Here is a 111,594-nt window from a genome sequence, read left to right as displayed (position 1 = left end):
GAAGCGCTGCGGGACTTGATCTCGCGGTCGTATTTCCCGGCGACCACGCTGACGTGCGCGCCATCAATTCGCAGACGCAAACGTCGTACTGTGCAACGCCGTACGACAGTCTGTCCTACGCTGTTGCACTGTCGCAGATATCGGCGGTGTGATGCTATCACATCCCATTCACCTGGATGTCGTCCTCACCTGGCTGTCAGCGCTCGATGATCGTGATCCCCGCATAGGAGTTTCAATATGACTGCGATCAGCAACCTGGTTGCAACGATGGCGGGCTGGATCGTCGCGGCGATCGCTGTGACCGGATACATTGGCATCATCGGTTTGATGGCTCTTGAAAGCGCCTGCATCCCGCTGCCGTCTGAAATCATCATGCCGTTCGGTGGTTATCTGGTCTCGACTGGTCGGCTAGACCTATGGCTGGTAGCGATTGCGGGAGCGGTCGGCTGTAATCTCGGATCAGCTCTTGCTTATGAGGTGGGGCGCCGCGGTGGCCGTGCCATGGTCGAGCGTTACGGACGCTGGCTCCTGCTCACACCCGAGGATCTTGACCGATCGGAGCGGTTTTTCGAGCGCTTTGGCGGCGCGGCTGTTCTGATAGGTCGAATGTTGCCAGGCATCCGCTCGTTTATCGCGCTGCCCGCGGGGATCGCCCGGATGCCGTTGCTGCGCTTTCACCTCTACACCTTCATAGGGTCACTGCCCTGGTGCCTGGGACTGGCCTATGCCGGCCAAGTGCTTGGAAGCCGCTGGAATACGGACCCGCGATTGTCGGCCTTGTTTCATAAGATCGACCTGTTTCTACTGGGCGCGATCGTGCCGGCGGCAATATGGTTCGTGCATCGTCGCATCACTGGTGGGGGGGGGAGCCCGCAAACGTCGAATAAAGGTTGAAGGTGACCTATAGTCTTCGGCCAGCGCGGTGTGCCGATTCATCGATAATTGTTTAGTCGTCTCCACCATCATCCAGTCTCTCATGATTAAGCCCTCACGATGAGCCAGGCCGTAATGCGTGAGGGTGAAGCCATGCCACAGTGTGCCGAGTATGCTTCAATCCGCCAACACCAGCGGCACCTGATCGATGCGGGTTGTCCAAGCGGGCGAGCGGTTCTCTGCCCGCATTTTCCAATCCCGCTTGAACCCCTGCGCCGCCGGTACGGCCGTCAACTTGCCGAACCGGCCGTTGACCTCGTCCAGCGCCGTCATCAGCCGCTCGCGCCGTCCAACATCGCCTTCGAACAGCGTTCTCGGCCGCAGATCGGCAGCCACGAGCTCGTCGAGCATGATGCCGGCCTTGGTATAGGCGTAGCCATCCCGCCACGCTGCCTCGACGCCCCGGCGCGCCGCCGCGAGCAGCTCCAGCGAGTCCGACGTCATCGGGTGCAGCCCCATGCGCCGGGCGCCCTGATACTGACCGGCGCCCGTCTTGAAGCGGTTGGTGTGGAAGAAGACGGTGAGCTGACCCGCGACGAGGCCGTGTTGACGCAGCTTTTCGCCGGCGCGCATCGCGTACTGCGCCACCGCACCCATCAGCGTCTCGATGTCGTGCACCGGCATCCCGAAGCTGCGCGTCACGGCCATGCCGCGTCGCTGCGGCTCGACGACCTCGACGGCGCTCGCCGCAACCCCCTGCAACTCGGCCACCAGCCGTTCCAGCACGACGGTGCCGACGCTGCGGGCCTGCTTCAGCTGCATGTCGCGGATCTGGCCGGCAGTCGTGATGCCGAGATCAGCCAGTTTGGCGGCCGTCGCCCGCCCGACGCCCCAGACGTCGGCGGCGGGGAAGCGGTCGAGCACCCATGAACGCAATCTAGGGTCACGCAGGTCGGCGACGCCGTCGAACAGCGGGTTCTTCTTGGCGGCCGCGTTCGCCAGCTTGGCCAGCGTCTTCGTCGGCGCGATTCCGACGCAGGTCGGGATCGTCGTCCAGCGCCGAACCTGATCGCGCATCGCATTGGCATGGTCGACCAGATCCCGATCGACGAAGGGCTCGAGATCGAGGAAGGTCTCGTCGATCGAATAGATCTCGACCTCGCTGGCGAACTCCTCGACCGCGGCAACCACCCGGCGCTGCATGTCGCCGTACAAGGTGTAATTCGACGATCGCACCACGACGCCGTGCTTGGTCAACCGATCGCGGATCAGGTGGATGGGGTCGCCCATCTTCACGCCAAGCGCCTTCGCCTCGGCCGACCGGGCAATCGCACAGCCATCGTTGTTGCTGGCCACGACGACGGGCACGCCGGCCAGGCTGGCGTCGAACGCGCGCTCGCAGCTGACGTAGTAATTGTTGCAGTCGATGAGCGCGATCGTACTCACCGCCGGTAGCGCCGCGCGAGACCCACTACGACACCCCAGATCTCGACCGTCTCGTCGACGATGATCCGCTCGTACCCTTCCGCCTCCGGCACCAGCCAGAGCCGTCCCGCCGACCGTCGCAGGCGCTTCATGGTGCGGTTGCCGTCGACCAGCGCAACGACGATGTCGCCGGGGCGCGCCTCGTGCGCCCGGCTGACCACGACGAGATCCCCATCGGAGACCCCGGCATCCGACATCGAATGGCCGGAGACCCGCATAACATAGCTGGCGGCGGGGTGATCGATCAGCCAGGCGGCAAGATCGATTGGCTCTTCCATGTCGTCCTGGGCCGGCGACGGGAATCCAGCTGGCGTCGTCTCGACGAAAAGCCGCGCCTCTCCCGGCACGAGATCGAAGGGCACATCATGCAGGGTTATCGTCATATCTCGTCGTCCAAGCATCACGAAAGAGCTTATAGGACGATAGGAACATATTGAGAACGACGCATTTGGCCGCGGTTACCGATTGATGGTCCTTGGACGGAGAGTGCGAGGAGCGTTTGACCCAATAACGAAGCTCAGGCGGGGCCTCGGGAGGCCGCTAAGGCGTCGATGCCCTCCTTGCGCGATGCCGATCGTGCTTCGCTGGAGCCGCTTTCCGCCACACCGAACACGATGACGTTGTAAGGCGCCTTGTTGCCGTCAAGGTCGACGACGCTCATCGTATTGCGGTCGAAGCGCCAATCGTCCCACCGCCACATCGAAGCGCCTGGCACCTGGACGACCACATAGGAGCCGCGGCGAAGTCGAATGGATGTCTGATTGTCCGCGAAGTCGAGCCCTAGGTCGAACGCCTGGATCTGATGGTTCCTCATGCGGCCAAGGATGTTCTTCGTGATGCCCGAAGCCAGTCCCACCAGCTGCGGCAAGGCGGGCTGGAGCGTGCCCATCAGCTTCAACCCTTCCTTGAACGCCGAGCTCCCGAAGACTTCCAGAAGGGCCTCGTCGCTTCCGCTGCCGATGCGGATCGTCTTAACCTTGAAAGACAGTCCATCTCTCGGGACGGTCAGTCCCGTGAAGATCGGCATCCCGTTGATCGACGCCCGATCGTGGTTGTTAACCGAGATCACGCTCGCAAATTGGAGATCCTGCGCTTCTCCACCGGCTTGATCACGCCCCTGGAAATCGAAGAGAACCTTGTGCGGGCTGAATCCCGGATATTCCTGTAGTTGGAAAGCATCCAGGGTGACCTTGACCTGGCTGCCGATCAACGTTTCATCGGTCTTGGCCTTGGCAGCGGGCAGAATCGGAACGAGCATGTCGGCATCCGTGTCCGAACCCCGCTCCTCGACATATCCGAAGACGTGCGACGTGTGACTCCAAGGCATGTTGTGAAGCCGGGCAAGACCTTGCCCGCGCACTCCGGCCTCCCGCAGGCGAGCGGCCCCGTCGGCGTCGTCAAGACCGTCCAGAACATCAGCCAGTTCAGCGTCGCCGAGATAGCCGATGCTCAGTTCTTCGTTGAAATCGCTCATCATCCGCTGGCCCTTGATTGCGTCATCACGCGACGCCTTACCGACGACGAGATGTCCGTTTTGATCGAGTTTGCAACCTCTATGGTGATCGCAAGTGCATACGGCACCATCACGCCGCCCATCTGGGGCATCTTGCTCGCCGCCTGCACGTTGATCTCGAAATCGCTGCCGATCAGGAAAGGTATCGCCTTCCTCTCGTCTTCGTACACGGCGTGGATGAGCGTGCCGCGCTTGCCGAATCCGATCGCTGGTTGATGCCCGACCCGGTTCACCCCATCCCAAATGTCGGACTTGCCGCTCGCACCATGCAGGGAAAGCCCGACGGTCCGGTATTGCGAGCTGTTGGGCGTGACGGGGGTTAGCCACGCGAGCGTGACGACTATGCGTCGGAATTCCGCGTAGGATTGCAATTCATCGGGAAGCGGAATGCGCCACATGTGCCTCTCGCCCTTGGTGATGCTATCTTCGCCCAGGAGCGTAACCCGGTTCAGGGCAGCCCCGATGACCCGGTCACGATCCACCGCCCCATAGCCCATCGCCCGGGAGACCGCTTCCTTGCGGCGGTTGGGGTGCCCTGCGGGGATGTGAATATCGGACATGTACTGACCGAGGTCTCCCCAACTGGCGCCGTGCGCGATCAGCGCCTTCAATATGCACGGCGCCGTCGGACGACGGTACCAAGGGACTTCCGCATTCTCGAACGATGCGTCGAGAACGTCGCCGATGAGCATCCCCGTCCGCGTGGCCAATGCAGCGGCGTTGCTCGTCCCCGCAGACATGCGGGTGAAGTCGAGCCGGCCCAGCGTCACATCGGGCATCGCCACCTTTTGTCCGATATGATCGGCGAATTCGCGTCCGTGCACCCGCAGGATCGGCCCCTCCGTCGGGTGAGCCACCTGCCGCCCGCCGGGCAGCATGACGTCCGGCTTGACGGATCGATTGAAGCCGTGGCCCAGGCCGGAACCCAAGATCGGGGCGGCGACGTCGCCGTAGGGGTCTGTCTTACTGGCGGGCAACGTCGCCGTCGATCCGTCGCAATGCGCCGCCGCGACGGTCAACGCATTGACGGATTCGGCCGGCGAAAACATGGTCCGCATCGCCTTGGCAGCGTCGATGGCACGCAACATCTCCGCTCGGCGATGATCGGGCGTCGCCTTTCGCATGTCGGCAGCGGTCGGATAGTTCGGTAGCTCGAACGTCTCGGCGATGTTTCCCGCACTGACCACGAAAAGCACGCGGTATTTCCAGGCAAGATAATCGAGCAGTCGCCCCCATGGCGAGATCGATCCGGCGAAACCGAACGCCTCGTCGCAGATCGAGTGATTGATGATGACCACGTCGGGCCCGCTCGGATCCTGGCCGCCCGTCCCTTCCTTCAGGTCCACGACGGCACGGTGAATCATGCGCAGCGCGAGCTTGTCCTTCGGCGTCGTCTCGACGTCGCCATCGGGAACGAGCACCGGGACGACCTTCAGTCGGCGCCGCAGCCGGGGATTGTCCTCGTGCAGATCGCCGCAGATGATCAGCGATGCCATCGCGCTGCCGTGGAACCGCTTCTTCACGGGGGCCATGCTGTCGGCGACGTCGAGTTCGACGACGTCCAGTCGGTTGCGGAGCGTGACGTGGTTCTCGACAGGGTATCCGTCGAGCATGGCTCCTATCGACACCCCCTCGGGATCGCCGTCGTCAGCTTCATCGGGCATCCGTTCCGACACCGGCTCCTCGATCGCGAAGCGGAAGCCGTTCTGCGGGCGGATCGACATGACGTTGTCGGCAAGAGCGAGCGGGCCAGTGCGTTCGATGATGGCATCGATCGCTTCACTTGGAAGGTTCACCAGCACGGAGTGATACCGGATCTCGTCGATCCGGAATTCATCGAGGATGGATCCGCCAAGCTTCAGAACGGCGGTGCGGAACTCGGCTGAAGCCTCATCGCGTCGCGCGGCATCCATGCGATACCAGAGATCAATCTCCAGACGGAGATCTTCGCCGACGCGGCGATAGCGGTCGTCCTTCAGGCGACGCCTGGTGGCATCGCCGATGCGATCCTCCGGTCCCCACGGCCGCAGCACATGGAGCAGGCCGAAGAGCTTCCACCAATCACCGTGCTTGTCGGGGGGAGCTTTGCCGGCCTTGTAGCGATCCCAGAGCGAGCGCAGCTTCTCAAACGAAGCTTTCGTCGGCATGCCGAGATATATCGCGCCCGGCATCTCATCCGCCGGATGCACCTCGTTCAGCAGAACGTCGGTCTCCGCGAATGCCGTCGCATCGTCATCATCTGCTTCACCGTCATCATCGTCCGAGGCGTCGACGCCCGGATCGAAATAAGCCCTGACCCCGTGGAGGAGGGCGACTTCCTCCGCCAGCCACTCGAGATCGATCTTGCGGGCGGCGTTCACGAATCGCTCGGGCGAGCCGATGATCTCCATCACCAACGCCCGCTCCGGCGCAAGCGCGGACGGATCGTCTGCAACCTTGATGTCGGTGCGATCCAGAACGTCGGACAGGCGCTTGTCGATCGAGGATCCGATGCGTTGCGCCTGCGACCCCGCGGGAATGGTCAGACGTTTGCGCTTGTCCGGGTTGCCCTTGAAAGGGTCGTGCTTTTTTTCCTTATTCCGACTGAGCGGCAGTATCTCTTGCGCCATTCCCCTCCGCCACTCCCGTCTGCGGTACGAACCGGCGCTTCCACGCCTTCAACTGCTGCGTAACGATCGCTTTGGGATCCCCCTTGGCGAGTACGATCTTGCGCTTCACGTTGAGGAGAAACTCCTCCGCCTCTGCGAAGCTTCCGCCCTCGAGATCCCTGGCCAGCGAGGCCGGATCGATCCCCAGCGACTTGCGGTCCGCTCCGACATGATCGAGCCAGCGACGGAAGTCGGCGCGGTCGGGCATAGGGAGCTCCAGACGCAGCTGGAACCGGCGCCACACGGCCCGATCGAGCAGTTCGGGGTGGTTCGATGCACACACGATCACGGTGTACGAGGGCAGGTCGTCCATCTGCAGGAGAAGCGACGAGACGACCCGCTTGATCTCGCCGGTTTCATGCACGTCCCCGCGCTCCTTGCCGAGCGCGTCGAACTCATCGAGGAACAACACGCAAGGCGTCGACCGGGCGAAGTCGAACACGCGCTTCAGCCGTGCGGCTGTCTCGCCGAGATAGCTGTCGATGACGGCGTCGTAGCGGATCGTGAAGAACGGGACGCCGAGACCATGGGCGATCGCCTCGGCCAGCGTGGTCTTGCCGTTCCCCGGGGGGCCGGCAAGCATGACGCGGTGACGGGGGTCGAGCGAATTCGCCCGCAGCACATCGGCCTGATGCTGCTCCTCGAGAAGATCGCGGACCTGCGCGTCGACTTCGCGGGGCAGCATGATGTCATCGATGCTGCGCCGTGCGGGGCGCTCGATGATGAGATCGCGGACCTTGTCGGGCAGGAACGTACCTCCGACCGCACGGGGGGCCTGACGCTGCGGGGGCGCCACGACACCGAGCGCCTTGGCGAGTCGATCGGCAAGGGTATGATGCTGCTTGGCGCGCGCTTCCGCAACCAGCGCAGACACGGTCCGCTCCAGTTTCGCATGGTCGTTCTGAACGCCGGCTTCCGCCAGCTGCACCACTAGATCCGCTCTGCTCATCGCTTCACCGTACCGGCCGGATCATTACGATTCAGCCGCCCTTCCGTTCTTTGCCGGCCCTCGACGCCACGTCAAGGTCGATCAATGTCACCAAGTGTACCATTAGGTCACGGAAGCCCCTAAGGCTTTCATCGTCCAGTGAAGATAATTGGGGCGGCATCTTCATGGCTTCCCCGCCTTCGGGGCCGCCGCCGATCAGCCGCAGCAAATCTCTTCGGCGCTTCACCCTGGGGTGCGATTGACCCTTCACATAACGATGCACCGTCTGCCGGTTCAGCCCGAGCTTGCGGGCCGCCACTGCCTGCGTCGGCTGGTCCTCGACGTAAGCGGCGATCGCCCGCTGGAATTGCGCCTTGTCGTCCATATTCAAGCCCTGACACCCGTCGTCACATTATTCAAATCAAATGTGACATAATGAGACAACTGATGTCCCCGGCGACGATGCGCGACGGCCTGATGAGCACGCCTCGACTGACGACGCCTCCCGCGACGATCGTCCCGATCCGAGTCACTGCCGGCCCAGAAAAACCCGCCCGTAAATGAGTCGATCGCGTTCGTTATTTGTTCCGTTTTCCGGATCAAATCCATCCTGAAACAGGAGGTGGTGAACATGCGCAACGTGGCGCTGGAAGGCGAAATCGCGACCCAGGAACGCAACCTGGTCGGCCCACTGTCGCTGTGGCGGCGGCTGCCCGCCTCGGCATTCATTGAGGAGGCCGAGGAGATCGCCTCCGCGGTCACGAGTCTCGTCACCGCGACCAAGCTGGCGCCGGACTGGCTGATCAGCGAAATCCTGCTGCAGGAGCCCACGGCGAGCGCGTCGGTCTGGAACGAACTCTGTGTGCGATTCCATGTCATCGACGGTCTGAACGCCGGTGTCGCCGGCGACGTGGCAGGCAGCTGCGCTGCGCTCTCGGCCGCACAGTCCGATCCGCTCGGCCTCATCCATCTCCTGAACCACCTCAGCCAACCCTTGGTGCGCATCCACCTCGGCGACCGCCTAAGCGTCGCGGCCAGCTGGCTCGGCCGTTGCGGCGTCCTGCTCAACGCATCGACGCTCAGCCAGGTCGACTGGGATCGCCACCGCTCCCTGACCCACTCCACCGCCATCGACGGAGTTCCCTTCTGATGTCAGCGCTGCTCGACCCCGTCACCCGTCCACCAGGTATCGCTCCGATCCTGCCGCAGCCCCGCCGGGAGCTGCACGAGTACAATCCGCCAATCGTCCCGGACGGCACGATCGAGGACGTACTCGAACAGGATCTCGAATGCGTGACCACGCTGACGGTCGACGGCCGGATCCGGGGCATCAACCGGATCGGCGTCCGGCTGATGGAGATCGCCGATGAGGCCAAGGTCCGCGGCAAGCAGTGGCGGGACGTCTGGCCGATCGAATCCCGCACCGCGATCGACGAAGCCTTCTTACGCGCACAGGCCTTCGAGCACGTTCGCATCGATCTCGCGCGCCCCACGCCCGCCATGCCCGACAGATGGTGGGAGACGACGATCGAGATGATCGAGAACGGCGAAGGCGAGGCGGCAGCCTATATCGCCAGGTCCCGCGACATCAGCCAGCGCATCCAGGACGTCCACGCCATGCAGGCGGTGGTCGAGGAGATGCAGCACCGGCTCAAGAATACTTACGCCGTCGCATCAGGCATGATGTCCGCCTTCGCCCGCGGCAATGCCGACCGGGAGGCATTCGCCGACGAGATGGCGGCGCGGCTGGCCGCGCTCGGCACCGCGCAGCAGCTCTTCCACCGCGACGATCGCGGCCAACGGCCCGTCGCCGATCTCGTCCCTGCGCTCGTCGCGTCTTTCGCCACGCCGATGTGTCCGATCGTCGCGCGTCATCTGCCTGGCACACTGGATCACGGCCAGGCGGATGCGCTGGCATTGGTGATCGGAGAGCTTGCGGTGAACAGCACGAAGCACGGCGCGCTGAGCGGCATGGGCGCGATCGACGTCACGTCCGTGGTGCAAAGCGGCCGCGTCGAGATCCGCTGGTCGGAACGCGGGTCGCGTCGGGTGGCGGCCAACGTCCGGGACGGCGGACAGGGCATGACCCTCATGCGCCGCATCGTCGCAGCGCGTCGCGGCACGCTCGACCTTCACTGGAAACCGTACGGCCTCACCGCGATCGTCGGTTTCCCGACGCCGGCGGTTCGCTAAGGCGCTGACGATGGACCACGATCGTGATCAATCCGCCCGCCGCGGCATGGCTTCAGCCACCTATACGGCGTTCGAGCGGATGTTCGACGCCGTGGCGGAGCGCTGGGCTGGCGACGCCGGCCGTCACGAGATGATGGTCGAGGCGCTCACTGCGACCGGCGACTATCGCGTGCTCCGGCGGCTGCGGACGCCCACCCCGCTGGATCGGCTGCCGGACGGCGCACGGCTTGGCATCGTCCTCGATGTCGAGACGACCGGCATCGATGCCGCCGCCGACGAGATCATCGAACTCGCCATGGTGCCCTTCGCCTATACGATCGATGGTCAGGTCCTCGGCACGCTCGCGCCGTTCCACTCATACCGACAGCCCAAGACGCCGATCCCCGAGGAGATCACGGCGCTCACGGGCATCACCGACGAGATGGTGGCCGGACAGGCCATCGACGCCGAAGCCGTCGCGGCCTTCATCGCGAACGCCGGGATCGTCATCGCCCACAACGCCCGGTTCGATCGCCGCTTCGTCGAGCGGTCATGGGGCTGCTTCGCCGACATCGCGTGGGGCTGCTCGATGGCGCAGGTCGACTGGCGCGCCGAGGGTTTCGAGGGGACCAAATTAGGCTATCTCCTCGCCGGGATCGGCTTCTTCCACGATGGCCACCGCGCGACGGACGACTGTCATGCGACCATCGCGCTGCTGGGCGCCACGTTGCCATCGGGATCGACCGGCCTCGACGCATTGCTGCGGTGCGCTCGCGCGCCATCGTGGATCATCCATGCCGAGCATGCGCCTTTCGAACGCAAGGATCTGCTCAAGCGCCGGGGCTATAGCTGGTCCGGCAATGACGGCACGCCGCCGAAATGCTGGTGGCGAGAGGTGCCCAGTGATCAGCTGGATGCGGAACGAGCGTATCTCAACGACAGAGTATATCTGTACGAGGCCGATCCGCCCGTGCGACGCGTCACCGCATGGGAGCGCTTCTCCGATCGCCTTTAGCCCAAGGCGATCGATCGAACTTCACATGGGGGCATCCAAAGCCGCAGCGCAGGCCACGAGAAGACCGTGGTGAGATACGTAGAGTGGAAGGCCAATCGAGCCGACGATGCTGATCGGGGAGTGAGCGGTTGCATGTTTTGAGAGGAAAAGACCAATGTCGCGTGATCAGGAACTTAGCTCCGCCATCGGAGCGCTGATCCGCAGTATCGGGCTAGATCCTGCGAGTCTGCCGGTAGGGGTGACTTACCAAGGCGAGAGTTACCGTGTCGAGATGTCACCTCACCCGTACGACGTCCGCCGCGAGATCGGGGTCCCCGTCGTCTTCACGCTCGACGGGGACGAAGCCGCGACGGTCATCGCGACGCCGGCGTATCCGGCGCCGATCCTGCTTTCGACCACCCCGACGGGCGGAACGGTGAGCAGTCTGGGCGGCGGGTTGCCGGCCGAACTCGTGTCTGAAATCGAGATGATGGTCTTCTGGTCCGAGGAAGCCGCTTCCGCCACGCCGGCCGTATGAAGCGAACACCACCTGGAAAGATTCGTCCGCGATGAAGGCGCGATGACGAATCATCGACGACAATCCCCATCGCCCCTCCCCGGGGCGCCCGTCTTCCTGGCCGATCAGCTTCGTGCCGCGGGCCATGATCCAGCGAGCATACCCGACATGTTGCGCAAAGGCGGCGGAGCCGTGCAGATTGCGTCGCCCAAGGGAGTGCAAATCGAGTTGAGCCTTGTCGACGACAGGGTGCGCGTCAAGAAGATCGTCATGAATTCGAGTGTCAAAGTCCTGTACGTCGATGGGCGCTATGAGGTCTTTCTCACGCCGCCGCACAATGATTATCCCGACACCATCAAGGCCGCTTTGCCAGGACGCCCGATCTCGTGTTTGTTCGAGGCTCCCGGTTTCAATCGACCAGATGTGACAATGGGCAGCGTCAAGACCCTGCAGTCGGAAACCTTGCTGATCGAACTGCTCTGTCCCCGCGAGCCGGATTGACGGCTCTCTTGCCGCCGTTGACGAAATGGCAGGCCTGACAGTCGCATGTCGGCGGCATGACGCAAAATGCCGAGTCGCGTAGCCATCCACGCCGAATGCCGTATTTCCCGGAGATCTACCCCGGCGAAATCCTATACTCGGTGTTCGCGCGGCTCAGCTTTCACATGGCGCATGTGTCGGCCATGGACACCTGGGATCATGTCTATGGTCGCCATGTCCAGAGACCTGTCGTCGACTTTCCGTCCAACCTCGATTGGTTCGCGTCGCGACTTCATTCGGGTCCGTCCGCCGACGAACTCGCGATGCGCCATACGCTTCTGCCCTACTACACGGCTTTCGCGACCGCGCAGGTTCGGGAAAAAGCCATGAAGGCGATGCGGGGCGAGGAAGGGAAGGTGGGGCTTGTCATCGGCCTGAGGGCAAAGCCGCTTGGTCCGTTGCAAACCGTCCGCTTCTGCCCCGCGTGCTACGAAGAAATGATCGCAGGTCAGGGCGAGGCATATTTTCGCCGGGAGCATCAGCTCCCCATCGTCCTCGTGTGTCCGCGGCACGAGTGCGACCTGCGCATCAGCGAGGTGAAGCTGGGGAAGACCAACTTTCTGCACCGCGCGAACAAAGACACATGCCCTCCCGATGCGCCGTCCGCAGTCGCCGATCGCAGTGTGCCGCGCCAGCGATTATTGAAACTTGCGCGCCGAGCGACGGATTGGCTCGAGAACCCGCGTTCCGAGGATGAAGTGACGGCGGCGCGGAGCATCACCGCCCGGATCGTCGCAAAGGGTGTCCGTGCGGGCTCCCAAGTCGATTGGACGCGTCTCAACCTGATCGTCGACGACGTTCTGGCACCTCTCGAGCCGGCTTTTCCTGGCCTGCTCGCTGGCACCGGGCGCACGAACGGCTGGATGGAACATACGATGGATCCGACACGAAAGGTTCATTCCGACCCTTTGTGTTTCCTGTCTCTGGTAATGGACGAGATCGAGAAGGGCAGCGGCCCCTTCGGCGACGGCCCCTGGGCTTGCGAGAACCCGCTTGCCGAGCACTTCGGCCATATGACGATCACGGAAACGGATGCACCTTTGAAGACCAACGGCCGCATCATCACGGTCAAGTTCCGTTGCTCGTGCGGATACGTCTACACGCGGTCGAAATACCCGGACGGCAGACTTGGCCGATCCTTCCGGGTTCGGTTCGGCCCGCTCCTCCGCGATCATGTCGCGAAGTGCGCGCGCGACGGACTGACCATCACGAAGGCAGCGGCTTCCGTCGGCACCAACTGGGACGTCCTGCGGCGCCACATGAAGAAGGAAGGCATCCTTGATCCGTGGGAAAAGCCATCCTGAAATTGGCTTCGCCGACTCGCCTCGCGGCGCTTTTGACCAAGCTACATTCCCGACCTCCAGCGCCATAGACCGCGCCGAGCCCGGAAATGGACAATCTCTATTCCCGGCCGGCTTTGGTCTTACCCGGCGACTGCGGAGAAATGGACAATCTTTATTCCCGATCCCCAACGGCATGATCCGGCGATGCCGGCATAATGGACAATCTTTATTCGACGAGGCATTTTGATGGGGGAGGGCTTTTGGCCAATCCTTATTCCCGACCTCAAGCGGGCAAGGAGCACGCAATTCCGGAAAATGGACAAACTCTGGTAGTTTGACGGTACATACGGAAAGCGCCCGTCCCGAGGGACGAGCGCTGGTTTTTGAACAAACTTTATTCTAGGTCCACATCTGGCGTCGCGACCCGATACGTGCCTCGGCCACGCAGGCGCGCGGCGGCGCTGCCAGCTCCGGGATGCTGTCCCGGTCGAGCGCGTCCACCAAGGCGGAGATCTGGTCGCCCGTACCGGCACGAGGCACTGCGAGGAACGGTCGGGATCGGCGGTGATCGGTTGACGCGCGGACGTCAGGGGACGGGCGCTTGGCCGTGCCCCCCGTCGAAGGCGGTCAGGATCGGGCAGGGGCCGGCATCGCCATTGCCGCATTCCTGCGCGAGAAGCCGAAGAGCCGTTCGGGCCGTTTCGAGATGGGCGATCTGCGCGTCCAGCGCCGAGAGCCGCTCGATGGCGAGCGTGCGCGCCCGCGCGCGATCGTCGGTGGCATCGAGCGCCAATAGCTCGTGGATCTGCTCGAGCGTGAAGCCGGCCGCCTGGGCGGAGCGGATGAAGCGCAGCCGCCGGACGTCGGACGGGCCATAGCGGCGGATGCCACCGCCGCTGCCCGCGCCGCGCGGTCGGTCCGGCGTGTCGAGCAGACCGCGCCGCTGGTAGAACCGGATCGTCTCGACGCCCACGCCGCCCTCGGCGGCAAGCGTCGCGATCGTCATGGAAGACACGCCTTGACTCCGTACCATGGTACGGCCCCTATATAGGGGCCGATCACGCATGGGAGAAGATACATGCCGGCCGCGACGAAGAAGGCGATCCTCTATCGTATGGTGATGCCGACCCACGTCTGCCCCTATGGGTTGAAGGCGAAGGATCTGCTGCAACGGCGCGGCTTCGCGGTCGAGGATCACTGGCTGACGACCCGCGAGGAGACCGACGCGTTCAAGGCGCAGCATCATGTCAAGACGACGCCGCAGACCTTCATCGCGGGCGAGCGTGTCGGCGGCTATGACGACGTCCGGCGGTTCTTCGGCAAGGCCGTCGCCGACCCGAAGGCGGTGACCTATCGCCCGGTGGCGGTGGTGTTCGCGATGACGGCGCTGATGGCGCTCGCCGCGAGCCAGGCGGCGTTCGGTGCGCTGCTGACGCTGCGCGCGGGCGAGTGGTTCATTGCCTTCTCGATGTGCGTCCTCGCCTTGCTCAAGCTCCAGAACGTCGAGCGGTTCGCGACGATGTTCCTCAACTACGACCTGCTGGCCAGACGCTGGGTGCCCTATTCGTACGTCTATCCCTATGCCGAAGGCTTGGCAGGGGTGCTGATGGCGGCGGGCGTGCTGACCTGGCTGTCGGTGCCGATCGCGCTGGTGATCGGGACGATCGGCGCGGTGTCGGTGATCAAGGCGGTCTACATCGACCGGCGCGAGCTGAAATGCGCCTGCGTGGGCGGGGACAGCAGCGTGCCGCTCGGCTTCCTGTCGCTGACCGAAAACGTGATGATGGTCGTCATGGCGCTGTGGATGGCGTTCGCCGCTGCGCCTTGATCCGGCGCGATCCGGCCGCACGTCGGCATCTATCCGGCGATGACGTTCCTCGGGCCGCGGTTCGGCCTGCGGCTCCGAAGGCGTTCGTACGCGGTCGGGGAACGCCGCCCGGTGCGGGGGATGGGCGGGATCGGGATCGGGCCGGCGCATGAAAAAGGGCAGGGAAGCCGTGTCGCTTCCCTGCCCCTGTTCTCGTCCTGCGAAGGGATCAGCCCTCGGCGGTGTCCGAAGCGGCACCGGCGGCCTGCGTCTCCGCGACCTCGGCGTCGAGCGCCTCGTCGGCGGCGGTCGGCACCGTCGGCGGCACGATCGTGGCGATCGCGAAGTCGCGGTCGTCGATCGCCGGCTTGGCGCCCTTGGGCAGCGCGACGTCACTGATGTGGATCGAATCGCCGATCTCGCGGCCCTTGAGCGAGATGGTGATCTCCGACGGGATGTCCGCCGCGTCGACGATCAGCTCGACCTCGTGACGGGTGATGTTGAGCACGCCGCCCTGCTTGATGCCGCGGCATTCCTCTTCGTCCGCAAACACGACCGGCACCGCGACGGTGACTTCGGTATGTTCACCGATGCGCAGGAAGTCGACGTGCACCGGACGATCGGTGACCGGGTGGAAGGCGACGTCCTTGGGCAGCGTCCGCTCGCCGGCGACCATGATCACCGAGGTCATGAAGTGACCGGTCATCAGCGCCTTGGTCAGCGCCTTCTCTTCGAGGTGAACCGCCGTCGGTTCCTTGTTCTGGCCGTAGATCACGGCGGGGACGCGGCCGTCACGACGCAGCGCCCGGGAGGCTCCCTTGCCAACCCGGTCGCGCGTCTCGGCTGCGAGCGTAATGGTGTCGCTCATCAGATTACCTTTTCAAAACGTGCTAAAGTCCGTTCCCGCGCCACGCCTCCAGGGATGACCATGGAGCGGAAGCGGGCGCGCATAGCGGAGAGTGCGCCAAAACGCAAATTCCTCCCCGGCACGGGGAGGGGGACCAGCGTAGCTGGTGGAGGGGGCTCTCCTCCCGCGCAGGCGGCTGTTACCTGCGAGGGTGTGTGGGCCCGGTAATGAGCATCACAAGTGGTGCCGCTTGCGGCAAGCCCCCTCCACCACGCCCTGCGGGCGCGGTCCCCCTCCCCGTGCCGGGGAGGATTGACTCAGTATTTCACCCGTTCCGCCTTGACGCCCAGCTTCGCCAGTTGCGCCTGCACCGAGTCCGGCCCGGCGAGGTGCCCCGCGCCGACCGCGATGAACACCGTGCCCGGCCGCGCCATCCGCTGCTTGATCCACGCCGCCCAGCGCGCGTTGCGATCGGTGAGCAGCACCTTGGCGACCTCGGGCGAGCTCTTCAGCTCGTCGTTCATCTCGGCGGCGAGCGCATCGGGATCGCCCTTCGCCCAATCGTCGACCATCGCCGCCATCTGTTGGTCGAGCTTGGGCAGTTCATCGACGGTGCTGACCAGGAAGTCGAGCTGCGCCTTGTCCGACAGGCTGCCGAAGAAGCCGAGCTGCTGTTCGGCGGTCTCCAGCCCGGTCAGCGGCTTGTTCGCCTGTTTGGCGGCGGCGGTGATCACCTGTTCGGGGCCGTTGCTGCTGTCGTAGCCGAGCTTGGACAGCGGCGCCACCGACAGCTGCGTCGCCGCCAGCCACGGCTTGAACGTGTCGAGCGCATTGGCGGGCAGGCCGAGGTTGGTCACCGCGGCGGTGAAGGCGGCGCGCTTGTCGGCGGGCAGGCGCTCGGTCAGCGGCGGCGTGCCCTTGGCGGCGACGCCGGTCGCCTGCACCAGGCCCTGCATCGCCGCGGGGTCGGGCATGACGATCTCCAGCTTGACCTCGTCCGACCGGTCGAAGGCGGTCTTCACCGCCTCGTCGAACCAGGTCAGGCCCGGCTTGAGCACGTGGATGGTGCCGAACAGATAGACGGTCGTATCCTTGTCCTTGACCACCCACAGCGCCGGATCGGCATCGTTGGCGGCGCGCGCGGGCGCGGCGGGACGGGCGCAGGCGGGCAGGGACAGGCAGAGCGCGATCGCCGACAGTGCAGCGCCAAGGGGACGTATCATGCGGGGGATCTATCCATCATCGGGTCGTGTTACCCCAAGCTAATGCCGCGCCGCACCACTTGCTAGACGCTGTCGCATCGGCCAAAGCCTCGACCGATGGCAGCCGCACCTCTCTCCTTCCAGAAGATGATCCTGACGCTCCATGACTATTGGAGCGACCGGGGTTGCGTGATCCTCCAGCCCTACGACATGGAAATGGGCGCGGGCACGTTCCACACCGCGACGACGCTGCGCGCGCTCGGTCCCGATACGTGGAACGCCGCCTTCGTCCAGCCGTGCCGCCGCCCGACCGACGGCCGCTATGGCAAGAACCCCAACCGGCTCCAGCATTATTATCAATATCAGGTGATCCTCAAGCCGAGCCCGCCCGATCTGCAGGAGCTGTACCTCGGCAGCCTCGCGGCGATCGGCGTCGACATGACGCGGCACGACATCCGCTTCGTCGAGGATGACTGGGAAAGCCCGACGCTCGGCGCCTGGGGCCTCGGCTGGGAGGTGTGGTGCGACGGGATGGAGGTGACGCAGTTCACCTATTTCCAGCAGATGGGCGGGTTCGACATGAAGCCGGTCGCGGGCGAGCTGACCTACGGGCTCGAACGGCTGGCGATGTACATCCAGGACGTCGACAACGTCTACGATCTCGCCTTCAACGACGCGGGCGTCACCTATGGCGACATCTTCCTCGAGAACGAGCGGCAGATGTCGACGTGGAATTTCGAGGTCGCCGACACCGCCAGCCTGTTCGACCTGTTCCGCAAGGCGGCGGCGGAATGCGAGAACAGCCTCGCCGCCGGGCTGGCGATCCCCGCCTATGAACAGGCGATCAAGGCGAGCCACACGTTCAACCTGTTGCAGGCGCGCGGTGTGATCTCGGTGGCGGAGCGCCAGGCCTATATCGGCCGCGTCCGCGATCTTGCCAAAGGCGCCTGCGCGGCGTGGATGGAGAAGAACGGGTGGGCGGCGTGACCATTCCTCCCCGGCACGGGGAGGGGGACCGTCGCGCGCAGCGCGATGGTGGAGGGGGCTCTCCGCGCTCGCTTCGCCCCGAAACCGCCACTGCCCGCAAATTGCGCAAGTCGATGAGCCTGCCCGAAGCGCTGCTCTGGCAGCGGCTCAAAGGTCAACAGGCTGGCGCAAAGTTCCGCAAGCAGCATCCGGTCGGCCCCTATGTCGCCGATTTTTATTGCAGCGCGACCCGCACGATCGTCGAAGTCGATGGCGAAGCGCATGACCGCGCCGATCGGCCGAGCCGGGATATCGCGCGTGATGCCTTCTTGATCGAGAACGGGTATCCTGTTCTGCACATCCCCGCAAAGGACGTGCTGAAAGATGCCGACGCCGCTGCTGACGCGATCGCAGCGCTTGCGGCCAACCCCCTCCACCACCAGCCTGCGGCTGGCGGTCCCCCTCCCCGTGCCGGGGAGGATTGAGAAGATGATGACCGACTTCCTCCTCGAACTGCGTTCCGAAGAAATCCCTGCGCGGATGCAGGACAAGGCGCGGGACGATCTCGCCCGGCTGTTCGCCGCCGAACTGGGCAAGGCGGGTCTCGCCGCCGGATCGCTCGTCACCTATGCGACGCCGCGGCGGCTGGTGCTGATCGCGCGCGACCTGCCGGCCGAGACGCAGGCGGTGTCCGAGGAGCTGAAAGGCCCCAAGGCGAGCGCGCCGCCGCAGGCGCTCGAGGGCTTCCTGCGCAAGACCGGGCTGACCCGCGAGGCGCTGACCGAGCGCGACGGCGTGCTCTATGCGATCACCGAGCGGCCCGGCCGCGCCACCACCGACGTGCTCGCCGAGGCCATCCCGGCGATCATCCGCGGCTTTCCCTGGCCCAAGTCGATGCGCTGGGGCGCGGCCTCCGCCTCGACCGAATCGCTGCGCTGGGTGCGGCCGCTGCACGGCATCGTCGCTCTGTTCGGCGAGGATCTGGTCGAGGTCGAGATCGCCGGCATCCGGTCGGGCGTCGCGACCTTCGGGCACCGCTTCCACCATCCCGGCCAGATCACGATCGGCTCGGCGGCGGATTATGTCGAGAAGCTGCGCGCCTGCCACGTCATCGTCGATCAGGACGAACGCCGCGCGCTGATCCGCGAACGGGCGACGGCGCTGGCGGCCGAGGCCGGACTCGTGCTGGTCGAGGACGAGGGGCTGGTCGCCGAGAATGCCGGGCTGACCGAATGGCCGGTGCCGCTGCTCGGCCGGTTCGATCCCGACTTCCTGTCGGTGCCGCCCGAGGTGATCCAGCTCACCGCGCGGGTGAACCAGAAGTATTTCGTCTGCCGCGATGCCGAGGGCGCGCTCGCCAATGCCTTCGTCTGTACCGCCAATATCGAGGCGACCGACGGCGGCGCGCAGATCGTCGAGGGCAATCGCAAGGTGCTCGCGGCGCGGCTGTCGGACGCGCGCTTCTTCTACGAGACCGACCTCAAGACGCCGCTCGAGACGCAGGCGACGAAGCTGGCGAACATCGTCTTCCACGAGAAACTGGGGACGGTGGCGGACAAGGTCGATCGCGTCGCGACGCTCGCACGGTGGCTGGTGGAGGAGGGGATAATCCTCCTCGGCACGGGGAGGGGGACCGGCGAAGCCGGTGGAGGGGGGGTGCCACAGGCGGCATCGCCCGCGGAAGCCCCCCTCCACCACCGGCCTGCGGCCGGCGGTCCCCCTCCCCGTGCCGGGGAGGAGCATGTTGTGCTCGCCGATATGGCGGAGCGCGCCGCGCGGCTCGCCAAGGCGGACCTCGTCACCGGCATGGTCGGCGAGTTTCCGGAATTGCAGGGCCTGATCGGCGGCTATTATGCCGCCGCGCAGGGCGAGCCCGACGCGGTCGCCGAAGCGGTGCGCGATCATTACAAGCCGGTCGGACAGGGCGATGCGGTGCCGGCCGCGCTGGTGACGGTGGCGGTGGCGCTGGCGGACAAGCTCGACAGCATCACGCAGTTCTTCGGTGCCGACCTGCGTCCCAGCGGATCGAAGGACCCGTTCGCGCTGCGCCGCTCCGCCCTCGGCGTGATCGCGCTGATCCTCGACAACGGCCTGCGCTTTCCGCTCGGCACCGCGGTGGATCAGGGCGTGCTCGACTTCTTCGCCGACCGGCTCAAGGTGCAGCAGCGCGAGGCGGGCGTCCGCCACGATCTGATCGACGCGGTGTTCGCGCTCGGCGGCGAGGACGATCTCGTCCGGCTGCTCGCGCGGGTCCATGCCCTGCAGGCTTTCGTCGCAACCGAGGACGGCACCAACCTGCTCGCCGGCTACAAGCGCGCCGCGAACATCCTCAAAAAGGAAGGCGTTCCCGATCGGGAGGCGGCAGTCGCCAGCTACGCGCCCGAACCCGCCGAAGCCGCACTGATCGCCGCACTCGACGCGGCCGAGCCCAAGGCGGCGGCGGCGATCGAGGCGGAGGATTTCGAGGGCGCGATGGCGGCGCTCGCCTCGCTGCGTGCGCCGATCGACGCGTTCTTCGACGACGTCACCGTCAACGACGCCGATCCCGCCAAGCGCGCCGCCCGGCTCCAGCTGCTCGACCGGGTCCGCGCCGCCGTTCATACGGTCGCCGATTTCAGCAGGATCGAGGGGTAGCGGCCCGATCCGACATGCTCTCCATCCTCCCCGGGGCAGGCATCCAGCGCAGTGAAGGATTAGCGATGACCCAATACGTGTACCGCTTCGGTGGCGGCGTTTCGGACGGTGGGAAGGGCGACAAGAATCTGCTCGGCGGCAAGGGCGCGAACCTTGCCGAAATGGCGTCGATCGGCCTGCCGGTGCCGCCGGGCTTCACCATCTCGACCGCGATGTGCACGCGCTATTACGAGGAAGGCGAGCAATTCCCGCAAAGCCTGCGGGACGAGGTCGCCGCCGGCATCGCGCATATCGAGGGGATCACCGGCAAGGCGTTCGGTGATCCGGCCAATCCCTTGCTCGTTTCGGTCCGTTCCGGCGCACGCGTGTCGATGCCGGGGATGATGGACACGGTGCTCAACCTCGGCCTCAACGACGCGACCGTCGAGGGGCTTGCCGCCCGCTCCGGCGACGCGCGCTTCGCCTGGGACAGCTATCGCCGCTTCATCCAGATGTATGCCGACGTGGTGCTCGAACTCGACCATGGCGCATTTGAGGAAGCGCTGGAGATCGCCAAGGAAGACAACGGCTTCACCCTGGATACCGAGCTGAGTGCCGACGATCTGCGCACGCTGGTCGGCGAATATAAGGCGCTGGTCGCGGCGGAATGGGGCAAGCCCTTCCCGCAGGACGTCCACGATCAATTGTGGGGCGCGGTCGGCGCGGTGTTCGGATCGTGGCAGTCGGAGCGCGCCAAGGTCTACCGCCGGCTCAACGACATCCCCGCCGACTGGGGTACCGCGGTCAACGTCCAGGCGATGGTGTTCGGCAATATGGGCGAGACCTCGGCGACCGGCGTCGCCTTCACCCGCGATCCGTCCAAGGGCGACCGCGCCTATTACGGCGAATTCCTGATCAACGCGCAGGGCGAGGACGTGGTGGCGGGCATCCGCACGCCGCAATATCTGACCCGCGCCGCGCGCGAGGAAGCGGGCGCCAAGCCCGCGTCGATGGAAGAGGCGATGCCCGCGGTCTATGCCGAGCTGGCCGCGGTGTTCGACCGGCTCGAAACGCATTACCGCGACATGCAGGACATCGAGTTCACCGTCGAACAGGGCAAGCTGTGGATGCTCCAGACGCGATCGGGCAAGCGCACCGCCAAGGCGGCGCTCAAGATCGCGGTCGACATGGCGAACGAGGGGCTGATCAGCCGGAACGAGGCGATCCTGCGCGTCGATCCGATGGCGCTCGACCAGCTGCTCCACCCGACGCTCGATCCCAAGGCGCCGCGCGACGTCATCGCCAAGGGCCTGCCCGCCTCCCCGGGCGCCGCCTCGGGCCGCGTCGTGTTCGACGCCGACAGCGCCGAGAAGCGCAAGGCGGCGGGGGAATCGGTCATCCTCGTCCGCGTCGAGACCAGCCCGGAGGATATCCACGGCATGCATGCCGCCGCCGGCATCCTGACGGCGCGCGGCGGCATGACCAGCCACGCCGCGGTGGTCGCGCGCGGCATGGGCCGGCCGTGCGTCTCGGGCGCGGGGTCGCTGTCGATCTCCGCCAAGGACAAGGTGATGAAGGTCGCCGGTCGGACGATCGGCGAGGGCGACACGATCACCATCGACGGCACCAGCGGCGAGGTGATGTTCGGCTCCGTCGCCACCGTCCAGCCCGAGCTCGCCGGCGATTTCGGCGTGCTGATGGAATGGGCCGACGGCGTGCGCCGGCTCAAGGTGCGCGCCAATGCCGAGACGCCGCTCGACTGCCAGACCGCGCGCGACTTCGGCGCCGAGGGCGTCGGCCTCTGCCGCACCGAACATATGTTCTTCGACGCCGACCGGATCACCGCGGTGCGCCAGATGATCCTCGCGCAGGACGAGGCGGGGCGTCGCGCCGCGCTCGCCAAATTGCTGCCGGCGCAGCGCAGCGACTTCACCGCGATCTTCGAGGTGATGGCGGGGTTGCCGGTGACGGTGCGGCTGCTCGATCCGCCGCTACACGAATTCCTGCCGCACGAGGAGAATGAATTCGCCGAGGTCGCCGCGGCGGCCGGCGTCGATATCGAGCTGCTCAAGCGCCGCGCCACGGAGCTGCACGAATTCAACCCGATGCTCGGCCATCGCGGCTGCCGGCTCGGCGTCACCTATCCCGAGATCTACGAGACGCAGGCGCGGGCGATCTTCGAGGCGGCGCTCGACGTCGCAGCCAGGTCGGGGAAGGCGCCGATCCCCGAGGTGATGATCCCGCTGGTCGCCACCAAGCGCGAGCTCGACCTGATGAAGGCGGTGGTCGACAAGGCGGCGCAGGCGGTGTTCGCCGAGCGCGGCACGACGATCGACTATCTCGTCGGCACGATGATCGAGCTGCCGCGCGCTGCGCTCAAGGCGGGTGAGATCGCCGAGACGGGCGAGTTCTTCTCGTTCGGCACCAACGACCTGACCCAGACCACCTTGGGCGTCAGCCGCGACGATGCGGCGCGCTTCCTCGGCGCCTATGTCGAGCAGGGCATTTACGCCAAGGACCCGTTCGTCAGCCTCGACGTCGAGGGCGTCGGCGAGCTGGTCGAGCTGGCGGCGGAGCGCGGGCGCAAGACGCGGCCCGACATCAAGCTCGGCATCTGCGGCGAACATGGCGGCGACCCGGCGAGCATCGCCTTCTGCGAGAAGGTCGGGCTCGATTACGTGTCGGCCTCGCCCTATCGCGTGCCGATCGCCCGGCTGGCGGCGGCGCAGGCGGCGTTGCGCTAGGCCTCCGTGCTCCGGCGCATGCAGGAGCCCAGGTGCGCTGTTTGGCCCTGGGTTCCTGCGGGCGCAGGAACACCGCGTCACATTGACCACGCCGCGCCCGCCCCGCTATCGCCGCGGCACAGACAGGAGAGTCACGGGCGATGAACAAGCTCTATCCCGATGCGGCCGCGGCGCTCGACGGGCTGCTGCATGACGGCATGACGATCTGCGCGGGCGGCTTCGGCCTGTGCGGCATTCCGGAGCGGCTGATCGACGCGATCCAGGCGGCGGGTACCAAAGACCTGACCATCGCCAGCAACAATGCCGGCATCGACGGCGAGGGGCTCGGCAAGCTGCTGCGGACGCGGCAGGTGAAGAAGATGATCTCGAGCTACGTCGGCGAGAACAAGGAGTTCGAGCGGCAGTATCTCAGCGGCGAGCTGGCGGTGGAATTCTGTCCCCAGGGCACGCTCGCCGAACGCTGCCGCGCCGGCGGCGCGGGCATCCCCGGCTTCTACACCAAGACCGGCGTCGGTACGCTGATCGCCGAGGGCAAGGAAGTGAAGAGCTTCGACGGCGAGGAGTATATCCTCGAACGCGGCATCCGCGCCGACCTCAGCATCATCAAGGGCTGGAAGGCGGACGAGAGCGGCAATCTGATCTTCCGCAAGACCGCGCGCAACTTCAACCAGCCGATGGCCACCGCGGGGCGCATCTGCGTCGCCGAGGTCGAGGAAGTGGTGCCGGTCGGCAGCCTCGACCCCGATGCGATCCATCTGCCCGGCATCTACGTCAAGCGGATGATCGTCGGCGCGCTCTATGACAAGAAGATCGAGTTCCGCACCGTGCGCGAGCGGGCGGCGGCATGATGCGGCGCGCGGCCCTGCTGCTGGCGACCGCGCTGCTCGCCGGCTGTGGCGGCACGCGGCAGCGCGTCGCGACGCTGCCCGCGCCGGGCCAGACCTATACCGCCGACGGCAGATTGGTGCGGATCACCGGCCTCACCGCATTGCCGCCGCCGACTGGCGCGGCAGGGGCAGGGGCAGGGGGTGCGACGGCCGCCGATGCGCAGCCGGTGCCGCCGCAATATCAATATCTCTACGGCTCGGCGGAGGCGGCGGCGCTCAGCCGGCAGGCGTTCCGCGCGCTCGTGGCCTATGCGACCTATCGCCGCGCCGCCGGGGACAGCGTCGTGCTCGCCCCCGGCGCGACGCTCGCCGCGCCGCGCTGGCAGGCGTGCGACGGCAAGCCGCGCGCCGCGGTGTTCGATGCCGACGAGACGGTGCTGCTCAATCTCGGCGTCGAGGCGCTGGCGGCGCGCCACCCCTCCGCACCCTTCGATCCGGCGCAATGGGCGCGATGGGAGCGGACCGGCGCCAAAGCGGTCGCGCCGGTGCCGGGCGCCGTCGAGGCCTTCGCCGCGCTGCGGGCGGCGGGCATCGCGGTGATCATCAACAGCAATCGCGGCGCCGCCACCGCCGCCGGCACGGTCGCCGCGCTCAAGGCGGCGGGGCTGGGGGACTTCACGCCAGGCGGCGACCTGCTGCTGCGCGACGGGCCGAGCGGCAAGGACGCGCGGCGCAACGCGATCGCGGCGCGCTATTGCGTGGTGGCGATGGCGGGCGACCAGCTCGGCGACTTCAGCGACCTGTTCGCCGGTCCCTCCGCCGCCGCCCGCCGCGCGCTCGCCGAGGGCGAGGGGATTGCGGCGATGTGGGGCAACGGCTGGTTCGTGCTGCCCAATCCGGTCTATGGCAGCGGCCTGTCGGGCGGGTTCGCCGACGTCTTCCCCGCCGACAAACGCTGGAGCGACACGCCATGAAGCCGGCCAAGCCGCGCGCCATCCCGCTGTCGGCGATCCCCGATCTCGGCGCCCGATCGGTCGAGGTCGCGCGCATCTGGGTGACCGACCGCGCGGGGTCGGCGGTGGTGATCGATGCGGGCGTGCTCGCCGATGCGGAGATGTTCGGCGTCCTGATGGCCGACACCATCCGCCACGCCGCCAAGGCCCATGCGCAGGCGCTCGGCATCGATGCGGGCGAGGCCGAAGCCCTGATCTGGCGCGGCGTCGATAGCGCGCGTCCCGAACTCGATCCCGACGCGCTCGCGCGGATCGCCAACCACCCGGGAGGATTGCACTGATGACCACGCAGACGACGGGCTGGGACCGTAACCAGATGGCGGCGCGCGCCGCACAGGAATTGCGCGACGGCTATTACGTCAACCTCGGCATCGGCATCCCGACGCTGGTCGCCAACCATATCCCGCCCGGCGTCGAGGTGACGCTGCAATCGGAAAACGGCATGTTGGGTATCGGCCCGTTTCCCTTTGACGACCAAGTCGACCCCGATCTGATCAACGCCGGCAAGCAGACGATCAGCGAATTGCCGCACAGCGCCTATTTCGGCAGCGAGCAGAGCTTCGCGATGATCCGCGGCGGCCACATCGACCTGACGGTATTGGGCGCGATGGAGGTGAGCGAGGGCGGCGACATCGCCAACTGGATGATCCCCGGCAAGATGATCAAGGGCATGGGCGGCGCGATGGACCTCGTCGCCGGGGTCAAGCAGATCATCGTCGTCATGGATCACACCGCCAAGGACGGCAGCGCCAAGTTCATCCCCGCCTGCACGCTGCCGCTGACCGGCCGCAACGTCGTCGACATGATCGTCACCGATCTCGCCGTATTCCGCCGACCCGATCACCAGTCCCGCTTCCGGCTGGTCGAGCTGGCGCCGGGCGTCACCGCGGACGAGGTCGCGGCGAAGACGACGGCGGCGTTCGATCACGCATGAGCCGGCGCGGTCCGCTTCGCGGCTATAAGTAAGCGATCGATCATCGGAAAGTCGCGGCCATGAGTTACGTCCTGATCACCGCCAATCGCAATTATTCGAGCTGGTCGCTGCGGCCGTGGGCGTTGATGACCGCGCTCGGCATTCCGTTCGTCGATCGGATCGAGCCGTTCACGCAGGCGGAAAACTATGCGGCGTTCCGCGCCTTCTCGCCGACCGGGCAGGTGCCGGTGCTGCTCGACGGCGATCGGACGATCTGGGATTCGCTCGGTATCGTCCTCTATCTCGCCGACCGGCATCCCGGCATCTGGCCGGCGGACGCGGCGGCGCGGGCGTGGGCGCAATGCGCGGTCGCGGAGATGCACGGCGGCTTCGGCGTGCTGCGCAGCGAGCGGACGATGAACGTCGGCGTCCGCGCGACTCCGGCTACGGGGTCGGCGGCGCTGGCGCGGGACGTCGCGCGGATCGCCGAACTATGGGCGGAGGGGCTGGCGCGCTTCGGCGGTCCATGGCTTGCCGGCGAGACGTTCAGCGCGGTGGATGCCTTTTACGCTCCGGTCGCCTTCCGCGTCCGCACCTATGGGATCGAGGTCGGCGACGCTGGGCGGCGCTGGGTCGACACGATCCTCGCCCATCCGGCGCTGCGCGCCTGGGAAGCGGCGGCGCTCGCCGAGACATGGCGCGAGGCGGAGCATGAGGCAGACCTGCATCGCTGTGGCATGGTCACGGCGGACTATCGTCGCTAGGCAATAATCTGTCGCACCGGGTTCCGCTCGCGCATCATTTGAGTTAACGGCCGCGCATCATGACCTCCATTCCGCACACCTTGTATGAAAAGATCTGGGCCGCGCACGTCGTCGAACGGCGTGAGGATGGCACCTGCCTCATCTATATCGACCGGCACCTCGTCCATGAGGTGACGAGCCCGCAGGCCTTCGAGGGGCTGCGCGTCGCCGGGCGGCGGGTGCGCCGGCCCGAACTCACCCTCGCGGTGCCGGATCACAATCTGCCGACGACGCCGCGGGTGGATGCGGTCGGGCGGATGCTGCCGATCGCCGATCCGGAGAGCGCGCAACAGCTCGACGCGCTTCGCCGCAACACCGCCGAATTCGGCATCGACTATATCGATGCGACGGCGGCGGAGCAGGGCATCGTCCATGTCGTCGGGCCGGAACTGGGCTTCACGCTGCCCGGCACGACGTTGGTGTGCGGCGACAGCCATACCTCGACGCACGGCGCGCTCGGCGCGCTCGCCTTCGGCATCGGCACCAGCGAGGTCGAGCATGTGCTGGCGACGCAGACGCTGCTGCTCAGCCCATCGAAGACGATGGAGGTGCGCGTCGACGGCACCCTGGGCTTCGGGGTCAGCCCCAAGGACGTGATCCTCGCGATCATGGGGCGGATCGGCGCGGCGGGCGGCACCGGCCATGTCATCGAATATACTGGCGAGGTGATCCGCGCCATGTCGATCGAGGGGCGGATGACCGTCGCCAACATGTCGATCGAGGGCGGCGCGCGCGCCGGTCTGGTCGCGCCCGACGATGTCACCTTCGCCTATCTCAAGGGGCGACCGATGGCGCCGCAGGGCGATGCATGGGAGCAGGCGGTCGCCTGGTGGCGCAGCCTCGCCACCGATGCCGGCGCGACCTACGACAAGCGCGTCGTGCTCGACGCCACCGACATCGCACCGGCACTGACCTGGGGAACGAGCCCCGAGGATGTCGTGCCGATTACCGGTGTCGTCCCCGCGCCCGACAGCTTCGCCGATCCCGCCAAGCGCGCCGCGGCGCAGCGCAGCCTCGACTATATGGGCCTGACGCCGGGCACGGCGATGCAGGACGTCGCCGTGCAGCATGTCTTCATCGGCAGTTGCACCAACAGCCGGATCGAGGATCTGCGCGCCGCCGCCGCGGTCGCCGACGGTCGCCGCGTCGCCGATGGCGTGCGCGCGATGGTCGTACCGGGATCGGGACTGGTCAAGCGCCAGGCGGAGGCAGAGGGGCTGGACCAAGTGTTCACCCGCGCCGGCTTCGAATGGCGCGAGCCGGGCTGTTCGATGTGTCTGGCGATGAACCCGGACAAGGTCCCTGCGGGAGAGCGGTGCGCCTCCACGTCGAACCGGAATTTCGTGGGTCGACAGGGACCTGGCGCGCGCACACATCTGCTGTCGCCGGCGATGGCGGCGGCGGCGGCGGTCACCGGCCATTTGGCCGACGTGCGGGATCTGATGGGAGCGACGCGATGAAGAAGGTGCTGGTATTGCTGGTGGCAGGCGCGATGCTGAGCGGCGTCGCCGCCTATGTCGCGGGCGCGCGGGCGCTCGCGCATCCGGCCAAGATCGAGCGCTGACGGACGCACCGATGCAGCCCGTCACCCGCGTCAGCGGCACCGCCTATCCCTGGGGTGCCAAGAATATCGACACCGACATCATCATCCCGGCGCATTGGCTCAAGACGATCTCGCGTGCCGGCCTCGCGCGCGGTGCGTTCGAGACGGTGCGCGCACAGCCGGGCAACGTCTTCGACGATCCGCGCTACGCGGGTGCGCCGATCCTGATCGCCGGCGACAATTTCGGCTGCGGGTCGAGCCGTGAGCATGCCGCCTGGGCGCTCGCCGATATGGGCGTGCGCGCGGTGATTGCGCCGAGCTTCTCCGACATCTTCTCCGGCAATGCGTTCAAGAACGGCATCGTCCCCGTCGTGCTGCCGCAGGAGGCGGTCGATCGGCTGGTCGAGGTGGCGAAGGACCAGCCGGTCACCGTCGACCTCGAGACGATGACGGTGACGACCCCCTATCAGGACCGGTTCGCCTTCACGCTCGATGCCTTCCGCCGGCAATGCCTGATGGAGGGGCTGGACGAGATCGGCCTGACGATGGCAAGAGATACCGCGATTTCGAAATTCGAAGGCGCGGTGGATCGATACCGCCCCTGGATCGGGAGCAGGAGCGGTTATGCGGGCATTGCTATCGACGGCGCCGGGCGGACCTGACACTCTAGAACTCACCGAACTGGCGGACGTGCAGCCGGCGCGCGGACAGGTCCGCGTCGCCGTCAAGGCCTGCGCGATCAATTACCCCGACGTGCTGATCATCGAGGATCGCTACCAGTTCAAACCGCCGCGCCCGTTCGCGCCGGGCGGCGAGATCGCCGGGGTGATCGATGCGCTCGGCGAGGGTGTCGACGGCTGGCAGATCGGCGACCGGGTGATGGGGGTGATCGGCCATGGCGGGCTGGCGACGCAGATCGTCACCGATCCGCAGCGCCTGTATCGGTTGCCGGCCGAGCGCGACTTTGCCGAGGGGGCGGCGTTGCTGCTGACCTATGCGACGACGATCCATGCGCTGCTCGACCGCGGGCGCCTGCGCGCGGGCCAGGCGTTGCTCGTGCTCGGCGCGGCGGGCGGGGTCGGGCTGGCGGCGATCGAACTCGGCAAGGCGTTCGGCGCGCGCGTCGTCGCGGCGGTGTCGTCCGAGGAGAAGGCCGCGGCCGCAAGCGCGGCGGGGGCGGACGAGACGATCGTCTATGGCCGCGCGCCGTTCGACAAGGATGCGTCCAAGGCGCTCGCCGAGCGGTTCAAGGCGGCGGGCGGGCGCGGCGGGTTCGACGTGATCTACGATCCGGTCGGCGGCGACTATGCGGAGCCGGCCTTGCGCGCGATCGGCTGGGAAGGGCGCTATCTGGTCGTCGGCTTTCCGGCCGGCATCCCCAGGCTGCCGCTCAACCTGACGTTGCTCAAGAGCTGCGATGTCTGCGGCGTCTTCTGGGGGGCGTTCGCCGCGCGGGATCCGCAGGCCAATGCCGCGCATGTCGCGACCCTGTTCGACCTGTGGCGCGACGGTCGCATCGCACCCAAGGTCACCGCGCGCTACCCGCTCGACCGTGGCGGTGACGCGATCGCGGCCATGGCGGCGCGGACCGCGATCGGCAAATTGGTGGTGACGCTCGACTGAGCGGTCAGCGTATCGCGAAGAACAGCGCGAGCAGCATCGCCCACAGCAGGACCGAGATGACCGAGCCGACGACGATGCCGGTGAGCGGTGCGGCGCGGCTGGAACGGCGCGGGGTGGTGCGGACGGGGCCGCCGACGGGGACGGGCCGGTTGATCATGATCCTTCTCCTGCGGCGCGAATGGATTGCCGCGCCATATATAGTTATCGCTCCATTAACCTATTGGTTCCGGACCGGGCAATGCGGCGCTCCGTTGCGCCTGCCGGGGCCCCACCCTATGTGCGCAGACGAGCAACAAGGGGTGAGCCGACGATGTCCATGTTCGACGACCGCGAACGCAGCCACGAGGCGGCCTTCGCACGGGAGGAGGAGATGGCGTTCCGCATCACCGCGCGTCGCAACCGTCTGCTCGGCCAATGGGCCGCGGCGCAGATGGGGCTGACTCCCGAGGAGACCGACGCTTATGCCAAGTCGGTCGTCCAGGCCGATTTCGAGGAAGCCGGTGACGAGGATGTCGTGCGCAAGCTGTTCGGCGACCTTACCGCCGCCGGCGTCGACATCGACGATGCCAGCGTCCGCCGCGCGCTCGCCGAGAAGATGATCGAGGCGCGTCGCCAGCTGTTCCAGTCGGAGCAGGGCTGATGCCGATGGCCGCCGATGACATCGCCGCGCTGATCCGCGCCGCCATCCCCGACGCGATCGTCGAGATCACCGATCTCGCCGGCGACGGCGATCATTATGCCGCCCGCGTCGTCTCGCCGAGCTTCGCCGGCAAGCCGCTGCGCCAGCAGCACCAGGCCGTCTATGCGGCGCTCGGCACGCGGATGGGCGGCGAACTCCACGCCTTGCAACTCAAGACCGCTGCCGCCTGAGGAATGACCATGACTGACGATATCAACGCCCGCATCGACACCGTCGTGAAGAGCCACCCGGTGGTGCTGTTCATGAAGGGCGGCCCGCTGTTCCCGCAGTGCGGCTTCTCCAGCCGTGCGGTGGCGATCCTCGACCATCTCGACGTGCAATATGAGAGCGTCGACGTGTTGCAGGACCAGGGCATCCGTCAGGGCATCAAGGCCTATTCGGACTGGCCGACGATTCCGCAGCTCTACGTCGGCGGCGAATTCGTCGGCGGATCGGACATCATGATGGAGATGTATGAGAGCGGCGAACTCGCCACTCTGCTGAAGCGCGACGCGGCCTGACCGGACCGGCATGGCGGGCGCGGTGACGCCCCGTCATGCCGTCGTGATGACCGGCATGAACCCCGGGCGCGTTCGGCAGTACGTTCCGCTGACCCCGGTGCTCCGCACAGAGATAACGTTGTAAAGCCCTGCCAGCCCGCCTGCATGGACGGGGTCTGTGCGGCGCTCTCCGCCTGCCCGACACACCCCGTCACCCCGGACTTGTACGGGGTCCACCGCGCCGCGATATCGACGGCTCACGCTCCTGCGGCTCCGTGAATGCCGGACCACGCCCGGCATGACGACGGCAGGGGACGGTCGCGATCGTCAGGGAAGGCCGGGTGCGGGTGGGGTCGCGAGACGCGGAACAGCGATGACCCCACCCTGCTGAAGCGTCGTGACGCTCGGCTGTCCGACCCTACGCACGTGCCGTGCCAGTATTGGAAACCCGCGGAAATCTGCGGTGCAACCCCCTTCGCGCCACACGCAACCGCGTATCACCTGTAAGCCGATCCGACACCAGATCATCCTGCTTGACTACGCGCGTAATCGATACGATTACATACGTAGTCCAGACAGGAGCGCGACGTGGCCGAACGAATCAGCGATGCCGAACATGCGGTGATGGAGGTGCTGTGGGATGAGGCGCCGCTCACCGCGCAGGACGTAGCCGAGCGCGTCGATCCGGCGCGCGGCTGGAGCGCCAATACGGTCAAGACGCTGCTCGGACGATTGCTCGCCAAGGCGGCGATCACGCATGAGGAAGACGGCCGCCGCTATCTCTACCGGCCGCTGGTCGCGCGCGGCGACTATGTCTCGGGCGAATCGAAACGCCTGATCGACCGGCTGTTCGGCGGCAAGCTGACGCCGCTGGTCGCGCATCTTGCCGAGCGGGACGAATTGAGCGCGCAGGACATCGCCGAGATCGAGGCGCTGCTCAAGGCGATCAAGCCATGACCGGCTGGCTGATCGAGGCGCTGGTCGCCTCCACGCTGCTGATGCTGCTCGTCCTGCTGGTGCGCGCGCCGGTGCGCCAGGCGTTCGGCGCGCAGCTCGGCTATGCGCTCTGGGCTTTGCCCGTGTTGCGGTTGCTGCTGCCGCCGCTGCCCGCGGCCTGGCGGCAGGTGGCGGTAACGCCGATCAGCCGGGCCGGCGAGACGATCACCATCTTCGTCGGCGACGCGCCGGCGCAGGCTGTCGCGGCGGCACCATCGGCGTCCCTTGCACCGATGATCGGCGCGGCGATCGCGCTGCTCTGGGCGGCGGGGGCGATCGGCTTCCTCGTCTGGCACCTCACCAGCCACGCCCGCCACTGCCGCCGGCTGCTGCGCAGCGCAGCGAGCATCGAGGAGGTGCGCGGCGTGCGCGTCATCGCCAGCAAGGCCGCCGCCGGCCCGCTCGCCTTCGGCGTGATGCGCCGCTACGTCGCCTTTCCGCTCGATTTCGCCGACCGCTATGACGCCGACGAGCGCGAACTGGCGCTCGAACATGAGATCGGCCACCACCAGCGCGGCGACCTCGTCGCCAATTGGATCGCGCTCGCGGTGCTGGCGCTGCACTGGTTCAATCCGGTGGCGTGGCGCGCCTTCCGCGCCTTTCGCGCCGATCAGGAACTCGCCAATGACGCGCGGGTGCTCGCCGGCCGCTCGACGATCGACCGGCATGCCTATGCCTGTGCGATCGTCAAGGCGGCGCATGGCGGTGCCGTCTCCGCCGCCTGCCATCTCCATACCATCGATGATCTGAAAGGGAGGATCCGCATGCTGTCCACGTCCCGTCTGTCGCCACGTCGGCTCGCCGCCGGGGGCGCCCTGGTGTCATCGCTCGCCCTCGTCGGGCTCGGCCTCACCGCTTCGGGCACCAGCGCGGCGAGCGCGCTGAGCGGCCGGGTGGGCGATGCGATGGGAGTCGATCTGCAAACCCCGGCCGCTCCTGCAGCACCGGCCGCTCCGCCAGCCCCGGCGGCCCCGGCGGCAGCCATCGCGCCCGCCGCCCCGGCCGCGCCGCATCGCGTCATCGTCAAGACGGTTCACGACGAGAATCGCGTCGTGACGATCAATCGCACCGCCGCCCCCGTGGTCGACGCGGGCGCCATCCAGCCTCGCGTCGATCGCGCGATGACGGGAGTCCCGGCCGTCACCGAGCGCCGCTGCGTCGATGGCGCCGATGGCGGGCCGCAGCGCTTCGTCATCACCACCGGCAGGGGCGATCGCCGCGCGATGGTCATCTGCAGCAATCGCATCCAGACGGCGGCGCTGGCCGGTGCCGAAGCCGGCCTCAACGCCGAGAAGATCCGGCTCGACGCGATGGCCAGCGCGCTGGCGAGCGTCCAGGCGACGCGCGCCCGCGTCTCCGACAATGACGCCATCCCGGCGGCGGAGCGGCAGGAGGCGCTTGCCGACATCGACGCGGCGCTCGCCGAACTGCGCGCGGAGATGGCGTCGGGCGGCAAGGACTGAGCGGCGCAGGCGGGTGCTGCCGAGGGCCTTGCGTCCGAAACAGCATCCGCGACGCCCGGCGCGGGGGAGACGCGCCGCGCCGCTCGCGCCGCACGACGAGCGCTTTCGTCGCGCCATGCCCTCCCGGCCGCGCCCCAGCGGCAGTCCGCCCTTGCGCTCGGCTCCGTTGCAGGCCACATCCGGATCGATGGCTGAGCATCCGACCGGTATCCCGATCCAGCTCGAGCCGCTCGTCGTCCGCGTGCTCGCGCCGAATCCGTCGCCGTACACCTTCGGGGGCACGCAGACCTACATCGTCGGGCATGACGATCTGGCGGTGATCGATCCCGGCCCCGACGATCCCGCGCATATCGACACGCTGCTGCGTATCATCGCCGGCCGGCCGGTGCGCGCGATCGTCATCACCCATCATCATCGCGACCACAGCCCCGCCAGCCGCCCGCTCGCCGCCGCGACCGGGGCGCCGATCGTCGGCGCGGTGCCGCAGCACGTCACCGGCGACCATCCCGGGCTCGATGCGGCGTTCGACGCCGACTATGCGCCCGACCGCGTGCTCGCCGATGGCGAGGCCGTGCAGGGCGATGGGTGGACGCTCCGGGCGCTGGCGACGCCGGGCCATACCTCCAACCATCTCGCCTTCGTGCTGCCGGAGACGGGGGCGCTCTTTTCGGGCGATCACGTCATGGGCTGGGCGACGAGCGTGGTCTCGCCGCCCGACGGCGACATGGGCCAGTATATGGCGAGCCTCGAGCGGTTGCTCGGTCGCGACGAGCGCATCTATTATCCCGGCCACGGCGAGGCGGTCGAACAGCCGCAGCGGCTGGTGCGCGGCATGCTCGGCCATCGCAAGCAGCGCGAAGGGCAGATCCTGCGGCTGCTCGCCGCCGGGCCGCTGCCGCTCGCCGACATGACGGCGCGGATGTACGTCGGGCTCGATCCGCGATTAATACCCGCGGCGCAACGATCGGTGCTCGCACATCTCTATGATTTGAGAGGACGGGGCTTGGCAGACGAGGAGGGCGAGCAATGGCGGATCACGGGGTGAACGAGCCGGCGACGCCCGAACCGCCGCGCGGCTCGACCGGGTCGTTCCTCGGCAAGGCGGCGGGCGTGATCGTGCTGCTCGGCCTCGCCGTGCTGATCGGCCTGTGGGGCGTGCAGCGCTACGTCGAGCGCAAGCTGTCGCCCGATCCGACCACCGTCGCCAGCGCCAGCCTGCAAGGCCTGCGCGAACAGAACCGCCTGTCCGCCTTTGCCGCGCGATTCGTCGCGGTCAGCACCTCGCGCCAGTCGCAGCTCGGCCTGTCGACCGAGAAGACGCTGATCATGCCGGGGCTGGTGCGCTACGAGGTCGATCTCGGCAAGCTGACGCAGCGCGACGTCGCCTGGGATGCGGCGACGCGGACGCTGTCGGTGCGGCTGCCGCCGATCGAACTCGACGGGCCGCAGGTCGATCTCACCGCGATCCGCGAATATGGCAGCGGCGGCATCCTGTCGCGGCTGACCGATGCCGATACCGCGCTCGATGCCGCCAACCGCCGCGCCGGGCAGGCGGAGCTGGTCCGCCAGGCGCGCGACGCGACGCCGATGAAGCTCGCGCGCGATGCGACGCGCCGCGCGGTCGAGAACAGCTTCGTCATGCCGCTGCGCGCTGCCGGGATCGACGCCACCGTCAAGGTCAGCTTCGTCGACGATCCCACCGCATCGACCGAACGCTGGGACGAAAGCCGCTCGCTGGCGGAAGTGCTTGGCAACGCCCGTTGAGGGCGGGCGCGCAATCGCCTAACGGAGACGCTATGGACCTTCGCACCAGCTTCGCCGGGCTCGACCTGCGCGCCGAGATCGAGCGCCTCCGCAAGGAGCGCAACGCCGTGATCCTGGCGCATTATTACCAAAAGCCCGAGTTGCAGGACCTCGCCGATTTTGTCGGCGACAGCCTCGACCTCAGCCGCAAGGCGCAGGCGACCGACGCCGACGTCATCGCCTTCTGCGGCGTCCGCTTCATGGCGGAGACCGCCAAGATCCTCAGCCCCGACAAGATCGTCGTGCTGCCCGACATGGACGCCGGCTGTTCGCTCGAGGATAGCTGCCCGCCCGACCAGTTCGCCGCCTTCCGCGCCGCGCATCCCGATCATATCGCGTTGACCTACATCAACTGCTCGACCGAGGTGAAGGCGCTGAGCGACGTCATCGTCACCTCGTCCTCGGCGGAGGCGATCCTGGCGCAGCTGCCGCGCGACCAGAAGATCATCTTCGGGCCGGATCGCAACCTCGGCGGCTATCTCCAGCGCAAGACCGGGCGCGAGCTGCTGCTGTGGCCGGGCGTGTGCATCGTCCACGAGGCGTTCAGCGAGACCGAATTGCTCAAGCTCAAGGCCCAGCATCCCGGCGCGCCGGTCGCCGCGCATCCGGAATGTCCGGCGGTGATCCTCGACCATGCCGATTACGTCGGCTCGACGCGCGGCATCCTCGAATTCGCGCAGGCGATGCCGGGCGAGACGCTGATCGTCGCGACCGAGCCGCACATCATCCACCAGATGGAAAAGGCGATGCCGGCCAAGCGCTTCATCGGCGCGCCGGGGGCGGACGGCAACTGCAACTGCAATATCTGCCCGTATATGGCGCTCAACACGATGGAGAAGCTCTACGTCGCATTGCGGGACCTCACCCCCCGGATCGAGATCGAGGAAGGTCTGCGGCTGAAGGCGAAGACCAGCCTCGACGCGATGCTGGCGATGGCATCCGCGACGGTCGGGCAGGGCGATCTCGGCCCCGCGCCTGCTGCAGCGCTGCCGGTCACCGGCGACTGAGCTAGTGCGTCGGCGCGGCGACGGGGGCGATCAGATTGCGGGCTTCGTTGATATGGATGCCGACCAGGATCAGATCGAGCTCGTCCGCCTTCTGCAATGCGGCGGCCAGCAGGTGCTGCAACTCGTCCAGTGCCTCGCGATCGGTCATCGCCTGTTCCCCATGATCTGGCCGCGAATCCAGGACGATACGTCCACCGTGGCATTTGACAGGATCGTATACGCATGACCGGCTTTACTCTAGATGGTTTCGACCCGGATCGCTTCGTCACCGCGACGCTGGCCGAGGATCTCGGCACCGCCGGCGATATCACCGCGGCGGCGGTGATCCCGGCGGAGGCGCGCTTCACCGGCGTGATGGATACGCGCGACGAGATCGTCGTCGCCGGTCTCGGCCTTGCCGAGGCGTTCTTCCGTGCGCTCGACCCCGAGGCGCGGATCACGCCGCTGGTCGAGGACGGCGCGTGGGTGTCGGCACATAGCGAGCTGATGCGGATCGAGGGTCGCGCGCGCGCGCTGCTGACCGCGGAGCGGTCCGCGCTCAACACCATCCAGCATCTGTCGGGGATCGCGACGCTGACCCGTGCCTATGTCGATGCGATTGCGGGGACGGGCGCGGTGCTGCTCGACACGCGCAAGACCATTCCCGGCCTGCGCCGGCTGGAGAAATATGCGACGCGCTGCGGCGGTGCGCAGAACCACCGGCTCGGCCTGTGGGATGCGGCGATGATCAAGGACAATCACGTCGCGGTCGCGGGCGGCATCACGCCGGCGGTCGAGCGCGCGGTGGCGGCGGGGATCGACCGGATCATCGTCGAGGTCGACCGGATCGACCAGATCGAACCGGCGATCGACGCGGGCGCGACCCATCTGTTGCTCGACAACATGCCGCCGGCGATGCTGCGCGAGGCGGTGGCGCGGGTCGCCGGACGCGTGCCGACCGAAGCCTCGGGCGGCGTGCGGCTCGACACGGTGCGCGCGATCGCCGAGACGGGGGTGACCTATGTCTCGGTCGGGCGGCTCACCCAGTCGGCGCCGGCCGCGGATATCGGGCTCGACTTCACCACGGTGTGAGGGGTGGTCGAGGGCATTCCAGTCGATCGACCGCGACGTTTTCCTTTTGAGGCGCCCGCGACGAAGTTGATACTTTGCCAAGATATGCCAATTGCTCTGGATGACCAGTATTCCCGCGAAAGCGGGAATCCAGTGGCCCAGCAGAACAGCGGTACGCGGCAAAGAAACACTGGGCTCCCGCGTTCGCGGGAGCACTGGTATAGCTTGGCTACTGCACTACAAAGCGTCGGTTCTGTTCGGTAAGAAGCCATGAAGCTCGGCATGGTCTTTCGAGGCTGCGTCGAGCGTCAGGTCAATTGCGTCTCTTGGACTTCTCGAACACAGGGCCTGCTCCGGCAGGCCATCCCGCCAACTCCCTTGCACGCGGCGCGGCGGCGCGGCTAGGCTGGGGCGGTCTGACAAGGGGGACCTACCATGACCAAACCGCCATCGATCGCGCGGTTCGAGCAATTCTATTGGGCCTCGGTGATCCTCGGGCTGGTCAACGCCGGGCTCAACTGGAGCAAGTCGCAGGCGGTGCTCGCGGCCAATCCGATGCTCGCCAAGGCGACCTGGTTCCTGCCGGCCTCCCAGGTGCTGGGGCTGACGATCGCGGTGCTGATCTGGTATTTCGTCGCCCGCCGGCCGAGCGTCATCGCGAAATGGGTGCAGGTGGTGTTCGCCGCGCTGGGGGCATTCGGTCTGCTGTCGGCGCTCGCGCTGCTCGCCATGGGGCGGTCGGCGATGAGCGCCCAGATCGCGCTCGGTTTCGTCGCCAACATGCTCTACATCGCCGCCGCGGTGATGCTGTTCAAGTCGGACGCCCGGCTGTGGTTCGGCGAAGGGCTGGACGAAGACGACGATCTGGCGCTGCATCCGTGATCGTCCGTCTCGCCGCCGCCGCGCTGGTCGCGCTGTTGCCGGTCGCCGCCCAGGCGCAGGCCGATCGCTGCATCGCCCCGGGAGCGCTGCCGCGGCCGCGCCCCGATCTGCCAAGCGACAGCCAGCCGCGGCGCCTGCTGCCGATCGGCGGCTATACGCTCGCGATCACCTGGTCGCCGCAATATTGCCGCGACCATGGCGGCGACGGCGATGCCCGCTTCCAATGCCGCTCCGGGCAGCGGTTCGGCTTCACCCTGCATGGTCTGTGGCCCGACGGGGTCGGCAAGGACTGGCCGCAATATTGTCAGGCGACGCCGCTGCTGTCGCGCACGACAATCCGGCGGCATATCTGCGCGACGCCGTCGGCGCAGCTGATGCAGCACGAATGGTCGAAGCACGGCACCTGCATGGCGGGCTATGATCCGGAACGCTATTTCACGACGTCGAACCGGCTCTACGGCAAGTTGCGCTTCCCCGACTGGGCGGCGCTGTCCCGCGGGCCGGTGACGGCGGGGGCGGTCGCGGCGGCGATGGCGAAGCGCAATCCCGGCCTCGGCGCGGACATGATGCGCGTCACCGCGACGAAACAAGGCTGGCTCAACGAGATCTGGATCTGCCTCGACACGGCCTTCCGCTATCAGCGCTGCCCCGTGCACCAGGGCGGCCTGCCCGGCGCCGCGACGGTGAAGATCGCGCTCTAGGCCTTAGCCGATCACCGCCGTCGCCGGATGATGTTTGTCGAGGTGACGGCGGATGATCCGCAGGTTGCGCGTGTTCGAGCGGAAGAAGAAGTCGGGCACCGCACCGATGAAGGGGATCAGCCCCAGCGCCCAGTCGATCCCGACATTGCCGAACATCCGAGCCATCTGCAGCTTAGACATGTGCAGATTGCGCGCTTCGAATACCAGCCACGCGCCGACGACGGCGGCGATCGTCGGACCGGCGACGGGGACGAGATCGAGGATCACGTCGAGCCCGAGCTTGCGGTTGGTGCCGGGGATGGTGACCAGCCCCTCCATCACCCGCTCCATCGCCTCGAGGCGGACGCGCACCGCGGCGGGGTCGCGGCCGACGGGGAGCGATTCGAGCATTGAGCGGGCTTCGATCCGGGTGGGGCGGGTGACGGTCATAGACCTTAATTGGTGTCGTCGCGCAGCCGGTTCAACGGGTGCCAGGCGCGCGTATTGGCGCGCCACTGGCGCAGCCGCATCGCCACCGCCGACCAGCGTAGCGGCCGCGCGATCGGGATGAAGGCGGTATCGGTGGCGAGCGCCGCATCGGCGGCGGCGATCAGCCGCGCGCGTTCGGCGAGCGTCGGCGCGTCGCGCGCGGCGATCAGCGCGTCCTGGACGGGTTGGGCGCAGACGGCGCAGGCATTGGCGAGATACCAGCGAGCGCTGTCATAAGGCGCGACGAGGTCGAGCAGGCGCAGGTCGGCGTCATCGCTCGCGCCGACGCGCACCGGCGTGATGCCGGCGGTGCGCAGCGATACGGCGAGCTGCGCGAAGACCAGAGTCGCGCCGGGGCCGGCGGGCAGGGCGATCCGCAGGCTGACCGGTGCGCCATAGGCCGCGACCTGCTGGCGGAGCGCGGCGGCGCGCTGCTCGAGCGTGAGCAGCGACCAGCCGGGCAGCGCCGGTGGCGCGGCGGAATCGAGCATCTCGGGCAGGATGCGCTCGGCCGGCTCCCAATTGGCCATCACCGCGGCTGTGATCGCGGCGCGATCGATCGCACCGCTCAGGGCGGCGCGATGCGCCGGGTCGGCCAGGAAGCCGTCGCGATGGACGATCGACAGGCCGAACAGTCCGGCGGCGGGATCGATGCGGATATTGGCCGGGGCGATGCCGGCGAGACCGACGAGCGGCCAGTCGACGAAACTGCCGCCTGCGACATAATCCGATTCGCGGGCCGCGAAGCGGACGAGCGCGCGTGCCGCCCGCTCGCCGATCAGCCTTACGTCCTGTTCGGGGGCGAGCCGCTGCGGATCGTCGGGATCGGCGCGGCCGGGATCGGCGGCGGGGCGGAGCAGCGGACTGCGCGTGCCGCGCACGATGCGCATCGGCCCGGCACCGCCGACCGTACCGCTCCGCCACAGCGCGAGTTCGGGCTGGGCGAACAGCTTGAGCAGATCGGGGCGAGGACGCGCCAGCCGCACCTCGATCACCTGCGGCGTCATCGTCACGATCTCATCGACCGCGGTGAGGAACGGGGCGAGCGGATTGCGCGATCGGCGCGCCAGCTGGTGGCGGAGCTGGGCGACGACCTGATCCGCCTCGACCCGGCTGCCGTCGCTCCACCGCGCGTCCCGGAGGCGGAAGATATAGCTCATCCCCTCGTCGATCACGATCCAGCGTTCGGCGAGGCCGGGTTCGATCTGGCCGGCGGCATCATAGCGCACCAGCCCTTCGGCGGTGGCGTCGAGCAGCAGCCCGGTCGGCGTATCGAGCCGGACGCGGGCGGGATCGACCGGCCGCGGCGGCTGGCCGATCGCGCTGACGATCACCGGCCCCGAATCGGGGCGCTGGTTGCATCCGGCGAGCGGCGCCGCGGCGAGGCCGAGCGACACGAGGATGGTGCGGACGGCGGGACTCGAACCCGCACTCCAAAGGAAGCCGATTTTAAGTCGGAAGCGTCTACCGATTTCGCCACGTCCGCACACGCCGTCACGGGAAGCGCAATCGGCGGCGAGCGTCAACCCGCTACGATCATCCGCCGGCGTCGCGGCGGCGATCAGACGTTGAGCCGGGCCCGCATTTCCTTGCCGGGCTTGAAATAGGGAACGCGCTTGGCGTCGACCTCGACCGGGTCGCCGGTGCGCGGATTGCGGCCGATCCGGGCATCGCGTGCGCGGGTCGAGAAGGCACCGAAGCCCCGCAGTTCGACGCGGCCATTGCTGGCGAGGCGCCGGGCGATCTCGTCGAAGAAGGTCGTGACGATCGCGTCGACCTCCGCCCCCGACAGATCGGGATTCAACTCACATAGTCTATGAACAAGCTCAGACCGGATCATCGCAAACTCCCCCCCGGATCATGCAACGGGCGCTTGATAGAGATCAATGGAGCTGGCGTATAGGCCCGAAATGAACTTAAACCAAGAAAAAAGGGACTGGAATGGTCTGCACCACTCCAGTTCCAATTCCCTTACTTCTTGTCGGCGTCCGCCGAACGGGCCTTGAGCGCCTCGCCGAGGATGTTGCCGAGCGTCGCGCCCGAGTCGGACGAGCCGTACTGCGCAACCGCCTGCTTCTCTTCGGAGATCTGCATCGCCTTGATCGAGAAGGTCGGCTTCTTCGAACGATCGAAGCCGGTCACCATCGCGTCGAACTTCTGGCCGACCTGGAAACGCTCCGGACGCTGCTCGTCGCGGTCGCGACCCAGATCCGTGCGCTTGATGAAGCCGGTCGCGCCGTCGTCGCCCTGCTGCACTTCGAGGCCCGCGTCGCGGACTTCGAGCACGGTGACGGTGACGATCGCGTTCTTGTTGAGGCGATCGCCCGATGCCGCAATGCCGCCGGCCGAGGGGCCGCCACGCTCGAGCTGCTTCATGCCGAGGCTGATGCGCTCCTTCTCGGCGTCGATGTCGAGCACCACCGCCTGCACGGTCTCGCCCTTGCGGTGCAGGTTGAGGGCATCCTCACCCGACACGCCCCAGGCGATGTCCGACATGTGGACCATGCCGTCGACGTCGTTGTCGAGGCCGATGAACAGGCCGAACTCGGTCGCGTTCTTGACTTCGCCCTCGACGGTCGAACCGATCGGATGGGCGGCGGCGAACGCTTCCCACGGATTGTTCTGCGCCTGCTTGAGGCCGAGGCTGATGCGACGCTTGTCCTCGTCAACCTCGAGCACCACCACATCGACTTCCTGCGACGTGCTGACGATCTTGCCCGGATGGACGTTCTTCTTGGTCCAGGACATTTCCGAGACGTGGACGAGGCCTTCGATGCCCGCTTCCAGTTCGACGAACGCACCATATTCGGTGATGTTGGTGACGCGGCCCGACAGCTTGGCGCCGATCGGATACTTGGCGCTCGCGCCGTCCCACGGATCCGACTCGAGCTGCTTCATGCCGAGGCTGATGCGCTGCGTGTCCTTGTTGATGCGGATGATCTGCACCTTCACCGTGTCGCCGATCGCGATCATCTCGGACGGATGATTGACGCGCTTGTAGCTGAGGTCGGTGACGTGGAGCAGGCCGTCGATACCGCCGAGGTCGACGAACGCACCGTAGTCGGTGATGTTCTTGACGACGCCGTCGATGATCTGACCCTCGGCGAGGCTCTGGATCAGGCCCGAACGCTGCTCGGCGCGGGTCTCTTCCAGCACCGCGCGACGCGACACGACGATGTTGCCGCGCTTGCGGTCCATCTTGAGGATCTGGAACGGCTGCGGGATGTCCATCAGCGGCGTGACGTCACGCACCGGACGGATATCGACCTGCGAACCCGGCAGGAAGGCGACGGCGCCCGACAGGTCGACGGTGAAGCCGCCCTTGACGCGACCGAAGATCACGCCTTCGACGCGCGCGGTCTTGCTGAATTCCAGCTCCAGCTTGTCCCAGGCGGCTTCGCGGCGGGCGCGGTCGCGGCTGAGCATCGCTTCGCCATGCATGTTCTCGACGCGGTCGACATAGACTTCGACTTCGTCACCGACCTTGAGGTCGGCCTTCTGGCCCGGTGCGGCGAATTCGCGCAGCGGCACGCGGCCTTCGGACTTGAGGCCGACGTCGATGACGGCAAGATCGTTCTCGATCGCGGTGACGGTGCCGTGCACCACGCGACCCTCGAAACTGTCGGCACCGCCGAACATGTCATCGAGCATCGCCGCGAAATCGTCGCGGCTGGGAAGGGGCTGGGTAGCCATAAGGTTAGAGTGTCCTCGAGGTTTATCTGTTTCCGGCCAATCGGTTGGTTCCGATGGTCTTGGCTGAAAACGCCGCGCCGACCCCATGCCGATCGCGGCATCCGGTGGGCGTCGGCAGGCGGAGGCAGGCGATGCGCTGATGCGAAAAGGGCGCGAACGGGTCAGCCGGTCGCGCCTACCTCCACGAGCATCGGCTCGCAGGACGATATTCCCCTACGTCAAAAACCGCGTTTTGGCAAGCTCAGGCGGGGCTGGCGCCGCTGGCCGCATGCTCGCGCTGGCGGGCGAGCGCACCGCAGCGCGCCTCGACCAGCTGGATCGCGCGCGCGATGCTCGCCTCGATCGTCATCTGGCTGGTGTCGAGCAGCGCCGCATCCGCCGCCATGCTGAGCGGCGCGGAGGAGCGGGCGGTGTCGCGCGCGTCGCGGGCGCGGATGTCCATCTGTACCTTGACGAAGCTGACATCGAAGCCCTTGCCGAGCAATTCGCGATGGCGGCGCTGCGCGCGGACCTGCGTCGTCGCCTTGACGAACAATTTGGCGTCGGCATCGGGCGCGATCACCGTGCCGATGTCGCGACCGTCGAGCACCGCCCCGCCGGGCTGGCGCGCGAAGCGCTTCTGCCGCTGCAACAGCGAGGCGCGCACCAGCGGATGCGCCGAGACGATCGAGGCGAGCTGGCCGATATCGTCCGTGCGCAGCACCGGATCGTCGAGCAGCGCCTCGTCGAAGTCGCAGGCGGCGACCGCGTCGGCTTCCTTGGCGGGGTTGAGCTCCATCCGCTGCACGTTGCACGCCACCGCGCGGTAGAGCAGGCCGGTATCGAGATGCGGCAGGCCATAATGCTGGGCAAGCGCCCGGGCGATCGTGCCCTTGCCCGATGCCGCCGGACCGTCGACTGCGATGATCATGCTTCCTCCGACACGTCGTCCAATGTCTTATAGAAAGCCGGATAGCTGGTCGCCACCGGGGCTATGTCGTCGATGACGACCGGCCGTGTGGCATGCAGGCCGGCGACGGTCATGCTCATTGCGATACGGTGATCGAGCAGCGAGGCGACGCGCGCGCCACCGGGGATCGCCTCGCCGCCGGTGCCGGTGATCGCCAGCCCGTCCTCATATTCCTCGCACGCGACGCCGCAGGCGGTGAGCGCCGCTGCCATCGCCGCGATCCGGTCGGATTCCTTGACGCGCAATTCGTGCGCGCCGCGCGCCACGGTGCGTCCGGCCGCGAAGGCGGCGGCGACGAAGAGCACCGGATATTCGTCGATCATGCTCGGCGCCAGTTCGGGCGGCACCTCGATCGCGGTGAGCGGGGCGTGGCGGACGTGAAGGTCGGCGACCGGCTCGCCGCCGACCTCGCGCCGGTCCTGCTCGGTGATGTCCGCGCCCATCAGCCGCAGCGCCGCGATCAGCCCGGTGCGCGTGACGTTGAGCCCGACGTTGCGGACGACGAGGTCGGAGCCGGGGACGATCGACGCGGCGACCAGCCAGAAGGCGGCCGACGAGGGGTCGCCCGGCACGGTGATCGTCTGCGGCCGCAATTCGGCCTCGCCGTGGATCGCGATGATCCGTCCGGCGGGATCGTCCTCGATCGTCAGTTCGGCGCCGAAGCCGCGCAGCATCCGCTCGCTGTGATCGCGCGTCGCCACCGGCTCGACGACGCGGGTGATCCCCGGCGTGTTGAGTCCGGCGAGCAGCACCGCCGACTTGACCTGCGCGGAGGCGACGGGGAGCGTGTAGGTGATCGGCACCGCCGGGCTGATCCCGCGCAGCATCAGCGGCAGCCGACCGCCCGGGCTGGCGGTGAAGGCGGCGCCCATCTGCGACAGCGGCTCGATCACGCGCCCCATCGGCCGGGCGGACAGCGAGGCGTCGCCGGTGAAGGTCGCGGTGATCGGGTGGCTGGCGACGAGCCCCATCAGCAGCCGCGTCGAGGTGCCGCTATTGCCCATCTCGAGCGCGGTGGCGGGTTGCAGCAGGCCGCCGACGCCGACGCCGTTGACGCGCCAGGCGCCCGCGCCGGTCCGCTCGATATCCGCTCCCATCGCGCGCAGCGCCGCGGCGGTGGCGAGCACGTCCTCGCCCTCGAGCAGTCCGGTGATGCGGCTCTCGCCGACCGCGAGCGCGGAGAACATCAGCGCGCGGTGGCTGATCGACTTGTCGCCGGGCACCTGGAGGGAGCCGGTGAGGGGGCCACGCGGGGCCACGCTCAGTTCCTGGGGATCGGAATGCGCCATGGCCGGGGGCTTTGACAGCCACCTTGCGCTATGGCAAGGCGCGCACCACCTCACGGGCAAGGCCTTGCTTTGCCTGCGACACCCAATTCCGAAAGGCACGAACGGCATGATCAAGCCGGAATGGGGCACGAAGCGTACGTGCCCGAAATGCGCGACGCGCTTCTATGACCTCGAAAAGGACGATCCCGTCACCTGCATCAACTGCGGGACGACGTGGAACCCGGAGCCGATCCTCAAGTCCAAGCAGCCGCTGCCGTTCGAGCAGGCCAAGCCCGACACCAAGGAGGCCGATCGCGACCTCGAGGGCGAGGACGAGGATCTGGAAGCGCTGGGCGAAGAGGAAGAGCCCTCGGCCGACGATGAGGTCGATCTCGGCGGGGACGACGATCTCGGCGTCGAGGCGCCCAACGACGAAGACGAACATTGATCTGAAAAAAAGGCATGGCAGGCGATCATTCAGCGCTTGCCATGCCCCGGTGCCCCCGCTAGTGGGGCGCCTCCCGGAACGAATGGGGCCGTAGCTCAGCTGGGAGAGCGCTGCAATGGCATTGCAGAGGTCAGGGGTTCGATCCCCCTCGGCTCCACCATTCCGTTCCCGAGCGCCCCTGTGTCGCTCCCTCATCCCCAGCATCCGAGTGCGAAGGCCTTGTCCTCGCTCCTACCGCCGGGCTGTCATCCCTACCAATCTGAAGTAATTCCGCTTCGGGAATACTTGCATCATCGGCACATGTCGTTGCCGGTGTTCGGGTCAAAGACCTGTTAACCACTCTCATGCTTAAACGCTCGCGTCCGGTATCGATGCCGGTTCGGGAGACATTATGAAGATCATGCTTTTGGGGGCGGTCGCGGTCGCCGCGTCGGTCGCATCCTCCGCCTCGGCACAGACGGTCGATCCGCTGTTCACCGGCGCCCGGATCGAAGCGCGCGTCGGCTGGGACCGGCCGACGATTCGCGCCGGCGTGTCCGACGGCGTCGACAGCATCAACCGCACCGCCGGCAAGGACGGCGTCGTCTACGGCGGCGAGATCGGCTATGACTATGCGTTGAGCAACGTGCTGGTCGGCGGCTACTTCGGCTATGAGGGGTCGTCGGCGAAGGAATGCGGCGAGCTCTACGGTCAGGACCAGCTCTGCCTGCGCGCCGGGCGCAACTTCACCGCGGGTGCGCGGCTCGGGGTGCCGGTATCCGGGTCGTTCGCGCTCTACGCCAAGGGCGGCTATTCGAACGGCCGTGCCAAGCTCGACTATCGTGATGATACGCTGGTGCGCGCAGACGTGGACGAAGGCCGGAACTTCAACGGCTTTCACGTCGGCGGCGGCGTCGAGGGGACGCTCAGCGGCCGCGTCTACGGGCGGCTGGAATATGTCTACACCGGTTATGGCGAAAAGTCGGCGGTGAGCGACGGCCTGCGCGCGAGCATCGAGCCCCGGCGGCATCAGGTCGTCTACGGCATGGGTATCCGCTTCTGAGACGACGGGAGCCCGCGGATCGCGCGGGCTCCCGTCACCGGATCAATCGACCGGCTGCAGATTGACGGCCGAGGTCTTGCCGCGGCGGTCCTGCTCGAGGTCGTAGCTGATCCGCTGGTTCTGGTTCAGCGTCGCCATGCCGGCGCGCTCCACCGCGGTGATGTGGACGAAGGCGTCAGCGCCGCCCGTATCGGGGGCGACGAAGCCATAGCCCTTGTCGGCGTTGAAGAATTTGACGGTGCCGGTGATGCTGCTCATCGCAGATCCTTTCTACTTGCGGCGCGGCGGTACGATTACCGACGCGCCTGTCGCGCGCGAAGCAGGGAAGGAAGGAAGAGGGAGCCGCAAAGCACGCCGTAGACCGTCGATGTGCGACTCTAGCCTGACCTATATGGCGGACGCAGGGCGAAACGGCAAGGGGCAGGGCTTGCGCTGCGCTGCGGAAGCGGCCATCTTCTGGCTATCGGGCTGCTCCATCCGCGCATGGCCCGACTGAGAGATGATATGCGCTCCCGCTGCCCAAAGGGAGATCCGCATGTCACGCGCCATCAACGTCAATGCCGCCAAAGCCGATGTCGAAACCGCGTGCCGCAAGCATAAGGTGACGATCAGCGCGATCGAGACGCTCGCCTCGGGCGGCACGCGCGTCGTGCTGACCAACGCCGACGGCGCCGCGACGATGAACCGCGTGTTCGGCCGCAAGGTGCTGAACGGCGCGGTCGAGCGCACACCGCTGCGGCTGCGCACCGCCTGAGACGCGGCGCGCCGGGCGCGCACCGCGCGACACCGGCGTCAGCGCGCGCCGACGACCCGCCAGATCGTGTTGCCGACGTCGTCCGCGACGAGCAAAGCACCGCTGCGGTCGCCGATCACGCCCACCGGCCGCCCGCGTGCCTTACCGTTACCGTCGAGGAAGCCGCCGAGCACGTCGACCGGCTTGGCGCCCTCCGCCGGGAAGCCGCGCGCGGCGAACGGTACGAACACCACCTTGTAGCCCGACACCGGCTTGCGGTTCCACGAACCGTGCTCGCCGATGAAAGCCCCCTGCGCGAACCGCCCGCCGAGCCTGACCGAGTCGCTGAACGCGAGGCCGAGCGCGGCGACGTGCGGCCCGAGCGCATAGTCGGGGCGCTTCGAATATTGCTGGAGGTCCGGGCGCGCCGGCTCGACCCGGGTGTCCGGATAGCCGCCCCAATAGAACCACGGCCAGCCGAACTGGTCGCCCAGCTCGACCTGCGTCAGATAGTCGGGCGCAAGGTCGGAGCCGAGCATGTCGCGCTCGTTGACCACCGTCCACAACTGCTTGTTGAACGGGCTGATCGCCATGCCCTGTGGATTGCGCAGGCCGGAGGCGTAGATGCGGAAGGTCTTCTCCTTGGGATAGACCTCGAGGATGTTGGCGCGATATTTTTCGGCCTCGAGCCCGTTCTCGGCGATGTTCGATGACGAGCCGACGCCGACATAGAGCGTGCGGCCGTCGGGCGCGGCGATCAGCGTGCGCGCCCAATGGTTGCCGCCGCCGTTGAGTTTGACGATCAGCTCGGGCTTGGCGGTGATCTGCGTCGCGCCGTCGGTATAGGGAACGCGCACCACCGAATCGGTATTGGCGACGTAGAGCTGGCCGTCGAGCAGCGCCATGCCGGTCGGCGAGTTGAGCCCGGTCATGAAGACGTGGCGCTGTTCGGCGACGCCGTCGCCATCCGCGTCGCGCAGCAGCGTCAGGCGATTGGCCGACGGCACGCCGGCCCCGGCCTTGCCGAGCAGCAGCCCCATCACCCAAGCCTGGATGCCGCCGCCCTTGCGCGGCGGCGAATTCGTCTCGGCGACGAGCACGTCGCCATTGGGCAGCCGGTACAGCCAGCGCGGATGGTCGAGCCCCTTGGCGAAGGCCTTGACGGTCAGGCCGGCGGCGGGGGTGGGGGTCTCATTGCCCTGCCAGCCGACCACGTCGGCGACCTTGACCGTGGGCAGGGTCTGGACGCGCGCCTCGGTGATCTGCGGCCGCTTGCCGGTGACGCGGTTGAACGGCACCTGCGCCGTATCCGGCCAGGCAAGATAGACGACCACCGCCACTGCGATGACGAACAGAAGCGCGGCGAGGCGCAGGACGTGCTTGAGCATGAGCAGAGGATAGGGCGGCAGAGCGCGCGGCGGAAGGGGCGATATGGCGGTGTGCGGATGCGGACGCCCGGCGCGGGCTGCGTGCCGAGCTGAAACGGTTTCATGCGCGCCTGTGGGACGCGCGACCATTTCATCCCACGCCCATGTGCAGGCGGCAGCCTAGCGTTTCTTTGCACAAAAGCCGGTGCTCTGCCCGGCTACTGGACGGTCCATGCCGCATCACTCCGGCGGTGGCGCCCAAAGACGACGAACCCCCCGCGAAGGTCTGCACCTTCACGGAGGGCTCGTAGCCTTAGCCAAGCCGACGGCTCAGCCCGGCAGCAGGTCGTAGCGGTCGGCGTTCATCACCTTGGTCCAGGCCTGGACGAAGTGGCGGACGAACATCTCGCCCGCATCCGAAGCGGCATAGACTTCGGCGATCGCGCGCAGCTGCGAATTGGAGCCGAACACCAGATCGGTGCGCGACGCGGTCCACTTCTTCTCGTGGGTATGACGGTCGGTGCCGACGAATTCCTCGTCGCTCTCGTCGCTGATCTGCTTCCACGCGGTGCCCATGTCGAGCAGGTTGACGAAGAAGTCGTTGGTCAGCTGCCCCGGCCGGTCGGTGAACACCCCGTGCTGCTTCGCCTTGGCATGGTTGGCGCCGAGCACGCGCAACCCGCCGACCAGCACCGTCATCTCCGGCGCGCTGAGGCCGAGCAGCTGGGCGCGATCGACCATCAGCTCTTCGGTCGGCACGTTGAACTGGACCTGGAGATAGTTGCGGAAGCCGTCGGCACGCGGTTCAAGCACCGCAAAGCCCTCGGCGTCGGTCTGTTCGGCCGAGGCGTCGGTCCGGCCGGGCTTGAACGGCACCTCGATCGTCTGACCGGCCGCCTTGGCCGCCGCCTCGATGCCGACCGAGCCGCCGAGCACGATCAGGTCGGCGATCGACACCGTCTTCGCGCCGGCTGCATCGAAGTCCGCCTTGATCTGCTCGTAGGTGCCGAGCACCTTGGCGAGCTGTTCGGGCTGGTTGACCTCCCAATCCTTCTGCGGCGCAAGCCGGATGCGCGCGCCATTGGCGCCGCCGCGATGATCCGATCCGCGCCACGTCGACGCCGACGCCCAGGCGGTGGTGACCAGTTCCTCGATCGACAGACCAGAGTCGGCGATGCGCGCCTTGAGGTCGGCGATGTCGGCCGACTCGATCTGCGGATAGTCGGCGAGCGGGATCGGGTCCTGCCAGATCAGCTCTTCCTGCGGCACTTCGGGGCCGATCAGGCGGATCTTCGGCCCCATGTCGCGATGCGTCAGCTTGTACCAGGCGCGCGCCCAGGCGTCGGCGAAATAGGCGGGATCAGCACGGAATTTCTGGCAGATCGCGTTATACGCCGGGTCGACCTTGAGCGCCATGTCGGCGGTCGACATCATCGTCGGCACCTTCTTGCCCGGGGTATGCGCCGCCGGCGCGAGCGTGTCCTCGGGATTGCCGACCGGCTGCCACTGATGCGCGCCGGCGGGGCTCTTGGTCAGCTCATACTCATGGTCGAAGAGCATGTCGAAATAGCTCATGTCCCACGTCGTCGGCGTCGGCGTCCATGCGCCTTCGAGGCCGCTGGTGATCGTATGATCGCCCATGCCGCTCTCATGCGTCGACGCCCAGCCGAGACCCTGGCTGGCGATGTCCGACCCTTCCGGCTCCTTGCCGACGTGGCTCGGATCGCCCGCGCCGTGCGCCTTGCCGAAGGTATGGCCGCCGGCGGTGAGCGCCACCGTCTCCTCGTCGTTCATCCCCATGCGCGCGAAGGTCTCGCGCATGTCGCGCGCGGAACCCTTGGGCATCGGGCAGCCGCCCGGACCTTCCGGATTGACGTAGATGAGGCCGTGCTGGATCGCGGCGAGCGGGCTTTCGAGCGCCAGCCCGGCTTCCTCGTCGATACGGGTCTGGCCGAGCCATTCCTCCTCGGTGCCCCAATAGACGTCCTTCTCGGGTTCGAACACGTCCTCGCGCCCGCCGGAGAAGCCGAAGGTCGGGCCGCCCATCGATTCGATCGCGACGTTGCCGGCGAGGATGAACAGGTCAGCCCAAGACAGCTGGCGTCCGTATTTCTGCTTGATCGGCCACAGCAGGCGGCGCGCCTTGTCGAGATTGCCGTTGTCGGGCCACGAGTTGAGCGGCGCGAACCGCTGCTGGCCGGCCGACGAGCCGCCGCGGCCGTCGCCGGTGCGATAGGTGCCCGCCGAATGCCACGCCATGCGGATGAAGAACGGACCGTAATGGCCATAGTCCGCCGGCCACCACGGCTGGCTGTCGGTCATCAGCGCGGTCAGGTCCGCCTTGAGCTGATCATAGTCGAGGCTGAGGAATTCGGAGCGGTAATCGAAATCGTCGCCCATCGGATTGCCGCTGACGCCCTTCTGGTGAAGGATGTCGATCGACAGGGCTTCCGGCCACCAATCCTTGGCGGTGTGGCCGAGCAGACGGCGCTTCGCCGCAGGCTGGCGGCGGGGATCGTTGATCGGACTGCCTTCGGTGATCGCGTCCATGTGCATCTCTCCTCGATCGGGTTCGCAGGCGCGGCCGATTTGTCGAGCCACACCGGTATGATGCCATTGCTACCGGAACGAGACAGATCACGAAAACGCGAATATGCGAAGGCGGTGATCGGTTGGGGCGATCAATGGTCCGGAGTCGCGCCTAAGGTCGCGCTTACCTTGACCTCACCCGATCGCCGGCTTCGCCGCCTCTTCCCTTTCCCGCCGGGAGTATTGGATCGATCGTGCCGGGGGGCATGATCGATCCGATACTGGAAGAGGCGCGCCGCGCCGCTGGGTGAGGGCAGGGCGGAACGCCGGTGCGGCGCGGCTCTTGTCAGTCCTCGTCGCTCTCCCGCGCCGCCGGCGGGTGGAGGCGCAGCCGGTGGATGCGGCGTTCGTCGGCGTCGAGCACCTCGAGCTTCCAGCCGCTCGGATGGTCGACGCATTCGCCGACCTTGGGGACATGGCCGGCGAGCACCGCGGCGAGCCCGCCGAGCGTATCGACGTCATGATCGGTCTCGGCCAGGCGCGGATCGATCTGCATGCCTGCATCCTCCAGTTCGGCGCGGGCATCGGCGTCCCACGCGCCGCCGTCGATCCGCACGAGCAGCGCCTCGGGCGCCTCGTCATGCTCGTCCTCGATCTCGCCGACGATCTCCTCGATCAGATCCTCGATCGTGACGAGGCCCTCGGTGCCCGAATATTCGTCGAGCACCACGGCGAGATGGACGTGGCTCGCGCGCATGTCGGCGAGCAGGTCGAGCGCACCGCGCGACATCGGCACGTAGAGCGGTTCGCGGATCAGCCCGCTGATGTCGGCGGGATGCTCCGCGCCGGTGGCGAGGATCGCGAACACGTCCTTGATATGGACCATGCCGATGATCGTATCGAGTTCGCCGCGATAGACCGGCAGGCGGCTGTGCCCCGCCTCGGCGAAGATCTGCACGAGGTGCGCGAAGGTGGTGCCTTCCTCGACCGCGATGATGTCGGCGCGCGGTACGCCGACGTCGCCGGCATCGCGTTCGCCGAAGTGGAGCAGATTGCGGACCATCTGCCGCTCGAGCGGCGTGAGGTCGCCCTTGGCATCGGGGGCGGGATCGTCCTCGTGCCGGTCGATCGCTTCCTCGAGCTGTTCGCGAAGCGATTCTTCGTGCGCGCCACCGAAGATCAAGGTCTTCAGTCCGCGCCAGATGGTCGATTCGCTGGAGTCGCCGTTGCCGGCGCTACTTCGGTCGTCTGCCATGGCGGCCGTGTCAGTCCTCTCGTATCAGATAGGGGTCGGCGATGCCGAGCGTGGCGAGCGCCTGTCGCTCGATCTCTTCCATCGCCTCGGCTTCCCCGTCCCCCATATGGTCATAGCCTAGCAGATGCAGCGTGCCGTGCACCAGCAGGTGCGTGGCATGTTCGGCGACGCCGACCTGCTTGTCCTGCGCCTCGGCGGTGCAGACGCCATGGGCGAGGACGATGTCGCCGAGTAGCAGTTCGCCGTCGTCGCTGTTCTGGCTGACCGTATCGATCAGGTCGGGCTGGACCATCGGGAAGGAGAGGACGTTGGTCGGCTTGTCCTTCTGCCGATATTGCGCGTTGAGCGTGCGCACCTCGTCGTCACCGGTCAGGCGGACGCTGATCTCGACCAGCGCCGGCGTGGTGAGCAGATCGCCATGCGGCGTATGCTCGATCGCCGCCCGCACCGCGCGGGTCGCGAGCGCCTCCCAGTCGGTATCGGCGGGCCAGGGGTCTTCGCGGGTGAGTTCGATGTGGATCATGCGAGGTCCGTGCGGGAGAAATCATTGCCCTTGTAGAGCAGGCGTGCGTCATGCGCCTTGGCGCAAGCATAGGCGAAACAATCGCCCATGTTGAGCCGGGCGGGGTGGCGGCCCTTGCCGTAGCGACGATGCGCCTCGAGGGCCAAGTCCGCCTCCGCAGCGCCAATCGGCACCACGGCAACATGACGGGATGCGATGAAGTTCGCGACGTCTGCGCGCGCGAAATCCATCATGATGCCGCGTCCCGAGCTGAGGGCGATCGTGCTTTCCCAGATCGCCATCGCCGACGTCAGTCTGCGGTCAGCCTGATCCACACGATCCGCGAGTGCCTCGAACCCTTCTTCGAGAGCGAGCATCGAAACCATCGCGGAGGCGTCGATGAAGATCGTCACTCCGACCATGGATCGACGACGTCCTCTTCATCGGACAACGAATCGTAGAACGCCTTATCGATCTTCATCGCCTCGCGGTCGGGCAGAGGGTGCTGCGCGCGATATTGCCGCAACCAGTCGACGGTCCTGACAGTCACGGCACCGCCGTTCGGCGCTTCGGAAATCTCCGCAGTTTCGAGGGACGTCAGCCCTCGCCTGACTGCCTCGGTCTTGGTTGTGCCGAGCTGTGCTGCGACCTTGCCGGCAAGGGCAGCCGTTTCAGGATCTTTGATGAATAGCGAGGCCATCGATCGACTCCGGGATATCCTTCTATATGCCAAGGATATCCCGGCCGATCAATTGCCCGGTCCCTCATACGCCTCGACGATCCGCCCGACGATCGGATGGCGGACGACGTCGGCGGCGGTGAAGCGCGTCATCGAAATGCCCTCGACCCCCTCCAGCCGCATCGTCGCGTCGGCGAGGCCCGACGAGCCGACGCCGCCGGGCAGATCGGTCTGGTTGGGATCGCCGCATATCACCATGCGGCTGTTCTGGCCGAAGCGGGTGAGGAACATCTTCATCTGCGCCGGCGTGGTGTTCTGCGCCTCGTCGAGGATGACGAAGGCGTCGGCCAGCGTGCGCCCGCGCATGAAGGCGATCGGCGCGATCTCGATCTCGCCGCTGGCGATGCGGCGCTCGACCTGCTCGGCCGGCAGGCAATCGTGCAGCGCATCATAGAGCGGGCGCAGATAGGGGTCGACCTTCTCCTTCATGTCGCCGGGCAGGAAGCCGAGCTTCTCGCCCGCCTCGACCGCGGGACGCGACAGGATGAGGCGCTGGACGCTGCCGGTGATGAGCTGCGACACCGCCTGCGCGACCGCGATATAGGTCTTGCCGGTGCCGGCCGGCCCGAGTGCGAAGATCATGTCGTTGGTCGACAATTCGCGCATGTAATGCGCCTGCGCCGGGGTGCGCGGCACGATCGTCTTCTTGCGCGTGCGGATCATCACCGACGGGATCGCGCCGCGTTCGGCGCTGACGATGCCGTCGAGCGTCGGTTCGGACGCCATGGCGATCGAGGCGTCGACCAGCCCGGAGTCGATCTCCTCGCCGCGCTGCAGCCGGTGATAGAGGTCCTGCAGCACGTCGCGCGCGACCGCGACGTGATCGGCGCTGCCTTCGAGCCCGACGCGATTGCCGCGGGCAGTGATGTAGACGCCGAGCCGGTTTTCGAGCGCGACGAGATTCTGGTCATATTGCCCGAACAGAGTGGCGAGCAACTGGGGCTTGTCGAACAACACCTCGGCCCGGCTGCGTTCACCGGAGCGGGCGGGGACGGGCTTACGACTCATGCGGTCCTTTCATGCCGTGATGGCATGACCGGAATGTGGGATGCGCGCCGGCGAAAGGGAAGCGGCAAAACCCGCTTTTGCGCGTCGCTGTCGCGTCGGGGATGTTAGGGCCGGGCAGGGAGCGCAGCGTGACGTGCGCATGCGGCTGGCCGTCGGGTGAGATGGCGGCTGGCGAAGATGGATTCACGCGAAGTCGCGAAGACGTGAAGAGGATGCGCCTGCAGCGGACGTGGTCCTCTTTTTCCCATGGTGCATGGCATGGGCTGCGCCCGCGGCCGGCGGCACATCTCTGCGGCGCTGCGCGCCGAGATCAGGCCGCGGCGCGCATCCGTTCGGCGCCGGCGAGCGAGACGGGACCGGCGGACAGCAGATCGACCGTCACCATGTCGCCGATCGCCGCATCGGTCATGACATGGACCGATTGCAGCCACGGCGACTTGCCGAGCATCTGCCCGGGCAGCTTGCCGCGGCGTTCGATCAGCACGTCGCAGCGGCGACCGACGCTCGCCTGGTTGAACGCCTGCTGATCGCGGCCGAGCGCCGCCTGCAGCCGTTGCAGGCGGTCGTCCATCACCGTCGCATCGACCGCGCCTGCCATGTCGGCGGCGGGTGTGCCGGGGCGCGGGCTGTATTTGAACGAATAGGCCTGCGCATAGCCGACCGCGTCGACCAGCCGCAGCGTCTCGGCGAACTCCGCCTCCGTCTCGCCGGGGAAGCCGACGATGAAGTCGCCCGACAGCGCGATATCGGGGCGGACGGCACGGACCCGGTCGAGCAGGCGCAGGTAGGAATCAGTGTCGTGGCTGCGGTTCATCGCCTTGAGCACGCGGTTGCTGCCCGCCTGCACCGGCAGGTGGAGGAAGGGCATCAGGCTTTCGACGTCGCCGTGCGCGTCGATCAGCCCCTGCCGCATGTCGTTGGGGTGGCTGGTGGTGTAGCGGAGGCGCGCGAGGCCGGGGATGCGGTCGAGCACGCGGATCAGGTCGTGCAGGCCGCGACCGTCGTCGTCCCAGGCGTTGACGTTCTGGCCGAGCAGCGTGATCTCGCGCGCGCCGGCATCGACCAGCGCCTTCGCCTCGTCGACGATCGCGGCGAACGGCCGGCTGACCTCCGCGCCGCGGGTATAGGGGACGACGCAATAGGTGCAGAATTTGTCGCAGCCTTCCTGCACGGTGAGGAAGGCGGACGGTGCGACGCGACGGCGGGCCGGAAGCGCGCCGAACTTCGACAGCAACGGCATGTCGGTGTCGAGCGCCGGCGCGCCCGCGGCGGCGCGGGCGACCAAAGCGGGCAGGTTGTGATAGGCCTGCGGACCGACGACGACGTCGACCTTGGCGCGCGCGACGATCTCCTCGCCCTCGGCCTGCGCGACGCAGCCGGCGACGGCGATCATCGGCGCCGGCCGCGCCTCGATCCGGGCGTTCTTGCGCAGCCGGCCGATGTCGGAATAGACCTTTTCGGTGGCGCGGTCGCGGATGTGACAGGTGTTGAGCACGACGAGATCGGCGGCGTCGGGATCGTCGGTCGCGGTCATGCCGTCGGCGGCCATCAGCTCCGCCATGCGCTCGCCGTCATAGACGTTCATCTGGCAGCCGAACGACTTGACGTGGAAGGTCTTGGGTTTGTCGGCGGAAGTCATGGCAGGGCGCATACAGGATGCGGCGGCCGCTCGCCAGCCGCCGTGACCGCTCCCGCGTCGGCGGCGGCGCTATCCGGCGTCGACGATCGCCGCGCGCGCCTGCGCCGCGATCGCCTTGCGGCCGCCCGCCGCGGCAGGATCGAAGGGGGTCAGCAGGCGGAGCGTCACCGCGAAGCGGCCGCGCCGCCGCAGCACGCGCAGCGCGTGGGCGAGTCCGGGCTCCTCGCCGACCCAGGCGAGGTCCGCCGCCTCGCCGTAATCGATGCGGATCGGCTGGACGACGACCCCCGGCGGCGGCGGGTCGAGCGCGGCGAGCAGCGCCGCCTTGAACGGCAGCAACGTCGTGCCGTCGCCGGTGGTGCCTTCGGGAAAGAGCGTCACCGGCTGACCGGTAGCGATTGCCGCGCGCAATCGGTCGATCTGCGCGGTGACCTGCAAGCGGTCCTCGCGCGTCACGAAGATCGTCCGGTTGAGCGTGCACAGCCAGCCGACCAGCGGCACGCCGCGCAATTCCCCCTTGGCGACGAAGGCGCTGCCGGTGGCGCCGGCGATCGCGAGGATGTCGATCCAGCTGAGATGGTTGCTCAGGAAGACGACGTTCCCCGCGCAGGGTGTGCCGAGGACGCGGACACGCGCGCCGACGATATGCGCGACGGCGGCGAGGAAGCGCCGCGGCCACGGCGAGGGCCGGCGCAGCAGCCGCCAGAGGCCATGCAGCAGTAGACCGCCCGGCAGGGCGACCAGCAATGCGGCGACGCGATAGCCGAGGCGCAGGTTGGCGATCATCCGGACGCGCCGCGTCGCGCGGCGTTACACCTTGCGATCGAGGCTGACGCCGTACAATTCCATGCGGTGATCGACGAGGCGGAAGCCGAGCTTCTCGGCGATCGCCTTCTGCAATTGCTCGAGTTCGGGGTCGACGAATTCGATCACCTTGCCGGTCTCGACGTCGATGAGATGATCGTGATGCGCCTCGGGCGAGGGTTCGTAGCGGGCGCGGCCGTCGCCGAAGTCATGGCGATCGAGGATGCCCGCCTCCTCGAACAAGCGCACGGTGCGATAGACGGTGGCGATCGAAATACCCGGATCGATCGCCGAGGCGCGCTCATACACCTTCTCGACATCGGGATGGTCTTCGGCTTCGGACAGCACGCGGGCGATCACGCGGCGCTGTTCGGTGATGCGCAGGCCCTTCTGGTTGCACAGGGCTTCGAGATCGATCTTGCGAGGCATGCTGCTCATGTAGTCCAGCCGGCTTGTTGCGAAAAGCGAAACCGACTCGCAATAGCCCCGCTCGGACGATTTTGCGTCACACCGCGCGGCGGTAGGTGTGCGCGTCGAACGCCTGGCCGGTCTTGCCGCGGTAATAATGCCGCCGTTCGCCGACCTTGGCGAAACCCTGTTCGACGTAGAGCCGGACCGCCTCGTTATTCTCGCGCACTTCGAGGTGGAGGTCGGCGATGCCGGTCATCTGCGCCTCGGCGATGACGCCGCGCAGCAGCGCGCGGCCGATGCCGCGGCGGCGGAAGGCGGGGTCGACCGCGAGCAGCAGCAACTCCGCCTCGTCGACGACACTGCGCACCATGGTGAAGCCGGCGGGCGCCGCATCGACATAGGCGAGCGTCAGCCGCACGCCGGGCATCGCCAGCACGCCGAGGCACTGGTTGCGCGTCCACGCCTCGCCGAAGCGCGGATCGAAGGCAGCCGTCATCAGCGCATCGACGAGGCCGACGTCGCGCGCATCGCCGCTGCGCAGGGTCACCTGCCGCGTCGCCATCAGGGGGTGATCCCGCCGGGCAGCTTGGCATCGGGCGCGCGGCCGTAGAGCGGGCGCGGCGGCAGCGCGGTGAGGGCGGGCGGCAGCAGCACGGCGTCGGCCGCGTCCGGCAGCGCCGGCTGGCCGTCGCACTCTGGCGCGACCTGTTGCAGCCAGCGCAGGCCATTGCCGACCGGCCAGCGCCCGGCGAGCGCGGCGATCGCCGCCTCCGGCTTGCGTGAGGCGAGCGCATCCAGGGCGACCGGGCCGGGCGCGAACGACTGGACGAACACCTCGCCATGGCCGCCTTCGAGCATCGCGGCGATCTCGCCGTCATGGCCGGCGGCGAAGGCGGCGGCGGCGATCAGCGCGAGGCTCGAATAGCCGCTGACGCCCGCATCCCAGCCGAGCGCGAGGCCGCGCGCCGCGGCGATGCCGACACGCAGGCCGGTGAAGCTGCCCGGGCCGACATCGACCAGGATGTGCCCGGCGCGGCCGCCGTCGGGCAGCGCGGCGATCATCGGCAGCAGCTGTTCGGCATGGCCGCGGCCGACCTCACGATGCGTCGCGGCGATGACCACGCCCGCCTCGATCAGCGCCACCGAACAGGCGGCGGTGGCGGTATCGATGACGAGGGTGCGAGGGGCAGGGGAGTCGATCATGTTTCGAACGCTTTGCGACGAGTCGTGGCGCGCGACAAGCGTCGGATGCGGGGGTGGCAATGGCACCGCGTAAGCCGCCGGCAGGATGTCAGCCCCCTCCGCCCCGGACCTTCCACGCGGGCAAATCCCGAGGGGAAGGCGGACGGTTCAGCGGCAGCGGACGTCGGGGATCACGAATGCCGCTTACGCGATCGTGTTGAACCGCCCGAAGCCCGGCCGCGGCAGGCGCTCGTGCAGGGTGGCGGGATCGCCATAGCCGAGCGTGGAAATGAAGTTGCTGCGGACGCTGGGCTGGTCGGCGAAGAACGCCTTGTCGACCGCGCCCTGATCGAAGCCGGACATCGGCCCGGTGTCGAGTCCCAGCGCCCGCGCCGCGATGATGAAATAGGCGCCCTGCAACGTCGAATTGCGCGCCGCCGACGCGGTGCGCAATTCGGTATTGCCGTCGAACCACGCCTTGGCGTCCACGTGCGGGAAGAGCTCGGGCAGGGTCTCGTGGAAGTCGACGTCCATGCCGATGATGACGCTGACCGGCGCGGCGCGGACCTTGGCCTGGTTGGCATCGGAACAGGCGGCGGCGAGCTTCGCCTTGGCCTCGTCGCTGACACACCAGACGAGCCGGGCGGGCAGCTGGTTGGCGCTGGTCGGCCCCCATTTCATCAGCTCCCAGATCGCGTGGAGCTGATCCTCGCCGACCGGCCGGTCGGTATAATGGTTGAAGCTGCGCGCGGTGCGGAAGATGCGGTCGAGCGCCGAATCGGGCAGGGGATCGGACATCAGACGGCCCTCACTTCGGTGACTTCGGGAACGTAATATTTCAGCAATTGCTCGATGCCACTCTTCAGCGTCGCGCTCGACGAGGGGCAGCCGGCGCAGGCGCCCTGCATGCGCAGATAGACCTTGCCCTTGTCGAAGCCGCGATAGACGATGTCGCCGCCGTCGTTCGCCACCGCCGGGCGGACGCGGGTGTCGATCAGCTCGCGGATCTGCGCAACGATATCGGCATCGGCGGGGTCGTCGGACAGCGCCTCCTCGTCGGCGGGCACGCTGAAGCCGGCGCTGCCCTGGCGGAACAGCGGCATGTTGGCGGCGAAATGATCGAGCAGGATGGCGAGCACGTCCGGCTTGAGCTCGGTCCAGGCGACGCCCGGCGCGGCGGTGACCGAGACGAAGTCGCGGCCGAAGAACACGCCGGTGACGTCGCCGAGCGCGAACAGCATCTCGGCGAGCGGGCTCGCCTCCGCCTCCTCGGGCGTCGCGAAATCGCGCGTGCCGGCATCCATGACGATGCGGCCGGGCAGGAATTTGAGCGTCGCCGGGTTGGGCGTGGTTTCGGTCTCGATCAGCATGGCTGCCATGTGGCGCGTGGCGCGCGGGGGATCAAGCGCTGCCCGGGAAAGCGATTGTTTCCACCCTAGATCTCGAGCTGTTTGATCGAGGCGTTCCATTTGGCGATATTGCCGCGCGCCTCCTGGACGAAGGCGGAGCGGCGCACCGCGCCGAGGAACAGGTCGGCGATCCACTTGCCCGGATTGCGCAACGGCCGCGCGAACTGGACGAGCAGCACCACGCGCGTCGCCGCACTGTCGTTCCACACCTCGTGATCGTAGGTGTCGTCGAACACCAGGGTCTCGCCCTCCGCCCAGCGCACGACGCGGTCGCCGACGCGCATGCGGACGTCGCCGTCGCGCGGCACGAACAGGCCGAGGTGACAGGTGATCAGCCCCTTGGTGACGCCGCGGTGTGCCGGGATATGCGTGCCCGGCGCGAGGATCGAGAAGAAGGCGCTGTTGAGCCCCGGTACGCGCGAGACGATCGCCTGCGTCGCCGGGCAGCGCGCCAGATTGTCCTCGATCGGATAGCCATAGCCCCACAGGAAGAAGGAGCGCCACTTGCCGACCTCGGCGATCGCACGGTGATCGGGCGAGATCGTCGCGAGGCTGGGCGCATCGGCGCCGCGCAGCGCGACCGACTCGGCCTCGTCGCGGATCGTCTGCCACTGGTCGCGCAGCTGTGCGGTCCAGCCGAAATGGCGGACGTCGAGCACCGGATCGTTGGCGACGAGCGAGGAACCGGCGATCATCCGGTCGAACAGCCCGCGTAAGTGCCGGCCGATGCGGATGACGAGCGGCCGGCGGGCCGTCGCCTTGCGCGGCTTGCCCGAGTTCCGCCACATTGCCGGCGCCGCGTCGTTCCTGCTTACCGTCATCGTCCAACCATCATCCGAATCGCGCCGCAGGGACGCCGCATCGTTCGTCGGGCGCGATCCGCCCGGCTCCCCTCAGCCACCGGGCTATTGCCCGGCTGGGGCGAAATCATGACGGAAGTGAGGAGGATACGGACGCGCTGGCGGCGCCGCACGGCACCCGCTACAAGCGTCGCCTATGGCGTTTCTTTCCCGCGCATTCGCGCCCGTACTCGTTCTCGCCCTCGCATCGGCCACCGTTGCCCAGGTCCGCACCGCGCCCGCCGCGGCGCCCGCGCCGACGGTCAAGGTCGACACGACGCCCTGGCTCTACAAAGGCAGCGACCTGCCGCACGATCCCAATTGGTCGTTCGGCACCCTTCCCAACGGCTTGCGCTATGCGGTCCGCAAGAACGGCGTGCCGCCCGGGCAGGTATCGATCCGTGTCCGCATCGACGCGGGGTCGCTGTACGAGAAGGACAGCGAGCGCGGCTATGCGCATTTCATCGAGCATCTCTCGTTCCGCGGCTCCGAATATGTCCCCGACGGCGAGGCGAAGCGGGTGTGGCAGCGGTTCGGCGCGACCTTCGGCTCGGACAGCAACGCCTCGACCACGCCGACGCAGACGCTCTACAAGCTCGACCTGCCCTCGGCGACCGACGCCACGGTCGACGAGAGCATCAAGATCCTGTCCGGGATGATGGCCGCGCCGACGCTGACCGATGCGGCGGTGTCGGCGGAACGGCCGATCGTGCTCGCCGAACGGCGGGAGCAGCCGGGACCGCAGGTCAAGCTGCAGGATGCGATGAACTGGCTGTTCTTCGCCGGCCAGCCGCTCGCCGACCGTTCGCCGATCGGCACGGTCGAGACGCTCGACGCGGCGAACGGCGCGAGCATCAAGGCTTTCCACGATCGCTGGTATCGGCCGGAGCGCGCGGTCGTCATCATCTCGGGCGACATGGACCCGGCCAAGCTCGGCGCGATGGTGACGCGCCATTTCGCCGGCTGGAAGGGCAATGGCCCCAATCCCGCCGACCCCGATTTCGGCAAGCCCGATCCCAGCCAGCCGACCTCGGCGACGATGGTCGAACCCGGCCTGCCGCCGCTGGTGATGATGGGGGTGGTGCGCCCCTGGCATTACAATGACGATACCAAGATCTTCAACCAGAAGCGGATGGTCGACACGATCGCCGCCAAGGTGATCAGCCGCCGGCTCGAACGGCGCGCGCGGGCGGGGGCGAGCTTCGTCCAGGCGGGCGTCGATCTCGACGACCGGTCGCGTTCGGCGAACATGACGTCGGTCTTGATCCTGCCGGTCGGCGACCAGTGGGAACAGGCGCTGAAGGACGTACGCGCGGTGATCGCCGACGCGCAGAACAGCCCGCCGACCCAGGCGGAGATCGACCGCGAATATGCCGATTACGAGGTCGCGATCCGCAACGGCGTTGAGACCGCGCGGGTCGAGGCGAGCGCCAAACAGGCCGACGACATGGCCGGCGCGCTCGACATCCGCGAGACGGTGACCGCGCCCGAGAACAGCTATGCGATCCTCACCGACGCCAAGCAGAAGGGCATGTTCAATCCCGCCGCGGTGCTCGCCTCGTCCAAGAAGCTGTTCGAGGGCGATGCGACGCGCGCGCTCGTCAACACCCGCACCGCGGAGAAGGGGACGGCGGAGAAGCTCGCCGCCGCGCTCAAGGCGGACGTGTCGGCGCTGACGATCAAGCGCACCAACCAGGCGGCGGTCGATTTCAGCAAGCTGCCTGCGCTCGGTGCGCCGGGCGTGGTCGCGGCGCGCGGGCCGCTGTCCGGCCTGCCGGCGGAGAAGGTGGTGTTCGCCAATGGCGTGAGGATGCTGCTCTTCCCCAATCCCGACGATACCGGGCGCGTCTTCATCCGGGTGCGGTTCGGCAGCGGCTATAACGCGCTGCCCGCCAACCGGCCGAGCCCCGCCTGGGCGGGGGATCTGGCGCTGATGGAAAGCGGCATCGGCACGCTCGGGCAGGACGATCTCGACCAGCTCACCGCGGGGCGGCAGCTCGGGCTCGACTTCGGCATCGACGAGGATGCGTTTTCGATCGCCGCGCTGAGCAGTCCCAAGGATTATGCCGACGAACTGACGCTGATCGCCGCCAAGCTGGCGCATCCGCGCTGGGACCCGGCGCCGGTGACGCGCGCCAAATCGGCGGCGCTGACCGCGATTCCCGGTTATGATTCCTCGGCGGACGGCGTGCTGTCGCGCGATCTCGAAGGATTGCTCCATGCCGGCGATCCGCGCTGGGCGACGCCCGACGCCAAGGCGGTCGAGGCGTTGACCCCCAAGGCGTTCGAGGCCTTCTGGGCGCCGCTGCTCGCCAGCGGGCCGATCGAGGTCGATGTGTTCGGCGACGTCAAGTCGGAAGAGGCGGTTGCGGCGGTGGCGAAGAGCCTCGGCGCGATCCCGCCGCGTGCCGCGCCGTCGGCGGCGGTGCCGCCGGTGCGCTTCCCCGCGCATGTCGCCACGCCGGTGCTGCGCTATCACAATGGCCCCGACAATCAGGCGAGCGCGGTGATCGCCTGGCCGACCGGTTCGGGCACCGCCGATCTCGCGGAGGCGCGCCGGCTCGACGTGCTCGCGCAGGTGTTCAGCGATCGTCTGTTCGAACGGATGCGGCAGGCGGCGGGGGCGAGCTACAGCCCCGGCGTCGCGAGCAGCTGGCCCAAGGGGCTGCCCGGCGGCGGCCGGCTGATGGCGGTGAGCCAGGTCGCGCCGGCCAATGTCGCATTGTTCTTCCGCCTGTCGCGCGAGATCGCCGCCGACCTCGCCAAGACTCCGGTCAGCGCCGACGAGCTGGCGCGGGTCAAGGGACCGTTGCAGCAGGTCTATGCCCGTGCCGCGACGAGCAGCCTGTTCTGGCTCCGCGAACTGTCGGGCGGTGCCTATGACGAGCGCCGGCTGGAGGCGACGCGCCGGCTGGGCCGTGACTTCGGCGAGGTGACGCCCGAGGTGTTGCAGGCGACGGCAGCGAAATATCTGGTGCCGGCGAAGGACTGGACGTTGGCGGTGCTGCCGCGGAAGGCCGCCAAGTAAGGGCGGGCGGCGGGTTCGCGACCCGCCGCCCGCTCCCGGGATCACCCCCGATAAAGCGCGTCGAGCCGCTCGCCGTAGACGGTGCGGATGACGTGCCGGCGGATCTTGAGGCTCGGCGTCAGCTGCTCATTCTCGATCGTGAAGGGTTCGTCGGCGAGCACGAAGCGGCGGATGCGCTCGGTGACCGACAGGTCCCTGTTCACGCGTTCGACCGCATGGCCGATCGCGGTGCGATATTCGCTGTTCTCCGCGAGCCGCTCGAACTTGCAGGCGGTGCCGTTCGCCGCGCACCATTCCTGCGTCCATTCGGGGTCGGGCACGATCAGCGCGACCATATAGGGGCGGCGGTCGCCGTAGATCATCGCCTGGACGATCTCGGGCTGGAGCGTCAGCATGCCCTCGATCTTCTGCGGCGCGACATTCTCGCCCTTGTCGTTGATGATGAGGTCTTTCTTGCGATCGGTGATGGCGATGCGGCCCGCCGCGTCGATCTCGCCGATGTCGCCGGTGTGGAGCCAGCCGTCGCGCAGCACGCGCGCCGTCTCCGCCTCGTTGCGCCAATAGCCGTGCATCACCAGCTCGCCGCGCACCAGGATCTCGCCGTCGGGGGCGATCCGCACCTCGGTATCGGCGAGCGGCGGACCGACCGAATCCATGCGGATGCCGACCTTGGGCCGGTTGCACGAGATCACCGGCGCCGCCTCGGTCTGGCCATAGCCCTGCAGGAAGGTGACGCCCAGCGACTGGAAGAACAGCCCGACCTCCGGATTGAGCGGCGCGCCGCCCGACACCATCGCCTTCATCCGCCCGCCGAACCGTTTGGCGATCTTGGGCTTGAACAGGGTGCGGACCAGCAATTGCGCCGGCCGGTCGGCGAGGCGCAGGCCGCCCGCATTCTCGCGCGCGCCGAGTTCGAGCGCTTTCGCGAGCAGATAGGCCGCCATGCCGCCCTGTTTCTCGATCGCCTTGCTGATCCGCGTCCGCAGCACCTCGAACAATCGCGGCACGACGAACATGATCGTCGGCCGCACCTCCTCGATATTGGCGGCGAGCTTGTCGAGGCCTTCGGCGTAATAGATCTGCCCGCCGAGCGCGATCGGGAAATGCTGGCCGCCGGTATGCTCATAGGCGTGGCTGAGCGGCAGGAAGGACAGGAATACCTCGTCCTCCCAGCCGAAATCCTCGGCGATCAGCGCGGCGCAGCCCTTGGCGTTGTGCAGGATCGCGCCGTGATGCTGCATCACCCCGCGCGGCGCGCCGCCGGTGCCGCTGGTGTAGATGATGCAGGCGAGATCGTCGCGGCGGAAGGTCGCGCGCGCCGCGGCATCGGCGGGGTCGGTCGGATGGTCGGCGATCAGCCGGTGCCAGTCGTGGAAGTCGATCCCCGACGGCGCACGCATCGGATCGATGCCGATCACCGTCTGCCCCTGGTTCGAGCGGAGCACCGCGGTGAGCACGGTCTTCGCCAGCTTGTCGGTCGACACGATAACGCCGCAGGCGCCCGAATCGGTGATGATATGCGCGTGATCGCGCTCGGTATTGGTGATGTAGGTCGGCACGGTGATGCAGCCGGCCGCCATGATCGCGAGATCGCTGATACACCATTCGGGGCGGTTCTCGCTGACCAGCATCACCCGGTCCCCCGGCTTCATCCCCGCTGCGGTCAGCCCCGCGGCGAGGCTGGCGACTTGCCGCGCCGCCTCGGCCCAGCTCGTCGCGACCCAGACGCCGTCGCGCTTGGCCCAGAGGAAGGGGGCGTCGCCCTTCTCCTTCGCCCGTGTGAAGAACATCGTGACGAGGTTGGGAAAATGCTCGAGGCTGCGCATGATCTCTCCTGTCGCGCCGGTCTTGCGCCGGCGACGGTTATTCGGACGGGCGGTTGGCGACCGGCGCGGCGCGGGTGGGATCGCTGACGCGGCCGTCCTCGCCGATCGCGACGCCTTCGCTGCGCGGATCGGCGGCGCCGACCCAGCGCCCGCCGACCCATTCGATCGCATTGGCCTTGAGCCCCATCGGCGCGACCTCGGTCCGCTCGCCGAGCGCGGCGAGCGCGGGTTGCAGCGTGGCGGCGGCGGTGCCGGTCTCCAGCGTCGCGACCGGACCGGGCGCGTAGACGAGGCCGAGCGCGATCGCCTCCTGCGCGGACAGGTGCCAGTCGAGCACGCCGACCAGCGCCTTGGCGATCTGCGCGATGATCGTCGATCCGCCCGCCGCTCCGATCGCCAGCCGCACCTTGCCGCTGGCGTCGTAGACGATCGTCGGCGCCATCGAACTGCGCGGCCGCTTGCCGCCCTCGACGCGATTGGCGACGAGATAGCCGGCGTCGACCGGCACGATATCGAAATCGGTCAGCTCGTTGTTGAGCACCGTGCCGTCGATGACCAGCCCCGATCCGAACGGCCCCTCGACCGTCGTCGTCACCTCGACGACGTTGCCGGCGCGATCGGCGACGGCGAGATCGGTGGTGCCGGCGACCTCGCTGACCGGCGCCGGCGTGCGCGGCGGCGCGCCGCGCGGCGTGCCGGCGGTGACGGTGGCGAGCGTCCGGTCGGGGGCGATCAGCGCGGAGCGCGCGGCGAGATAGGCGGGATCGAGCAGCCCGGCGACCGGCACGCGGACGAAATCGGGGTCGCCGACGTAGAGGTTGCGATCGGCATAAGCGAGGCGCGAGCTTTCCGCGAACAGGTGCCAGGCGACCGGCGAGTCCTTGCCGAGCCGGGACATGTCGAACCGTTCGAGCTGCTTGAGGATCATCAGCACGGTGATGCCGCCCGACGACGGCGGTCCCATGCCGCAAATCCGGTAGCTGCGGTACGGCACGCAGACCTCGGGACGCGGCTTGGCGTCGTAGCTGGCGAGATCGCCGGTGGTCATCTGCGACGGGTTGCGCGCCGCGCCGTTGACCGCCGCGACGAGCTTGGCGGCCTGTGGCCCGACGTAGAAGCTGTCGGGTCCATGCGCCGCGATACGGGTGAGCAGCGCCGCCTGCGCCGGATTGCGGACGATGCCGTCGGCGCCGACGGCGAAGGTCGCGCGTGCCTCCGGCGTCAGATGGCCGCCGTAGGAGGCGACCGAATTGGTGAAGCGCGGGCTGGCGCGGAAACCGTCGCGCGCCAGCCGGATCGCCGGCTGGAACAGCCGCGCCCAGGGCAGCTTGCCCGACTGGCGATGCGCCAGCGCCATGCCGCGCAGCGCGCCCGGCACGCCGACGCTGCGTCCGCCCGGCACCGCATCGGCATGGCTGAGCGGCACGCCGTCCGGTCCGTAGAACCAGCGCGGCTTCGCCGCGGCAGGCGCGGCCTCGCGCGCGTCGATCGTCGTGACCCGGCCGGTGCGGGCGGCGTGGCTGACCCAGAAGCTGCCCCCGCCGATGCCGGAGCTCTGCGGCTCGACGACGTTGAGCGCGAGCATCGTCGCGATCGCCGCGTCGGTGGCGCTGCCGCCCGCCTTGAGGATCTCGACACCGGCGGCGGCGGCGCGCGGATCGGCGGCGCTGACCATGCCGGCTGCCGGGGCCGACGCGGGGGTCTTGGCCAACGCCGGTGCGCTGGCGGCGGCGAGCAAGAGGGCGATCAGGGTCTTCATCGCGGCAAAGCCTAGCGGCTGGTCCGGGGAGGGCAAGCGTTAGCCCGCCGCGGCGGCGACATCGGCGAAGCCGTCGCGGGCGAGCAGGTGGTCGAGATCGCGCAGGATCGTCCGCGCCAGCCCCGGTCCGTGATAGACCAGCGCCGAATAGAGCTGCACCAGCCGCGCGCCGGCGCGGATGCGCGCATAGGCCTCGGCACCGCTGTCGATCCCGCCCGCGGCGATCAGCGCGATGTTGCCGCCGGTCGCGCTGCGCAGGTCGACGAGCCGCTGGCGGGCGAGCGGCGCGAGCGGCGCACCCGACAGGCCGCCGCTCTCGCCGGCGTGCGGCGCCCGCAGCGGCGGACGCGAGATGGTGGTGTTGCCGAGGATGATCGCGTCGAGCCGATGGCCGATCGCGGCGCGGGCGATGCCGTCGAGCGCGGCGGCGTCGAGATCGGGGGCGATCTTGAGGAACAGCGGCGTCGCCCCCCGCGCCGCGGTGCAGGCGGCGAGCAGATCGTCGAGCGCCGCACCATGCTGCAGATCGCGCAGGCCCGGCGTGTTGGGCGAGGAGATATTGATCGTCACATAGTCGGCGATCGGCGCGGCGGCGGTGACGCCGGCGACATAATCGGCGATCCGATCGGCGGCATCCTTGTTGGCGCCGACGTTGATGCCGAGCCGCCCGGCGCCTCGCGAGGCGGTGCGGGCGCGCGCCAGTCCCGCTTCGAGGCCGCCGTTGTTGAAGCCCATGCGGTTGATCACCGCGCGATCGGCGACCAGCCGGAACAAGCGCGGGCGGGGATTGCCCGCCTGCGCCACCGGGGTGAGCGTGCCGATCTCGACTGCGCCGAAGCCGAAGCCGAACAGTCCGTCGATCGCCACCCCGTCCTTGTCGAGCCCCGCCGCGACGCCGAGCGGATTGGCGAAGGCGAGCCCGCCGATGCGGGTGGCGAGCCGCGGGCTGTGCCGCGGGGCGGGGAAGGGCAGCTTCGCCCGCACCGCCAGCGCCTTGAGCGTCAATGCATGCGCCCGTTCGGCATCGAGGGCGAAGAGCAGCGGGCGGAGGGCATAGGACATGCTGCGCCCATCGCATTGCGCGCGGCGGAAATCAAAGCTGGCGCGCGCCGCGCGGATGGTGGCCCGGCGGACACGGCGCAAACCTCAGCATTGTGTCTCCCGCCGATATTGGCGGGTGGCGGACCCGCTGGCGCCAATGGCTGGATCGCAGGGGTTCGCGTGGCTGTATCCCCGTCTTCGCGGGGATACAGAAGGAGAGAATGACAGGTGCGGAAGGTCGGACCAGCGTCGGATAACCCGTCTCCCCGCTTGACCCGGCCGCGCAAAACCCTATCTGGCAATCGGATCGAATTGATCCGATTTGCGAGACATTCGCAACAAACCGTTCGGAGCCGATGCGACTTTCCAGCCTTGCCGACTATGCGGTCGTGATGATGTCTGCCGCCGCGCGCCATTGCGGCGGCGTGGCGCGGCTCAACGCGACGGTGCTCGCCGAGGAGACCGGCGTGCCGCTGCCGACCGCACAGAAGCTGGTCAGCCGCCTTTCGTCGGCCGGCCTGATCGAAAGCACGCGCGGCACGGGCGGCGGGTTCCGGCTGGCCCGGCCGGCGGCGGCGATCAGCCTTGCCGACATCATCGAGGCGGTCGAGGGACCGATCCAGATGACCGCCTGCGTCGAGGGCAATCGCCACGAATGCGGGCTGGAGGGCAATTGTCTCGTCCGACCGCATTGGAGCATCGTCAACGAAGCGGTGCGCGGCGCGCTCGCCAACGTCACGCTCGCACGGCTTGCCCGTGCGCCGATCCACGATCCGATCCCAGACCCCATTCCCGCTCCGTTGAGCGAACAGGTGTAATCATGGCGACCAAGAACGCAGAGGCCTATGCGGCCGTCTCCAAGACCTACGAATGGGGCTTCACGTCCGATATCGAACAGGACTTCGCCCCCAAGGGGCTGAGCGAGGACACGGTCCGCTACATCAGCGCCAAGAAGAACGAGCCCGAATGGATGCTCGACTGGCGTCTGAAGGCGTTCCGGCTGTGGCAGACGATGGAGGCGCCGGATTGGGCGAAGCTCAACGTGCCGCCGATCGACTATCAGGACGCCTATTATTACGCCGAGCCCAAGGCGAAGCCGAAGCTCGGCAGCCTCGACGAGGTCGATCCCGAGATCCTGCGCGTCTACGAGAAGCTCGGCATCCCGCTCGAGGAGCAGAAGATGCTCGCCGGGGTCGAGGACGGCAGCGCGCCCAAGCGCCGCGTCGCGGTCGATGCGGTGTTCGACAGCGTCTCGGTCGCCACCACCTTCCGCAAGGAGCTGGAGGCGGCGGGCGTCATCTTCCGCTCGATCAGCGAGGCGATCCGCGAATATCCCGATCTGGTCCGCAAGTGGCTGGGCAAGGTGGTGCCGCAGCGCGACAATTACTTCGCGACGCTCAACTCGGCGGTCTTCAGCGACGGTACCTTCGTCTACATTCCGGAGGGCGTGCGCTGCCCGATGGAGCTGTCGACCTATTTCCGCATCAACGCGGAGAATACCGGCCAGTTCGAGCGGACGCTGATCGTCGCCGACAAGGGCGCCTACGTCTCCTACCTCGAAGGCTGCACCGCGCCGATGCGCGACGAGAACCAGCTGCACGCCGCGGTCGTCGAACTGGTCGCGCTCGACGATGCCGAGATCAAATATTCGACCGTCCAGAACTGGTATCCCGGCGACGAGAACGGCGTCGGCGGCATCTACAATTTCGTCACCAAGCGCGCGCTCTGCCAGGGCAGGAACAGCAAGGTGTCGTGGACGCAGGTCGAAACCGGCAGCGCGATCACCTGGAAATATCCGAGCTGCGTGCTCGCCGGCGAGAACAGCGTCGGCGAATTCTATTCGGTGGCGGTGACCAACAACCGTCAGCAGGCGGATACCGGCACCAAGATGATCCACCTCGGCAAGGGCTCGCGTTCGACGATCGTGTCGAAGGGGATTTCGGCGGGGCGGTCGGACAATACCTATCGCGGGCTGGTCCGCGTCGGTCCGACCGCGGAGAATGTCCGCAACTTCACGCAGTGCGATTCGCTGCTGCTCGGCGATCAGTGCGGCGCGCATACCGTGCCCTATATCGAGGTGAAGAACCCCTCGGCGCAGATCGAGCATGAGGCGACGACGTCGAAGATCAGCGAGGACCAGCTCTTCTATGCGATGTCGCGCGGGCTCGACCAGGAAGCCGCGGTGGCGCTGATCGTCAACGGCTTCGCGCGCGAGGTCTTGCAGCAGCTGCCGATGGAATTCGCGGTCGAGGCGCAGAAGCTGCTCGGGATCAGCCTCGAGGGTAGTGTCGGTTAAGGAACAAGCTCCGCCTCCTTGAGGGGAGGGGCTTTAAGGAAGAATGATGCTCAAAATCGAAAACCTCCACGCCGAGATCGACGGCAAGGAAATCCTCAAGGGCCTGACGCTCGAGGTCAATGCCGGCGAGATCCATGCGATCATGGGCCCCAACGGCGCGGGCAAGTCGACGCTCGGCTATGTGCTCGGCGGGCGGCCCGGCTATGAGGTGACGGCGGGGGCGATCACCTTTGACGGGCAGGACCTGCTCGCGCTCGAACCGCACGAGCGTGCCGCTGCCGGCGTGTTCCTCGGCTTCCAATATCCGGTCGAGATCCCCGGCGTCAGCAACGTCCAGTTCCTGCGCGAGGCGCTCAACGCGCAGCGCGGCGTGCGCGGCGAGGCGCCCTTGTCGGGCGGCGAGTTCCTCAAGCTCGCGCGCAGCGAGGCGGCCAAGCTCGACATGGATGCCGAGATGCTCAAGCGGCCGGTCAACGTCGGCTTCTCGGGTGGTGAGAAGAAGCGCAACGAGATGGTGCAGATGGGTGTCGTCGACCCCAAGTTCGCGATCCTCGACGAGACCGACAGCGGGCTCGACATCGACGCGCTGCGCATCGTCGGCGACGGCATCAACCGGATCATGCGCGCGCCCGACAAGGCGGTGCTGCTCATCACCCATTACCAGCGGCTGCTCGACTATGTGCGGCCGGACGTCGTGCACGTCCTCGCCGACGGGCGGATCGTCCGCTCGGGCGGCGCGGAGCTGGCGCATGAGCTGGAGCGCGAGGGTTACGCGGGGGTGGCGGCGTGATGAATCACGCGGTGGTGCGGCGGTGCGAAGAGGGTAGGGCACCTGACCTGTCCTCTGGTGCCTTCGAGACGGTTTGTGCTCGCGCGGAGGCGCGGAGGCGCGGCGATGGCGTCGGCGGAGCAATGCTCCCATCGATCATCGCCAGCGATCTGGATAAGGCGCTGCCGAGTACGAAAACGGTCAGCGCCGCAGGCAACGATACCTTGTCTTCCTCTCTGCTCCGCGCCTCCGCGCCTCCGCGCGGACACAAACCTTCATGTCTTCGCGTCTTCGCGCCGTCGCGTGAACCCCATCAGCGAGCCGCCGCATGACCACCGTTCTCGATCTCCCCACCAGCCGCGACGAGGCGTTCCGCTGGGCCGACATGGCCGGCCTGCAAGCCGCGCGCGACCTGCCGGTCGCCGCGCCCCGACTGCCTGAGCCTATTCTGACCGACGCCGCGCGGCTGGTGTTCGTCGATGGCCAGCTCGACCGGCAGGCGAGCACGCCCGGCGATCTCGCGATCACCCCTGCGTCGATCAGCAGCGATCATCGACTCGCCCGCCATGCCGCGGGCGAGGGCCATGCGATCACGCTCGCGCCGCGTTCGGTGACGCGGCTGGAGATCGCGCGCGTCAACGCCGGCGGGGACGGGCAGACGCCGCTCGTCATCACGCTCGGCGAGGATGCCGTGCTGACGCTGGTCGAGAGTTTCACCGGGGCCGGGTGGAGCAACACGCTGACCCGCTTCGATCTCGGCGAGGGCGCGCGGGTGATGCGCGCGGTGCGGATCGTCCAGGACGCCGGCTTCGTCTCGACCCGCGACGAGGTGATGATTGCGCAGGCGGCGAGCTTCGTCTCGGTCGCGCTCGGCGCCACCGCGGCGGGGACGCGGCTCGACGCGGCGCTGACGCTCAACGGCGACGGCGCCTATGCCGAGCTGGGTGGCGCGCTGCTCACCCGCGACGAGCAGCGGCAGGAATGTGCGGTGCGCGTCCGCCATGCCCATCCCAACGGCCAGTCGCACCAATTGTGGCGCGCGGTCGCGGCAGAACGGTCGACGGTCAGCCTCGCCGCCGCGGTGGAAGTGGCGCGCGACGCGCAGAAGACCGATGGCGAGCAGTCGCTGCGCGGCCTGCTGCTGCACCGCACCGCGACGGTCAACCTCAAGCCCGAGCTGGAGATCTTCGCCGACGACGTCAAATGCGCGCATGGCGCCACGGTCGGCGAGCTCGACGCCCGCGCGCTCTTCTACATGCAGAGCCGCGGCATTTCGGCCGGGCGCGCCAAGGCGCTGCTGACCCGTGCCTTCGTCGCCGATGCGATTGACCGGATCGGCGACGAGGGCGTGCGCGCGGTGTTCGCGGCGGATGCCGATACGTGGCTGGAGCGGACGTTATGAGCGACGAGACCCGCGAGGCGCCGCTCGATCGCGTCGCCGACTTCCCCGCCATCCCCGACGGCTGGGCCTATCTCGACACCGCCGCGACCGCGCAGAAGCCGCAGGTCGTGATCGATGCGATCGCGCGCGCCTATAGCGAGACCTATGCCACCGTCCACCGCGGCGTCTATCAGCGCTCGGCCGATATGACGCGCGCCTATGAGGCGGCGCGGAACAGCGTCGCGCGCTTCATCGGTGCGGGCACACCCGACGAGATCGTGTTCGTGCGCGGCGCGACCGAGGCGATCAACCTCGTCGCGCACAGCTGGGCGGCGACGCAGCTCAAGCCGGGCGATCGCATCCTGCTGTCGATGCTCGAACATCACAGCAATATCGTGCCGTGGCAGATGGCGGCGGAGCGCGTCGGCGCGGCGATCGACGTCGTGCCGCTGACCGCGGATCATCGCATCGATCTCGACGCGATGGCGCGGATGCTCACCCCGCAGCACAAGATGGTGGCGCTCGCCCACGTCTCGAACGTGCTCGGCTCGGTGCTCGACGCGCGCCGCGCGACCGAGCTGGCGCATGATGTCGGTGCCAAGATTCTGCTCGACGGCTGTCAGGCGGTGCCGCGGATCGCGGTCGACGTCGCGGCGATCGGTTGCGACTTCTACGTCTTCTCGGGGCACAAACTCTACGGTCCGACCGGGATCGGCGTGCTGTGGGGGCGGGCCGAGTTGCTCGCACAGATGCCGCCCTATCAGGGTGGCGGGTCGATGATCGACCGGGTGAGCTTCGCCAAGACCACCTATGCGCCGCCGCCGGGGCGGTTCGAGGCGGGGACGCCGCATATCGTCGGTGCGCTCGGCCTCGCCGCGGCGATCGACTATGTCGAGGGCATCGGCCTCGCCGCGATCCACGCGCATGAGACCGCGCTGGTCCGCGACGCCCGCGCGGCGCTCGGCGCGATCAACTCGGTGCGATTGTTCGGGCCGGAGGACAGCGCCGGCATCGTCAGTTTCGCGATTGAGGGGGTGCATCCGCATGACGTCGGCACCATCTTGGACGAGGAGCGGGTAGCGATCCGCGCCGGCCATCATTGCGCGCAGCCGCTGATGGAGGTGCTGGGTGTCGATGCGACCGCCCGCGCCAGCTTCGCGGTCTATAACGGGCCGCGCGATATCGAGGCGCTGGTACGCGGCGTCGAACGGGTAACGAGGATATTCGGATGAGCGATACAATCCGTATCGAGGAAGTGGACGCGGTGGCGCCGGCGCCGCGCGCACGGGTCGACGAGGCGGTCGAGGCGGTCGAGCCCGCGCCGCGGACGCGCGACTATCTCAGCGGCTTCCTGCAGCAGCAACCGCAGACCGATGCGCCGGGCGAGCCCGGCGGCGCGCTCTACGAGGCGGTGATCGACGCGCTCAAGGAAATCTACGACCCCGAGATTCCGGTCAACATCTACGATCTCGGGCTGATCTACGGGGTCGAGGTCGCCGACGGCGGTCAGGCGGTGGTGACGATGACGCTGACCACGCCGCATTGCCCGGTCGCCGAATCGATGCCCGCCGAGGTCGAGATGCGCGTCGCCGCGGTGCCGGGGATCGCCTTCGCCGACGTCAATCTGGTCTGGGACCCGCCCTGGGACCCGCAGAAGATGTCGGACGAGGCCAAGCTCGAACTGGGGATGCTGTGATGGCGACGACGCTGCGCCAGCGGCCCGCGCCGCTCATCCTCACCGCCACCGCCGACGCCCGCATCGCCGATCTGATGGCGCGCGCGCCCGACGGCGCGATCGGCGTCAAGCTGTCGACGCCGCGGCGCGGCTGTTCGGGCCTCGCTTATTCGGTCGACTATGTCACCGAGGCCAAGCCGTTCGACGAGCGGATCGAGACGCCGGGCGGCGTGCTCTACGTCGACGGCGGGTCGATCCTCTATCTGGTCGGATCGACGATGGACTGGGTCGAGGACGATTTCACCGCCGGCTTCGTGTTCAACAATCCCAATGCCAAGGGCGCCTGCGGGTGCGGGGAGAGTTTCACGGTCTGAGGGGGGTAGGATCAGGCTTGGATCGCCGGCGTGTCGTCTCGTCGGGTTATGCGATCTGAGCTTTGCCAAAACTTTGTGGAAGCACAGCCTGACCTCTCTACGCCCCACCCCGGCGGAGGCCGGGGTCCAGCTGGGCGGAGCTTCGGGAAAACTCGCCACGATCTTCCAACTGGACCCGGGCCTCCGCCGGGGTGGTGCCCGTATCCAAGAGGCCTTGCAGCGTAACTGAGACTACCGCGACGCCCTCAGCCCGGACATCGCGACGATCCGCGGACGGACCGCCGGCCCGCCCCAACCGCCGCCGCCCTACAGCGTCCGCTCGTAGACGTTGTACACCTTGTTGACCTTGCTATCGATCGTCTCGGCGATCGAGCGCATCCCCTGGTTGTCGTCGAGGATCCAGCCGATCTCGCCGCGGCTCGCGCCATAATGTTCGACCGAGGCGCGGCGGATATATTCGATCATCATGAAGGCGAGCTGGCTCGCCATGCGCGATGCCTGCAATTCCTTGACCACGCCCATCAGCGGCACGCGCATCGTCCGCACCTTGGGCTTGCGCAGCCAGAGCAACAGCTTGGCCCAGCCGAACGGCAGCAGCGAGCCGTTCAGCGGCTTGATCGGCTCGTTGAGGTCGGGAAGGGTGATCATGAACGCGACCGGCTTGCCGTCGAGCTCGGCGATGCGGATCAGGTCGTTGAACACGATCGGCTTGAGCTTGACGCCGACGTCCTTGATCTCGGGCGGGGTGAGCGGCACGAATCCCCAATTGTCACTCCACGCGTCGTTGAGGATCGACAGGATGATCGCCGCCTCCTGCTCGAACTTGCGCTTGTCGACCTCGCGCACGACGATGCGCGGATTGTTCTCGCCCGAGCGGATGATCCGCTTGACGATCGGCGGGAATTCCTGGGTGATGTCGAGTTCGTAGGTGAACAGCTGCTTGATCTGGCGATAGCCGACGCGTTCGATCCAGCCCTGATATTCGGGCTTGGCATGGCCCATCATCACCGTCGGCGAATGGTCAAACCCCTGGACGAGCAGGCCGGGCTCTTCCCAGATCGACTGCGAGATCGGGCCGAGCGCGCGCGTCATCCCCTGGTCGCGCAGCCAGCCCTCCGCCTTGGCGAGCAAAGCGGTGAAGATGTCCTCACGCTCGGCCTCCATCAGCCCCCATTGGCCGACGCCGGGACCGAAGCCCTGATCGGCGGGCATGGTCAGCGCCAGCGTGTCGATATGCGCGGAGATCCGGCCGACGATGCGGCCGCCCTCCCGCGCGAGGAACAGTTGCGCCTTGGCATGGCTGTACCAGCCGTTCTTCTCCGGCGTGATCAGGCCGAGCGCCTCGCCCTTGAGCGGCGGTACCCAGGCGGGATCATCCTTGTACAGACGGAACGGCAGGTCGACGAACGCCTTGCGCTCGCTCTTGGTCGTGACGGGCGTGATCGTCAGGTCGCTCAATTGGGCCTCCCATTTTGGCATGCGATCTAGCACGCCAACACCGGTTGGCGAGTGACCTTTCCGTCATCAGTGATCGAGAGGTTCCACCGTTGCGGAGCAGCCGGCGTCTGGGAATGCCACGCTGTCGCCACTATCTTGGGGCAATGGACCACGCCATGGAATCCTCGCTGACCCTCTCCCGCGCCCCCGTCGCCGAGGCGACGGACCGTATGCCGCGGCTGCGCATCGCCGACGACAGGGCGATGCTGCGCGCCGCCGCCGAGGCGACGCGCGACCTGATCGCACCGCGCCCGGCGATCTACTGGGCCGATCTGATCGCCTCGGTCGTCGTCGGTTACGGCGCGTTGGCCGCGGCGGTGACGCTGCGGCAGACCGGCTGGGTGGTGTTCGCCGCGGTGGTGGCGGCGCTTGCCCTGTATCGCGCGCTGAGCTTCATCCACGAAGTCAGCCATATGAAGCACAGCACCGTGCCCTATTTCCGTGGCGCCTGGAATGTGTTGGTCGGCGTGCCGATGCTCACGCCGAGCTTCATGTACGAAGGCGTGCACAACCTGCATCACGCCAAGACGCGCTACGGCACATCGGAGGATCCCGAATATCTGCCGCTCGCGCTGATGAAGCCGTGGACGCTGCCGGCGTTCGTGTTGATCTCGGCGCTGGCGCCGCTCGGTCTTTTGATCCGCTTCGCCATCCTGTCGCCGGTCTCCTTGCTGTCGCCGAAGCTGCGCACGATCGTCCGCGAGCGCTATTCGGCGCTCGCGATCAACCCGCAGTTCCGCCGCCGCGCGCCGGAAGGCGACGCTCTGACCCTGTGGAATCGCACCGAAGCGGCGGCGAGCTCTTGGGCGATCGCGGTGGTCGTGCTGACCGCGACCGGCGTCTTCCCACTACGCAGCGTCGCGATCGCGCTGGCGATCGGTGCGGGCGTCGCGGTGGTCAATCAGGTGCGGACGCTGGTCGCGCATCTGTGGGAGAATGACGGCGAGCCGATGTCGGTGACCGCGCAATATCTCGACTCGGTCAACGTGCCGCCGCCCGCGCTGCTGCCGGCTCTGTGGGCACCGGTCGGGCTGCGCTATCATGCGCTGCACCATCTGCTGCCGAGCCTGCCCTATCATGCGCTCGGCGAGGCGCATCGCCGGATCGGTGCGGCGGTCGAACAGGGTTCGCCTTATCACAAGGCGAGCTATGCCGGGCTGCCGGGGCTGGTGAACAAGATCGTGCGGAGTACGTTCCAGTCTCGCTAGACTAGATCAGGCGCCCGTTCCGGCGGGATCATGGGGGGCGTGTGATGGGGATTGCGGCCAGTCTGATGATGATCGCGGCGGCGAACGGTGCACCGGCCGCGGTGGCGCCGGGCACGGTGACGGTCATCGTCGTTCCCGACGGCGACGAACATGCCGCCGACGCGCCTGCTTATGCCGAAGCGGTCGACGCCGTCTTCAACGCCGCCAATTATCTCGTCCTGCCGGCGACCGGGCCGAGCCGATACCGCGCCCATGTCGCAGTCGATCGGGAGGCGCGCGGTCTGGTCGGCGCACCCGCGACGACGAAGAAGGCGGATGCGGCGATGGCCAATTGGGGCGGCGGCATCTCGATCGCGCTGCCGACCGCGAAACAGGATCTGCGCGCGCTGATCGTGACGCGGATGACGATCACCCTGTCCGACTGGCGCAGCGGCAAGACGCTGTGGACGGGAAGTGCCGTCACCGCGCAGGTGGGTGGCACCGCCGCCAATGCCCCGGCGACCGTCGGCGGCAAGCTCGCCACCGCGCTGGTCGCCCGGATGCCGGCGGCCCTGCCCGAGCCGCTCTCGGTCCCCTGAGCTATTCCTCGGTGCGGATCAGCACCGCTTCACCGATCAGCAGGAAGAGCAGGAACGGCGCCCAGGCGGCGAGGAACGGCGGATAGGCGCCGAGATTGCCCATCGCGATCGCGAAATTGTCGGCGACGAAATAGGCGAAGCCCAAGGCGACGCCGATCACCGCGCGCAGGAAGAGCTGTCCCGAACGCGCGATGCCGAAGGCGGCGACCGCGCCGAGCAGCGGCATCAGCACCGCCGACAGCGGGCTGGAGAATTTGTGCCACCACGTCCCTTCGAGCGACTTGGTCGGCCGGCCGGCATCGCGCAGGTCGCCGATCGCCGCGCGCAACGCGACGACGTCGAGCCCATCGGGGTTGACGGCGCCGAGCGTGAACTGATCCGGCCGGACCCCCGGCGCGACCTTGACCGTGCCGAGGGTGGTGAGCTTGCCGGTGGCGACGTCGAACCGCGTCGTCGGCGCGATCGCCCAGCCGTCGCCGGCATGACGCCCCCGCGGCGCGCGGAAGATCGCGACCAGCTCGCCGCCGGTCCGGTCGTAGACGGTGATGTTGCCGAGCTGCGTCGTCTCGCCACGGCCGCGCACCTGCTGCACGGCGATCAGATCGTCGCCGTCGCGCACCCAGACGTTGCTGCGGTCGCCGCGATCGATCGGCAAGGCGCCGTAATTGGCGTCCTTCCACTGGTCGAGCGTCGCGGTGGCGCGGGTGACGATGCGTTCGTTGAACGTGAAGCTGATCGCCGCCACGCCGAGGCTGGCGACGAGCAGCGGCGCGATGATCTGATGCGCCGACAGGCCGCCCGCCTTGAGCGCGATCACCTCGCTGTTCTGGTTCATCGTGAAGAAGGTGGCGATCGTGCCGAGCAGCACCGAGAAGGGCAGCAGGAAGCTGATGATCTGCGGCGCGCGTAGCCCGACATATTGCCAGACCTGATCCTGCGTATTGCCCGGATGCGCGAGGATCGCGCCGGATTCGCCGAGCAGATCGAGCGTCTGCAGGATCAGCCACAAAGCGGCGAGCAGGCCAAAGGTCCGCACCAGGAACAATCGCGCCATGTAGAGCGAGATGGTGCGCGAGGGGAAGAAGCCGCTCATGCCGCCCGCTCCGCCTTGCGGCGACGCCCGGGCAGATAGCGCGTCACCAGCTTGAACGTCTTGGAGAAGGCGCGTTCGAGCGCGCCGATCGGCTGGCCGCCGGGGACATAGGCGATCTGATAGTACATCCAGATGATGATCGCCGCGAAGATACAGAAGGGCACCCAGAGCGCGATCAGCGGATCGATGCGGCCAAGCTCGCCGATCGACGCGGCATATTCGTTCACCTTGTGATAGGCGACGATCATCACGATCGCGAGGAACGCGCCGAACCCCGAGGTCGAGCGCTTCGCCGGCACGCCGAGCGCCACCGCCAGCAGCGGGAGCAGGAACATCGTCGCCACCTCGACGAGGCGGAAGTGATATTCCGAGCGGCTGCTGTCGCGCTGCTCGGCGCTCTGCGCGCCATGGCCGAGCTTGGCGAGCTCGGGCAGCGTGAATTCGAGGTTGCGACCGCCGCGCTGGCGGAAATTCTCGTAGCGCGGTAGCGGGATCGGCAGATCGTGCGAGGTGAAGGTGAGGACGCGCGGCACGGTGAAATTGGGTGCCTTGTGGACGAGCGTGCCGTTGGTCAGGCGGAAGATGATCGTATTGGGATCGTCGGTGGCGAGGAACTGGCCGCTGCGCGCGGTGACCGAATAGCTCGTGCCCTTGTCGTTGTAATAGACGAAGATGCCGTCGAGCTTGCGGCCCTTGTCATGGCTCTGCTCGATGCGCAGCGTCATGCGGTCGCCGAAATGGGTGAACTCGCCGACCTTGATCGAGGCGCCGAGCGCACCGGTGCGCAGCTCGAAGCGCAGCTGTTCGTAATAATAGCGCGCCTTGGGCTGGACGAAGCCGACGATGGCGATGTTGAGCGCCGCCAGCACGATCGCATACATGAACGGCACGCGCAGCATCCGCGTATAGCTCACGCCCACCGCGCGCAGCACGTCGAGTTCCGAATTGCTCGCCAGCCGGCGGAAGGCGAGCAGGATGCCAAGCAGCAGGCCGATCGGGATGCCGAGCCCGAGATATTCGGGCAGCAGATTGGCGAGCATCCGCCAGACGACGCTGACCGGCCCGCCTTCGGTGGCCACGAAGACGAACAGGCGCTGGATACGGTCGAGCACCAGCAGCATGGCGGCGATGGTCAGCGTCGAGAACAACGGCAACGCGATCAGCCGGGCCATGTAGCGGTCGAGAGAGGTCATGCGGTGGAGGGCTCGCGCCGGGGCAGGGAAGCGCCGGTATAGGGGCGAGGGCGGGGCGCGTCAGCTAAAATTCCGGTGCGTCACTCGGCGGCTAGCGCCTGCGGGGGGGGCAGGGCGATCGGCGGCGAGGGCGGTGGCGATCGCGCGTTCGAGGCCGCTCAGCGTGAAGGGTTTGCGCAGCACCGGATGACGGCCGAATTCGGCGGCATTGGCCTCGCCCGCGAAGCCCGTGACGAACAGCACCGCGACGTGCGGATAGCGCGGACCGAGCGCGGCGATCATCTCCGGTCCGGTCTGTCCTGGCATCAGCACGTCGGAGATGATGAGATCGACGTCCGCCTCCGCGGCGAGCATCGCCGCCGCCTTGGCGGGCGCGTCGCAGGGGATCGGCGCATGGCCGAGTTCCTCCAGCGCCGCCATGGTCGCGGCGAGCACGCGCGGATCGTCCTCGACGACGAGGACGCGGCGCGCGCTGGTCGCCGCCACCGCCGCGGGCGCCGCATCGGGCTGCACCATCGCCGTGGCGGTGCCGGCGTCGCGCGGCAGGTAGAGGGTGACGGTGGTGCCGCGGCCGATCGCGGTATCGATGACGATGCCGCCGTGCAGCTGGCGGACGAGGCCGAAGATCTGGCTGAGGCCGAGGCCGGTGCCCTTGCCCGGTGCCTTGGTGGTGAAGAAGGGTTCGTAGACGTGTTCGAGCACCTCGGGCGTCATGCCGACGCCGGTGTCGGTCACCGCGATCGTCACATAGTCGCCCGCGCAGCAATCATCGACATGATCGTCGGCCAGTGTCGCCGCGCCGGTGGTGATGACCATCTCGCCGCGGCCGTTCATCGCATCGCGCGCATTGACCGCGAGGTTGAGCACCGCATTTTCCAACTGGACGCGATCGGCGAGGATGCGCCAGCCCTGCGCCTCGTCGCGCACCACCACGGTAATCGCGTCGCCGAGCGTCCGGTCGATCAGGTCCGACATGCCCGAGACCAGCGCCGCGGCGGCGATCGGTTCGGGCTTGAGCGATTCCTCACGACTGAAGGCGAGCAACCGCCGGGTCAGCGCCGCGGCGCGATTGGCGCCGTCGGTCGCATTGTCGAGGTGCCGCATCACCGCGCCGGCATCCTGCCCGGCGGCGGCACGGCGGGCGAGTTCCAGCCCGCCGAGAACGACCGCGAGCATATTGTTGAAATCATGCGCGATGCCGCCGGTCAGTTGGCCGACCGCATCCATCTTCTGGATCTGGCGGACCTTGGCCTCCTGGACGCGCAGGTCATCGGTCGCCTGCTGCACCGCCACCGCGAGCGTTTCGGCGCGCAGCCGCTCGGCATCGGCCTCGGCGCGGGCGAGCGCGCGCTCACCGACCGCGTGGAGCGTGAACCAGCCGAGCACCAGCGCCCCGACGACGATCAGCACGCCGAAGATCGCCAGCACCCCGGCGATGCGGCTCGACCGGTCGACGGTGCGCATCGCATCGGCGGTGCGCTGGTCGAGCAAGGCGCGTTCGCGGGCGATGATCTGGTCGAGCGTCGCATCGATCGCGGCGAGCGTCGGCGACTGGCGCGCCTTGTAATAACGGGCGAGTGCCTGGCTGTTCTGGCCGTAGGTGGTGCTGAGCGCGGTCAGCGACAGTTCCTCGCCGCGCTGCTGGAAGGCGGTGCGCAGTTGCTGGACGCGCGCGCTCTGTTCGGGCGTGTCGCTGGTCAGCCGTTCGAGCCGGCCGAGCTGCGACCCGGCCAGCCGCCATTGGTCGAAATAGAGCTGGCCCAGCTCCTTTTCCGCCTTGCCGCTGATGACATAGCGGCCGAGCGACGCCTCCGACCGGGCGATCGTCCCCGACACGGTGCGGGCGAGGATCATCACGTCATAGCTGTGCGCCTGCGCCTGCAACGCATGGTCGCGCTGGCGATTGGCGAGGCCGAGCGTGACGATCAACGCGACGAGCACCGCCGCGCCGAGCAGACCCATCACGACGAGCGTGATCGTCCGCCACGTCGCGTCGCCCTCCAGAGTCCCGATCGGGACCGTTTCGGCATCGTCACGAGTCACGCGGGCCACGCTAGTCGCTTTCGCCGCGGCGGAAAAGCCGCCGGGCGGACCTAAGCATGCGTTTGGGGATGCGCCCGTGGCGCATCGGCCGGCACCGGCCCGCTTCCCCACCCGGCCTCCCATCAAGGATACATTGTGGGAGGCCGGGTGGGAGAGCGGGCCGGCACCGCCTGAAATTGGCTCTTCCGCCAATTTCCAATGGACGTCCTAAGCGATCGGATCAGCCGATCGCGCCGACCGCCTGTCCCGCCGCGCGGAAGGCGGCGAGCACGCGGTCGAGCTGCGCGGGCTGATGCTCGGCACAGAGCGAACAGCGCAGCAGGAAGGTGCCGGCAGGCGTCGCGGGCGGGCGCGCCATGTTGACGTAGACGCCGCCGTGGAGCAGCGCCTGCCACATCGTCACCGCCTGTTCCTGGTCGTCGAGGATCACCGCGACGATCGCGCTGTCGGGTGCCTCGGTACCGAGCCGGAACCCCATCGCCTTGAGCCCGCCGTGCAGCTGACGCGCATTCGCCCAGAGCTGGGCGCGCTTGTCGTGCGCGGTCATCAGCTTGCGGATCGACGCCGCGGCGGTGGCGACGACCGACGGCGGCAGCGAGGCGGTGAAGATATAGGGGCGGCAGGCGAGGCGGATCGCCTCGAACTTGGGGTGGTTCGAAACGCAGAAGCCGCCGACGGTGCCGACCGACTTGGAGAAGGTGCCGACGACGAAATCGACGTCGCCCTCCAGCCCCTGCGCTTCGTAGACGCCGCGGCCGTTGGGGCCGTAGAAGCCCATCGAATGCGCCTCGTCGCTCAGCACCATCGCGCCGTGCTTCTTGGCGACCGCGACCATCTCCTTGAGCGGCGCGACGTCGCCGAGCATCGAATAGACGCCCTCGAGCACGACGAGCTTGCCCGCCTCCCTGGGCAGGCGGCCGAGCCGTTTGTCGAGGTCCTCGACGCTATTGTGGCGGAAGCGGACGATCTCGGCATTGCCCTGCTTGCAGCCATCGTAGATCGAGGCGTGGCTGTCGGCATCGAGGATGACATATTCGCCCTTGCCGACCAGCGTCGATATCATGCCGAGATTGGCCATATAGCCGGTCGAGAAGACGATCGCGCCCGACACGCCGTAGAAGTCGCGCAGCGCCTGTTCGGCATCCATATGGTCGCGGAAGGTGCCGTTGAGCATGCGGCTGCCGTTGGTGCCCGAGCCGAAGCGGCGCAGCGCGTCCTCCCCCGCGGCGAGCACGTCGGGGTCGAAGGTCATGCCCATGTAATTGTAGGTGCCGAGCAGGATCGTGTCGCGCCCGGCGATCACCGCCTCGGTCGGGCTCTTCACCTGCTCCATGACGATCGCGAACGGATCGGTGACGCCGGTGTCGATCAGCGCCTGCCGCTCGGCGATCAGCGCGTCGAACTTGCTCATCAGGTCGCGCTCGGGCGCGACCGGGGCGGGATCGAGGTCGAGCGATTCGGGCTGCAATCCAGTCTCGGTCATCGTCAGCCCCGCAGCTTGGCGACGGCGTCGGCGAGCTGGCCGACATTCTCGATCTCGGCCTGCATGTTCATCGTGATGATGATGTCGAACTCGTCCTCGATCGCCGCGACGAAGTCCATCACGGTGAGGCTGTCCCATTCGAGATCGCCCTGGAAGGTGGTCGCCTCGGTCAGCGCGACCTGCTTCTTGTTGAACGGTTCGATCTGAGCCTTGATCGTGTCGAGGATCTGGGTGCGGTCGGTCATCATGCTATCCTGGATGCCGCGCAAATGCGGCAGGGTTGCGGCGCTATAGCAATCCGTTGGCGCGATACCATCGTGCCGTTGCAGCGAGTCCGTCGTCGGTGGCGGTGGCCGGCGTCCACAGGTCGGCGGGCGGGCGCAGCGGCGCGCGCGCGGTCCAGTCGTCGTGGACGAGATAGCCGACGCGATCGGCGGTGAGCTTGGCGCCGTCGCCCCGCAGCGCCCGGTCGAGCCGCGCGCCGAGGCGCAGCACGGCAGCGGGCAGGTGCAGCGCGCGCACGCGGCGGCGGCCGACCGCGTGGCCGATCGCCTGCGCCAGCGCGTCGTGGGTCAGCGGCCGCCCGTCATCGACTTCGTAGATCGCCGGCGACACGTCGCGCGTCGCCAGCGTCAGCAGCAGTTGCGCGAGGTCGGCGACCGCGACCAGCGCCACCTTGCCGGGCGGCGGCAGCAGCGCGATGCCGAGCCGCGCGGCGCGGAACAGGTCGCGCATCTCCATGTCGCCGGGTCCGTAGACGCCGCTCGGCCGGACGATGCTCCAGGCGAGCGGGCTGGCGGTGACGAGCGCCTCCGCCTCCGCCTTCGACCAGCCGTAGAGCGACAGGGCCGGCTCGCGGGCCGATAGCGACGAGACGTGGACGAAGCGACGGATGCCCGCCCGCCCGGTCGCGGCGAGCATCGCACGGGTGCCGTCGATATTGCCCGCGACGAAGCCGGCGCGGGTCGGCGCGCTTACCACCCCGGCGACATGGACGACCGCCCCGGCGCCGTCGACCAGCGCGGCGAGGCTGTCGGGCCGGTCGAGCGCGCCTTCGATCCAGGTGACGCCGTCGCGGTCGGGCTGCGGCCGCCGGGTGAGCGCGCGCACCTGATGACCGGCGGCGATGGCCTGATCGAGCAGCGCCCGGCCGACGAAGCCGGTCGCGCCGGTAACGGCGAGCGTGGTCATCGCGTCGACACCGGCGGGTTTCCGCCTGGTGCGATGTGGGGAAAGATCAGAGTTGCGCGCGTGCCCTCGGGGCTCCGGCGCTGGCGGGAGGTTGGGGTTTGCCGGTACGGCGTGGGGTGTTTCGGTTGGATCTGAGCGGTTCGTTCGCGCGCAACCTTGGCAGCGTTTGCAGCCTTTGACTTCCACCCACCACCCCGGCGCAGGCCGGGGTCCAGTCGGGTGAAGTGCCGCAAGACGTTCGGGCGATCTCCCACATGGACCAGGGCCTGCGCCGTGGTGGTGCAGGGAGGTTGAATGAGAAGTCGCTCGCGGCGGACCACCGTCCCGGCCCGAGCATCACGGTCGCGGCTATGCCCGCGCATCACCGCAGCGTGAATCGACCAAACGGCGATCCCCATCACAGCAGCGCCAGATGGTTGCGATGCACCAGCGCCGCGCGCGGGGCATAGCCGAGCAGCGCCGCCTGCTCGTCGGAGCGGGTGCCGAGCAGGCGCAGCGCCTCGTCGGCGGCATATTCGGACAGGCCGCGCGCGATCGTGCCGTCGGGTCCCTCGATCGTCACCAGGTCGCCACGCGCGAACTTGCCCTCGATCCGCGTCGCCCCTGCGGCGAGCAGGCTGCCCCCCGCGGCCAATGCCCGCGCCGCGCCGGCATCGACATGGATGCAGCCGCGCGAGGTCAGCCCGCCGGCGAGCCACGCCTTGCGCGCCGGTGCAATGCGGTCGGCGACGAACAGCGTATGCCGCGCCGCATCGCCGAGCGGATGATCGCGCCGCCCGCTGGCGATGGCGAGATGCGCGCCGGCGCCGGTGGCGATCCGCGCCGCGGCGATCTTCGACACCATGCCGCCCGATCCCATGCCGGACGCCGAGCCGCGATCGGCCATGCCGGCGACCGCATCGATCTGCTCGACGCGCGCGATATGCCGCGCCTCGGGATGGGTGTGGGGATTGGCGTCGTACAGCCCGTCGACGTCGGAGAGCAGCACCACGCCCTGCGCACCCGCCGCCTGCGCGATCCGCGCCGCGAGCCGGTCGTTGTCGCCGAAGCGGATCTCTTCGGTGGCGACGCTGTCATTCTCGTTGACCACCGGGATCACGCCGAGCCCGAGCAGGCGGCCGAGCGTCGCCGCGGCGTTGAGATAGCGGCGGCGGTCCTCGAGATCGTCGAGCGTCACCAGCATCTGCGCGGCGGTGAGGCCATGACCGGCGAGCAGCTCGGCCCAGGTCTGGCTCAGCGCGATCTGCCCGGTCGCCGCCGCCGCCTGCGCATCCTCCAGGCTGGCGCGTCCGCCCCTGGCGAGTCCCAGCCGCCGCGCACCGAGCGCGATCGCGCCCGACGAGACGATCACCAGCTGCTGCCCCGCCGCCGCCCGCGCGGCGAGATCGGCGACCAGCGTCGCCAGCCAGTCGCGCCGCACCGCGCCGTCGGGGGCGACGAGCAACGCCGATCCGACCTTGACGATCAGGCGCGGGCAGGTGGCGGGAGGAAAGAGGTCCATCGCGGGCGTCTAGCCGGGCAGGGTCACACCGGCGACCAGCTGATCTCGTCCTCGCCCTCGTCCTGATCGGATACGGCCTCGGCGCTGGGGCCGATCACCTCGAGCAGGCGGTCGAGCACCCAGTCGACGCCCGTCCCCGCCGCGCCCGACAGCGGAATGACGTCGGCACCGCTCTCCTCGGCGAGTTCGGCGGACAAGGCTGCGATCAGCTCGTCGTCGAGCATGTCGATCTTGTTGAGCGCGACGATATGCGGTTTGTCGACCAGCCCGCCGCCATAGGCCTCGAGCTCCTCGCGGACGATACGGTAGCTGTCGGCGACATCGGCATCATTGGCGTCGACCAGATGCAGCAGCACGCGGCAGCGTTCGATATGGCCGAGGAAGCGGTCGCCGATGCCGGCGCCGTCCGCCGCGCCCTCGATCAGGCCGGGGATGTCGGCGATGACGAACTCGCGGCCGTGATGGCGCACGACGCCGAGCTGCGGGCGGGTGGTGGTGAAGGCATATTCGCCGACCTTCGCCTGCGCATTGGTCACCGCATTGATGAAGGTCGACTTGCCGGCATTGGGCAGGCCGACCAGCCCGGCGTCGGCGAGCAGCTTGAGCCGCAGCCACACCCACGCTTCCTCGCTCGGCCAGCCGGTGCCGTGCTGGCGCGGCGCGCGATTGGTCGACGTCTTGTAGCTGGCATTGCCGCGACCGCCGTCGCCGCCGCGCAGGAACACCTCGCGCTGGCCGACGCGAGTGAAGTCGAGCAGCACCTCGTCCTTGTCTTCCGACAGGACCTGCGTGCCGACCGGCACCTTGATGACGAGATCGTCGCCGCCGCCGCCGGTGCGGTTGCTGCCCGATCCGCCGCTGCCGCGCGGTGCCCGGAAATGCTGCGTGTAGCGGAAGTCGATCAGCGTATTGAGGCCGGCCACCGCCTCGAAGATGATGTCGCCGCCCTTGCCGCCGTTGCCGCCGTCAGGACCGCCATATTCGATGAACTTTTCGCGCCGGAAGCTGACCGCACCGGGGCCGCCCGAGCCGGAGCGGACGAAGATCTTGGCCTGATCGAGAAAATGCATGACGCCTCTTTAGCGTCCCCGGCGCAGACGGCCAGCCCCGCGACCCGCGAGACGATGGAGATCAGTGGCATCGCGCCGCGCCGGGGAGTAGATTGGACGGGTGACGATGCCGACCGAGTCCCTGTCCGATACGATTTCCGACCGGCTCGGCTGGCAGCGTGTGTTCAGCGTCGTCGATGTCGCCGAGCATGAGCGCCACGCGTGCTGGTGCGATACCGCCGGCATCGCGTCCCGCTTCGAGACGATACCGGAAGAGCCGTTCGCGGCGACGCTGGCGCGGCTCGATCTCGGCACGATCGGGATCAGCCAGGCGCGCTTCACCGCGCAGACCTGGACGCGATCCGGTCAGGGCATCGCCCGCGACGATTGCGACGACCTGGTCGTCAACGTCCGCCACCGCGGCGGCGCGGTCGGCGATATGGCGGGACGCAATGTCGTCGCACCGGCGGGATCGGTGGTGATGGTCGATCTCGCGCAGACGCAGCGGCATCGTTCGGACGCATCGGACACGAGCGGCTTCGTCCTGCCGCGCGCGGTCGCCGAGCAATTGCTGCCGACCAGCGTCAGGCGGCTGCACGGCCATGTCGTCGCGCCCGACCATGCCGCGCTGCTCGTCTCGCACCTCGCCGCGTTGCGCCAGAGCGCGCACCACCTGCCGGCGAGCAGCGGCCCGGCGCTGGCGCAGACGGTGCTCGACCTGTTCGCGATCGGCGTCGCCGCCAGCCTCGGCAGCGTGACGAGCGACGCGGCGCGGCGCGACCGTGGGCTGCGCGTCGCCCTGTGCGATGCGATCGACCGGCATCTCGGATCGCCATCGCTCAACACCGCGCGGCTGAGCCGGATGCTCGGCGTGTCGCGCTCGACACTCTACCGGCTGTTGCAGGACGAAGGCGGCGTGCAGGCCTATATCCGCAACCGGCGGCTGGCGCGCGTCGCCGCGCAATTGCGCATCGAGGCAGAGCGGGCGACGATCGCGACGCTCGCCGAACGCTGGGGCTTTTGCGATGCCGCCTATCTCGGCCGGGCGTTCCGCGAGGTCTATGGCATGACTCCCGGCGACTATCGCGCGCTGCACGGCGGCTGACCGGCGGTGATCGCCGGCCGGCCGCGACCCCCATCGCGTGCCGGCCGGCGATCCCGCACGGGCGGAACCTGGAGTTTCCGTCCGCCGGTACATCCTCCCCGTGGCGATCCGCTCCGCGGCGGTCGCCTTCTCCGACCGGAATCGCGCCGCGGGGAAGGGGCCTCCGACCGGCTCCGTCCCGCACCGCGACCGGTCCGAGTCGTTGCTCCTACCCCGCGCCGGCGCGCGACAGCAGGGGGCGGAGCATTGCCACCGTGCCAGCGACCATTGCGCCCGTCTCAGTCGGGTGTCGCCTGCGCGAGCAGGCTGGCGGCGCAGGCGCGCGCGGTGTCGCGCGGCAGGCCGAGCGCGCGCGCCATCGCCGCGCCGAGCAGGGCGTCGCCGAGCGCGAGCAGCACCAGTTGCAGCGTCTCGGCACCGATCGGCCGCCCGGCGGGCTCGACCCCCGCGGCGAGATCGTCGACCAGATCGTGGACCGCGGCGAGGATCGGATCGAGCGCGTCGCGATTGCCCGACAGGATCATCCAGCTCGCCAGCGCCCCCGCGCCGCCGCCGTCGAAGGCGTCGAACACCAGATCGACCAGTCGGCGCGGATCGGGCGGCGTGCTGCTGTCCCGCAGCACCGCGTCGCGGATCGTCGCGGTGATGTCGGTCGTCATCCGGCCGATCAGGGCAAGCTGCAATCCCTCCGCCGAGCCGAAATGGTGGAGCAGATTGGCATGGGTGCGACCGATCCGCGCCGCCACCGCCTTCAGCGTCACCGCCGGCGGCCCCGATTCGATCAGCAGCGCCTGCGCCGCGGCGAGCGCGGCATCGCGGCTGGCGGCGGGGGACAGGCGGCGGGGGGTTGCGCTGGGCAAGACGGGCACCTACTAACATTCGTGTAAATAACGGGCGTCTGCCCGGTTTTGGAGGTTTGCATGGCAAAAGCAACCACGCCGGACGATCTGGTCATCACCCCGCGCGACCGCCGCTTCGGCCGCGGCACGCGGATGGCGCGCTGGTGGCTCAACGGCGATCCGATCGCCACCGCCTTCTACAATGCGCTGTCGGTGACCTTCCCCAAGGGCGAGGGCTATTTCGTCGACAGCGTGCGCCGCTTCCGCGACGGCACGCCGCCCAAGCTGACCGCCGAGATCAACGCCTTCATCAAGCAGGAGGTGCTGCACACGCGCGAGCATGTCGCCTTCAACCGCCATGTCACCGATCAGGGCTATGACGTCCGGCCGCTCGACCGCGACGTCGACGCCGCGCTGGCGCTGACCAGGGACCGGCCGGCGATCGCCAGCCTCGCCGCGACCACCGCGCTCGAACATTTCACCGCGATGCTCGCGCACGAACTGATCGCCGATCCGCGCCATCTCGCCGGCGGCGAGGCGCAGGCCAAGGCGCTGTGGCTGTGGCACGCCGCCGAGGAGATCGAGCATAAGGGCGTCGCCTACGACACCTGGCTGCACGCGACGCGCGACTGGCCGCGCTTCCGGCGCTGGCGGGTCAAGGCGCTGGTGATGCTCGTCACCACCTGGCGGTTTGTCACCGGGCGGACGCGCGGGATGCTCGAATTGCTGCGTCAGGACGGATTGCACGGCCCGCGCGTCTGGGCGCGGCTCGCCTGGTATGCGTTCGGCAATCCCGGCATGGCGCGCAAGGTGGCGGGTGTCTGGGCCGCCTATTTCCTCCCCGGCTTCCACCCGTGGCGGCATGACGATCGCGCGCTGATCGGGCTGGCGGAGAGCGATTACGAGGCGGCGGTGATGCCGCGCCCGGCGTAGCGGGTTCCGCTGTCGGGCAAGTCGCCGCTAGAACGAGGGGCATGACCCGTTACGCCAAACGCTATTGGATCCTCGCCGCCGCGCTCGCCGCGCTTGCCGGCTATGTCGATGCGATCGGGCTGCTCAAAATGGGTGGCCTGTTCGTCTCGTTCATGAGCGGCAATTCGACGCGCTTCGCGGTCGGACTCGCGGTGGATCATGCCGCGGCGGCGACCGCGGCGCCGCTGATCGCGGCCTTCGTCGGCGGCGTGATGGTGGGGACGATCCTGACCCGGATCGCCGGCGACCGCCGCAAGCCCGCCGCGCTGATCGGCGTGACGCTGCTGCTCGCCGCGGCGGCGGCGAGCGAGGGCCGGGCGTCGACCGCGCTCACCACCGCGCTGCTCGCCGCGGCGATGGGAATGGCCAATACGGCGTTTCAGCACGACGGCGAGGTGAGCATCGGCGTCACCTATATGACCGGCACGCTCGTCAAGTTCGGCCAGCGGCTCGCGGCGGCGCTGATCGGCGGCCCGCGCTGGGCGTGGCTGCCCTATCTGGTGCTGTGGAGCGGACTGGTCGGTGGGGCCTGGCTCGGCGCCACCGTCTATCCCGATTACGGGCGCGGCGCGATCGAGGCGGCGGCGGCCGTCGCGGCGCTGCTGGCCGGCTATGCCGCCTGGCTCGGCCCCGCCGGCCGTGATGCGGCGCGGCGGGGGCGGGGCTAGGCGGCGATCGGCATCGGCTCGCATCGCCCGCTGAGGTCGAGCTCATGCCCGACCGTCGCCGCAGGCTGGCTGCGCGCGGGCGATTCGCGCGGCGTCGTGCGGCCGGTCGGGCAGAAGCCGAGCTTGCGCAGCACCGCGCCCGACGCCGGATTGTCGGCGAAATGCCAGGCGGCGAGTCGCTCGATCGGCAGCGCATGCCGCGCCATTGCGACCACCGCGCGTCCCGCCTCGGTCGCATAGCCGCGCCCCCAGGCGGACGGCGTCAGCCAATAGCCGAGGTTGGGCGTGCCCTCCTGCTCCGATATGCCGATCCCGCCGATCAGCGCGGGCGCGCCGCCGCCGTCATGCGCGACGATGACGAAGCGCGGTTCGTCATGCGGCCGCGGCGCGGCGCAGAACGCCTGCGCGTCGGCGAGCGTATAGGGGCTGGGGACGCGCAGCAGCATGCGCAGCACCGCATCATGGCCGATCGCCTGCGCCAGCGCGCCGGCATCCTCGGGCCAGGGTGGCCGCAGCGTCAGTCTCTTCGTCCGGGCGAACATTCTCGCTCTCTCCTTGGCCGCGCCCGTGCCACGCATCTGTGACGCGGCAGGGACAAAAGGTTGGGGGAGCAAGAAAAAAGGGAGCCGGATGACCCGTCTCCCTTGATTGGTGGGCACTGGCTGGCAGTGCGACCGGGTCACCCTGGTGGGTAACCCGGCTGGTTACCCGATGTTATTCGGCGGCTTCCGCCATAATCTGCACCGAGCAGAATTTACGGCCGAGCTTGCCCTCGTGGAACGCCACGCGGCCGTCGACGAGCGCAAACAGGGTGTGATCCTTGCCGATGCCGACATTGGCGCCCGGATAGAATTTGGTGCCGCGCTGACGCACGAGGATGTTGCCGGCGATCGCTTCCTGACCACCGAACTTCTTCACGCCGAGACGACGACCGGCCGAATCGCGACCGTTGCGCGACGAACCGCCTGCTTTCTTATGTGCCATGCTGCTCTACTCCTGTGCGCGCTGGGCTCAGCCGACCGAAACGATCTTGAGGATCGTGTGGTTCTGGCGATGGCCGTTCTTGCGGCGATAATTGTGACGGCGGCGCTTCTTGAAGACGATGACCTTCTCGCCCTTCGCCTGCGCGACGATCTCGGCGGCGACGGTGAGGCCCTCGACGCTCTTCAGCTCCGAGCCTTCGCCCGCGAGCAGGACGTCACCCAGCGTGATCGATGCACCGGCCTCGCCGTCCAGCTTCTCGACGACGATCTTGTCTCCGGCGGCGACGCGATACTGCTTGCCGCCCGTGCGCACGACTGCGAACATGGCTTTAGTCACTTCCCAAAAAACATATGCCCGCGCGGGAAGGCCCGGCGGGATGAGCGGTGGCAGCTAAGGAAAAGGCGCGCCGCTGTCAACCACCCGCCGCCCGATTCTGCTGGCGGGCCGGCGCCTAGTGGCGATGTTCGCGGCGCAGAGCGTAGCGGCCGTCGGCATAACCGGTGAACAGCCCGCTGATCGCCGGGTGATCGATCGGCTCGTCACTGTCGTCGGCGACCAGATTCTGCTGGCTGACGTAGGCGATGTAGCTCGATTCCATATTCTCGGCGAGCAGATGGTAGAAGGGCTGGTCCTTGGTCGGCCGGGCGCTTTCGGGAATCGCCTCATACCATTCGTCGGTGTTCGAGAAGACCGGATCGACATCGAAGATCACGCCGCGGAAGTCGAACAGGCGATGCCGCACGACGTCGCCGATCGAGAAGCGCGCATGCGCCACCGCCGGCGCCTCGATCTCGGCGGCGGCAGCGGTACCAATGGGATCGTGACGAGGCATAGCCGTAATCTAGGGCGGTTTCTGCGCTGCACAAGCGGAAGGGTGTTGCCACCGCAAAACGAACCCGTTAGAGGCGCGCCCTCGACCGACCGATCGCGGGCCGCAGGGCCTTGCCGAAACGTCTTCTGCGGAGAGGTGGCAGAGTGGTCGATTGTACCGCACTCGAAATGCGGCGTGCCTTTACGGGCACCGAGGGTTCGAATCCCTCCCTCTCCGCCACTTCCACCGCCAGAATTATGCTGTCATCGCAGGTGCTCGCTGGGTGGCTCCGTCAAGCCAAGTGCACAGGCAGGTAATCGAACGCGGGTCCAGCTGGCATATGTTCCGCCCGCGCAAGCCCGCCAGTCCGTCCCGCTACTGCAACGCGTCTGCTGAGGTGATCCGCTCGGTGGTGCTGATGTACGTACGCTTCCCGTTGTCGCTATGGACCGTCAAGGAGCTGCTGTCCGGGCGGGGGATCGACATCTGAAACGAGAGGGTGGGCCTTTGCTGGAAGAGATTCGGCCCACTCTTTGCCGACGATATCCGCCATCAGCGGGTAAGCCTGATGCGTGGCTTTCGCCATCGGCGGCGGCATCGGGACGAGATGTAGGTGAAGCTGAATGGCGAAAAGCTCCACCTGTGGCGGGCGTTCGGTCAGGAAGGCGAGGTGCTGGAAAGCTACGTCACCAAGGCCCGTGACGAGGCGGCAGCGCTGACTTTCCTGGGGAAGGCACTGAAGGCCAGATGAGATCCCCGACGACGCGGTTCGGCGCGAATGCGAGGCCGCCCCTGCGCGGTCTTGACGATCCCGACTACAAGCCGCTGATCGAGGGCATGATGAAGCGATTTCCAGAGGACACAGGGCGGGTCACCCATGCCCGGGACGTCGCGGCTGCCGTGTTCGAGGCCGCGACCAACCCGGCCGCACCGCTCAAGATACCTGGCGGTGCAGATGCGATCGCCTGTATGGCGGACGCGGCCTGACGCGCGGAACCCGGCGGCCGGCGGGTAGCCACCTGCCGCTCGCCGGGACGCCGCCCGAAGATCAGGCGGACGCGAGCCGCACGGCCGTCTCGCGATAGGCGTGCAGGGGCCGGCCGAGCAGGCTGGCCAAGCGCTCGCGCTCGCCGGCCGCGGGGATCATCCCGTCGCTGACGTAGCGCTCGGCCATCAGCCGCATCTCATAGGCCATCCAGCGCGGCATGACCGTCGCCATATTCTGTTCGAAGCCGCTGGGATCGTCGCCGCCATAGACGACGGGGCGGCCGAGGACGTCGGACCATATCGCTGCCACGTCGTCGCCGGTCAGCGTCTCGGGGCCGACCACGTTGATCCTCTCGATCGGCAGCTTGTCAGGTGCGCGGTCACGCCGGATCAGCTCGATCGCGGCGACCTCGGCGATGTCGCGCGCATCGACCATAGCCACGCCCTTGCCGCCGATCGGCATCGGATAGACGCCGTGCTGAAGGATCACGTCCTTCACCATCGCCTCATTGTCGATGAAATAGGTCGGACGCAGAATGGTGGCGCCGAAGTTCATCGCCTCGAGCATCCGCTCGGCTCCCGATTTGACCGCGAAATGGGGTACGTTGACGGCGCGGTCGGCGTCGAACACCGACAGATAGACGACGCGGTCGACTCCGGCCTCGCGCGCGATGTTGAGCGTGACGATCGCCTGGGTGAATTCGTCACCGGTCACCGCATTGAGCAGGAACAGCGTCCTGACGCCGACGAAGGCCGCGCGCAGGGAGTCGATATCGAGAAGATCGCCCTTGGCGATATCGACGCCGGTCGGAAACGCCGCCTTGGCAGGGTCGCGGGTGAGGACGCGGACAGAGGCGTTGCGAGCGACGAGCTGTTCGACGACGTGGCGGCCGACGCGTCCGGTGGCACCGATTACGAGGATGGTCATGAGGCTTCTCCTTGGGTCTTGCTGACCCGGGCAAGATGCGTGATCCATCGTACGGCAAATAGACGCGCAATCTGGACGCGCCGTCTCATGGGTGGAACGATATGGACCTGCTCGCGCTCGCCGATTTCACGCTCGTTGCCCGCCATGGTGGCTTCGGCAAAGCCGCGCGCGCCGCGCGCAGGCCCAAGGCGACGCTGTCGCGCCGCGTGGCGGAGCTGGAGGCCGCGCTCGACCTGCGTCTGTTCGAGCGCGGCCAGCGCGACCTCAAGCTGACCGAGGAGGGGCGGGCGTTGGCCGAAAGGGCAGGCGCTCTGCTCGCTGAGCTCGAGGAGACGACGATCGAGATCGCATCGGGCAGCGCAGCGGTCCGTGGGCGCCTCAGGATCAGCGCGCCCCTGCTCTTCTCCCAGACCGCGATGGGGCGGCTGGCGGCCGGATTCGCGCAGCGCCATCCCGATGTCCGACTGGAGGTCACGACCGACGACCGCGCGGTCGATATGGTCGAGGAGGGCTATGATCTGGTCATCCGGGTAAACCCGGCAGCGGACGATGCGCTGGTGGGCCGACCCTTCCTCCACGACCGGTTGGTCGTCGTTGCTGCACCTGACCTATTGCCGCGGGCAGGCGGCATCTTTCCTGCCGTCGTGCGCGACCGCGACGTCGAGAGGAGCTGGACGATCGACACCGCCGATGGACAACGCGCAATCGCGATCGATCCGGTGCTCCGAATGTCCTCGCTGGTCATGATCCGAGATGCGGCGCGTCTTGGTGCCGGCGTAGCGCGTTTGCCCCTGTCGCTGGTCAGCCGGGACATCGCAAGAGGGCGGCTGATGGCGTGGGGTGATGTCCCGACCTCACGCGTCGCGCTATGGGCGCTCTACCCCTCGCGACGCCTGCTGAACGCCAGGGTGTCGGCGTTCCTGGCGTTCCTGCGGCAATCCTTCCCGGACGGGACGGCCGAGGAACTCGCCGCCTATCTGGATGATCGCTGCTGACCCTCAGCGGCAATGCCGTGTGTGGGGCGATGCTGCCATCTTCGCGCAATCGCGCCGTCCGGCGGGTGGAGCATCACCGCGTCGCGTCGAGAATGACGGCGACGGTCTCCTCCGGCATGTCCCACATCGGAAAGTGGCCGCTGCCGTCAAACCAGTGGAGCTCGGCGCCGGGAAAGGCTGCCTGCGCGCGCGCAGCCTGTCTGGGGAGGCAGAGCCGGTCGTGCCTGCCCCACCCGATGACGACCCGGCCGGTGCCGGCAGCGGCGGGACCGGACTGCTCAGGTCCCGTGGCAAGGCTCCGCACCAGCGCGTCGAACGTCGGCGTTGTACTGAGACCTTCCAGCTCGGTCGCGACGGTCTCCCCGTCAAGCGCCCAAGGACGCGCGGAGAGCTGAGCGAGCAGCGCCGTGCGCGACGCTGCATTCCGGCTCAACGCCGGCAGGCCTGGCCGGATGGCCCGCAGCAAGCGACCGGAGGCGCCGATGGTGGTCCTGAAGAAGGTGCGCTCCCAGCCTCGCCAGAAGCCGCCCGGATCCAGCGCGACGACGTTGCCGACGAGTCCGCGCCGCGCGAGCTCCAGCACGATCCGCGCGCCCATCGAACTGCCGACGACATCGACGCCGGACAAGCCGGCCTCCGCGATGTAACGCTCCACGCTGCCGACCAGACCATCGAACGTCCCGCTGTCGGATTCGGCAAGGGTAGCCCCATGGCCGGGAAGGTCGACCGCGATGACCTTCCGCGAGGCGCTGAGTGGCGCCAAGACGGTGCTCCACGATCGCCAACTCCCGCCCAGGCCGTGGATCAGAAGCAGTGTGCGGCCAGTGCCGCGCTCGATCGTGTTCATGCCGTCTCCGCCTCGTCGTTGTGAGACGCTCAACGAGCCCGGTCGCTTCGTGGGCCCGGCCTTTCTCGGCTGACGGGCGCTGGAGATCGGCCGCAGGGCGCATGCCGGACGGCGGTGGGGCCGGGGACTTCTGCCTGTTCAGCAAAAGGGTCCTTGGACATGACCGAGCGACCGCTTGCGAGTAGCGCTACGCCTGCACGGAATGGCCGATTTCGGGGCCAAGCTGACGTCAAAACTGTCAGCCTGGTATCGGCACCCCCATTTTCGTTGACCTGCCGTACCGTCCGGTTAACCCAGCGAATCCGATAATAGGAGGGGTAGGCATGGGCTGGCTGCGGGTGTGCGCTCTGGCGCTGGTATCGACGGTGGCGGTCTCCGCATCGACAGGCCTTTGCCAAGGCCGCGATTTGCCCGGCTCCAATCCGATCATCCGCGACACATTCCTTGCCGACCCAGCGCCGCTCGTCGTCGGCGACACCCTGTATCTCTACGTCGATCACGACGAGGCCAGGGATGGTGAGATGTTCAACATGCGGGAATGGATGGTCTATTCGACCACCGACATGAAGACGTGGAAGGCGTATCCGCCGATCCTGAACATCGCCGATCTGACATGGGCCAAGAAGGACGCTTGGGCGCCGCAGGCCGTTCAGAAGAACGGCAAGTTCTACCTTTACGTGCCGGCCGAGCATGATGATACGCACCCCGGCAAGGCCATAGGCGTCGCGGTGTCGGACAGCCCGACGGGGCCGTTCAAGGACGCGCGCGGATCAGCGCTGATCACCAACGAGATGACGCCCAAGGGTGAGCATAGCTGGGAGGATATCGATCCTACCGTGCTCACCGACCGCGATGGTACGTCGTGGATCGCGTGGGGCAACCGGCAGTGCTACATCGCCAAGCTCAAGCCCAACATGATCGAGCTGGACGGCCCGATCACCGAAATCACGCCGCCCCATTATGTCGAGGGGCCGTGGCTGCATCGACGCGGGGACCTTTATTACCTCACCTATGCCTCGATGGATCCGACGGGCAAGGATCGCAACGAGCGAGTTGCTTATGCCACCGCGCCGAGCATTCAGGGTCCGTGGACATATCGGGGAGAGCTGACCGGATCGGCGGCCAATAGCTTTACGATCCACCCCGGCATTGCCGAATTCAAGGGGCAATCGTACCTGTTCCTGCACAATGCATCGCTGACGATCGGTGACCAGAAAGGCGCATTGGGGCGGCGGGCGATCACGGTCGAGCATCTCCGCTACAATCCTGATGGTACCATGAAACCGGTGATCCAGACCCAAGCCGGTGTGTCGGTGCCGCCCGCCGAATAAGGACGGTAAGGACCTCTCGCCTGTCGAAGCCACAACCGCGAAGACCAGCCTGAGATTTGGCGGCGCGCGTATGACGGCGGCCGCTGAGCTAGCCTCGGCCGCTATTGCGTGCCCGCCGATCTGAGTCGAACGGCTGGCGTAGATTGGGGCAGGGAAGCGGCATGGAATGACCGCATCTGGGGCGTCGACACGAAGGAAAGTCGCAGCAGGCGCCTGGTGCAGTCCGCCTGCGGCGAATGTAACTATGCCGTCAGCACCAATAGGGTGTCGAGGCCGCAGGTCGCTAGTTTTTCAGGCAGGAAATTCGCCGACGCCCACCCGCGGCCGGGCGGCTGCGACTGTCCCGCTTCATTCCTGCCACGGTTGATCTGCAATAAGGTGACGGAACCGGTAAAGTCCTGCCCTATCCGCTTCACATATCGAGACGAAGTGACGCCCGCACCATTCGTGGCGCGCCGGGATAGATCCACAAGGCGCTGTACGAACTGGCGGAATAGCGTTGATCGAGCAGATTGTCGGCCTCGAGACGGAACCGAACCCCCTCGAATAGCGGCGCTTCGATCGCCGCCTTGATCTTCACGTATTGCGGTAGCAGCACCGGATTGGCGGTGAGCGATCCCGCCCGATTGCCGACATAAGCGGCGCCCCCGATCAGCTGCCAGTTGCCACGGGTGGTCGGAATGCGATGGACGACCAGCAATGTGCCCGCGTGCTCCGGCACGTTCAGGACGTCCGGTGTCGGAAACGTCGTGTCATCCGCCTTCGCATCGAGCCAGGCGTAATTGGCCACGATCTGCCAGCGATCGCCGAGCCGCGCTGACGCGTCGAATTCGATACCGCGGCTGACGATGCTACCGACGGGTGCAAGGAAGTTCGCATCAACAGGATCGGTCGTCAGGATGTCCTGCTTACGGATGTCGAACCATGTTGCCGCCAGATCGACACCCGGCAGCTTGGCCGCCACCCCGACCTCGTAGCCGCGACCCGTTTCCGGGCCGAAGCCCGCGCCGTTGCGATCCGTACCGGTGTTCAGCGCAAAGTTCTCACCCCAATTGGCGTGCACCGCGATTACGTCCGTGACGCGGTAGCGCACCCCGGCGCGGACGTGGACGGGCTCGTCGATGTTGCGGCCGACGCCGCCTGTGTTGTTGTTGACGATCGTCTGCCGGTACGGATCGATCCGTGCGCCGCCGACCAGCGTCAGCCGATCGGTGACGTCCCACATGTCCTGTATGTAGACTGTGCCTGCCCAGCGGCTCTCGTCGTTGTTGGTGAAGGGCCGCAATGGGGCTGCCACCGATCCATAGACCGGATTGTAGAGGTCGATCGCGTAAGGAACGGCAGCCGAGGGGTTGATGCGCAGCCAGCGTTCGCCGTAGAAAAAGCGATAGCCCTTTACGCCCGCGCTGACCCGGTGCCGCCCGATCTGTCCGGCGAGCTCCAGGCGTGCTGACAGATCGTCGACACTGAAGTCACGCGATCGGCGCTGGCGCCACAAGGCGTTGCCGACGATGCGCGACTGGTCGGCTGACAGGCCCTTCAGCGTTCCCGTCCGCCAGACCACACCGCCCTTCAGCGTCCAGCCACCACCGAGCTCCGCCAGACCGGTCACCTGGTGCTGGTCCTGTCGGGATTTGGTGGTGCCGTTCGATGGTTCGCCGTAGTAATTCGAGCGGGGCAAGGCGTTGGCATCGCCGTTGATCGCCGGAATGCCGCGGTCGAACGGCGTGTCGTATCGGCTGAACTCACCGGTATAGGTGAGGCGTAGCGCTTCACTCGGCTGCCAGGTCAGTGACGGCGAGACAACGCGCCGGCGCAGCGGGACGGCATCGCGCCATCCATCGCTATCCTCGCCTGCGACGACGATCCGGGCAGCCACGGTCTCGGTTAATGGGCCGGTGGCGTCGAGCTCGACACGCCGCGTATGGAACGCGCCATAACTGACCATCGCATCGGCATGCGGCGTGAAACGGGGCACCTTGGTCACGATGTTGACCCGGCCGCCGGGATCGACATCTCCGAACAAGGCACCCGCTGGGCCTTTCAGGACCTCGACCCGTTCGGTCGTCGCAGGGTCGCGCGGCGGGGCCATGCCGCGATTGGCGAGGAAGCCGTTCAGATAATATTCCGCGCCCCCGTCCGGGGTGCCGAGAAACCCGCGGACCGCGAAATTGTCGATGACCCCGCCACGGTTGTTCTGTTGGCTGAAACCGCTGACGAGTTCGAGGGCGTCGCTCAGCCGGTACGTTCCTGCCGCATCCAGGATGTCGCGTTCGATCGATCGGCTCGACTGTGACATGCGTTCGGTGACGCGATCCGACGATAGCGCACGATCGGCGGTGTCACGGGTGCCTAGCACGACGATTTCGTCCTCGTCGTCTCGTCCGGACGTCTCCTGCGCGTCCGCAGAGAGCGGCGCGACGCCGAGCGCGAGGGTGCAGGCAAAGGCAGAGGTATGCAGTCGTGGACGAAGGAACCTGAAGGACATTGTTGCTCCGGAATGCGGCACCTGCATGCGCTACTCGGCATGCGTAATGTTGCAACATATCATCATGCTTGCATGCTGCAATGCGCTAATTCCTGCCTATCGGCAACGGCTGCGTCTGACAGCGGCTTGCATCAAGCAGATCTGACGGCGCCGTTGTGCAGTACATCAGATCGGCCATCTCGTTCCGCTCGCCCAATTGGGAGAGCGTCGGCAGCGTGTTCCGTTTGTTCCGGCGCTTGTGACCCGAGGGGCAAAAAGGCCTCTGCGGCAAAGACATTTGCCTGGCCCGCAGCGCCGAGCGATATAGTGCCACACCTAAAGGGGAGGGCAAAATGCCACAGACGACAAGGCGCGGCGTAGTTGCCGGCATGGCAGCGGTCGGTGCTAGCGTTATCGTCAAACCGGCGTTTGCGATGGACAATGCCGATCCCGACTTTGGGCCGAATGTCCTGCTCGTCGACCCCGGCGCGCCAGACGCACAGGCGACGATCGCCCGCTGGTTCGGTGAGCAGGAGCGGGCCCATTTCACTGACCGACGCCGCGCCATCTTGCTGAAACCGGGTAACCATCACCTCGACATCAACGTCGGTTTCTTCACGCAGGTCGCCGGGCTGGGCACCACGCCAGGCGACGTAACCGTGACCGGCCATGTTCATGCCGAGGCGGACTGGGCAAACGGCATGGCGCTGGTCAATTTCTGGCGCGGGGCGGAAAATCTCACTGTGCGGCCGCCTGATGGCAAGGATCGCTGGGCTGTGTCGCAGGCGGCGCCCTATCGCCGCATCCATCTCGCCGGCGATCTGGCGTTGGACGACGGCGGTTGGTCGAGCGGCGGCTTCATGGCGGACTGCTGCGTCGACGGCACGATCCGATCCGGTACGCAGCAGCAGTGGTTCACCCGGACCAGCCGCATCGACGGCTGGCAGGGGTCGAACTGGAACATGATGTTCATGGGCGTCCCGGGCGCGCCGGCGACAAGCTTTCCTGCGCCGCCCTACACGACGCTGCAGACCGTGCCGGTAATCCGCGAAAAGCCGTTCCTGTGCGTCGGTGCGGACGGCGCGTGGAGCATATTCGTCCCGGCGCTGCGCCGCGATGCGGCGGGCGTATCGTGGGATGGAACGCCGGGCGGCCGCCACGTGCCGCTGCGCGACGTGCTGATCGCCGATCCGGCGACACCGGTGGCGACGATCAATCGCGCACTTGCCGCGGGGCGCCATCTGGTATTGACGCCGGGCGTGTACCGGCTGCGCCAGCCACTGCGGGTGACGCGAGCCGACACGGTGATCCTTGGACTGGGACTGGCAACCCTGCTCGCCGAGGGCGGCACGGCGGCGCTCACCGTGGCCGACGTGCCTGGGGTGACGATTGCCGGGCTGCTGATCGACGCCGGACCGCGGAACTCGCCTGTGCTGATGCAGATCGGGCCGCGTGGGGCGGATGGCGACCACGGCGACCGTCCAACTTTGCTGGCCGACCTGTTCTTCCGTGTTGGCGGAGCCGCTATCGGCAATGCCGGCACCTGCCTGGAGATCAACAGCCATCATGTCATCGGCGATCACCTGTGGATCTGGCGCGCCGATCACGGCGATCGCGACGGCGGGCGGGTCCATGTCGGCTGGGACGAGAGCCGAGCGACGCACGGCCTGGTCGTCAACGGCGACCACGTCACCTGCTACGGGCTGTTCGTCGAGCATTTCCAGGGCTGGCAGACGCTGTGGAACGGCGAGGATGGGCGGGTCTTCTTCTACCAAAACGAATTGCCGTACGATCCTCCCAGCCAGCGCGGCTGGCGCGCGGACTCGCCACGGGGCTGGGCGGCCTACAAGGTCGCTGACCACGTCCGTCGGCACGAGGCGGTAGGAATGGGCATCTACGCCAATTTCACCGCCGATCCTTCGATCGTGCTCGCCAGCGCGGTCGAGGTGCCGGATGTGTCTGGCGTACGTGTGTCAGATGTGACGACAATCTCACTCGGCGGCGGCAAGGGGACGATCGCGCATCTGGTCAACGGGGCGGGGGAGGCGGCCCGTCCGGGCAGCACGCGCCAGACGCTGATCCGTTATGGCGGCGGGGCCTAACCCCGGTGGATGCGGCTAGCCGATCGACAAGAAGGCGGTGACGGTAAGGCGGCCAAGGGCGGGATCGGGCGACAGGATCGCATCGGCAGCGATTGCGCCGCTGTGCAACAGCTGACTGCGATAGAGGATGGCACGGTTGTAGCGGCCCTCCGCCCCGCCGATCCGCTCGAACAGCGGGGTGTCGTCGAGAATATAGCCCTCCGGCGGAATCGCAGCGACCTCGTCCTGCAATCGGCCGAAGAACACGGGCGCGCGGGTGTCGTCGATCGTTTCAAAACCGGTGGTGCGGTGGCGGAAGAAGGCGGTGCCGTCGCGATGGGCGGGTGACAGATAGTGAACCATCGCTATTCGGTCACGGCCATAGGCGTCCACGTGCGGCACGCGCTGACGGATGTCGAGCGCGTCTGGCCGAGCGGTGACGATCGAGAAACTGGCGTCGACCACGCTGATCTGACGGTGAGGCCCGAACCGGCGGCCCAGTGACTCAGCGATCACCGGGAATTGATCGCGGAAATACCCGTCCGGCAACGGTGCCCGCAGGCCGGGGTAATGATGACCGGCGGGTTCGAAGGCAGCCGCTACGGCGGCCTGACGCAAGCTGTCGGGATGAGTCGCGAAGTCGTCGATCACGACCAGCGGCTCCCCTTCTTGCCCGAGCCGCTGCACAGAGATGGCAGGGCGCTTCACGCCAGCGATCTCGGGGCCGCGGTGGAGGCGCGGATCGTCAGTGTCGCGGGCACGATGATCGGCTCAGCGGCCTCGGGAGCCGGATCGCCGATCACACGTTTCACCGCGCATGCCGTCAGCTCCGCGATCGGCTGGACGATCGCGGTTAGTGGCGGAGCGACGAAGCGGACGATCGGCGTGTCGTCGAAGCTGAGGATCGACAGGTCGCCGGGTACGTCGAGCCCGCGTTCGCGCGCCAATTCCAGCGTCGCCAGCGTCATCTGGTCGCTGCACGCTATGATCGCAGTCGGCGGCACCGCGCCGTCGAGCAACGCCGCGGCTGCCGCCCGACCGGAGGCAAAGCCGAAATCGCCGACGGCAAGAAGGTCGTCGGTGGGCAGCCCGGCGTCCGCCATCGCCGCGAGCCAACCCTCGGTGCGCCAGCCGCTCAATTCATAATCGTCCGGACCGGCGATGAAGCCAATGCACCGGTGGCCGAGCGCGATCAGATGCTCGGTGGCGAGCCGCGCCGCCCCCGCCTCGTCCATCGCCACGGCAAAGCCGGGTCCGGCGATCCGCGAGCCGATCCGGGCAAAGGCGATGCGATGCTCCTCGAGCAGGCAGGTAATCAGCGTATTTTCGGAATGCGGCGGGGTCAGGATGACGCCATCGGGCCGGATGGCGGCGATCGCAGCGCGTAGCTCGCGCTCGATATGGTCGCTGTGCGTGTCGACGAGCTCGACGATCATCCGATAGCCGTGCTCGGCACAGGTCAGCAGACCGCCGAGCAGCATCTGGTCGACCCAGTCAGTGCCTTGGCGATCGCGCCATCCGGCGATGGTCCGCTCGCGGTCGTTGAGCGCAACGATCAGATAGGAGCGCGATCCCGCCATCCGCTGCGCGGCGATCGACGGCACGTAGCCGAGCCGCTCGATGGATGCCTTCACCCTGGCCAACATTTCCGGCCGGACGCTCGGCTCCTTGTTGATGACGCGACTCACCGTCTGAAGCGATACGCCCGCATCCGCCGCAACGTGACGGATGGTGACCGCTTGCCGACGCCGCGCCATCAGGTCGGCGCCGCGCCGCAATAGCGCGACACATAGTCGCTGTGCGCCGGAAGGCCGCGCACCGTCGTCGCGACCCCCTGGCGCAAGCCGGAGAGGAAACGGTCAAGCTCCTCGTCGGGCAGCTTGGCGGCGATCGGATGACGCGCTGCGGGGGTGATGCCCTGACCGAGCATCACCTGGATCCAGCTGTTCTCCGCGAACAATTCGTCGTTGCGGCGGAAGACGCGCCCGGTCTCGCGGAACAGGCCGATCTTCTGCGCAAGACTGTCGGGGATATCCATTGCTGCGCACTGACGCCAGAACGGCGAATCCCGCCGCTCGGTGACCTTGTAATGGAGGATCAGGAAATCGCGGATCTGATCCATGTCGGTCAGCTGCTGATCGTTGAATTCGGCGATGTCGTGCGGCGAGATCGCGCCGGCCGCCGGCAGCAGCCGGATCAGGCGCAGGATCGCCCGTTGGATCAGGTGGATGCTGGTCGATTCCAGCGGCTCCATGAAACCGCCAGCGAGCCCGATGGCGACGCAGTTGCGATGCCACTGCTTGCGCCGCGCACCGGTGACGAAGCGCAGCATGTTGGGCTCGGTCAGCACCTTGCCCTCGACATTGCCGAGCAGTCGGTCGAGCGCCGCCTCCCGCGTCAGATACCGGCTGCAATAGACGATGCCGTTGCCGACGCGATGCTGCAGCGGGATCCGCCACTGCCAGCCGGCATCGTGCGCCATCGCGCGGGTATAGGGCACCGGTGGCCGTACGCTCTCGGTCTGCACTGCGATCGCGCTGTCACAAGGCAGCCAGTGCGTCCAGTCGTCGTAGCCGACATGGAGCGCCTGTTCGATCAGCAGCGCGCGAAAGCCGGTGCAGTCGACGAACAGGTCGCCCTCGACCCGGCTGCCGTCGTCGAGCACCAGCGCGGCGATGTCGCCGCTTTCGCCGTCGAGGTCGACGCGGGCAATCCTGCCCTCGATCCGGCGGGCGCCGTCGCTTTCCGCCATGCGGCGCAGAAACCGGCCGTAGAGCGTCGAATCGAGCTGATAGGCGTAGCTCAACCGGTCGTCGGGCAGATGGGCGAATTTGCTCTCGCGCGCCGCGATCAGTTCCAGACAGTAATCGTCGTAGGATTGCTGGTGGCCGCGCGCCTGCCCCTCCAACCAAAAATGCTGGAAGCCGGCGGCCCAATGGTCCTTGCCGGTCAGGCCGAAGGCGTGAAAATAGCTGTCGTCGGGACCTTTCCAGCCGTCGAACTGGATGCCCAGCTTGAACGTCGCTTGGGTCGCCGCCATGAATTCGGCCTCGGTGATGCCGAGCAGGCGATTGAAGGTGATCAGCGGCGGAATCGTCGATTCGCCGACGCCGACGGTGCCGATCGTGTCGGATTCCACCAGCGTGACGGCGGCAGTACGGCCGAGCGTGCGGGTCAGCGCGGCGGCGGTCATCCATCCAGCGGTGCCGCCACCTGCGACGACGATACGGCGCGGCATCGGCGCAGTCATCGGCTGAGCGCCCGCAACAGATAGCTGCGCAACCGGCTCGCCAATTCGGGTGTCATCGGGTCAAGCACGCCGCGGCCGCCCTCGGGCACATGCGCGGTGACCTGATCGTCGTTCTGGAAAACGTAGTAATCGAACATGTCCCGCCAATGCGCCTTCTGATCTGGAGGCAGGTCACGGATCGCCATCAGCGCGTGGTTGAGCGCCTCCTGCGGCTGGCCGAGCCAGCGCGGCGTCTCGCGCCACCAGTAATTGACCAGCACATTGAAGTCCTCCAGGCCTTCGACGTGGTGCCACCACAGGGCCGGAATGTAGAGCGCGTCGCCGGGCGCCATCTCGACCGTAAGGCCATGCGCCATCGCCTCGGCGAAGCGCGGATGGCGCGCGAGGTCGGGCGCGTGGAAGTCGACCATGCTGATCGCGCGGCCCGCCGGCGTGTTGTCGACCGGGCCGAGGTAGAGGTTGCGAAACTGTTCGCGCGGAAACAGTGTGAAGCGGCGGCGACCGGCGGCGACGACCGCGAGATTGTTGGGCACGTCGTTGTGCGCGGCGATGCGGGTGCGCGTGCCGATCCAGATGCTGGCGAGCGGTTCGCGGTCTCCGAGGTCGATGTGGTTGGCGGCGTGGAGACCGTCGAAATACTGGTGGACGTCGATCGAGGCGAGATAGACCGTCGGCGCCTGCGGCTGGCCGGCGAAGGCGGCGATGCGTGCAAAAATGTCGGGCAGCTTCGCGTCGAAGGTGCGGAAGTTCATCGCCATCGCATCGTCGTAGAACAGCCGTCCGCCACTGCCCGGCTGGCCGACCGAGACGGTGAACGGCCGGTCGCGGTGATGGCGCAGCAGATAGTCGCGGGCGGCGTCGGCGGACTCGAGTCCCGCCCTGACCAGTGGCCAGTGAGCGGCGAGGCCGCGGATCACGAACGGCGCGTCCGCGCCGCGCAATCGGGCGTCAAGCGCCGCGGCGTCGGCGACCTGCTCCTCCGGTACGCGGGCGAGGCCCGCCAGAGGGCCGGGATCGGCCTCAGCCACGCGCCAGTTGCCGGTTACGACGCGCGACGAGATCGCCGATATGAGCGAGCGAAGCGATCGCCATGTAGATCGGGAGAAGATGCTGATCGGCATTCAGCTCCGCGAACGCTGCGCCATCAAGCGACGCGAGACGATCTTCGTTGATAATGTGGAACCCGACGAGCCGATTGGTCGAGCCGTCGTCCAAGGTCACTTCCAGCGTGAATGGCTCCAGCAGGTCGTAGCGCTGCAAGGCCTCGAAGAAGTCCGCCGATGCACGATAGCCCTCATCAAGCGCGCCGAGCTGTTCGGCCACGCGCTCCAGATAGGGCGTCGGCTGACCCGTTTCGTCGAAGATGCGGTCGCCGGTGCCATCGGCGGCAATTCGTGGCGAAGCGAGATCGATGTGCACCTGCTTGGCAGCGTCGTCGTCCGGACCGCCGCCGATCAGGAACGGCTGGACGTCCATGGCCAGCGGCCGATAGCCCGCGTCCCACGTGCCGGCGTCGAGAAACAAATTCTCGCCGTTTTCGAAGCCGAACATGGCGAGCGCGGTATAGCGGTCGCGGGCGTCGTTGAGACGGAATAGAATGGGATAGGCGCTCTGCACCGCCCGGAATTCGGTCGGGACGGTGATGCAGCACATCTGCCCGTCGCCGAGCGCGCGGTCGCGCGCGCTATTGATGCGCAGATCGCGATGCGCCTCCACGGTAAGGATCGCGTGCTGGCTGGTCATCGAAGGTCTCGCCGGTAAATGTCCACGAAGAACATGGCCGCAAGGCCTGCCGCGCCCCGGGAAAAAAAGCCAGCCTTCTCTGACGAGGAGGCTGGCAGGGGATGGGCAGGATCAGAAGGTGAAGCGAACGCCAGCCGAATAGCGGGCATCCTGCTTGTTGACGAAATTGACATTACGGTCGGATCGCAAGTGACCGCTGCGGTTCTCGCCCAGGATATTGATGCCCTCGACAAACACCGCGACCATTGGCGTGATCGCATAACTCGCGCTGCCGTCGAGCTGGCCGTACGTATTGACGTAATAGGGATTGGTGCCGGAGCCTGACAGATATCCCTTGCGCCAATTATACGCCGCGCGGGCATTGATGCCATATTTGTCGAAGAACAATACGGCATTGGCGCTGTCCGACAATCCCGTGATCGCAAACTGCGGGATGCTTGACGGCAGCAGGTTGTTGTAGTCGCGATTGCCGTTGACGATCGTGTAATTCAGGATCGTGCCGAAGCCGGTGTTCCAGAAATTGTGCTGGATCGCGAATTCAAACCCGTTGACGGCCGCGGTCTGGCTGCTGTTGAACGGCGTCGTGATGATGAAATTGACCGACGGATCACCGGGGCTGGCGAGCAATGCGCCGTTCTTGCCGACATATTGCGGGAAGTTCGCCGCATAGTAATTCTGGATGAAGGCGAAGGTCCCGTCATAGCCCGGCGCATTGATCGCCGCCTGATAGCGAGGACCATTCGTCGTCACGCCGTTCAGCGTCGTGGTCGGCGCGGTGACTCCCGGAATGATCGTGTTGATCTGCGTAGAGCCGATATAGTTGGCGACGTCCTTATGGAAGTAGCCGACCGAGATATAGTCTTCCTTGCCGTAATACCATTCCGCCGACAGGTCGATGTTCTTGGACTTGTAGGGGATCAGGTTCGGATTGCCGACGCGCCCGGTGCCGCCGCCAACGCGGAACAACTGGTCGATGTTTCGACCGCCCTGCAGGCTGCCGTAATCCGCACGGGTGATCGTGTGGCTGTAAGACGCGCGGAGCTTGACGTTGCGAAGCGGCGCGATGTCGACGTCGACCGATGGCAGCCAGTTGTTGTAGCTGCCCTTAAAGGTGGTGAAGCCACTGCCCGAATAGATGACGTTGAATTCGTTCTGCGAATTCTGCTGGCCGCCGGTCGGAGTCGGCACCAGTGCGCTCGCCGAAACGTCCGTGTTCTCGTACCGGATGCCGGCGATGAAGTGGCCGGTGCCGGCGAGCAGGTCGAACTTGCCGTTGAACTGGAAGTAGGGCGCCACGGTCTTCTCGCGGATCCGCGAGTCGGTCGTGTAGGGCAGCAGGCACTGCAGGTTGCCGCCGCAGGTGCCATAGGCCTTGTCGGTCAGCGCCAGTGCGGTCGGCAGGTCGAACGTAAAGAACGACTGGATGATATTGGGATCGTTGCTGCCGCTGATACCAGAGAATTTGTCTGGGATGCTGGTCAGCGTAAAGATGTTGTCGGGGAGCAGGGCCGCCGCGGCAGCGCGCTGCGCCGGCGTGCTGCCACCGGCACCGCCCCAGGTGTCGTTCTGGAGCACGCTGTACGCCGAGCGCACCTTGTTGTCGGTGTATTCGAAACCCCAGTCCAGGCTGTCCATGAAGCCCTGATTGTGGTCGTAATGGCCGCGGATCATGACCTGGTTGATCTCGTCGCGGAAATAGGAATTGCGGAAGGCGTTGCCGGTCGGGACGATGTTTGCCGCGTTAAGCGCGTCGACGCCCGGATACATATTGTACGAGATGACCGGCAGGTCTTTGTCGAAGTTCAGCGTCTGGTTCTGGATGCCGAAGATCGCGGTGCCGAACGAGTTGCTGTTGCCGTAGGGGCTGTCCGGCTTGGACACCGCGGTCGAGTGGTGGGCGTCCAGCGTCATCGTAACGCCGCCCGGAGCCTGCCAGGTCAGATTGCCGCCGAGCGACTTGTTTTCGCTACGCGTCGCAGTCTGCGACACCGAATAGGCGAGATCCTTTGCCTCCGCCGCGGTGAACCGCTCGGTGTAGAAGGACGGGCCGGCGACCGGGCCGTCGGTCCATGCGCTCAGCGTGTCGTTGTGATTGTACCAGATGCCGACGCTATTGTCGCGGACGTCGATCGTGTTGCGCGAATACGTATAGTCGATCGTTGCGGTCAGGCTGTCGATCGGACGGAATTGCAGCACGGCCTGGCCGTTGATGCGTTCGCGACGGCCGTTGACGACATCGTAACCGCCGTTCTGCGGGACCTGATAGACGTCGGTCGCCGTCGGCCGGTTGGTGATGTTGGCGTAGCGCGGATCGCCAGGCTGGGCGAGCGAGCCCCAATTGTTCTCGTTGCCAAGATAGCCGTCGCGCCATCCGATGTTCGCCGAATTCGCGCTGAAGTTGCGACGCTGATAGGCGCCGGTAACGAGGATGCCGATCCGGTCGTCGGCGAAGGTGTCGGAGAAGATGCCCGACACTTCCGGTGTGATGTCCTTGTGGCCGTTCTGCGACGTATCGACGACGCCGCGGGCGGAAATCGAGCCGCGCAGCCCCGTCTTGTCGAAGGGGCGGGGGGTGCGGATGTTGATCACCGAGCCGATGCCGCCCGACGGCACGGTGGCGCGGCCCGACTTGTACACCTCGAGCGAGGCGACGCCTTCGGAGGCGAGGTTCGCGAAGTCGAACGAACGCGACGCCGGCGCGCTGTTGCCGTCGCCGATCGTCGAGGTCGGCATCTGCCGCCCGTTGAGCGTGACGAGATTGTATTCCGGACCGAAGCCGCGAACGGTGACGAACTGGCCTTCGCCGCTGGCGTTGCGGTCGATCGACACGCCGGTGATGCGCTGCAGCGATTCGGCGAGGTTGGTGTCAGGGAATTTGCCCATGTCTTCGGCGCTGATCGCGTCGACGATACCCTGCGCGTTGCGCTTCAGGTCGATCGACTCGCGCAAGCTGGCGCGGATGCCGGTAACGACGATGTCACCGTCGCCCTGGCCGACGTCGCCGCTCGCCGCAGGTGCCGGATCGGTCTGTGCGGGGCCGGGCTGACCCATCGTGGCGGAAGCATCCTGCGCCGCAGCGGCGGCCGGCAGGATAAAGGCGACGGTGGAAACGCCGATGGCAAATTGCGAAAGCAGGCGAGCACGAACGCTACGCATGATAATCCTCCCCGATAACGACGACGCGGCTGGACCGCTCTTGTTGATAACGTTCACTTGTGCGAAGCGATCAGGGCTGTCAAGTGAGCCAAAGCATTGAAAAAGCGATGACGTGAACGTTCACCGGATTTGCTGTTCAATTCCGCAGAATCGTGGCCTGAAGGACACACCGGGGCCAAGGGGAGGATTTATGACGACGACGCACATCGCCCGCTGGGCATCGCT

General features: G+C 67.5%; 114 protein-coding genes and 3 tRNA genes (2 of these 117 cut by a window edge). 57 read left to right on the top strand and 60 right to left on the bottom strand.

Going from position 1 to position 111,594, the window contains the following annotated elements:
* Both BW41_RS11990 and BW41_RS11985 read left to right on the top strand, forming a co-directional pair.
* Positions 1-152 carry the 3' portion of a hypothetical protein gene (locus BW41_RS11990; protein ID WP_037534676.1) on the top strand. 172 nt of this gene lie to the left of the window's left edge, so the window shows 152 of its 324 coding nt (coding positions 173-324); its start codon lies off the left edge, out of view; it ends in the stop codon at positions 150-152.
* 85 nt (positions 153-237) lie between these two features.
* The gene (locus BW41_RS11985) at positions 238-894 is read left to right on the top strand and encodes a DedA family protein (RefSeq protein WP_037534674.1); all 657 of its coding nucleotides are present in this window, start codon (positions 238-240) and stop codon (positions 892-894) included.
* A 156-nt stretch (positions 895-1,050) separates the two neighbouring features.
* Here the strand turns inward: BW41_RS11985 and BW41_RS11980 are convergent, their stop codons facing one another.
* The 6 genes from BW41_RS11980 to BW41_RS11955 form a co-directional block, all read right to left on the bottom strand.
* The gene (locus BW41_RS11980) at positions 1,051-2,319 is read right to left on the bottom strand and encodes a Y-family DNA polymerase (RefSeq protein ID WP_037534672.1); all 1,269 of its coding nucleotides are present in this window, start codon (positions 2,317-2,319) and stop codon (positions 1,051-1,053) included.
* Positions 2,316-2,741 (bottom strand): LexA family protein, encoded by a 426-nt coding sequence (locus BW41_RS11975; RefSeq protein WP_037534671.1) that lies wholly within the window; start codon positions 2,739-2,741, stop codon positions 2,316-2,318. The genes BW41_RS11980 and BW41_RS11975 overlap by 4 nt, the downstream gene beginning before the upstream one ends.
* A 134-nt stretch (positions 2,742-2,875) precedes the next feature.
* Complete coding sequence (locus BW41_RS11970) at positions 2,876-3,835, bottom strand: hypothetical protein (protein ID WP_037534670.1); 960 nt, start codon at positions 3,833-3,835, stop codon at positions 2,876-2,878.
* Positions 3,832-6,480, bottom strand: coding sequence for a S8 family peptidase (locus tag BW41_RS11965; protein ID WP_037534669.1), 2,649 nt, complete (start codon positions 6,478-6,480; stop codon positions 3,832-3,834). The genes BW41_RS11970 and BW41_RS11965 overlap by 4 nt, the downstream gene beginning before the upstream one ends.
* Positions 6,446-7,447 carry an AAA family ATPase gene (locus tag BW41_RS11960; protein WP_235199743.1) on the bottom strand — a complete coding sequence of 334 codons (1,002 nt, stop codon included), beginning with the start codon at positions 7,445-7,447 and terminating at the stop codon, positions 6,446-6,448. Before BW41_RS11960 ends, BW41_RS11965 begins: the two co-directional genes overlap by 35 nt.
* 52 nt (positions 7,448-7,499) lie before the next feature.
* On the bottom strand, positions 7,500-7,832 hold the full coding sequence (locus BW41_RS11955) for a helix-turn-helix domain-containing protein (RefSeq protein ID WP_037534667.1): 333 nt from the start codon (positions 7,830-7,832) through the stop codon (positions 7,500-7,502).
* Between the two features lie 240 nt (positions 7,833-8,072).
* On the opposite strand from BW41_RS11955, the gene BW41_RS11950 reads away from it, so the two are divergent.
* From BW41_RS11950 to BW41_RS11925, 6 genes are all read left to right on the top strand, one after another.
* Complete coding sequence (locus BW41_RS11950; protein WP_152542283.1) at positions 8,073-8,597, top strand: hypothetical protein; 525 nt, start codon at positions 8,073-8,075, stop codon at positions 8,595-8,597.
* Positions 8,597-9,640 (top strand): HWE histidine kinase domain-containing protein, encoded by a 1,044-nt coding sequence (locus BW41_RS11945; RefSeq protein ID WP_037534665.1) that lies wholly within the window; start codon positions 8,597-8,599, stop codon positions 9,638-9,640. Before BW41_RS11950 ends, BW41_RS11945 begins: the two co-directional genes overlap by 1 nt.
* Before the next feature lie 79 nt (positions 9,641-9,719).
* Complete coding sequence (locus BW41_RS11940) at positions 9,720-10,634, top strand: 3'-5' exonuclease (protein WP_051583465.1); 915 nt, start codon at positions 9,720-9,722, stop codon at positions 10,632-10,634.
* Positions 10,635-10,788: 154 nt separating this feature from the next.
* On the top strand, positions 10,789-11,151 hold the full coding sequence (locus BW41_RS11935; protein ID WP_037534664.1) for a hypothetical protein: 363 nt from the start codon (positions 10,789-10,791) through the stop codon (positions 11,149-11,151).
* A 147-nt stretch (positions 11,152-11,298) separates the two neighbouring features.
* Positions 11,299-11,631 carry a hypothetical protein gene (locus BW41_RS11930; RefSeq protein ID WP_037534663.1) on the top strand — a complete coding sequence of 111 codons (333 nt, stop codon included), beginning with the start codon at positions 11,299-11,301 and terminating at the stop codon, positions 11,629-11,631.
* A 56-nt stretch (positions 11,632-11,687) separates the two neighbouring features.
* Entirely contained in the window at positions 11,688-12,974 is a 1,287-nt protein-coding gene (locus BW41_RS11925; RefSeq protein ID WP_081793060.1) for a TnsD family Tn7-like transposition protein, read from the top strand.
* Positions 12,975-13,539: 565 nt separating this feature from the next.
* Here the strand turns inward: BW41_RS11925 and BW41_RS11920 are convergent.
* Positions 13,540-13,959, bottom strand: a complete 420-nt coding sequence (locus BW41_RS11920; protein ID WP_081793059.1) for a MerR family transcriptional regulator — start codon at positions 13,957-13,959, stop codon at positions 13,540-13,542.
* A gap of 72 nt (positions 13,960-14,031) precedes the next feature.
* Here BW41_RS11920 and BW41_RS11915 point away from each other — a divergent pair, with 72 nt between their 5' ends.
* Entirely contained in the window at positions 14,032-14,781 is a 750-nt protein-coding gene (locus BW41_RS11915) for a MauE/DoxX family redox-associated membrane protein (protein ID WP_037534660.1), read from the top strand.
* A gap of 208 nt (positions 14,782-14,989) precedes the next feature.
* Here BW41_RS11915 and BW41_RS11910 read toward each other — a convergent pair whose 3' ends face one another.
* Entirely contained in the window at positions 14,990-15,628 is a 639-nt protein-coding gene (locus tag BW41_RS11910; RefSeq protein WP_037534659.1) for a 50S ribosomal protein L25/general stress protein Ctc, read from the bottom strand.
* Positions 15,629-15,924: 296 nt separating this feature from the next.
* The gene (locus tag BW41_RS11905) at positions 15,925-16,830 is read right to left on the bottom strand and encodes a TraB/GumN family protein (RefSeq protein WP_037534658.1); all 906 of its coding nucleotides are present in this window, start codon (positions 16,828-16,830) and stop codon (positions 15,925-15,927) included.
* 96 nt (positions 16,831-16,926) lie between these two features.
* Here BW41_RS11905 and BW41_RS11900 point away from each other — a divergent pair, with 96 nt between their 5' ends.
* From BW41_RS11900 to BW41_RS11845, 12 genes are all read left to right on the top strand, one after another.
* Positions 16,927-17,796, top strand: coding sequence for a glycine--tRNA ligase subunit alpha (locus BW41_RS11900; protein ID WP_200870414.1), 870 nt, complete (start codon positions 16,927-16,929; stop codon positions 17,794-17,796).
* A complete protein-coding gene (locus BW41_RS11895; RefSeq protein WP_443027645.1) occupies positions 17,793-18,260 on the top strand; it encodes an endonuclease domain-containing protein in 468 nt (155 codons plus the stop codon). The genes BW41_RS11900 and BW41_RS11895 overlap by 4 nt, the downstream gene beginning before the upstream one ends.
* 7 nt (positions 18,261-18,267) lie before the next feature.
* On the top strand, positions 18,268-20,409 hold the full coding sequence (glyS, locus tag BW41_RS11890) for a glycine--tRNA ligase subunit beta (RefSeq protein WP_037534781.1): 2,142 nt from the start codon (positions 18,268-18,270) through the stop codon (positions 20,407-20,409).
* Between the two features lie 65 nt (positions 20,410-20,474).
* A complete protein-coding gene (gene ppdK / locus BW41_RS11885; RefSeq protein WP_037534656.1) occupies positions 20,475-23,132 on the top strand; it encodes a pyruvate, phosphate dikinase in 2,658 nt (885 codons plus the stop codon).
* A 140-nt stretch (positions 23,133-23,272) separates the two neighbouring features.
* Positions 23,273-23,980 carry a CoA transferase subunit A gene (locus BW41_RS11880; protein ID WP_037534655.1) on the top strand — a complete coding sequence of 236 codons (708 nt, stop codon included), beginning with the start codon at positions 23,273-23,275 and terminating at the stop codon, positions 23,978-23,980.
* On the top strand, positions 23,977-24,933 hold the full coding sequence (locus BW41_RS11875) for an HAD family acid phosphatase (protein ID WP_037534653.1): 957 nt from the start codon (positions 23,977-23,979) through the stop codon (positions 24,931-24,933). Before BW41_RS11880 ends, BW41_RS11875 begins: the two co-directional genes overlap by 4 nt.
* Entirely contained in the window at positions 24,930-25,253 is a 324-nt protein-coding gene (locus BW41_RS11870; RefSeq protein ID WP_037534652.1) for a DUF5076 domain-containing protein, read from the top strand. Before BW41_RS11875 ends, BW41_RS11870 begins: the two co-directional genes overlap by 4 nt.
* Positions 25,253-25,906: a CoA transferase subunit B gene (locus BW41_RS11865; RefSeq protein WP_037534650.1), complete on the top strand. Its 654-nt coding sequence runs from the start codon at positions 25,253-25,255 to the stop codon at positions 25,904-25,906. Before BW41_RS11870 ends, BW41_RS11865 begins: the two co-directional genes overlap by 1 nt.
* 59 nt (positions 25,907-25,965) lie before the next feature.
* On the top strand, positions 25,966-26,649 hold the full coding sequence (locus tag BW41_RS11860) for a glutathione S-transferase family protein (RefSeq protein WP_037534648.1): 684 nt from the start codon (positions 25,966-25,968) through the stop codon (positions 26,647-26,649).
* Between the two features lie 59 nt (positions 26,650-26,708).
* Positions 26,709-28,148 (top strand): 3-isopropylmalate dehydratase large subunit, encoded by a 1,440-nt coding sequence (gene leuC / locus BW41_RS11855; protein ID WP_037534646.1) that lies wholly within the window; start codon positions 26,709-26,711, stop codon positions 28,146-28,148.
* Positions 28,149-28,263: 115 nt separating this feature from the next.
* Positions 28,264-28,893 carry a 3-isopropylmalate dehydratase small subunit gene (gene leuD / locus BW41_RS11850; RefSeq protein WP_037534644.1) on the top strand — a complete coding sequence of 210 codons (630 nt, stop codon included), beginning with the start codon at positions 28,264-28,266 and terminating at the stop codon, positions 28,891-28,893.
* The gene (locus BW41_RS11845; RefSeq protein WP_200870413.1) at positions 28,856-29,854 is read left to right on the top strand and encodes an NADPH:quinone oxidoreductase family protein; all 999 of its coding nucleotides are present in this window, start codon (positions 28,856-28,858) and stop codon (positions 29,852-29,854) included. The genes leuD and BW41_RS11845 overlap by 38 nt, the downstream gene beginning before the upstream one ends.
* A 4-nt stretch (positions 29,855-29,858) precedes the next feature.
* Here BW41_RS11845 and BW41_RS21595 read toward each other — a convergent pair whose 3' ends face one another.
* Positions 29,859-30,011 carry a hypothetical protein gene (locus BW41_RS21595; protein WP_200870412.1) on the bottom strand — a complete coding sequence of 51 codons (153 nt, stop codon included), beginning with the start codon at positions 30,009-30,011 and terminating at the stop codon, positions 29,859-29,861.
* Positions 30,012-30,164: 153 nt separating this feature from the next.
* Between BW41_RS21595 and BW41_RS11840 the strand changes: the two genes are divergently transcribed.
* The 8 genes from BW41_RS11840 (at position 30,165) to nadA (ending at position 36,302) form a co-directional block, all read left to right on the top strand.
* On the top strand, positions 30,165-30,494 hold the full coding sequence (locus BW41_RS11840; protein ID WP_037534642.1) for a DUF1476 domain-containing protein: 330 nt from the start codon (positions 30,165-30,167) through the stop codon (positions 30,492-30,494).
* Positions 30,494-30,724 carry a BolA family protein gene (locus BW41_RS11835; RefSeq protein WP_037534640.1) on the top strand — a complete coding sequence of 77 codons (231 nt, stop codon included), beginning with the start codon at positions 30,494-30,496 and terminating at the stop codon, positions 30,722-30,724. Before BW41_RS11840 ends, BW41_RS11835 begins: the two co-directional genes overlap by 1 nt.
* A gap of 9 nt (positions 30,725-30,733) precedes the next feature.
* On the top strand, positions 30,734-31,054 hold the full coding sequence (gene grxD, locus BW41_RS11830; protein WP_037534779.1) for a Grx4 family monothiol glutaredoxin: 321 nt from the start codon (positions 30,734-30,736) through the stop codon (positions 31,052-31,054).
* Between the two features lie 567 nt (positions 31,055-31,621).
* On the top strand, positions 31,622-31,990 hold the full coding sequence (locus BW41_RS11825) for a BlaI/MecI/CopY family transcriptional regulator (protein WP_037534638.1): 369 nt from the start codon (positions 31,622-31,624) through the stop codon (positions 31,988-31,990).
* Complete coding sequence (locus BW41_RS11820; protein WP_037534636.1) at positions 31,987-33,492, top strand: M56 family metallopeptidase; 1,506 nt, start codon at positions 31,987-31,989, stop codon at positions 33,490-33,492. The genes BW41_RS11825 and BW41_RS11820 overlap by 4 nt, the downstream gene beginning before the upstream one ends.
* Positions 33,493-33,679: 187 nt before the next feature.
* A complete protein-coding gene (locus BW41_RS11815) occupies positions 33,680-34,537 on the top strand; it encodes an MBL fold metallo-hydrolase (RefSeq protein ID WP_037534634.1) in 858 nt (285 codons plus the stop codon).
* Entirely contained in the window at positions 34,519-35,256 is a 738-nt protein-coding gene (locus tag BW41_RS11810) for a DUF4230 domain-containing protein (protein ID WP_037534632.1), read from the top strand. Before BW41_RS11815 ends, BW41_RS11810 begins: the two co-directional genes overlap by 19 nt.
* A gap of 32 nt (positions 35,257-35,288) precedes the next feature.
* Positions 35,289-36,302 (top strand): quinolinate synthase NadA, encoded by a 1,014-nt coding sequence (gene nadA / locus BW41_RS11805; RefSeq protein ID WP_037534630.1) that lies wholly within the window; start codon positions 35,289-35,291, stop codon positions 36,300-36,302.
* Between the two features lies 1 nt (position 36,303).
* Here nadA and BW41_RS21590 read toward each other — a convergent pair whose 3' ends face one another.
* On the bottom strand, positions 36,304-36,450 hold the full coding sequence (locus BW41_RS21590; protein ID WP_200870411.1) for a hypothetical protein: 147 nt from the start codon (positions 36,448-36,450) through the stop codon (positions 36,304-36,306).
* 74 nt (positions 36,451-36,524) lie between these two features.
* On the opposite strand from BW41_RS21590, the gene nadC reads away from it, so the two are divergent.
* The 3 genes from nadC to BW41_RS11790 all read left to right on the top strand — a co-directional run bounded on the left by nadC (position 36,525) and on the right by BW41_RS11790 (position 38,935).
* On the top strand, positions 36,525-37,373 hold the full coding sequence (nadC, locus tag BW41_RS11800) for a carboxylating nicotinate-nucleotide diphosphorylase (protein ID WP_037534628.1): 849 nt from the start codon (positions 36,525-36,527) through the stop codon (positions 37,371-37,373).
* A 414-nt stretch (positions 37,374-37,787) separates the two neighbouring features.
* Positions 37,788-38,234, top strand: a complete 447-nt coding sequence (locus BW41_RS11795; protein ID WP_037534626.1) for a hypothetical protein — start codon at positions 37,788-37,790, stop codon at positions 38,232-38,234.
* A complete protein-coding gene (locus BW41_RS11790) occupies positions 38,231-38,935 on the top strand; it encodes a ribonuclease T2 family protein (protein WP_037534625.1) in 705 nt (234 codons plus the stop codon). The genes BW41_RS11795 and BW41_RS11790 overlap by 4 nt, the downstream gene beginning before the upstream one ends.
* 3 nt (positions 38,936-38,938) lie before the next feature.
* Here the strand turns inward: BW41_RS11790 and BW41_RS11785 are convergent, their stop codons facing one another.
* The 7 genes from BW41_RS11785 to aroA form a co-directional block, all read right to left on the bottom strand.
* Positions 38,939-39,325, bottom strand: coding sequence for a DUF4112 domain-containing protein (locus tag BW41_RS11785; protein ID WP_235199742.1), 387 nt, complete (start codon positions 39,323-39,325; stop codon positions 38,939-38,941).
* A 44-nt stretch (positions 39,326-39,369) separates the two neighbouring features.
* Positions 39,370-40,800 (bottom strand): ABC transporter substrate-binding protein, encoded by a 1,431-nt coding sequence (locus tag BW41_RS11780; RefSeq protein ID WP_152542282.1) that lies wholly within the window; start codon positions 40,798-40,800, stop codon positions 39,370-39,372.
* Between the two features lie 5 nt (positions 40,801-40,805).
* Positions 40,806-40,889 (bottom strand) — tRNA-Leu (locus BW41_RS11775).
* Positions 40,890-40,964: 75 nt separating this feature from the next.
* Positions 40,965-41,243 carry an integration host factor subunit beta gene (locus BW41_RS11770; RefSeq protein ID WP_037534623.1) on the bottom strand — a complete coding sequence of 93 codons (279 nt, stop codon included), beginning with the start codon at positions 41,241-41,243 and terminating at the stop codon, positions 40,965-40,967.
* Positions 41,244-41,374: 131 nt separating this feature from the next.
* The gene (rpsA, locus tag BW41_RS11765) at positions 41,375-43,096 is read right to left on the bottom strand and encodes a 30S ribosomal protein S1 (RefSeq protein ID WP_037534621.1); all 1,722 of its coding nucleotides are present in this window, start codon (positions 43,094-43,096) and stop codon (positions 41,375-41,377) included.
* Positions 43,097-43,337: 241 nt separating this feature from the next.
* Positions 43,338-44,006: a (d)CMP kinase gene (gene cmk, locus BW41_RS11760; RefSeq protein ID WP_051583457.1), complete on the bottom strand. Its 669-nt coding sequence runs from the start codon at positions 44,004-44,006 to the stop codon at positions 43,338-43,340.
* Positions 44,003-45,334, bottom strand: coding sequence for a 3-phosphoshikimate 1-carboxyvinyltransferase (gene aroA / locus BW41_RS11755; RefSeq protein ID WP_037534619.1), 1,332 nt, complete (start codon positions 45,332-45,334; stop codon positions 44,003-44,005). Before aroA ends, cmk begins: the two co-directional genes overlap by 4 nt.
* Before the next feature lie 106 nt (positions 45,335-45,440).
* Between aroA and BW41_RS11750 the strand changes: the two genes are divergently transcribed.
* The 3 genes from BW41_RS11750 to BW41_RS11740 all read left to right on the top strand — a co-directional run bounded on the left by BW41_RS11750 (position 45,441) and on the right by BW41_RS11740 (position 46,803).
* The gene (locus BW41_RS11750; protein WP_037534617.1) at positions 45,441-45,761 is read left to right on the top strand and encodes a TIGR02300 family protein; all 321 of its coding nucleotides are present in this window, start codon (positions 45,441-45,443) and stop codon (positions 45,759-45,761) included.
* An 84-nt stretch (positions 45,762-45,845) separates the two neighbouring features.
* Positions 45,846-45,921 (top strand) — tRNA-Ala (locus BW41_RS11745).
* A gap of 231 nt (positions 45,922-46,152) precedes the next feature.
* Positions 46,153-46,803, top strand: a complete 651-nt coding sequence (locus BW41_RS11740; RefSeq protein ID WP_051583456.1) for an outer membrane protein — start codon at positions 46,153-46,155, stop codon at positions 46,801-46,803.
* Between the two features lie 42 nt (positions 46,804-46,845).
* Here the strand turns inward: BW41_RS11740 and BW41_RS11735 are convergent, their stop codons facing one another.
* A complete protein-coding gene (locus BW41_RS11735; protein WP_037534615.1) occupies positions 46,846-47,061 on the bottom strand; it encodes a cold-shock protein in 216 nt (71 codons plus the stop codon).
* A 277-nt stretch (positions 47,062-47,338) separates the two neighbouring features.
* Here BW41_RS11735 and BW41_RS11730 point away from each other — a divergent pair, with 277 nt between their 5' ends.
* A complete protein-coding gene (locus tag BW41_RS11730; protein ID WP_037534613.1) occupies positions 47,339-47,557 on the top strand; it encodes a hypothetical protein in 219 nt (72 codons plus the stop codon).
* Between the two features lie 38 nt (positions 47,558-47,595).
* Here the strand turns inward: BW41_RS11730 and BW41_RS11725 are convergent, their stop codons facing one another.
* From BW41_RS11725 to BW41_RS11655, 15 genes are all read right to left on the bottom strand, one after another.
* Positions 47,596-48,924, bottom strand: coding sequence for a PQQ-dependent sugar dehydrogenase (locus tag BW41_RS11725; protein WP_037534611.1), 1,329 nt, complete (start codon positions 48,922-48,924; stop codon positions 47,596-47,598).
* Between the two features lie 309 nt (positions 48,925-49,233).
* Positions 49,234-51,453, bottom strand: a complete 2,220-nt coding sequence (gene katG, locus BW41_RS11720; protein WP_037534608.1) for a catalase/peroxidase HPI — start codon at positions 51,451-51,453, stop codon at positions 49,234-49,236.
* Positions 51,454-51,778: 325 nt separating this feature from the next.
* Positions 51,779-52,687, bottom strand: a complete 909-nt coding sequence (locus tag BW41_RS11715) for a hemolysin family protein (protein WP_037534606.1) — start codon at positions 52,685-52,687, stop codon at positions 51,779-51,781.
* 10 nt (positions 52,688-52,697) lie between these two features.
* Entirely contained in the window at positions 52,698-53,210 is a 513-nt protein-coding gene (gene ybeY, locus BW41_RS11710) for an rRNA maturation RNase YbeY (RefSeq protein ID WP_037534603.1), read from the bottom strand.
* The gene (locus tag BW41_RS11705; protein WP_327195595.1) at positions 53,207-53,611 is read right to left on the bottom strand and encodes a type II toxin-antitoxin system VapC family toxin; all 405 of its coding nucleotides are present in this window, start codon (positions 53,609-53,611) and stop codon (positions 53,207-53,209) included. Before BW41_RS11705 ends, ybeY begins: the two co-directional genes overlap by 4 nt.
* Entirely contained in the window at positions 53,599-53,889 is a 291-nt protein-coding gene (locus BW41_RS11700; RefSeq protein ID WP_037534601.1) for a type II toxin-antitoxin system VapB family antitoxin, read from the bottom strand. Before BW41_RS11700 ends, BW41_RS11705 begins: the two co-directional genes overlap by 13 nt.
* 48 nt (positions 53,890-53,937) lie before the next feature.
* Entirely contained in the window at positions 53,938-54,936 is a 999-nt protein-coding gene (locus tag BW41_RS11695) for a PhoH family protein (protein ID WP_037534599.1), read from the bottom strand.
* Positions 54,937-55,246: 310 nt separating this feature from the next.
* Positions 55,247-56,575: a tRNA (N6-isopentenyl adenosine(37)-C2)-methylthiotransferase MiaB gene (gene miaB, locus BW41_RS11690; protein ID WP_081793057.1), complete on the bottom strand. Its 1,329-nt coding sequence runs from the start codon at positions 56,573-56,575 to the stop codon at positions 55,247-55,249.
* 69 nt (positions 56,576-56,644) lie between these two features.
* Entirely contained in the window at positions 56,645-57,361 is a 717-nt protein-coding gene (locus BW41_RS11685) for a lysophospholipid acyltransferase family protein (RefSeq protein ID WP_037534597.1), read from the bottom strand.
* A gap of 24 nt (positions 57,362-57,385) precedes the next feature.
* Positions 57,386-57,808 carry a Fur family transcriptional regulator gene (locus BW41_RS11680; protein ID WP_037534772.1) on the bottom strand — a complete coding sequence of 141 codons (423 nt, stop codon included), beginning with the start codon at positions 57,806-57,808 and terminating at the stop codon, positions 57,386-57,388.
* Positions 57,809-57,884: 76 nt separating this feature from the next.
* Positions 57,885-58,352 (bottom strand): GNAT family N-acetyltransferase, encoded by a 468-nt coding sequence (locus tag BW41_RS11675; RefSeq protein ID WP_037534595.1) that lies wholly within the window; start codon positions 58,350-58,352, stop codon positions 57,885-57,887.
* Positions 58,352-58,993, bottom strand: coding sequence for a tRNA (adenosine(37)-N6)-threonylcarbamoyltransferase complex dimerization subunit type 1 TsaB (tsaB, locus tag BW41_RS11670; protein WP_037534593.1), 642 nt, complete (start codon positions 58,991-58,993; stop codon positions 58,352-58,354). The genes BW41_RS11675 and tsaB overlap by 1 nt, the downstream gene beginning before the upstream one ends.
* Before the next feature lie 183 nt (positions 58,994-59,176).
* The gene (locus BW41_RS11665; RefSeq protein WP_037534591.1) at positions 59,177-59,770 is read right to left on the bottom strand and encodes a malonic semialdehyde reductase; all 594 of its coding nucleotides are present in this window, start codon (positions 59,768-59,770) and stop codon (positions 59,177-59,179) included.
* Entirely contained in the window at positions 59,770-60,342 is a 573-nt protein-coding gene (locus BW41_RS11660; protein ID WP_037534589.1) for a NifU family protein, read from the bottom strand. The genes BW41_RS11665 and BW41_RS11660 overlap by 1 nt, the downstream gene beginning before the upstream one ends.
* A 65-nt stretch (positions 60,343-60,407) precedes the next feature.
* Positions 60,408-61,202, bottom strand: a complete 795-nt coding sequence (locus BW41_RS11655; RefSeq protein ID WP_037534587.1) for an aspartyl/asparaginyl beta-hydroxylase domain-containing protein — start codon at positions 61,200-61,202, stop codon at positions 60,408-60,410.
* Positions 61,203-61,377: 175 nt separating this feature from the next.
* On the opposite strand from BW41_RS11655, the gene BW41_RS11650 reads away from it, so the two are divergent.
* The gene (locus BW41_RS11650; protein WP_037534585.1) at positions 61,378-64,248 is read left to right on the top strand and encodes a M16 family metallopeptidase; all 2,871 of its coding nucleotides are present in this window, start codon (positions 61,378-61,380) and stop codon (positions 64,246-64,248) included.
* A 41-nt stretch (positions 64,249-64,289) separates the two neighbouring features.
* Here the strand turns inward: BW41_RS11650 and BW41_RS11645 are convergent, their stop codons facing one another.
* The 3 genes from BW41_RS11645 to BW41_RS11635 are packed head-to-tail and all read right to left on the bottom strand — an operon-like array spanning position 64,290 to position 68,895.
* On the bottom strand, positions 64,290-66,074 hold the full coding sequence (locus BW41_RS11645; RefSeq protein WP_037534583.1) for an AMP-dependent synthetase/ligase: 1,785 nt from the start codon (positions 66,072-66,074) through the stop codon (positions 64,290-64,292).
* A gap of 37 nt (positions 66,075-66,111) precedes the next feature.
* Positions 66,112-67,833: a gamma-glutamyltransferase gene (gene ggt, locus BW41_RS11640; RefSeq protein WP_200870409.1), complete on the bottom strand. Its 1,722-nt coding sequence runs from the start codon at positions 67,831-67,833 to the stop codon at positions 66,112-66,114.
* Positions 67,834-67,872: 39 nt separating this feature from the next.
* On the bottom strand, positions 67,873-68,895 hold the full coding sequence (locus BW41_RS11635) for a quinone-dependent dihydroorotate dehydrogenase (protein ID WP_037534770.1): 1,023 nt from the start codon (positions 68,893-68,895) through the stop codon (positions 67,873-67,875).
* Between the two features lie 335 nt (positions 68,896-69,230).
* Between BW41_RS11635 and BW41_RS11630 the strand changes: the two genes are divergently transcribed.
* The 7 genes from BW41_RS11630 (at position 69,231) to BW41_RS11600 (ending at position 75,369) form a co-directional block, all read left to right on the top strand.
* On the top strand, positions 69,231-69,692 hold the full coding sequence (locus BW41_RS11630; protein WP_051583454.1) for an SUF system Fe-S cluster assembly regulator: 462 nt from the start codon (positions 69,231-69,233) through the stop codon (positions 69,690-69,692).
* A 2-nt stretch (positions 69,693-69,694) separates the two neighbouring features.
* Complete coding sequence (gene sufB, locus BW41_RS11625; protein WP_037534581.1) at positions 69,695-71,170, top strand: Fe-S cluster assembly protein SufB; 1,476 nt, start codon at positions 69,695-69,697, stop codon at positions 71,168-71,170.
* 46 nt (positions 71,171-71,216) lie between these two features.
* Positions 71,217-71,960 (top strand): Fe-S cluster assembly ATPase SufC, encoded by a 744-nt coding sequence (sufC, locus tag BW41_RS11620; RefSeq protein WP_037534768.1) that lies wholly within the window; start codon positions 71,217-71,219, stop codon positions 71,958-71,960.
* 307 nt (positions 71,961-72,267) lie between these two features.
* Positions 72,268-73,341 carry a SufD family Fe-S cluster assembly protein gene (locus BW41_RS11615; protein WP_037534578.1) on the top strand — a complete coding sequence of 358 codons (1,074 nt, stop codon included), beginning with the start codon at positions 72,268-72,270 and terminating at the stop codon, positions 73,339-73,341.
* A complete protein-coding gene (locus BW41_RS11610) occupies positions 73,338-74,552 on the top strand; it encodes a cysteine desulfurase (protein WP_037534577.1) in 1,215 nt (404 codons plus the stop codon). The genes BW41_RS11615 and BW41_RS11610 overlap by 4 nt, the downstream gene beginning before the upstream one ends.
* Positions 74,549-75,016, top strand: a complete 468-nt coding sequence (locus BW41_RS11605; protein WP_037534575.1) for an SUF system Fe-S cluster assembly protein — start codon at positions 74,549-74,551, stop codon at positions 75,014-75,016. The genes BW41_RS11610 and BW41_RS11605 overlap by 4 nt, the downstream gene beginning before the upstream one ends.
* Positions 75,016-75,369 carry a HesB/IscA family protein gene (locus tag BW41_RS11600; RefSeq protein WP_037534573.1) on the top strand — a complete coding sequence of 118 codons (354 nt, stop codon included), beginning with the start codon at positions 75,016-75,018 and terminating at the stop codon, positions 75,367-75,369. The genes BW41_RS11605 and BW41_RS11600 overlap by 1 nt, the downstream gene beginning before the upstream one ends.
* A gap of 306 nt (positions 75,370-75,675) precedes the next feature.
* Here the strand turns inward: BW41_RS11600 and BW41_RS11595 are convergent, their stop codons facing one another.
* On the bottom strand, positions 75,676-76,848 hold the full coding sequence (locus BW41_RS11595) for a hypothetical protein (RefSeq protein ID WP_037534571.1): 1,173 nt from the start codon (positions 76,846-76,848) through the stop codon (positions 75,676-75,678).
* Between the two features lie 134 nt (positions 76,849-76,982).
* Here BW41_RS11595 and BW41_RS11590 point away from each other — a divergent pair, with 134 nt between their 5' ends.
* Positions 76,983-78,074, top strand: coding sequence for a fatty acid desaturase family protein (locus BW41_RS11590; protein WP_037534569.1), 1,092 nt, complete (start codon positions 76,983-76,985; stop codon positions 78,072-78,074).
* 44 nt (positions 78,075-78,118) lie between these two features.
* Positions 78,119-78,652 carry a hypothetical protein gene (locus tag BW41_RS11585; RefSeq protein WP_037534568.1) on the top strand — a complete coding sequence of 178 codons (534 nt, stop codon included), beginning with the start codon at positions 78,119-78,121 and terminating at the stop codon, positions 78,650-78,652.
* A gap of 1 nt (position 78,653) precedes the next feature.
* On the opposite strand, the gene lptG is transcribed toward BW41_RS11585, so the two are convergent.
* The 8 genes from lptG to obgE all read right to left on the bottom strand — a co-directional run bounded on the left by lptG (position 78,654) and on the right by obgE (position 88,226).
* Positions 78,654-79,745 carry an LPS export ABC transporter permease LptG gene (lptG, locus tag BW41_RS11580; RefSeq protein ID WP_037534566.1) on the bottom strand — a complete coding sequence of 364 codons (1,092 nt, stop codon included), beginning with the start codon at positions 79,743-79,745 and terminating at the stop codon, positions 78,654-78,656.
* Entirely contained in the window at positions 79,742-80,938 is a 1,197-nt protein-coding gene (gene lptF / locus BW41_RS11575; RefSeq protein WP_200870408.1) for an LPS export ABC transporter permease LptF, read from the bottom strand. The genes lptG and lptF overlap by 4 nt, the downstream gene beginning before the upstream one ends.
* 60 nt (positions 80,939-80,998) lie before the next feature.
* The gene (locus BW41_RS11570) at positions 80,999-82,981 is read right to left on the bottom strand and encodes an ATP-binding protein (protein ID WP_051583453.1); all 1,983 of its coding nucleotides are present in this window, start codon (positions 82,979-82,981) and stop codon (positions 80,999-81,001) included.
* A gap of 220 nt (positions 82,982-83,201) precedes the next feature.
* On the bottom strand, positions 83,202-84,464 hold the full coding sequence (gene spt / locus BW41_RS11565) for a serine palmitoyltransferase (protein ID WP_037534562.1): 1,263 nt from the start codon (positions 84,462-84,464) through the stop codon (positions 83,202-83,204).
* Positions 84,465-84,466: 2 nt separating this feature from the next.
* Complete coding sequence (locus BW41_RS11560; RefSeq protein WP_037534764.1) at positions 84,467-84,709, bottom strand: acyl carrier protein; 243 nt, start codon at positions 84,707-84,709, stop codon at positions 84,467-84,469.
* 43 nt (positions 84,710-84,752) lie between these two features.
* Entirely contained in the window at positions 84,753-85,655 is a 903-nt protein-coding gene (locus tag BW41_RS11555) for an SDR family oxidoreductase (protein ID WP_037534560.1), read from the bottom strand.
* 397 nt (positions 85,656-86,052) lie between these two features.
* A complete protein-coding gene (gene proB, locus BW41_RS11550; RefSeq protein WP_037534559.1) occupies positions 86,053-87,156 on the bottom strand; it encodes a glutamate 5-kinase in 1,104 nt (367 codons plus the stop codon).
* Between the two features lie 23 nt (positions 87,157-87,179).
* Positions 87,180-88,226, bottom strand: a complete 1,047-nt coding sequence (obgE, locus tag BW41_RS11545) for a GTPase ObgE (RefSeq protein WP_037534557.1) — start codon at positions 88,224-88,226, stop codon at positions 87,180-87,182.
* 106 nt (positions 88,227-88,332) lie between these two features.
* Between obgE and BW41_RS11540 the strand changes: the two genes are divergently transcribed.
* A complete protein-coding gene (locus BW41_RS11540) occupies positions 88,333-89,310 on the top strand; it encodes a helix-turn-helix domain-containing protein (RefSeq protein WP_081793055.1) in 978 nt (325 codons plus the stop codon).
* Positions 89,311-89,588: 278 nt separating this feature from the next.
* Here BW41_RS11540 and BW41_RS11535 read toward each other — a convergent pair whose 3' ends face one another.
* Positions 89,589-90,170: a TetR/AcrR family transcriptional regulator gene (locus BW41_RS11535; protein ID WP_037534555.1), complete on the bottom strand. Its 582-nt coding sequence runs from the start codon at positions 90,168-90,170 to the stop codon at positions 89,589-89,591.
* A gap of 60 nt (positions 90,171-90,230) precedes the next feature.
* Here BW41_RS11535 and BW41_RS11530 point away from each other — a divergent pair, with 60 nt between their 5' ends.
* Both BW41_RS11530 and BW41_RS11525 read left to right on the top strand, forming a co-directional pair.
* The gene (locus tag BW41_RS11530) at positions 90,231-91,082 is read left to right on the top strand and encodes a metal-dependent hydrolase (protein WP_037534554.1); all 852 of its coding nucleotides are present in this window, start codon (positions 90,231-90,233) and stop codon (positions 91,080-91,082) included.
* 41 nt (positions 91,083-91,123) lie between these two features.
* Positions 91,124-91,789, top strand: a complete 666-nt coding sequence (locus BW41_RS11525) for a YoaK family protein (RefSeq protein WP_037534552.1) — start codon at positions 91,124-91,126, stop codon at positions 91,787-91,789.
* On the opposite strand, the gene BW41_RS11520 is transcribed toward BW41_RS11525, so the two are convergent.
* From BW41_RS11520 to hspQ, 4 genes are all read right to left on the bottom strand, one after another.
* Complete coding sequence (locus BW41_RS11520) at positions 91,786-92,331, bottom strand: GNAT family N-acetyltransferase (RefSeq protein WP_037534550.1); 546 nt, start codon at positions 92,329-92,331, stop codon at positions 91,786-91,788. The two genes, BW41_RS11525 and BW41_RS11520, sit on opposite strands and share 4 nt — an antisense overlap.
* A gap of 172 nt (positions 92,332-92,503) precedes the next feature.
* Positions 92,504-92,773, bottom strand: a complete 270-nt coding sequence (rpmA, locus tag BW41_RS11515) for a 50S ribosomal protein L27 (protein WP_037534549.1) — start codon at positions 92,771-92,773, stop codon at positions 92,504-92,506.
* 27 nt (positions 92,774-92,800) lie between these two features.
* The gene (rplU, locus tag BW41_RS11510) at positions 92,801-93,097 is read right to left on the bottom strand and encodes a 50S ribosomal protein L21 (protein WP_017979337.1); all 297 of its coding nucleotides are present in this window, start codon (positions 93,095-93,097) and stop codon (positions 92,801-92,803) included.
* A gap of 127 nt (positions 93,098-93,224) precedes the next feature.
* Entirely contained in the window at positions 93,225-93,605 is a 381-nt protein-coding gene (hspQ, locus tag BW41_RS11505; protein WP_037534546.1) for a heat shock protein HspQ, read from the bottom strand.
* Positions 93,606-93,734: 129 nt separating this feature from the next.
* Between hspQ and BW41_RS11500 the strand changes: the two genes are divergently transcribed.
* The 4 genes from BW41_RS11500 (at position 93,735) to BW41_RS11490 (ending at position 94,571) form a co-directional block, all read left to right on the top strand.
* Positions 93,735-93,824 (top strand) — tRNA-Ser (locus BW41_RS11500).
* 100 nt (positions 93,825-93,924) lie between these two features.
* Positions 93,925-94,074 (top strand): hypothetical protein, encoded by a 150-nt coding sequence (locus BW41_RS20980; RefSeq protein WP_161773130.1) that lies wholly within the window; start codon positions 93,925-93,927, stop codon positions 94,072-94,074.
* A gap of 123 nt (positions 94,075-94,197) precedes the next feature.
* Positions 94,198-94,335: a DDE-type integrase/transposase/recombinase gene (locus tag BW41_RS20550; protein ID WP_081793054.1), complete on the top strand. Its 138-nt coding sequence runs from the start codon at positions 94,198-94,200 to the stop codon at positions 94,333-94,335.
* Positions 94,332-94,571 (top strand): hypothetical protein, encoded by a 240-nt coding sequence (locus tag BW41_RS11490; protein WP_037534544.1) that lies wholly within the window; start codon positions 94,332-94,334, stop codon positions 94,569-94,571. Before BW41_RS20550 ends, BW41_RS11490 begins: the two co-directional genes overlap by 4 nt.
* A gap of 61 nt (positions 94,572-94,632) precedes the next feature.
* On the opposite strand, the gene BW41_RS11485 is transcribed toward BW41_RS11490, so the two are convergent.
* A complete protein-coding gene (locus tag BW41_RS11485) occupies positions 94,633-95,499 on the bottom strand; it encodes an SDR family oxidoreductase (protein ID WP_037534542.1) in 867 nt (288 codons plus the stop codon).
* A 101-nt stretch (positions 95,500-95,600) separates the two neighbouring features.
* Between BW41_RS11485 and BW41_RS11480 the strand changes: the two genes are divergently transcribed.
* The gene (locus BW41_RS11480; protein ID WP_037534541.1) at positions 95,601-96,494 is read left to right on the top strand and encodes a LysR family transcriptional regulator; all 894 of its coding nucleotides are present in this window, start codon (positions 95,601-95,603) and stop codon (positions 96,492-96,494) included.
* A 73-nt stretch (positions 96,495-96,567) separates the two neighbouring features.
* Here the strand turns inward: BW41_RS11480 and BW41_RS11475 are convergent, their stop codons facing one another.
* Entirely contained in the window at positions 96,568-97,341 is a 774-nt protein-coding gene (locus tag BW41_RS11475) for an alpha/beta fold hydrolase (protein ID WP_037534539.1), read from the bottom strand.
* A gap of 323 nt (positions 97,342-97,664) precedes the next feature.
* On the opposite strand from BW41_RS11475, the gene BW41_RS11470 reads away from it, so the two are divergent.
* Complete coding sequence (locus BW41_RS11470) at positions 97,665-98,672, top strand: glycoside hydrolase family 43 protein (protein ID WP_037534538.1); 1,008 nt, start codon at positions 97,665-97,667, stop codon at positions 98,670-98,672.
* Positions 98,673-99,084: 412 nt separating this feature from the next.
* Here the strand turns inward: BW41_RS11470 and BW41_RS11465 are convergent, their stop codons facing one another.
* Entirely contained in the window at positions 99,085-101,160 is a 2,076-nt protein-coding gene (locus BW41_RS11465; protein WP_051583452.1) for a TonB-dependent siderophore receptor, read from the bottom strand.
* A gap of 413 nt (positions 101,161-101,573) precedes the next feature.
* Here BW41_RS11465 and BW41_RS11460 point away from each other — a divergent pair, with 413 nt between their 5' ends.
* On the top strand, positions 101,574-103,241 hold the full coding sequence (locus BW41_RS11460) for a hypothetical protein (RefSeq protein ID WP_051583451.1): 1,668 nt from the start codon (positions 101,574-101,576) through the stop codon (positions 103,239-103,241).
* A gap of 15 nt (positions 103,242-103,256) precedes the next feature.
* Here the strand turns inward: BW41_RS11460 and BW41_RS11455 are convergent, their stop codons facing one another.
* The 6 genes from BW41_RS11455 to BW41_RS11430 all read right to left on the bottom strand — a co-directional run bounded on the left by BW41_RS11455 (position 103,257) and on the right by BW41_RS11430 (position 111,369).
* Positions 103,257-103,928, bottom strand: a complete 672-nt coding sequence (locus tag BW41_RS11455; protein ID WP_200870407.1) for a DUF6445 family protein — start codon at positions 103,926-103,928, stop codon at positions 103,257-103,259.
* A complete protein-coding gene (locus BW41_RS11450; RefSeq protein ID WP_200870406.1) occupies positions 103,925-104,977 on the bottom strand; it encodes a LacI family DNA-binding transcriptional regulator in 1,053 nt (350 codons plus the stop codon). The genes BW41_RS11455 and BW41_RS11450 overlap by 4 nt, the downstream gene beginning before the upstream one ends.
* A complete protein-coding gene (locus tag BW41_RS11445) occupies positions 104,977-106,470 on the bottom strand; it encodes a tryptophan halogenase family protein (RefSeq protein WP_037534531.1) in 1,494 nt (497 codons plus the stop codon). The genes BW41_RS11450 and BW41_RS11445 overlap by 1 nt, the downstream gene beginning before the upstream one ends.
* Positions 106,467-107,498 (bottom strand): cupin-like domain-containing protein, encoded by a 1,032-nt coding sequence (locus BW41_RS11440; RefSeq protein WP_037534530.1) that lies wholly within the window; start codon positions 107,496-107,498, stop codon positions 106,467-106,469. The genes BW41_RS11445 and BW41_RS11440 overlap by 4 nt, the downstream gene beginning before the upstream one ends.
* Positions 107,491-108,213 (bottom strand): SapC family protein, encoded by a 723-nt coding sequence (locus BW41_RS11435; RefSeq protein WP_037534528.1) that lies wholly within the window; start codon positions 108,211-108,213, stop codon positions 107,491-107,493. The genes BW41_RS11440 and BW41_RS11435 overlap by 8 nt, the downstream gene beginning before the upstream one ends.
* 111 nt (positions 108,214-108,324) lie before the next feature.
* Entirely contained in the window at positions 108,325-111,369 is a 3,045-nt protein-coding gene (locus BW41_RS11430) for a TonB-dependent receptor (protein WP_037534526.1), read from the bottom strand.
* A gap of 190 nt (positions 111,370-111,559) precedes the next feature.
* Between BW41_RS11430 and BW41_RS11425 the strand changes: the two genes are divergently transcribed.
* Positions 111,560-111,594, top strand: partial view of a beta-glucosidase gene (locus tag BW41_RS11425; RefSeq protein ID WP_037534525.1) — the beginning only. Its footprint extends 2,233 nt past the window's final position; 35 of the gene's 2,268 nt are visible here — the first part of the coding sequence; the start codon lies at positions 111,560-111,562; its stop codon lies beyond the right edge, outside the window.

Origin of the sequence: Sphingomonas sp. RIT328 (assembly GCF_000632225.1) — a bacterium.
Taxonomy (GTDB): Bacteria; Pseudomonadota; Alphaproteobacteria; order Sphingomonadales; family Sphingomonadaceae; genus Sphingomonas; species Sphingomonas kyungheensis.
This window is presented reverse-complemented; position numbering and strand designations above follow the sequence as displayed.

Bases quoted from the DNA above. Each gene is read 5' to 3' on its own strand.
- BW41_RS11985 (WP_037534674.1), top strand. From the start codon at position 238: ATGACTGCGATCAGCAACCTGGTTGCAACGATGGCGGGCTGGATCGTC.
- BW41_RS11975 (WP_037534671.1), bottom strand. From the start codon at position 2,741: ATGACGATAACCCTGCATGATGTGCCCTTCGATCTCGTGCCGGGAGAG.
- BW41_RS11970 (WP_037534670.1), bottom strand. From the start codon at position 3,835: ATGATGAGCGATTTCAACGAAGAACTGAGCATCGGCTATCTCGGCGAC.
- BW41_RS11965 (WP_037534669.1), bottom strand. From the start codon at position 6,480: ATGGCGCAAGAGATACTGCCGCTCAGTCGGAATAAGGAAAAAAAGCAC.
- BW41_RS11955 (WP_037534667.1), bottom strand. From the start codon at position 7,832: ATGGACGACAAGGCGCAATTCCAGCGGGCGATCGCCGCTTACGTCGAG.
- BW41_RS11945 (WP_037534665.1), top strand. From the start codon at position 8,597: ATGTCAGCGCTGCTCGACCCCGTCACCCGTCCACCAGGTATCGCTCCG.
- BW41_RS11940 (WP_051583465.1), top strand. From the start codon at position 9,720: ATGTTCGACGCCGTGGCGGAGCGCTGGGCTGGCGACGCCGGCCGTCAC.
- BW41_RS11935 (WP_037534664.1), top strand. From the start codon at position 10,789: ATGTCGCGTGATCAGGAACTTAGCTCCGCCATCGGAGCGCTGATCCGC.
- BW41_RS11930 (WP_037534663.1), top strand. From the start codon at position 11,299: ATGTTGCGCAAAGGCGGCGGAGCCGTGCAGATTGCGTCGCCCAAGGGA.
- BW41_RS11925 (WP_081793060.1), top strand. From the start codon at position 11,688: ATGACGCAAAATGCCGAGTCGCGTAGCCATCCACGCCGAATGCCGTAT.
- BW41_RS11920 (WP_081793059.1), bottom strand. From the start codon at position 13,959: ATGACGATCGCGACGCTTGCCGCCGAGGGCGGCGTGGGCGTCGAGACG.
- BW41_RS11915 (WP_037534660.1), top strand. From the start codon at position 14,032: ATGCCGGCCGCGACGAAGAAGGCGATCCTCTATCGTATGGTGATGCCG.
- BW41_RS11910 (WP_037534659.1), bottom strand. From the start codon at position 15,628: ATGAGCGACACCATTACGCTCGCAGCCGAGACGCGCGACCGGGTTGGC.
- BW41_RS11905 (WP_037534658.1), bottom strand. From the start codon at position 16,830: ATGATACGTCCCCTTGGCGCTGCACTGTCGGCGATCGCGCTCTGCCTG.
- BW41_RS11900 (WP_200870414.1), top strand. From the start codon at position 16,927: ATGGCAGCCGCACCTCTCTCCTTCCAGAAGATGATCCTGACGCTCCAT.
- glyS (WP_037534781.1), top strand. From the start codon at position 18,268: ATGACCGACTTCCTCCTCGAACTGCGTTCCGAAGAAATCCCTGCGCGG.
- ppdK (WP_037534656.1), top strand. From the start codon at position 20,475: ATGACCCAATACGTGTACCGCTTCGGTGGCGGCGTTTCGGACGGTGGG.
- BW41_RS11880 (WP_037534655.1), top strand. From the start codon at position 23,273: ATGAACAAGCTCTATCCCGATGCGGCCGCGGCGCTCGACGGGCTGCTG.
- BW41_RS11875 (WP_037534653.1), top strand. From the start codon at position 23,977: ATGATGCGGCGCGCGGCCCTGCTGCTGGCGACCGCGCTGCTCGCCGGC.
- BW41_RS11870 (WP_037534652.1), top strand. From the start codon at position 24,930: ATGAAGCCGGCCAAGCCGCGCGCCATCCCGCTGTCGGCGATCCCCGAT.
- BW41_RS11865 (WP_037534650.1), top strand. From the start codon at position 25,253: ATGACCACGCAGACGACGGGCTGGGACCGTAACCAGATGGCGGCGCGC.
- BW41_RS11860 (WP_037534648.1), top strand. From the start codon at position 25,966: ATGAGTTACGTCCTGATCACCGCCAATCGCAATTATTCGAGCTGGTCG.
- leuC (WP_037534646.1), top strand. From the start codon at position 26,709: ATGACCTCCATTCCGCACACCTTGTATGAAAAGATCTGGGCCGCGCAC.
- leuD (WP_037534644.1), top strand. From the start codon at position 28,264: ATGCAGCCCGTCACCCGCGTCAGCGGCACCGCCTATCCCTGGGGTGCC.
- BW41_RS11845 (WP_200870413.1), top strand. From the start codon at position 28,856: ATGCGGGCATTGCTATCGACGGCGCCGGGCGGACCTGACACTCTAGAA.
- BW41_RS21595 (WP_200870412.1), bottom strand. From the start codon at position 30,011: ATGATCAACCGGCCCGTCCCCGTCGGCGGCCCCGTCCGCACCACCCCG.
- BW41_RS11840 (WP_037534642.1), top strand. From the start codon at position 30,165: ATGTCCATGTTCGACGACCGCGAACGCAGCCACGAGGCGGCCTTCGCA.
- BW41_RS11835 (WP_037534640.1), top strand. From the start codon at position 30,494: ATGCCGATGGCCGCCGATGACATCGCCGCGCTGATCCGCGCCGCCATC.
- grxD (WP_037534779.1), top strand. From the start codon at position 30,734: ATGACTGACGATATCAACGCCCGCATCGACACCGTCGTGAAGAGCCAC.
- BW41_RS11820 (WP_037534636.1), top strand. From the start codon at position 31,987: ATGACCGGCTGGCTGATCGAGGCGCTGGTCGCCTCCACGCTGCTGATG.
- BW41_RS11815 (WP_037534634.1), top strand. From the start codon at position 33,680: ATGGCTGAGCATCCGACCGGTATCCCGATCCAGCTCGAGCCGCTCGTC.
- BW41_RS11810 (WP_037534632.1), top strand. From the start codon at position 34,519: ATGGCGGATCACGGGGTGAACGAGCCGGCGACGCCCGAACCGCCGCGC.
- nadA (WP_037534630.1), top strand. From the start codon at position 35,289: ATGGACCTTCGCACCAGCTTCGCCGGGCTCGACCTGCGCGCCGAGATC.
- BW41_RS21590 (WP_200870411.1), bottom strand. From the start codon at position 36,450: ATGACCGATCGCGAGGCACTGGACGAGTTGCAGCACCTGCTGGCCGCC.
- nadC (WP_037534628.1), top strand. From the start codon at position 36,525: ATGACCGGCTTTACTCTAGATGGTTTCGACCCGGATCGCTTCGTCACC.
- BW41_RS11795 (WP_037534626.1), top strand. From the start codon at position 37,788: ATGACCAAACCGCCATCGATCGCGCGGTTCGAGCAATTCTATTGGGCC.
- BW41_RS11785 (WP_235199742.1), bottom strand. From the start codon at position 39,325: ATGCTCGAATCGCTCCCCGTCGGCCGCGACCCCGCCGCGGTGCGCGTC.
- BW41_RS11770 (WP_037534623.1), bottom strand. From the start codon at position 41,243: ATGATCCGGTCTGAGCTTGTTCATAGACTATGTGAGTTGAATCCCGAT.
- rpsA (WP_037534621.1), bottom strand. From the start codon at position 43,096: ATGGCTACCCAGCCCCTTCCCAGCCGCGACGATTTCGCGGCGATGCTC.
- cmk (WP_051583457.1), bottom strand. From the start codon at position 44,006: ATGATCATCGCAGTCGACGGTCCGGCGGCATCGGGCAAGGGCACGATC.
- aroA (WP_037534619.1), bottom strand. From the start codon at position 45,334: ATGGCGCATTCCGATCCCCAGGAACTGAGCGTGGCCCCGCGTGGCCCC.
- BW41_RS11750 (WP_037534617.1), top strand. From the start codon at position 45,441: ATGATCAAGCCGGAATGGGGCACGAAGCGTACGTGCCCGAAATGCGCG.
- BW41_RS11740 (WP_051583456.1), top strand. From the start codon at position 46,153: ATGAAGATCATGCTTTTGGGGGCGGTCGCGGTCGCCGCGTCGGTCGCA.
- BW41_RS11735 (WP_037534615.1), bottom strand. From the start codon at position 47,061: ATGAGCAGCATCACCGGCACCGTCAAATTCTTCAACGCCGACAAGGGC.
- BW41_RS11730 (WP_037534613.1), top strand. From the start codon at position 47,339: ATGTCACGCGCCATCAACGTCAATGCCGCCAAAGCCGATGTCGAAACC.
- BW41_RS11725 (WP_037534611.1), bottom strand. From the start codon at position 48,924: ATGCTCAAGCACGTCCTGCGCCTCGCCGCGCTTCTGTTCGTCATCGCA.
- katG (WP_037534608.1), bottom strand. From the start codon at position 51,453: ATGGACGCGATCACCGAAGGCAGTCCGATCAACGATCCCCGCCGCCAG.
- BW41_RS11715 (WP_037534606.1), bottom strand. From the start codon at position 52,687: ATGGCAGACGACCGAAGTAGCGCCGGCAACGGCGACTCCAGCGAATCG.
- ybeY (WP_037534603.1), bottom strand. From the start codon at position 53,210: ATGATCCACATCGAACTCACCCGCGAAGACCCCTGGCCCGCCGATACC.
- BW41_RS11705 (WP_327195595.1), bottom strand. From the start codon at position 53,611: ATGGTCGGAGTGACGATCTTCATCGACGCCTCCGCGATGGTTTCGATG.
- BW41_RS11700 (WP_037534601.1), bottom strand. From the start codon at position 53,889: ATGGCCTCGCTATTCATCAAAGATCCTGAAACGGCTGCCCTTGCCGGC.
- BW41_RS11695 (WP_037534599.1), bottom strand. From the start codon at position 54,936: ATGAGTCGTAAGCCCGTCCCCGCCCGCTCCGGTGAACGCAGCCGGGCC.
- miaB (WP_081793057.1), bottom strand. From the start codon at position 56,575: ATGACTTCCGCCGACAAACCCAAGACCTTCCACGTCAAGTCGTTCGGC.
- BW41_RS11685 (WP_037534597.1), bottom strand. From the start codon at position 57,361: ATGATCGCCAACCTGCGCCTCGGCTATCGCGTCGCCGCATTGCTGGTC.
- BW41_RS11680 (WP_037534772.1), bottom strand. From the start codon at position 57,808: ATGCCTCGCAAGATCGATCTCGAAGCCCTGTGCAACCAGAAGGGCCTG.
- BW41_RS11675 (WP_037534595.1), bottom strand. From the start codon at position 58,352: ATGGCGACGCGGCAGGTGACCCTGCGCAGCGGCGATGCGCGCGACGTC.
- tsaB (WP_037534593.1), bottom strand. From the start codon at position 58,993: ATGATCGACTCCCCTGCCCCTCGCACCCTCGTCATCGATACCGCCACC.
- BW41_RS11665 (WP_037534591.1), bottom strand. From the start codon at position 59,770: ATGTCCGATCCCCTGCCCGATTCGGCGCTCGACCGCATCTTCCGCACC.
- BW41_RS11660 (WP_037534589.1), bottom strand. From the start codon at position 60,342: ATGCTGATCGAGACCGAAACCACGCCCAACCCGGCGACGCTCAAATTC.
- BW41_RS11655 (WP_037534587.1), bottom strand. From the start codon at position 61,202: ATGACGGTAAGCAGGAACGACGCGGCGCCGGCAATGTGGCGGAACTCG.
- BW41_RS11650 (WP_037534585.1), top strand. From the start codon at position 61,378: ATGGCGTTTCTTTCCCGCGCATTCGCGCCCGTACTCGTTCTCGCCCTC.
- BW41_RS11645 (WP_037534583.1), bottom strand. From the start codon at position 66,074: ATGCGCAGCCTCGAGCATTTTCCCAACCTCGTCACGATGTTCTTCACA.
- ggt (WP_200870409.1), bottom strand. From the start codon at position 67,833: ATGAAGACCCTGATCGCCCTCTTGCTCGCCGCCGCCAGCGCACCGGCG.
- BW41_RS11635 (WP_037534770.1), bottom strand. From the start codon at position 68,895: ATGTCCTATGCCCTCCGCCCGCTGCTCTTCGCCCTCGATGCCGAACGG.
- BW41_RS11630 (WP_051583454.1), top strand. From the start codon at position 69,231: ATGCGACTTTCCAGCCTTGCCGACTATGCGGTCGTGATGATGTCTGCC.
- sufB (WP_037534581.1), top strand. From the start codon at position 69,695: ATGGCGACCAAGAACGCAGAGGCCTATGCGGCCGTCTCCAAGACCTAC.
- sufC (WP_037534768.1), top strand. From the start codon at position 71,217: ATGCTCAAAATCGAAAACCTCCACGCCGAGATCGACGGCAAGGAAATC.
- BW41_RS11615 (WP_037534578.1), top strand. From the start codon at position 72,268: ATGACCACCGTTCTCGATCTCCCCACCAGCCGCGACGAGGCGTTCCGC.
- BW41_RS11610 (WP_037534577.1), top strand. From the start codon at position 73,338: ATGAGCGACGAGACCCGCGAGGCGCCGCTCGATCGCGTCGCCGACTTC.
- BW41_RS11605 (WP_037534575.1), top strand. From the start codon at position 74,549: ATGAGCGATACAATCCGTATCGAGGAAGTGGACGCGGTGGCGCCGGCG.
- BW41_RS11600 (WP_037534573.1), top strand. From the start codon at position 75,016: ATGGCGACGACGCTGCGCCAGCGGCCCGCGCCGCTCATCCTCACCGCC.
- BW41_RS11595 (WP_037534571.1), bottom strand. From the start codon at position 76,848: ATGCCAAAATGGGAGGCCCAATTGAGCGACCTGACGATCACGCCCGTC.
- BW41_RS11590 (WP_037534569.1), top strand. From the start codon at position 76,983: ATGGAATCCTCGCTGACCCTCTCCCGCGCCCCCGTCGCCGAGGCGACG.
- BW41_RS11585 (WP_037534568.1), top strand. From the start codon at position 78,119: ATGGGGATTGCGGCCAGTCTGATGATGATCGCGGCGGCGAACGGTGCA.
- lptG (WP_037534566.1), bottom strand. From the start codon at position 79,745: ATGAGCGGCTTCTTCCCCTCGCGCACCATCTCGCTCTACATGGCGCGA.
- lptF (WP_200870408.1), bottom strand. From the start codon at position 80,938: ATGACCTCTCTCGACCGCTACATGGCCCGGCTGATCGCGTTGCCGTTG.
- spt (WP_037534562.1), bottom strand. From the start codon at position 84,464: ATGACCGAGACTGGATTGCAGCCCGAATCGCTCGACCTCGATCCCGCC.
- BW41_RS11560 (WP_037534764.1), bottom strand. From the start codon at position 84,709: ATGACCGACCGCACCCAGATCCTCGACACGATCAAGGCTCAGATCGAA.
- BW41_RS11555 (WP_037534560.1), bottom strand. From the start codon at position 85,655: ATGACCACGCTCGCCGTTACCGGCGCGACCGGCTTCGTCGGCCGGGCG.
- proB (WP_037534559.1), bottom strand. From the start codon at position 87,156: ATGGACCTCTTTCCTCCCGCCACCTGCCCGCGCCTGATCGTCAAGGTC.
- obgE (WP_037534557.1), bottom strand. From the start codon at position 88,226: ATGCATTTTCTCGATCAGGCCAAGATCTTCGTCCGCTCCGGCTCGGGC.
- BW41_RS11540 (WP_081793055.1), top strand. From the start codon at position 88,333: ATGCCGACCGAGTCCCTGTCCGATACGATTTCCGACCGGCTCGGCTGG.
- BW41_RS11530 (WP_037534554.1), top strand. From the start codon at position 90,231: ATGGCAAAAGCAACCACGCCGGACGATCTGGTCATCACCCCGCGCGAC.
- BW41_RS11525 (WP_037534552.1), top strand. From the start codon at position 91,124: ATGACCCGTTACGCCAAACGCTATTGGATCCTCGCCGCCGCGCTCGCC.
- BW41_RS11520 (WP_037534550.1), bottom strand. From the start codon at position 92,331: ATGTTCGCCCGGACGAAGAGACTGACGCTGCGGCCACCCTGGCCCGAG.
- rpmA (WP_037534549.1), bottom strand. From the start codon at position 92,773: ATGGCACATAAGAAAGCAGGCGGTTCGTCGCGCAACGGTCGCGATTCG.
- rplU (WP_017979337.1), bottom strand. From the start codon at position 93,097: ATGTTCGCAGTCGTGCGCACGGGCGGCAAGCAGTATCGCGTCGCCGCC.
- hspQ (WP_037534546.1), bottom strand. From the start codon at position 93,605: ATGCCTCGTCACGATCCCATTGGTACCGCTGCCGCCGCCGAGATCGAG.
- BW41_RS20980 (WP_161773130.1), top strand. From the start codon at position 93,925: ATGTTCCGCCCGCGCAAGCCCGCCAGTCCGTCCCGCTACTGCAACGCG.
- BW41_RS11490 (WP_037534544.1), top strand. From the start codon at position 94,332: ATGAGATCCCCGACGACGCGGTTCGGCGCGAATGCGAGGCCGCCCCTG.
- BW41_RS11485 (WP_037534542.1), bottom strand. From the start codon at position 95,499: ATGACCATCCTCGTAATCGGTGCCACCGGACGCGTCGGCCGCCACGTC.
- BW41_RS11480 (WP_037534541.1), top strand. From the start codon at position 95,601: ATGGACCTGCTCGCGCTCGCCGATTTCACGCTCGTTGCCCGCCATGGT.
- BW41_RS11475 (WP_037534539.1), bottom strand. From the start codon at position 97,341: ATGAACACGATCGAGCGCGGCACTGGCCGCACACTGCTTCTGATCCAC.
- BW41_RS11470 (WP_037534538.1), top strand. From the start codon at position 97,665: ATGGGCTGGCTGCGGGTGTGCGCTCTGGCGCTGGTATCGACGGTGGCG.
- BW41_RS11465 (WP_051583452.1), bottom strand. From the start codon at position 101,160: ATGTCCTTCAGGTTCCTTCGTCCACGACTGCATACCTCTGCCTTTGCC.
- BW41_RS11460 (WP_051583451.1), top strand. From the start codon at position 101,574: ATGGACAATGCCGATCCCGACTTTGGGCCGAATGTCCTGCTCGTCGAC.
- BW41_RS11450 (WP_200870406.1), bottom strand. From the start codon at position 104,977: ATGGCGCGGCGTCGGCAAGCGGTCACCATCCGTCACGTTGCGGCGGAT.
- BW41_RS11445 (WP_037534531.1), bottom strand. From the start codon at position 106,470: ATGACTGCGCCGATGCCGCGCCGTATCGTCGTCGCAGGTGGCGGCACC.
- BW41_RS11435 (WP_037534528.1), bottom strand. From the start codon at position 108,213: ATGACCAGCCAGCACGCGATCCTTACCGTGGAGGCGCATCGCGATCTG.
- BW41_RS11430 (WP_037534526.1), bottom strand. From the start codon at position 111,369: ATGCGTAGCGTTCGTGCTCGCCTGCTTTCGCAATTTGCCATCGGCGTT.